Genomic DNA, 113,694 nt, shown 5'->3' with positions numbered 1-113,694 from the left:
CGCCGGGCTTGGCGCCCTGGGCGACCTTGATCTGCAGCACTTCGGCGTTGACCAGGTATTCGGCGGTGACGCCGAAGCGGCCCGACGCCACCTGCTTGATCTTGCTGCGCTTGTCGGTGCCATAGCGCGCCGGGTCTTCGCCACCTTCGCCGGAATTGCTGCGGCCGCCGAGGCGGTTCATCGCAATCGCCAGCGCTTCATGTGCCTCGGGCGAGAGCGCGCCGAGACTGATCGCTGCGGTATCGAAGCGCGGGAACAGCTCGCTGGCCGGTGCGACGTCGTCCAAGGGTGTCGGCGTCGCCGCCGGCACCAGCTGCAGCAGGTCGCGCAGCGCCGAGGGCGGTCGCGCATGCACGGCGTCGCAGTACTGCTGCCACGTACGCGGGTCACCGCTGCGCGCAGCGCGCTGCAGGGTGGTCACCACGTCCGGGTTGTACATGTGGTATTCGCCGCCGTGCACATACTTCAGCAGGCCGCCGACATCCACGCCCTGCTGCGCATCCCAGGCCTGCGCGCACAGTTCGCGTGCATCGGCATCCAGGCGTGCGAAACCGGCGCCACCGATGCGCGAGGCGGTATCGGGGAAGCACAGGTCGACGACCTCCGGCTCCAGGCCGATGATCTCGAACAGCTGCGCGCCGCGATAGCTGGCCACGGTGCAGATGCCCATCTTCGAGATGATCTTCGACAGGCCCTTGTAGATGCCCTTGCGGTAGCGGCGGCCGATCTGCGACTGCTCACCGCCCTTGCTGAGCTTGAGGATGCCGCGACGGCCGAGGTCGAACAAGGTCTGGTAGGCCAGGTACGGATAGACGGCCGTGGCACCGAAGCCGAGCAGGCAGGCCATGTGGTGCGCATCGCGCGCGGTGCCGGTCTCGACGATCAGGTTGACGTCGCAGCGCAGGCCCAGCTGTGACAGGTGGTGGTGGATGGCACTGGTGGCCAGCAGGGCATGCACCATCGGCCGCCCGGCCACCGGGTAGCGGTCGGACAGCAGCAGCATCACCATGCCATCGCGCGCGGCCTGTTCGGCTTCGGCGCAGATGCGTTCGATGCCCGCACGCAGGCCTTCCTCTTCGCTGTAGGACAGGTCGAGCAGGCGGTTGGCCTGCACGTACTGGTCCATCTTCAGCAGCTGGCGCAGCTTGCGCTGGCTCAGCACCGGCGAATTGAGGATGACGTGGTTCACCGTCTCCGGGCCGGCATGGAAGATGTTGGTCTCCTTGCCGAGCTGGGTGGACAGGGACATCGCGCAGTCTTCGCGCAGCGGGTCGATCGGCGGGTTGGTGACCTGCGCGAAGGCCTGGCGGAAATAGTCGTACAGCGGACGGCTGCGCTGGCTGAGCACGGCCATCGGCGTGTCATCGCCCATCGAGCCGGTGGCTTCCTGTTCGGTCTCGGCCAGCGGCCGCAGCACCTGCTCCACTTCCTCGCTGCTGAGCTGGTACAGCTTGTGGTAACTGCGCAGGGTGCTTTCGTCGAAGGGTTCCTCCACCAGCGAGGGATCGATCAGTTCGGTCTGCAGGTAGGTGACGCCCTGCTGCAACCACTGCTTGTACGGTGCACGGCCGCGGTTGATGCGGTCGATGGCCTCCGAATCGAGCAGGTCGCCGCGCTTGAGGTCGATGGCGATCATCTCGCCCGGGCCGAGCTTGCCCTTGCGCACCACGCGTTCGGTCGGCACTTCCCACACGCCTGCTTCGGAGGCGACCAGGAAGTGGCGATCGGCAGTCAGCATCCAGCGCGCCGGGCGCAGGCCGTTGCGGTCGAGGGTGCACACGGCGTAGCGGCTGTCACAGGCAACGATGCCGGCCGGGCCGTCCCACGGTTCGCTGTTGAGGCCGTGGAATTCGTAGAACGCGGCCAGGTCCGGGTCCTTGAATTCCAGCGACTGCGTGGCCGGCGGCACCAGGATGCGCAGTGCCTGGATCAGCTCCATGCCCGCCGACACCATCAGTTCCAGCATGTTGTCCAGGCTCTGCGAATCCGAGCCGTGCATGGAGATGACCGGGTCGAATTCGCCGATATCGAAGCGCGGCGTCTTCCACACCTTGCTGCGTGCCTGCGCCCAGCGGCGGTTGCCTTCGATGGTGTTGATCTCGCCGTTGTGGGCGAGCATCCGGAACGGGTGTGCCAGCGGCCAGCGCGGCAGCGTGTTGGTGGAGAAGCGCTGGTGGAACACGATGGCGCTGGAGGCCAGTTCGCGGCGCTGCAGGTCCGGGAAGAAGCGGCTGAGCTTGTCCGGCAGCACCATGCCCTTGTAGCTGATGGCGTTGGGGCTGAGCGTGGTGACGTAGTAGTCGGCGTGCGCGCGCAGCTGCTGCTCGCTGCGGCGACGGGCCAGGAACAGGGCCAGGCCGAAGCCGGCGTCATCCTGGCCGACGCCGGCATCGACGAATACCTGTTCGATGCGCGGCAGGGTGTCGCGCGCCAGTTGCCCGCAGACGCTGTCGTCGGTCGGTACTTCGCGCCAGCCGGCCACCTTGCAGCCGACCGCCTCGATCTGCTGCTGCAGCTGTGCACGGCAGGCCTGCGCGGCGTCGGCATCGTGCGGCAGGAAGACCAGGCCGGCGGTGAAGCGCGCGCCGACGGCAATGCCCGCTTCACTGGCCAGCAGTTTCAGGAAGGCATCGGGGCGGCGCAACAGCAGGCCGCAGCCATCACCGGTCAGGCCGTCGGCGGCGACACCACCACGGTGGGTCATGCGCGAAAGCGCGGCGATGGCGGTATCGACCAGCAGGCGCGAAGGCTGGTCGTCGAGCTGGGCGACCATGCCAAATCCACAGGCATCGCGCTCGGAGCGCGGGTCGTAAAGCCCTTGGCGGTTGCGGGGGGCCATCTCTACCTCGATGCAGATTGAAATGAACGGGGACACTCCTGCCCGCCCTGTAGAGCACGCCCTGTACGTCATGGTGGAGTGTGCCGCGCATGGCGCGGCCCGTCGGGAAGCCGCTTGGCGCACGCCCATACGGCGTTGCTCACCTTGCGCAGGCACTCGCCTGCGCTGCGGCGCGCGCCTTGTCTGGCCGCACGCCAAGGGTCTTCACACTCACCCTGACGCACACGCCGTGCTCTTCCTGGAGCGCATCGTGAGGCCACCGGATGCCTCGACTAGATCACAGGTTGCTGCAACGCCGCAATACACGGTTGCAGGCGCAACCAAAGCGCCGGCAAACGCTTGCCGGCGCGGGATGGGTCAGCCGCAGCGGACGCCGCTGACCACGTCCTTTGCGTCCACCTCGATGTTCAGGCGGTCGCCCACGAATTCCATCGTGGTGACGTCATTGGGGTGCAGTACGCGCAGCTGGGTCGCGGCGGAATCTTCCTGGGCCTGCTTGCCCAGCGCATCGGTGTAGGCCTGGCCGACCAGGCTCTGCACCTGGCTGGCGTCGCAGTTGCCGACCGGCGGTGCTTCGGTGGCCTTGCCGGCTTCGTCGGCCGGAGCCTTGGCAGCCTCGGCGGCCTGCTGTGCGTGGGCGGTGGCCGAGTCCTGCTCATCCAGCGACGGCGCCTGGCAGGCGGTCAGGGCCAGCACGGCCGGCAGCAGCAGGGCGGAGAGGGAACGGGCGCGGATCGGGAACGACATCATGACTCCGGAAGGGAAGGGACGGTGAAAGGCCGAGCATAGCGGCGAACCCACCCTCACGTGTTTGTCTTGCGTTATTGACGTGGCCACGCCGCCCCGCTCGGCAGACTGACGGCATGCCCGCTACCCCCACCCCCGAACGCCAGGCCGCGCGCGCCGCCGGCCTGCGCTACGTCGATGACACCCAACCCGGTTTCAGCCGCGTCCGCGCTGGCAAAGGCTTCTCCTATCGCGATACCGACGGTCATGCCATACGCGATGCCGCCACGCTGCAGCGCATCCGCTCGCTGGCCGTGCCCCCGGCCTACACCGCCGTGTGGATCTGCGCCCATGCCAACGGCCATCTGCAGGCCACCGGCCGCGACGCGCGCGGGCGCAAGCAGTACCGCTACCACGCCGACTGGGCGGCGGTGCGTGATGCCGGCAAGTTCGACCGCATCATCGCCTTCGGCCAAGCGTTGCCGGCGCTGCGACGGCGCCTCGGCCGCGACCTCAAGCGCAGTGGCTTCCCCCGTGAGAAGGTGCTGGCGGTGGTGGTCGCGCTGCTGGCCGACACGCTGGTGCGGGTGGGCAACGAGACCTATGCGCAGGAGAACAAGTCGTACGGCCTGACAACGCTGCGCAACCGTCACCTGGACCTGCTTCGGGGTGGCCGGGTGCGCATGCGCTTCCGTGGCAAGTCCGGGCAGTTGCAGGAGGTGACGGTGGGCGACCGTCGGCTGGGCGCGTTGGTACGCAGCGTGCAGCAGCTGCCGGGGCAGGCCCTGTTCCAGTACCGCGACGATGAGGGGGTCGTGCAGCCCGTGGATTCGGGCGCGGTGAACGACTACCTGCGCGAGGTGATGGGCGAAGACTTCACCGCCAAGGACTTCCGCACCTGGGGCGGAACGCTGGCCGCCGTGCAGACCTTCGCCGCCACCGAGCTGCCAGAACCGGCCAGCCAGCGCGCGCTGGCCAAGGCGCAGCGCGAAGTGGTGTGCCAGGTGGCGGCACGGCTGGGCAATACCCCTGCGGTATGCCGCAAGGCTTACATCGACCCGTGCGTGTTCGCCGGGTGGGAGCGCGGCGAGCTGGCCTCGCTGGCGGGCCTGCGCGGCCCGCGGCAGTGGGAACAGGCGACACTGAAGGTCCTGCGACGTGCCCGGCGGCTCAGCCGCAAGGCAACTCAGCCGCAATAGATCGCGGTGATGTTGTTGGTGCGGCCCTTTTCGATGGTCAGGCGCTCACCGCCTTCGCTGGCCGGCGGCACGCGCAGGCCGTCGTGACGCAGCACCTGCACGTGCAGGCTGTCGCTGTCGACGCGGGCGCGCTCGACGGTGGCATCCGATGCCGCCAGGCCGACCGCGCCGCGCACCATGTCGGAATGGCACTGGCCGGAAATCACGCCATCGATGGGCTGGATCTGGGCGACGGGGCTGCTGCTGCAGGCGGCGAGAGCGAAGCAGACGGCGGCGGTGGCAATGGCATGTTTCATGGGGGATGTTCCTCGTGTTGTGGCCTGCAGGGTGCGACGACAGGCGTGGTGGCGGAATGAATGCCGTGCACGCGATGGACACGGAGCGCTCACTGCCGCCAACAGCATGCGTGGAGACACTGCATGAGCGGCGCACGCCGCCCCCGGTACTGCGGCGCACGCGCCCCGGTAGTGCCGGCCGCTGGCCGGCAACCCCCATCCCCCGAGGAGACCTGCATGGCCACCACCAGGAAGACCCCCGCCCGCCGCAAGGCATCGCCGAAGATACGCAAAGGCACCCAGGCCGCCCCAGCCGCCGCCGAAGCCACCACGTCCGAGCGCCCGCGCGTGGTGAAGACCGCGACCCGCAAGGCCGCCGCTTCCGATCCCCGCGCGGCACGTGTCGCAGCGCGGCAACGACGCCTTCAGGACCAGGAAAAAGCGAAGGATGTACGCGCGGCGAAGAAGGCGACGAAAAAGGCGACAAAGAAGACCGCCACCCAAGCCGGCCCGCGCCGTCAGCCGGAGACGATGCCGGCGCAGCAACTGGCCAAGCCGGGCCATGAGCACGCACTGGAACTGGCACCGCGCTTCCTGGCACCCGACTACGTCGGCAGCGGCAAGCTGCAGGGCATGCGCGCGATCGTCACCGGTGGCGATTCCGGCATCGGCCGCGCGGTGGCGGTGCTGTTCGCCCGCGAAGGCGCCGATGTTGCGGTGCTGCATCTGGACGAAGCCGAGGACGCCGAGCTCACTCGCCAGCACGTGGAGAAGGAGGGCGGCCGCTGCGTGGTGATCGCCGGCGACGTGCGCGACCCACGCTTCTGCAACAAGGCCGTGAAACAGGTGGCCAAGGCCTTCGGCGGCATCGACATCCTGGTCAACAACGCGGCGTTCCAGCTGCACTGCGAGCGCCTCGAAGACCTGGAAGACGCGCACCTGCAGGAAACCCTGCAGACCAACATCGGCGGCTACATCCAGATGGCGCGTGCGGTGCTGCCACATCTGGGCGAGGGCGCCAGCATCATCAATACCGGTTCGGAAACCGGCCTGTTCGGCAGCAAGGCGCTGATCGATTACTCTGCCACCAAGGGCGCCATCCATGCGTTCACCAAAGCCCTGGCCAGCCAGCTGCTGCCGCGCGGCATCCGGGTCAACTGCGTGGCGCCGGGCCCGGTGTGGACGCCGTTGAATCCCGCCGACAAGCAGGCGAAGGATGTCGCCGAGTTCGGCAAGGACAGCGACATGGGCCGGCCGGCACAGCCCGAAGAACTGTCGCCAGCGTATGTGTTCCTGGCCTCACCGGCCTGCGCCAGCTACATCAGCGGGGTGATCCTGCCGGTGATGGGCGGGCCGCGCGGTTAGCGCGCAGCGGAATAGAAACCGGCAATGCGCGGGATGAACTGCTGCGGATTGGCGCCGACCAGATTGGTCAGCACGACAACGGCCAGGTCGCGCTCGGGATAGACGATGAAAGCCGAGCGCGCGCCGCCCATGCCACCCACCTGCAGGTCGGGCGCGGTGTTGAACACCGGCCAGCCTGCGGCCCAGTCACCGGCGCTGTCATCATTGAGGCGCTCGGTCGTCCACATCTGCTGCACCGCGCGCTGCTCCAGCAGGCGACCATCCTGCAATGCAACCAACCAGCGCGCGGTGTCATCGGCCGTGGTGAGGATGCCGCCCCCGGCCCACAGGCTGGGCGGCATGTCGTAGAACCAGTGCGACAGCCGTGGTGTCGCATCCTTCGCATCGGTTGCGCGTGGCAGGTAGCTGTACATCGTCGCCGCATCCGGAATCAGGTCGTAGCTGTCGCCAAACGTGGTGCGTGCCATGCGCGCGGTGGAGAACTGGCGGGTGGTCAGGAAGCGTTCGTAGGGCATGCCGGATTGCTGCGCGATGATCCGCGCCAGCAGCACGTAGTTGGTCTGGTTGTACTGGAAGCGCTCGCCCGCCGCGGCCTCTGCCGGCAGCGCACGAACTGCCTGCCATGCGTCCTGTTCCGAGCCACCGCCCAGCAGTCCCTCTGCATCGAGGATGTCGGGCAGGCCGGAGGTGTGGGCGAGCAGTTGGCGCACGCGTACCGCACGCCAACTTCCGGGCAGGTCATCGAGATAGCGCGAGGCCGGTGCGTCGAGATCCACCCGCCCGTCCTGTGCCAGCTGCGCCATGGCGACGCCGGTGAAGGATTTGCTGGCCGAGTTGAGCGGGAACCGCGTGCTGCGGGTGGCGACCACACCGTTCTCGACGTTGGCCAGCCCATAGGTTTCCGACAGCACCACCTGGCCATCCTTGACCACGGCGATCTGCAGGCCTGGGATGCGCTGTTCCTGCATGGTCTGGCGGATGAAGCGGCGGGTCTGGTCGTTGGCCTGGTCCTGGTTGGCGGAGACGGCGGCGAAGGGCAGCAGGCTGATGATCATGAGCAGGATTGGTAGCGTCTGGCGAGGCATGCGGGATCCCGGAGGGCAGGAAGATCGGCGGCGATGACGACTGCCGCAGGAGACAGGCCAGGGATCGGATGCGCGCGCGGCGTAAAAGGTTTAAGCCGGCCGCGCGCCCTACCGTTCGTCGGCCCATGACTTCCGGGGGGTTGACTACAGGTGTCGTCATGGCAACAGTAGCGACACGTGTAGTCAAGGGAGTGTTGTCATGCGTGGCAAGACCATCGGGGACCAGGAACTGGCCCTGCTGCAGTATGTGGATGAGCAGGCGCCGGCCAGCGTCGGCGAGGTCGCCAGCGGCTATGGCGAACCGCGCGGACTGGCCCGCTCCACGGTGTTGACGATGATGGAGCGCCTGCGCGCCAAGGGTTACCTGCAGCGCCGGCAGCAGCAGGGCGTCTACCGTTACCAGCCCACCCGCGGCCCGGAGAGCGTGTTGCAGGGCGCCATCGCCCAGTTCGTCGACAACACCCTGCAGGGCTCGGTCTCGCCGTTCGTGGCGTACCTGTCGCAGCGGCAGAAGGTCAGCGACAACGAACTGGCCGAACTGGAAGCGCTGGTGGCCGAACTGCAATCGCGTCGCCAGGAGGATTGAGCCATGGATACCTCGATGTTGATTCCGATGCTGGAGCGGCTGGGCTGGACCAGCCTGCAGACCGTGCTGCTGGTGGCGCTGGTGTACCTGCTGTGCCGCGCGTTGCCGACACTGTCGGCGGCCACCCGTTGCCGCTTGTGGTGGCTGGTATCGCTGCAGGCCGTGGTCGGCCTGTTGTGGAGCCAACCGCTGCAGCTGGCCTGGCTGCCCGCACCCGATGCGGTGGCAGTGACGACCGTGGATCTTGCCGCGGACGCGATGTATACGATCGCACCCGAGGCATCTGCGCACCTGCTGGCGAACACGCCGATGGGCGATGTCGGCAGCACGCCGGTGGCCTGGTGGGCATTGGCACTGGCCGCGCTGTGGATGTCCGGCGTACTGCTGATGGCGTTGCGGACCTTCGGCGAATGGCGCCGTTGCCGTGCGCTGCTGGCTGCGTCGTATCCGTGCGAGGACCAGGCGCTGGTGCAGGCGCTGCAGCTGGCCTCGGATGCGCACGGTCTGCGCAGCGCACCGCGCCTGTGGATGAGCGACCAGGTCGACGCGCCGCAGCTGGTCGGGCCGTTCCGTCCGGTGCTGCTGCTGCCGGCGGGAATGAACGCGCTGCAGGGCGACGCGCTGGACCTCGCGCTGACCCACGAACTTCAACATCTGCAACGGCGTGACCTGCAGTGGGGATTGCTGCCGGCCCTGGCCCAGCACCTGTTCTTCTTCAATCCTCTGCTGCGCCTGGCCGTGCGCGAATACGCCCAGGCCCGCGAGGAAGCGGTGGATGCGGCCGTGGTCGGCCAACATGGCGCCAGCCGCCATGCCTATGGCCGCCTGTTGCTGCAGCTGGGTGTGGCGCCGCAGCCGCACCTCGGCGTGGCCAGCGCAGCGCCCAGCACCACCAGTCTCAAGCGCCGCCTGCTCTCGCTGCAGTCGCACCGGGCGTGCCCACGCCTGCTGGCCGTTGGCTTGACTTTGGTGGTGTTGGCGGTGGGTGTGGCGCCGATGCGCCTGGTGGCCGCGCCGGTCCCGCCCGCGCCGCCGGCACCGCCGCGCGCTGTGCCTGCGCCGCCGCCGCCCGCAGCACCAGCAGCTCCCGCAGCTCCCGCAGCGCCGCCTGCCGCGGCGGTACCTGCAGAGCCGACCGACTGGGCCGAGGCGGCAGACCCCGCCGAGGCCGAGGTGGAGGAACCTGCCGAGCCGGCCGGCCCTGAGGAGACTGCTGACCTCAACGTGGATGTGGACGCGGCAGTGACCATCGTCACCCATGGCCAGCTCGATCTCGGCACGCCACCGCAGCAGGCCTTCGTGCTGGTCGATCATGGCCAGGCGTTCGCCAATGCCGGCATGGACGATGTGATGCAGGCGCGCAGCCGGATTGGCGACGGCCCGGCGCTGTGGTTCCGTCAAGGCGACAAGCGTTACGTCGTGCGCGATCCGATGCTGATCCAGTCGTTGCAGCGTGCCTATGCCGGCGCCGCCGATCTGGGCCGCCAGCAGAGTGAACTGGGACGTCAGCAGAGTGCGTTGGGTCGCCAGCAGGGCCAGCTCGGCCGCGAGCAGGGCGAGCTTGGCAGGCTGCAGGGTGCAGAGGCACGTGAGATCGCCCTTGCCGCCGCACGGGCTGCACGCAGTGCGATCAACAATCGCGACATCAACCGTGAAGCAGCAGCCGAAGCAGCGCGGGCCACCCGTGGCGCGGTGGACGATGCGAAGACTGCGCGGCAGGCTGCGGCTGAAGCACAGCAGGCGTCACAGGTTGCCCGCAACCAGGCGCTGCAGTCCGAGCGCAGCCGCGAAATGAGCCGTCTCGCCAGCCAGCAGGCTGCGCTGGGAAGCCAGCAGGCCGCGCTGGGCAGCAAGCAGGCGGCACTGGGCGAGCGTCAGGCGCGGCTGCAGGTGCAGGCCGCGAAGCAGGCAGAGCAGGTAATCGCCCGTGCGCTGGCCAGCGGCAAGGCCGAGCGGCTCTGAACCGGTAGTGCCGGCCGCTGGCCGGCAATGTGGGGGTGCCGGCCTGCGGCCGGCACTACCCCGGGACGATCAACCGCAGCTGGCGCGCTCGATGCGGTTCTGCGCATCCACCTGCACGGTCACGCGGTCCTGGCGGAAATCCATGGTCACCGCCATGCCGGGTTTGACCACGCGTGCATTGCGCGCGCCGCTGTCGGCCACCAGCTTCTTGATCGTCGCTTCGTCGGCGACCTTGCCGGTGAAGCTCTCCAGCTTTTCAGGATTGCACTCCTGCGGGCCGTCCGACACCTTGGCCGGCAGGCTGCCGACCTCGGCGGAGGTGTTGCCACCGGCGTGGCTGCAGGCCGCCAGCGGCAGGATGGCCGCAAGCAGCAACAGGGAGGATCGACGCATGGCAGAGCTCCTGGGTAGTGTTCAGTAGCGGCAGTGTCGCCGGCACGTGTGTCAGCGATGTCAACGCGGCCTGAATCCGTCTTCCCCGATCATCCGCTTACCAACGCCAGCGTCTCCCGTTCGCGCTGCTCTTCCCGCACCAGCCGCTGCAGCAGCAGCGCCAGGGTCACCACGTCCTGGTGGTTGTGGTCGGCCACCCGGCGCAGATTCACCGCATCGCCGCCGCGCAGGAAACGCAGCCATGCAGCAGGGGCTTCCGAGCCGGGCAGATCATCCTCGCGCACCACACGCAGCAGTTGCCGCTCGATGGTGGACAGCTTGCAGTTTTCCCACGTGCCGCGATAACGGCGGCGGGTGGGATACAGCAGGTCGACGTGATCCAACGCGGTGATGGGATCGGCCTGGCGGGCCAGCCGATAACGCGTCTTCAGCAGCGGTGCGTCGTAGCTGCGGCCGTTGTAGCTGCAGAACACGGTATGCGGCTGCAGCCAGCGGGCGAAGGTGGTCAGCATGGCTTCTTCAGCGGCCATCGTGGAGATCAGCAACTGGCGGATGCGCAGGCCTTCGCCGCGCTGTGGGCACACGTGCCAGTCGGCGGCGCCGATCATGAAGGCACGGGTGCCGGTGCCGCCGGCCAGGCCGGTGGTCTCGGTATCGAAGAACAGCAGGTCGCGTGCGGCCACGTGCTGGTCTTCGCGCTTGGCGAAGGCCAGCGACAGCGGTGCGGTGGGAATGGCCTGCGGCTGCAGTGACTCGATCAGGAACAGGCCCGGCGCGATCTCTTCGCCGGGCAGCTGGCGGTCCTGTGCGCTGGCGCGCACCGGCGCCGGGCCACCACGCGAGCGCATGCCGAGCAGGCGATGCAGGCCGCCGACCTCGGGCCGTCGCAGTGTTGCCGGGGCGGGTGCGGAGGTGGCCGCGCCGGTCGGCTTGTGGCGGATCTCCTGTTCCACCCAGGCAAACACCGAACGTTCGGCCGGTGGCTGCCGCGCATCGTTGGCGGCCACCGGTGCCGGTGGCGTGTCCTGCGCCGGCGCGGCAGGTGCGGCCGCTTTCGGGTCACCGGCCTGCTTCCGCAGCAGGCGCAGCTTGTCCAGACTCAGGCTCACGGGGCGAAAAGCTCCACCGGGTCACGCGTGCTCACCACCACGTCGGCGACGTGCTGACAGGCTTCGGCATCGAACAGGTCGAGCACGCGCAGCGCCAACGCACGCGGTGAGGTTTCATCCTGTTCCTGCGCGGCCAGCACCGGGCCGACGCAGGCCGGGCACCCCGCCCTGCAGTCGCAGCGCTGAACCAGCTCGCGCGCGCGCTGTACCAGCTCGGCCTGGCGCTGCCACAGCGGCTCGCTCAGACCGACGCCACCGGGGAAGTTGTCGTACAGGTACACGGTCGGCACGAATTCCTGCAGCAGTTCCACCGCACCCGGCTCGCCATCGCTGCCACGCAGCTGGCCGCGCCCGCTCTGGTCGGCAATCGCGATCCAGGTGCCATCGCCGTTGCCCACCGACTTCTGCAGGTCGCGTGCATCGGCCATCACCGCCACCGTGGCGACGATGTGCAGCGCATAGGCGGCGCCGAGGAACCCATCCAGCGCATCCTGCTTGCTGGCGAAGGCGCGCAGCAGCAGTGCCTGCGGCAGCTGCCACCACACCGCGGTGGTGTGCAGTTCCTGGTCGGGCAGGTTGACCGGGCCGTAGCCGATGTTCTCGTGGGTGTAGTAACGGATCTTCTTGTAGCCGGCCACGCGGCGCACCACATGCACTTCGCCATGGTGCGAATCACCACGGCCGGCCACGCCGCCGTCGAAGCGGTCCAGTACCTTGAGCTTGGTGAAATCGATGCTGTCGGTGTAGTAGTCCACGTGGGTGCGGGTGACATAGGCCTTGCGGCCTTCCCAGTCCAGCGTTTCCACCTGGTAGGGCGTGGACTGCACCATGTGGATGGCGCCTTCGTACAGGGTGAGCGCGGCAGCCGAATAGTCGACCTCGGCGATGATCTGCTGGCGGCCATCGCTGCGGTCGACCACCACGAAGTTGCCATCGGCCACTGCACGCAGGCTGACCGCGTTGGCCGGGTAACTGTCAGCGATCCATTCCCAGCGCTCGCCTTCGCGGTGGATCACCTCGGTTTCGGCCAGTGCTTCCAGGAACACTTCCGGGTCGATCGGGCCGAAGCCATCGCCGACCCGGAACGGCAGTTCGAATGCCGCGCAGCGGATGTGATCGAACAGGATCAACGGCTGGTCGGGCGCGATGCGCGCGTGTTCCGGCGACGCCTCGGCGAAGAAGTCGGGGTGGCGCACCACGTACTGGTCCAGCGGCTGCGAGCTGGCCACCATCACCCCGAGTGCGGGCTGCTGGCGGCGACCGGCGCGGCCGAAGCGCTGCCAGGTGGCGGCCACGCTGCCCGGATAACCGTTGAGGATGACCACGTCCAGGCTGCCGATGTCCACGCCCAGCTCCAGCGCCGAGGTGCTGACGATGCCGTCGATGTTGCCGGCACGCATCGCACGCTCGGTCTCGCGGCGCTCGGTGGGCAGGTAGCCGCCGCGGTACGCGCGGATGCGCGGTGGCTTGCGCGGGTCGTGGTCGAAGATGTCTTTCAGGTACTTGGTCAGCACCTCGACCATCAGCCGGGTCTGCGCGAACACCAGGGTCTTCAGCCCGGATTTGATCGCGATGCGGGCGATGCGGTTGCTCTGCGAACGCGCCGAGGCGCGCAGGCCCAGGTCCGGGTTGATCACCGGCGGGTTCCACAGCAGCACCTGCTTCGGCCCGCTGGGCGCGCCGGATTCGGTGATGGCGGTGACCGGCGCTTCGATCAGTGCCTCGGCATGCGCCTGCGGGTTGCCGATGGTGGCCGAGCACAGGATGAACTGCGGTTGCACCCCGTAGAACGCGCAGATGCGCTTGAGCCGGCGCAGCACGTTGGTGACGTGGCTGCCGAACACGCCGCGATAGGTGTGCACTTCGTCGATGACGATGTAACGCAGGTTCTCGAAGAACTGCGCCCACTTGGTGTGATGCGGCAGGATTGCCTGATGCAGCATGTCCGGGTTGGAGACCACGATGTCGCCATGCAGGCGGATCGCCTGCCGTGCGTCGCCGGGGGTGTCGCCGTCGAAGGTGAAGGCCTTCACCCCGAGGTCGCCGGCGCGGTTGAGCTCCAGCAGTTCGGCCACCTGGTCCTGCGCCAGTGCCTTGGTCGGGAACAGGTACAGCGCCTTGGCCTTGTCCTGCATGGCGGCGCTGACCACCGGCAGGGTGTAGCACAGCGACTTGCCGCTGGCGGTGGGGGTGACGATGGCCACGTGCTCGCCACGCTGGCTGGCCTCCCAGGCCTCGGCCTGGTGGCTGTACAGCTGCTCGATGCCACGTGCCTTCAGTGCCGCAGCCAGGGCCGGTGGCACGGAATCGGGAATCGGCGCATAGCGGCCTTCGCGGCCGGGAATGGCGAAACTGCCGGTGATGCGGTCCTGGTAGCGGCGCTGCAGGCGTGCACTGAGCAGGGCGCCATCGCGGGCGGGCAGGCCGTCGCGGGTGGCGAGCTGCTGCTCCGCATCGGCGGTGCGCTTGGCGAGTTCGTAGGCCATGGGAAGAGGAGTTTCAGGGGATCACATGGCACCACAGATGGGTCTCAGCATGTGAGACAACGCGACGGAATGGCGTGAATCATTCAGTGCCGGGGGCAGGGCGCGCCTCGAACGCGACACGACGCGCGGCAGTGCGGCTGACGGACCGACGAACGCACACGACGAGCATCAGCGCGTGCCAGCCCGCCGCCAACAGCGCGAACATCTGCCAGTGGAGTACGCCCGGCCAGCCCAGATCCAGCCGCTGCGACAGGGGCGCCCAGAGGGCGCCAAGCACCAGCAGAAGCAGCAGCATGATGAGCCAGGCCAGATACCGGAATCCCCCGCTGGACGGGTAGCGCAGCCGGTCGCTGGCCAGGCACCATCCTGGCCCTGCAGCCAGCACCTTGCCATCAACGGCGCGTACATCCAGGCGCATCGAGCGGCCGGTGGAGAATGCCGCGACGTTCACCCACTCCCATGGAAGCTGCACGCGCAGGTCGTTGCCCAGCAGCCACGCCTGCGATGTCTGTGCGCTCCGCTGGTAAGCGCGCAGGCGCCCCTGTACCTGCAGCACGCGCTGTGCCGTCGCCGGGCCCCTGCGGCGCGGTCGACCCAGCCAGATCGCCAGGCCGGCGATGGCGAGCAGGGGCACTCCTGACAGGTAGCTGACGCCACGCGGCAACGGCATGCAGAGCAGGCCGGACGAATCGGCAGCGGCCCATAGCGCCAGCACCGCGACCAACAGCGCGGACGGGCGCAACCCGGGTCCGCGTCGCATCGCGATTTCTTCCGGTGTCTCCAGACGCTCGCCCCGGATCAGGCTGGCGGCTGCAACCGGTCGCATTGCGGTGACAGGGAATCCATTGAGACGCACCACAACGGCCCAGCGTTCGCCCAGCACCACTTCGGCGTCATTGTCCGCAGCAAGGTGTGGGCAGGCCTGCCGCGGCAGCAGCACGGGAATGCCGCCCAGCAGGCCGTCGCAGACCGGGTAGTGGCGGCTGACGGCGCCTCCGGTGAACGTTCCGCGAAGTACCTGCACCTGGTCGCCATGGACGCAGCCGGTCAGTGCCCGCACCGTTGCCAGCGCCGCGTGTTCATCGGCCTCCAGCGTGCGCAGCGCGCTGCCTCGGCGCAGCGAGGCCAAACCGTTGCGGACGCGGGACGTCCATTCGGCAACGGCGGCAACGATCATCGCCAGCAGCAATGCGAGTACGACCAGCAGCGCAGCCCGGGACATCAGCAGCCGAACCGCTGCAGCGACATGGAGGTGGAGGGCGGTGCCATGGTCGACAGGGGTATCGGGAAACACCGCAGCTTGTCGGCCCAGCGTCCAGATGGGAATGACGATTGTTGCAAACGTCGGCGCAGCGGTCGGGTGCGGCGATGCGGGACACTCCCTGAACGCTCACGTGGTTGCCAACGAAATCTGAAGCCTGCATCCGTATCCTTGGGCGCTGGACGCAACCAACAGGGTGGATGGCTGTGGCACGACGTGGAACGCAGGGAGCACTTCTGGCCGGCATGCTGCTGGCCGGCATCGCGCAGGCGCAGCAGGCCGCGCCGGTGGCGGTGCCTGATCCTGCACCTGTTCCCCCTGCAGATGCACCGGCGGCAACCACCGCGCCGGTTTCCACCACCCTGCCGCAGGACACCGTCACCACGCTGGGTGAAGTGCGTGCGCTCAAGCCCGAAGAGGACCAGCCGCTGGACCTGTACCGCTTCAAGAACCCGCTGAAGGCCGAGAACAACCGCTTCAGCCGCAACTGGAGCGAGCCGCCGTCGCCCGAACAGGTCAGCATGGCCGGTGGCTACATCATGATGGGCGTGGTCAAGGGCGTGATGGCCGCAGGCAGGGGTTTGAACAAGCTCACCGGTGGCCCGGACCAGATCCAGTCGGCCATCGCCCGGCCGCCACCGGAACTGAGCGCCGAGCAGCAACGGCGCGCGCTGCAGTTCTGCGCGCAGCAGGATGGTTGCGGGGCACCGCCGGAGAAGTAGGCGTTATCCTGCGGGCCTTCCTTTCGAGGCTGCCTGGATGCTGCTGCGTTCCCTGTTCCTGCTTGCCACGCTGAGCCCGCTCACCGCATCCGCCAGCGAACTGACCGATGGCGGTTCCTGCCGTAATGGCGCGTTTCCCTCGGAGCAATCGGGCTTTGCCCTGGCCAAGGTGGTCGGCACGTCGCGCCTCTACCTGCTCGGCGACATGGATGGCTGCCCCGCGAAGGGCGAACCCGCCTGCCGCCAGCGCAGCTACGTGGTGAGCGGCGATACGGTGGTGACCGGGCGCGATCTTGGCGGCTACCGCTGCGCGTTCTTCCCGAACAAGGTGGGTGGCAGCGCAGGCTGGGTGGATCGCAGCAAGCTGCAGGCGTTGCCGGTGCCCGCGCCTACGCTGCAGGCCTGGTCGGGAGACTGGAAGGACAGTGACAACGGCCTGCGGATCCGCGTGCGCGACGGCCAGCTGCACGTGCAAGGCGATGCCTACTGGCCCTCGGCCAACCCGACGCCGGCCGAACGCCCGGGTGGCCCGAACATCGGCGCGGTGAGCGCGCAGGCGGTGCCGCGTGGTGCCCAGGTCGACTTCGTGGAGGACACCTGCACGGTGCACGCGCAGCTGCTGGGGGACGTGCTGATCGTGGCCGACAACAGCGAGTGCGGCGGCATGAACGTGCGCTTCAATGGTGTGTACCGGCGCGCGGGGAAACGTTGAGCGGCGCGTTCCGTTGATTCACGCATGGAGTCAGTAGATCCACGCCATGCGTGGATGGTGTTTGCGTTCCAATCAGCGTCGCCGCTCAAGCCACCACAGCAGCGATGCGCACAGCACGAACGCCAACCACCACGGCCAGCGCGACCCCGGCACGCGCTGGTCCGCTTGCGCGGTAGCCGGTGCGGATGTAGCCAGCCGCTGCGTGGTGGCATCGATCATCGCCTGCCGGTGCAGCGCCGGGGCCTGCTTCGGATCGAACACGTAGCGCCAGTGCGTGCGGTCGCCGTGCTGCAGACGCTGCCAACCGGCCTGGCGCGGCCACCAGCCCGCGCATCGCGCTGTGCCGGTACCTCTGTCGACGATCAGCGGCACGCCCTTGCCGTGGGTGTCGAAGGCCTGCAGCGGTGCCTGCACGCCACACAGCGACTGGCGTTCGCCGGCCCAGGCCAGTGCCTGGGGCGACCATGGGCCTTCGCTACCGGGCTGCGCGCGTGCCAGGGTGGCAAACACTGAGCTCCACAACTCGCCGTGGCGATCCTCGCGGCCGGCCAGTACCCAGCGCCAGCTGTCAGTGATCGGCAGCACGCCGATGCGACCCTTGCCGACGGCGCGCCAACCGCCGATGGGCTTGCCATCGCGATCCTGCAGCAGGGCGCGGCTGGCGACAGCCTGCAGCGCCAGGTACTCCAGCGCCGGCAGCGCCGCTGCATGGGACGCGCGGTCGGCATCTTCGCCATCACCGGTGGGCAGGGTGCCGGCGGCAAGGGGCCCGCGACGTGCCTGCAGCATCGTGGCGTCACCCTCGGCGGGCATCGCCCTGATCTGGCTGCTGGCATCGCCCTGCAAGGGCAGGCCGAGCTCGCGCAGGCGTTGCCGTGCGCTGGCCGATGGCGCGCCGGTACTGCGTACCAGCAGGCCCAGGCCGTCGCGCAGGGCCTGGTGCACGGCCGCCATCTGACCGGCGCCGAGTGCGGCCAGGCTGCGTTCGTCGAGCAGCAGCAGGTCGCTGCGCGCCAGCGTGGCCGCGTCCAACGCCACGTTGCCGTCGCCCAGGCTGAGGCCCGCACCGGTCTCGGCCTGCAGCTGCACGCGGATGCCGGCATCGGTGGCCCAACGACGCAGGTACTTCAGCTCGGCGCCCGGTGCAGCAGAGCGCACCAGCAGGCGCAGCGGAGCGGCGGCCAGCGTCTGCTGCGGCACCGGCACGCTGTCGGCAACATGGCCATGCGCATCCAGCAGGCGCAGCTGGAACACGCTACGGCCTTCGGCGCGGGCGATGCCGCTGAGCTGCACACGGCCATCGGCTGCCAGCGGTGCACGATCGACCACCGCGCCGGCCGGATCCAGCAGCTCGGCCTGCGCACGTTCCACGCCGCGTGCCTGTGCGTGCACATCGAAGCGCGCACCGGGAGCTGCGTCTGCAGGCGGCTGCAGAGCGATCCACCCATTGGCTGCAGGCGCTGCCTGCCAGCGCGTATCGGTGGGCAGTGCGGCATCGCGATCACGCGCGGCCAGGCCGGCACCGACCAGGGTCACCGTAGAGGACGGATAACGGCGCAATGCGGTGGCCAGGTCCGGAACGCGCGCTGCATCGGCCACGTCCGTTGCTTCCGGCAGCAGCACCCGGGTGGCGCCGGCCGGCAGTGCACCCGCCTTGTCGGCCTCGGCGCCGATCACCACCAGACCGGTCAGGGGGACGCGTTGTGATGGCGGCAGCAGGCAGACGTACAGCAGCGCAGCGGCGGCGGCCTGCAGCGTGAGTACGGCGATCAGATGGCCGCGACCGCGCGTTGGCGAGCGCAGCTGGCGCGCACTGGCGACGAGCACGATCAGCCCCAGCACGAGCGCGATCCACACGTTCATTGCCGATGTGCTCATGGCTGCGCCTCCAGCGCGTCGAGATAGCGCTGCCCCATGGCATCGGCTGCACTGCGTCGCATCACCTGCGGCAGTGGCCGCTGCAGTGCGCGCCACAGCTGCGCACGCAGGCGCTGCCGGCACTCGGTGCAGCCGGGTTCGATGCGCAGTTGCTCGATGGCGGCAGCCAGGTCCAGTGCGTCCGGCAGGAAGGCGCTGTTGCGCTGCTGCCAGGCGGCCAGCATGTCCAGGTCCGGCGTACCGTCCTCGTCGCCCAATCGCTGCCAGGCCTCGACGACGGCCGGGTCAGGGGGCGTGCGCGCGGCCAGCGGCAGCTCGCGGCTGGCCAGCCCGGCACGATCGCCGCTCAGGCGTCGGCCCTCGTCGATCGGCGGCAGCTCCGGGCCGACGCGGGCCAGGTAGATGCGCTCGGCCTGCTGCACCTGCTTGATGAATGCCAGCGCTTTGTAGGCAAACGGCAGGGCCTGCTCGGGGCGCCCCTGGCGCAGCTCGCCTTCGGCCGACCACATCTGGTCCAGTGCCGCCTTCAGTGTGGCGCGCGTCTGCGGGTCAAGCAGCGTCGCCGCCTCGGCGTGGTCGTGGGTATGCCCGTACTCGGACAGCACGTCGGTGGCACTGCCGAACACCGGCGGCGTGTCGTTGCCGTTGGCTGCGCCGCCGTGGTCGTGGCCGTGCTCGTCGTGTGCGCCTGCCTGCGCCTCGTGATCGTGCTCATGATCGTCATCGTGCGCGTCGGCCGCGGGTGTATCGCTGGTGGGCAGGTCGCTGATCGGCGGCGGCTTCGGCGCGCCCTCGCTTTCCTCGCCCAGGAACTGGCCGTAGCGCAGGCGCAGGATGCGCTGGTCGACGCCGATGGCATCGCTGCGCTTGATGAAGGTATCGGCGGCGACGGCCCGGCGTTCGCGGATCAACGCCTCGGCATCGATGATGATCTGCCGCTGGCTGCGGAAGTACGCGGGCAGGGTCTTCTTGATGCGGCCTTCCATTTCGGCGCCAAGCACCGCCTCGGTGCTGGGCAGGCGCAGGATCACGCTGCTGCTGCGGCCGAGCTGTGCAGTCGGCGCGTGGTTGTCGCGCACTTCCAGCTGGGCGATCACATCGTTGCCGGGCTGTGCGCCCAGGGCGGCCAGATCAAGGGTGTGGGCAAAGCGCCGTGCTGTCGCCTCGCCGCTGCCGTTGAGGGTCACGCTGCGCCGGACGAAGGTGATGTTCTCGCCGCTGCCCTGGGTGGTGGTGATCGACAGCGTCGCCTGCGGGAGGACGCCATGATCGTCGCTGGCCTCGAAGCGTAGCGTCCACTGCCGCTGCCCCGGGGTGCCCAGCACCAGGCTGGCAGCAGGGTCGATCACGCGCACCGTGGGCGCACGGTCGGTGACCACGTCGAGCCGATGCAGGCGGGTGTCGGCCAGCGCCGGTTCGCTGACCACGCGATACAGCACCGGGGTGCGCGCCACGTCCTGCGCCTGCCATTCACCGTCGTGCTCGCGCAGTGGCAGGCGACGGCCATCGTGAAACTGCAGCCAGGCCTTGCTGGGGGCGTGGTCAAAGCGCAGCGACCAGGACAGGCGACTGTCGGCGGCAACCTTCGCGTCGAGCGCGTTCTGCGTACGCGTGGGTTGGCCGGTGTAGGCCGGTGCATCGATGCGCAGGCGGGTGGACTGCAGGCGCAGTGGACCGGCCTTGGCGCTGCTTTGCGGCGTCGCAAGGGCGGCAGTGCGCGGTGCCGTGTTGTGCGGCCAACCCAGCGCCAGCACAGCGACGGCGATGCCGCCGATCCAGCACAGCGCCACTGCCCTGCGCGGCCAACGTGGTCGCAGCTCGGGGAGGTTGCGTTCAAACGCCGCCAGCACGTGCGTGCGCTGGCGTTGCTGTAGTGGATTGAGCATGCCGGCGTCGGCGAACAGCAGGTCGGCGCTGTCCTCGCTGGCACCACTGGCATCCAGCCTGCGCTGCAGCCAGCGTCGGTCCAGCTGCCGGACGCGCGTGGTTGCCACGGCCGCAATGATGAGCAGGGCCACGGTCGCGACGACGCAGGCGATATCGAAACCGGACAGGCGCAACGCCAGTGCCGTTGCCGCCAACGCCCATGGCAGGCCCAGCAGCAGAGTGACCGCGGCGCGGCGCCGGCGTACGCGCTGCCATGCCTGTTGCAGCGTCTTCATGGTGCAGCCCTGCGTCGCGCGCTGCTCGCCATCCAGCGCTCAAGCGCGAACAGCAGCACGATCATCAACAGCAGCCAGGAGGTCGGTTCACGCAGGGGTGGCGTTGCGGGGGGCAATGTCGCGCGACGTGGCGCCTGATCCTGCGCATCGCCCAGGTGCGGAGTTGATGGCGTTTGCAGGACCTGAAGGAGATCGCGCGGCAGGCCGTCATCGCGAAGTGCACTGTTGCGGGCCACGTTCCATTCGCCGGACAGATGCAGCAGGCGGCCCTGGCCGATGCGCTGCTGCCATAGCAGCGGTGCATTGTCTTCATCACGCAGCAGGACGGCCGCACCCGCTGGCGGCTTGGCGGCGGTCAGCACCGTGCCACCCTGCTGCAGCCAGCTCTGCCAGGTGCCAGGCAGTGCATCGCTACCGGTCCATACGCCGATCTCGCCCAGAGCAGGCAAGGCGAGATCGGCCAGGGGAGCTGCCAGCGGTTGCGTGCTCCATGCGCGCTGCAACGCGCCCAGCCATTGCTGCGCTGCCGCCGGTGCATCGCTGCGCGTACGCAGGCGTGGCGCTATGGAGGCGTGTGCTGGTGCGGTGGCGGTCAGCGTGTGCGGCTGCCACTGCACCTCGTGCGACAACTGCAGGCGGGCGCCATCAAGGCCGGGCAAGAGATCGGGTACGTGTACGGTCAGCGCGGTGCCGGCCGGCAGCTGCGCATCCAGCTCGCGCAGCAGGCTGGGCAGGGAAGCGGCGTCCATCGGTGTGGGCTGGTCGATGGGCGGGAAGCCCGGCGCCAGCCAATGCCAGTTGCGTGCATCGGCGTTGCCACGCAGTGTGGTCACGTCCAGGCCCGGTGCCACCACCGTCCACGCCGCTGGCACCGGTGCAGGACCGGTCAGCGCTGGGCGCGCCAGCAGCAGGGCCAATGCGGCCAGCAACAGCAGGCGCACCAGCAACAGCGGCCGATCATCGAAGCGGATGCGCTGGCGCGGTCGTACCTGGGCGCGCAGCCAGCGCAGCGCAGCGAAATCCAACGGCGTATAGGGATGACGACGGGCGAGGTGGATCAGCAGTGGCAACAGCCATGCAGCCAGCGCCGCCAGCCCCAGCGGAAACAGCAGGCTCATGCGCCGCCCCTGCGGCCGAACAGCGCCTGCAGCGGCTGGTCCAGCGGCTGGTCGAGCCAACCGGTGGCGATGGCGATGCCACTGGATTGCAACCGCGACTGCAGCGCGGCATGGGCCTCGGCGAAGCGCTGCAGGTAGTCGGCGCGGATCGCGGCGCCATCGCCCAGCAGTTCCTCGCCCGTTTCCGGATCGCGGAAGCGGTGACCAGCATCGAAGGGGAAATCGCGTTCGTCGGCGGTCAGCACCTGCAGCAGCATCACCTCCCGGCGCGCGCTGGACAGCTGCTCCAGCAGCACGATGCCCGCGTCATCGAAGCCATCGCCGATGGCCAGCAGCAGATCGCCAGGGCGCACGCGTTCCCACAACGGTCGCAGGCGCTCGGCGCCCGGCCATCCGCCACGCGCCTGCAGGGCATGCAGTTGCAGGTGCACGCGGTCGCGCTGGCGCGCGCCATGCGCCGCCGGTACCAGTTGCAGGCCTTCGCCATCGATGGCCAGCAGGCCGAAGCGATCACCCTGCTGCAGTGCCAGCTCGACCACGCAGGCTGCCAGTTGCCGCATGTGATCCAGGCGGCTGCGTCCAGGTGCCGCGCGGTCGGCCTGGCCCGCCGAGGCGGTGGTATCGAGCAGCAACCAGACAGTGATCGGGCTTTCGCGCTCGGATTCGCGCACGAAGAAGCGGTCCGAGCGTGCGTACAGCTTCCAGTCGATCTGGCGTAGTTCGTCACCGGGTTCGTAGGCGCGGTACTGGGCGAACTCCAGGCCGGCACCGCGGCTGCGGCTGGCATGTTGACCGATGCCGCTTGCGCCGCTGGCCAGGCGTGGCCACAGCCGCAGCGCACGCAGTCGCGCACGCAGGTCGGGTGGCAGCAGCAGCGGTGTGCCTGCGGTCACCAGTGGATCAACCCGGGAATGGAACGGCCTGCAGCAGTGCGGCGACCACATCGTCCGCCCGCTTCTGCTCGGCCTCGGCGGCGAAGGACAGCAGCAGGCGATGACGCATCACCGGTGCGGCCAGCGCCTGCACATCCTCGCGGGTGGCGGCGAAACGTCCCTGCAGCAGTGCGCGCGCCTTGGCGGCCAGCACCAGCGACTGCCCGGCACGCGGGCCCGCACCCCATTTCACCCACTGGTTGATCGCCGCCGGTGCGCCCTCGCCGGGACGGCTGGCGCGCACCAGGCGGGTGATCCAGGCCAGCACGTCGGGGCTGACATGCACCTGGCGCACCGCCGCCTGCAGCGCGATCACCGCTTCGGCATCCATCACCTTGGGCACGCTTCCAGTGGCGTTACCGGTGGTCTGTTCCAGGATCTGCCGCTCTTCTTCCTCGCTGGGGTAATCAACCAGCACATGCAGCAGGAAGCGGTCCAGCTGTGCTTCCGGCAATGGATAGGTACCGGCCTGTTCGATCGGATTCTGCGTAGCCAGCACGAAGAACGGTGCCGGCAGCGTGTAGGTGGTGCCGGCGTAGCTGACCGTGCGTTCCTGCATCGCTTCCAGCAGCGCGGCCTGGGTCTTGGGCGGGGTGCGGTTGAGCTCGTCGGCCAGCAGCAGGTTGGTGAAGATCGGGCCCTGCTGGAAGCGGAAATGGCGATGGCCGGTACCGTGGTCTTCTTCCAGCAGTTCGGTGCCGAGGATGTCGCTGGGCATCAGGTCCGGGGTGAACTGCACGCGCCGGAACTGCAGTTCCAGTGCCTGCCCCAGCGAGCGTACCAGCAGGGTCTTGCCCAGCCCCGGCGCGCCTTCCAGCAGGCAGTGGCCACCGGCCAGCAGGCCGATCAGCAGCTGCTCGACCACGGTGTGCTGGCCGACCACGGCGTGGGCGAGCGCAGCGCGCAGATCGTGCAGGCGCGGCAGCAGGGAATCGAGGTCGGGGGAGGTCATGGGCGTGGTCCGTTCAATTGTTCAATGCGTACATCACGATGTTGACGCCGAAGCGGGTGTTGTCTTCGGCCAGGAAACGCTTGTTGCGCCAGTCGTAGTCCCACTCGCAGCCGTAGTCCTTGTTGCTGTAGAGCACGCCCAGCCGGCCATCGACGTCGATGCCTTTCAGATAGTCGTGCACCAGGTCATCGCCCCAGCCGTTGAGCTCGAAGCTGGTTGCGGGTGGGCCGTCGGGGAAGCGGAAGAAGCTGCGGTACAGCGCGTGGCTGTTGGGCAGCTTCTGCAGCGCCTTCGGCCCGAACAGCCGGCCCATCTGCGCTTCGAACGAGGTGGCGAACAGGCCGTCGATATCGTGGTTGCAGTCGTCGACGAAAACAAAGCCACCATTGCGCACGTAGCGCACGAAGTTCTGCCGTTCGGCGGCGTTGAACTCGACCAGGGTGTGCCCGGCCAGGTAGCAGAACGGCGCCTCCAGCATGCGTGGGTCGGCCAGGGCCACCACGCGTTCCTGCGGGTCCACACGCAAAGAGGTGTAGTCGATCAGCGAGGTGATCAGGTTGGACGGCATGCGCGCGTCCACGTCCCAGTCGCCGGAGTCGTACTGCAGGCGGGTGAACCAGAAGTCGTAGCGCGAACTGCGCGGGCCTGCCTGCGCCCATGCCGGCAGCGCCGCCGCCGAAGCGGCAGCGGCCAACCAGCGCAGGCAGGCCCGGCGATCCATCAGACCGCGTCGGACAACGACGTAAAGGTGAAATCGCGCAGCTTCATCGGCGGAATCATCATCACGAAGCTGGATTCGTCACCGGCCACGCGCACCGGCTTGCCCAGCTCTTCGATGTTGTTGAGCATGATCACCGGCGACTCGTTGAAGCGGAAATTCTTCACCGGGTGCTTGATCTGTCCGTTCTCGATGTAGAAGGTGCCATCGCGGGTCAGACCGGTCAGCAGCACGGTCTGCGGGTCGACCATGCGGATATACCAGGTGCGGGTGACCAGGATGCCCTTCTGGGTGCCGCGCACCAGTTCGGCGGTGTTCTTCTCGCCACCACTCATCAGCAGGTTGCCGGGCGTGGCCTTGGCGGTCTTGCCCTGCTTCTGTGCCCAGAAGCGCGAATAGTCGAGGTTGGCGATCTTGCCGTTCTCGATGATGGCGATGCGCTCGCGCGGCATGCCTTCACCATCCCACGGCAGCACAGGCGCATCCGGATGCCACGGGTCGGCGTGCATGTTCACGCGCGGATCGTAGACCTGCTCGCCCAGCTTGTTGCCGCCGCCCTTCTTCGACAGGAAGCTGCGGCCTTCATCGGCCGAGCGCGCGCTGAAGAAGTTCATCATGAAGCTGATCAGGCCTGCGGCCGCCGCCGGCTCCAGGATCACCGTGTACTTGCCGGGTTCCAGTGCCTTGGCTTCCTGCGACTCGGTGGCCTTGCGCATCGCGATGCGGATGTCCTGGTCGGCCTTGAAGTCGGCCGCATCCTTCAGGTTGCGACCCACCCAGCCCGAGCCACGGCCATCTTCGGTGCGCACGGTGCAGGTGTAATCGAAGTTGGTGCTGCGCTGGTAGCCGAAGTTGCCGTTGCTGTTGGCCGTGGCGTAGAAGCCCTGGCCGTCTTCCAGGAAGCCGGCGGCGATCAGCCCGTTGCCACGGCACGGCGCGATCGAATCGGCGGCGACCTTGGCACGGAAGGCCGGATCGATGGCGGCAGTGGATTCGCTGAAGGTCGGACTGGCGCGGTAGCTCTGCTTGCCGATGGCCGGCATGAACTCCGGGTTCTCCGGGGCCAGCCGGGCCAGGTCTTCGGCGCGGCGGACCACGCGCTGCAGCGCGGCGTCGTCGAACTCGTTGATCGAAGCGGTACCCACGCGCTTGCCGAAGGCCACGGTGACGGCCAGTTCGGTGTTGTCGACGATGCCGCTGGTGGAAACATTGTTCAGGGCGAAACGGATGTTGCCGTTGATCGACCCTGCCAGTACGGCGGTGCACTCATCGGCCTTGGACAGGGCGATGACCTTGTCGAGGATGGCCTTGGCCTGGGCTTCGGTGAAGATACTCATGGTGTAAGGGCTCCTGACCGGTCAGCCGAGGCTGCGTGCGGTGTTGATGACGTTGATGCCGTTGAAGCGCGCGGTCGACGACCCGTGCGAGACCGCCGAGACCTGGCCGGGCTGGCCCTTGCCATCGAAGAACGAACCGCCCAGTCGGTAATCGCGCTCGTCGGCGACGGCGCTGCAGGCATTCCAGAACTCCGGCGTGCGGATCTGGTAGGCCACGTCTTCGAGCATGCGGGTGATCTTTCCGTTCTTGATCTCGTAGAACAGCTGGCCGCCGAACTGCGCGTTGTAGCGCTGCTGGTCGATCGAGAACGAACCGTCACCGATGATGTAGATGCCGTTCTCCACGTCCTTGATCATGTCCGACACGCTCAGCGGCGACTTGCCCGGCGCCATCGACACATTGGCCATGCGCTGGAACTGCACGCTGGACCACGAGTCGGCGTAGCAGCAACCATCGGATTCGGTCTTGCCGAGGATGTGGGCCTGGTCGCGGATGGTCTGGTAGTCCACCAGCTTGCCGTTGCTGATCAGGTCCCAGCGCTTGCACTTCACGCCTTCGTCGTCGTACGCCACCGCGCCGAGGCTGCCCGGCTGGGTCTTGTCGGCGAAGATGTTCACGTGCTCGCTGCCGTACTGGAAATGCTGCTCGCGCTTGTCCAGGGTGGCGAAGCTGGTGCCGGCATAGTTGGCTTCGTAGCCGAGCACGCGGTCCAGTTCCAGCGGGTGGCCGATCGACTCGTGGATGGTCAGCCAGGTATGCGACGGATCCAGGATCAGGTCGTACTTGCCAGGCTTCACCGACGGCGCCTTCAGCTTCTCCTGCGCCTGCTTGGCCGCCGCGATGGCATCTTCCTTCATGTCGTAGGAGGAGCCGTAGTTGACCACGCCATTGGGCGTCAGCACCTTGCCGGCAGCGGCGCCATCCAGGTACTCGTAGCCCAGCCCCATCGGTGCGGACAGGCCTTCGCGGGTGCGGAACTTGCCGCTGGCCTTGTCGATGGCGGTGATCGTCATCGGCGCCCAGATGCGGTGCACGTCCTGGTCGATGTACGAGCCGTCGGTGGACGCGAAGTACTTCTGCTCGTTCACCAGGAACAGCATCGAATTGACGAAGCTGGCGCCGGCGCCCATCGCCGCGGCGTTGACGTCCAGCAGCAGGTCGACCTTCTCCTTGATCGGCACCTCCATCGCATTCTTGCGGATCGGCGTCTTCCAGCTGACCTCGCCCACGCCCGGTGCCTTGGCCAGCTGCACCGGCGCGGTCTGCACGCCTGCGTTGGCCTTGGCGATCGCCGCCGCCTGCTGCGCGGCACGGGCCACGTCGGCAGTGCTGAGCGCATTGGTGGCGGCAAAGCCCCAGGCGCCGTTGACGATCACGCGGATGCCCACGCCGGTGGACTCGGTGTTGACCACGTTCTGCACCTTGTCTTCGCGGGTGATCACGAACTGCCGCAGGTAGCGGCCGATGCGCACGTCGCAGTAGGTGGCGCCGGCGCTGCGCGCGGCCTGCAGGGCGGCATCGGCCAGGCGCTTCTTCAGCGCAGGGTCGAGGCTGGACTGCAGTTGCTCGGCGGCGATCGCCTTGCCGAAGAACGACGGCACGATCAGGCCGCCAGCGGTAAGCCCGGTCAGGGCCAGGAAGTCACGTCTGTGCAAGGCTGCTCTCCATGAAGGACGGGTGGCTCAAGCGCCGAGACTGCGCGCGGTGTTGATGATGTTGATGCCGTTGAAACGGGTGGTGGACGAACCGTGCGAGACCGCTGAAACCTGGCCGGGCTGGCCCTTGCCGTCGAAGAACGAACCGCCGAGGCGGAAATCGCGTTCATCGCAGATGGCGGTGCAGGCATTCCAGAACTCCGGCGTGCGGATCTGGTAGGCCGCATCCTCGACCATGCCGGTGATCTTTCCGTTCTTGATCTGGTAGTACAGCTGGCCGCCGAACTGCGCGTTGTAGCGCTGCTGGTCGATGGAATAGGAGCCGCGGCCGTGGATGTAGATGCCGTTCTCGACGTCCTTGATCATGTCTTCGACGCTGAGCGGTTTCCTGCCCGGCGCCAGCGAGACATTGGCCATGCGCTGGAACTGCACGCTGGACCACGAGTCGGCATAGCTGCAGCCATGCGAGGCGTCGCGGCCGAGGATGTGCGCCTCATCGCGGGTAGCCTGGTAGTCGACCAGGATGCCGTCGCGCACCAGGTCCCAGCGCTGGGTCTTCACCCCTTCGTCGTCGTAGCCGACCGCGCCGAGGCTGCCCGGCTGGGTCTTGTCGGCGAAGAAGGTGACGATGTCGCTGCCCCAGCGGAACCCGGCATCGCGCTTGTCCAGGGTGGCGAAGCTGGTGCCGGCGTAGTTGGCTTCGTAGCCGAGCACGCGGTCCAGCTCCAGCGGATGGCCGACGTTCTCGTGGATGGTCAGGAACAGGTTGGACGGATCCAGCACCAGATCGTACTTGCCGGGCTTCACCGAGGGTGCCTTCAGCTTCTCGCGCGCCTGGCGGGCGGCGGCGATGGCGTCCTCGACCGGGTCGTAGGAATCGCGGTAGGCGGTGATGCCGCCGGGCAGCTGCACTTTGCCGCGCGCATCGCCCTCGAGGAACTCGTAGCCCATGCCCATCGGCGAGGACAGGCCGGCGCGGGTGCGGAACTTGCCACTGGCCTTGTCGATGGCGGTGGCGGTGAACGGCAGCCAGATGCGGTGGATGTCCTGGTCGATGAACGAGCCGTCGCTGGAGGCGAAGTACTTCTGTTCGTTGACCAGGAACAGGGTGGAATTGATGTAGTCGGCACCTGCATTCAGTGCGGCGGCATTGAGCGCCAGCAGCAGCTCGACCTTGTCCTGGATCGGCACTTCCATCGCATTGCGGCGGATGGGCGTCTGCCAACGCACCTCGCCAACCGACGGAGTGGGCGCCAGCTGCACCGGCCGGGTCTGGATGCTGGCATTGGCGCGGGCAATGGCCGTGGCCTGCTCGACGGCGGTGCGCACCGCCGCTTCGGTCTGCTGGTGGGTGGCGGCGAACCCCCAGGCACCGTTGACGATCACCCGCACGCCCACACCGGACGATTCGCGGTTGGTCACGTTGCCGACCTGGTGTTCGCGGGTGATCACCGACTGGTTGAGGTAGCGACCGATGCGCACGTCGCAGTAGCTGGCCTTGGCCGCGCGCGCGGCGGCAAGGGCGACCTCGGCCAGGCGTCGGCGCTTGACCGGGTCGACCGGGGCCAGCAACTGCTCGGCGGCGATCAGCCGCGAATGCGGCAGGACCAGGCCCGCCAGGCCCAGACCGGAAAATGCCAGGAACTCACGTCGTTGCACTGCGTCTCTCTCTCTCACTTCCGTGCGGCCGGCAAAGGACCGATCCGATCACGTCAACTCCCCGACTTTCGCCAGCAGCGGGCATTCGGGCAAGTGACTGCAGTCATGGTAGGGGTGGGTTCGGCAGGGCTGCGCCCTGCACCTGCAGAGGCCGAATCAACGGCAACAGCCGAAGCAACGGCAACAGCGGGCTATCCGTGGGATGGCGGGGCGGTGTGGGCTGGCAGGACACGCCGTAAACCCCCAAGCCAGCCCAGCCGCTGGCGGCTGTGCGTTCGGGCGCTTGCGAAGCAATGCTTCGCAAGCAAAGCGCCCTCACCCATGGGGGCTCGATGGCGCCATCCATGGCGCCAACGGTCCTGCCACCCCACACCGCCCCACCTCTGACAGTTCCCTGCGGCTGTTGGTAGGTGTCGACCTTGGTCGACACATCTGTCAGATATCGAAATAAATCTGGGGTCAGATCCCGTTGCGTAGCAACGGGATCTGACCCCGTGCCGTTCCGACAGATCGCGGTCAACTGTCGAAGGCGGGGTGGGTCCGGTTGAGGGGGTGTGAGCGGCATGGATGCCGCGACCAAGCCCCCATGGAAGGGTTGCGGCGTCCCCCTCAACCGGACCCACCCCGCCATCCCACAGGGAACCAGCTTTTGCTGTTGCTTCGGCTGTTGCTTCGGCCGTTGCCGTTGCCTCTGCGGGTGCAGGGCGCAGCCCTGCTCAGTAACCCCCTCGTGCACAATGAGCCCGACCCCGCCTGGACACCGTCCTGATGTCGAGCAAGCCGTATTCAGAAGCCTGCGAACGTAACCGCGAACCGATCGCCGCTGCGCTCGACCCCTGGATGGGCGACCGCCACCGGGTGCTGGAGATCGGCAGCGGCACCGGCCAGCATGCGGCCTTCTTCGCCGAGCGCTGGCCTTGGCTGCGCTGGCAGCCCAGCGACCATCCGGATCGTCTGCCCGGCATCGAGGCCTGGCGTGCGGAGGCGGCGCTGCTGAACCTGCTGCCGCCGGTGGCGCTTCAGGTCGAGCTGCCGCCGGCGACCGGCCTGAGACTGCAGGAAGGCAGCACGTTCGATGCTGCATTCACTGCCAACACCCTGCACATCATGAGCTGGGAACACGTGCAGGCCCTGTTTGCCGCACTTCCACCCCTGCTGCGCCATGGCGCGCTGCTGGCGGTGTATGGCCCCTTCAATTACGGCGGTCGTTACAGCAGCGACAGCAACGCGCAATTCGATGGCTGGCTGAAAGCGCGTGATCCGCGTAGCGGCATCCGCGATGCCGAAGCCGTGCAGGCGCTGGCGGCGGACAACGGATTCACCCGGTTGGGTGATCTGGCCATGCCGGCCAACAACCGAGTGTTGCTGTGGCGCCTGGGGTGATCAGGCGTCGGGGGCCATGCTGGAAAGGCGGATCGCTGCAGCACGCAGTCCCTTGAAAACAGGTTCGGACACGGTCGAAGGGAAGCCGCTTGGAAGCTGGCGTGTGACGTGTTCGATGGCGGGTTCCACGGAAGCGATCAACGCTTCGATCCATGGCTCTGCGCCATCGGCTACGCCACAGGCGCGTGCGGTTTCGTTCCAGTGCCGGCGTCGCACAAGATGCAGTTTTCGATGGCGGTTCTTGCCCTCTACCGCCATGGCAAGCTGCGCGTTGTGCGGATCGAGTTGATTGGGCCCCCGGCCGAGGATGGGATATACCGACAGCACGTCGTAGACAGGAGTCAGACGGAAACGCCCACCCGCGTCGATGTGGACGCTGAAGTTCTTTGCGTGGCCGTCGGTCGCGGCAAGCATCCAGAACAGGATCTGCGTCTTGAAGAAGGTTGCTCGATCCTCAGGCTGCTCGGATTGCCGAAGCAGATCCATGATGGCCACGATGCCGGGGCCGCCATCGAATTCGTACTTTTGGGCAGCGGGGAGGCCAAAGACCTGACACATATCTTCCTGCGGCAAGCGAAGCCACCACGTGCGATCCGCGGCCAGTCGCCGGTCGAAACGTTCGACGATCAGTGCAGCTTGATCTTCAAAACGCCCCATCTGCGTATCCGCGACGGGAATTCCAAAGGCTGCCAGCAGGTGCATGCACAGCCACTCGTTCTCCACGGACTGGTGCATGTCCGCACGCATGTTGCCGACGATACCCAACGGCAGCTTGAAGATGTGCGTGGACGGCGTACTTCCGGTAGGAATGCACCATTGACCATCGTGCAGCAGCAGGCCGGTCTTTTCCTGCGCTCCAGCGATGGAAATGCGGAACGCATCGTCGCTGGAAGAAGTGCCAGGCAATGCACTTGTTGTGACCTGGCGCAGGACTTCAGCGACGCCTGAGTCATTCAATGGTTCGAACGTTATCCGCTGGATGGCATCCGGTGTGCGCGAATGTGGCAACAGCTGCACCGCGCCCACACAATCCCGGCCAATGGCTTCAAGCAGATCGAACGTATTGCTGCTGCGCGTGGCGAACCGGTCGCGGATCCGGTTGCGGATGGTGACGTTATCGGGGAGAAGATTGTCGAAGTAGTCGTTGACGACCTGACCTTGATGGCTTTCACCGTCGGGCAGCAGGGGGAGCGAAAGGGACAGCGGTCGCGACTGCGTCGAACCAATCCATTGGCTGAGGTAGGAAAGGCGGGATGCCCGGTTCCGCGCATCATCCCAGAGAGCTACCTCGACACCATTCATCCAGACCCGCAACGTACCCATGGCTTACCACTCCGAAGTCGACGTGTTTTCCCGGGGACTTCGCTGCTGCAGGCTGATTTCCAGGCCCAACACGGCCCAGACTCGCATCAATCGCTCGAAGCTGGCAGACGCTGGATCGCGTTCCAATGCGCCGACTGCCTGGCGGGAGATGCCCAGTCGCTCGGCAAGCTGTGCTTGACTCAGCCCGGCCTGGCGTCTGAACGCGCGCATCAGCGGCGCAAGTTGCTGCGGTGTTCTCACCGTATGCGGCGGCCTGTCCATACCGGCAGTCCTCGGGAAAGATGACCGTACGCCATCACGTACGCAAAGGATAGGTTGCTTTACGACACGCAACCTATCTCTTTCCTGCGCCACAGGCAACCTATGGATTGCCTTCTCAAAAGGCAATCAATAGGTTTCTTTTTGTGGTGTGCTACTACGCCACCTGCACGATATGCAGCGCCTTCGGGTTGCGCCACTGCGCCAGCAGCACCGCTTCGCGGGCCTTGGCCTTTTCGAAGTGTGCTTCCTTGACGTGACCGAAGCCGCGGATGTGCTCGGGCACGCTGGCAATCTCCACCGCCAGTGCGAGGCGGTCGTCATCCAGGCCGTCCAGCAATACCTGCACGGTCGCCTCGTAATCGCCGATCAGCTTGCGCTCCATGCGGCGCTCTTCCGTGCGGCCGAACACGTCGAAGCGGCCGCCACGCAGGAACTTCAGCTTGGCCAGCAGGCCGAACGCCTTGAACATCCACGGGCCATATTCCTTCTTCAGCAACCGGCCCTGTTCGTCCTTCTTCGCGAACAGCGGCGGTGCCAGATGGAAGCGCAGCTGGTAATCGCCCTCGAACTGCTGCTGCAGGCGGCGCTGGAAATCGCCGCTGGTGTACAGGCGCGCCACTTCGTATTCGTCCTTGTAGGCCATCAGCTTGAACAGGTAGCGGGCCACGGTTTCGGTCAACGCGGTGGAGCCGCCGATACGTTCGGCTTCAGTCGCGCGCACGCGCTCGACCAGCGTGCGGTAGCGGTTGGCGTAGTCGGCATCCTGATAGTCGGTCAGGAAGGCCGAGCGGCGCTCGATCATCTCGTCCAGCGAGCGCGACAGGCGCGCATCGTCCAACGGCAGGAAGGCGACATCGCCACCGTGCGTCGGCAGCCCACGCAGCTCGCGCTCGTCACCGGTGTTGCGCGGTGCGGCGGTAGCGCCCCACTCGTTGCCTTCCCATTCGCCCGGCGGCAGTGCATGCAGCGGGCCTGGGGTATTTTCGGTGTCGGTATGGCGGTTGCGCACCACGCCTGCCGCCTGCTGCACGGCCTGCGGATCGACCGCGGCCAGGCGGCCCCAGGCAAAGGCCTGCTGGTTCATCGCCACCGCGGCGCCGTTGAGCTCGATGGCACGCATCAGCGACTCGAACGACAGCGGCACCAGGCCCTGCTGCCAGGCGTAGCCGAGGATGAACAGGTTGGCGGCGATCGCATCGCCGAGCAAGGCGGTCGCCAGCTGGGTTGCGTCCAGCAGCAGCGGCTCTTCGCCACCCAGGGCCACGCGCACGCCGGCGATGATGTCGGCGGCGGGGAACTGCATGTCGGGGCGAGTGGTGAACGTGCCCGGCATCGCTTCATAGGTGTTGAGCACCACCTGCGAACGGCCGGCACGCACCTTCGACAGTGCCCAATAATCGTTGACCACCACCATGTCGCAGCCCAGCACCAGGTCGGCTTCGCCTGCGGCGATGCGCACGGCGTGGATATCCTCGGGGCGACGGGCGATGCGGATGTGCGTGGTTACCGCGCCCCCCTTCTGCGCCAGCCCGGTCTGGTCGAGCACCGAGGCGCCCTTGCCCTCAAGGTGACCGGCCATGCCCAGCAGGGCGCCGATGGTCACCACGCCGGTGCCGCCAACGCCGGTGATCAGGATGTTCCAGGGCTGCTCCAAGGTACCGCGCACCACCGGTGCCGGCAGGTTGTCCAGCAGCGTGGAGGCATCGCGCTTGCTGCCCTTGCGCGGTTGGCCACCGTGCACGGTGACGAAGCTCGGGCAGAAGCCGTTGACGCAGGAATAGTCCTTGTTGCAGTTGGACTGGTCGATGTCACGCTTGCGCCCGAACTCGGTTTCCTTCGGCAGCACCGACACGCAGAAGCTCTTCTTGCCGCAGTCGCCACAGCCTTCGCAGACCAGCGAATTGATCATCACCCGCTTCAGCGGATCTTCCAGCTTGCCGCGCTTGCGGCGACGGCGCTTTTCGGTGGCGCAGGTCTGTTCGTAGATCAGGATCGAAACGCCCTTCACTTCGCGCAGGCGCTTCTGCACCGCATCCAGCTCGCTGCGGTCGTGGAACTCCACGTCGCTGGGGAAATGCTCGCGCTGGCGCGTCCACTTGGCGATGTTGTCCGACAGCACCATGATGGTGTGGATGCCCTCGGCGCGCATCTGCCTTGCGATGTCAGGCACGCTGAGCGGGCCGTCCACCGGCTGCCCGCCGGTCATCGCCACCGCGTCGTTGTAGAGGATCTTGTAGGTGATGTTGACGCCGGCCGCGATCGCCTGGCGGATCGCCAGCGATCCGCTGTGGAAATAGGTGCCGTCGCCCAGGTTCTGGAACACGTGCTGGGTATCGGTGAACGCGGCCTGCCCGGCCCACGTCACGCCTTCGCCGCCCATGTGGGTGAAGGTGTCGGTGCTGCGGTCCATCCAGGTCACCATGTAATGGCAACCGATGCCGGCCAGCGCACGCGAGCCTTCCGGCACGGTGGTGGAGGTGTTGTGCGGGCAGCCGGAGCAGTAGTGCGGAACGCGCGGGAAGCTGGCGCGTGGCAACGCAAGCTCGGCTTCCTTTTCCTGCATCCACTGCAGGCGCTGCTCGATGGAGTCGTTGTTGAAGAACTTCTGGATGCGACGACCGATCACGCCGGCGATGGTGGCCGGGGTCAGTTCGCCGGTCGACGGCAGGATCCACTCGCCGGCCTCGTCGTACTTGCCGACGATGGACGGGCGCTGGCCCCAGCTGGCCGGCCAGTTGAAGAACTGCTCCTTCATCTGGCGCTCGATGAAGGCGCGCTTCTCCTCCACCACGATGATGTCTTCCAGGCCCTGCGCGAAGCGCGCGATGCCTTCCGGCTCCAGCGGCCAGGTCATGCCGACCTTGTACACGCGGATGCCGATGTCGGCGCAGGCCTGCTCGTCCAGGCCCAGGTATTCCAGCGCCTGCAGCACGTCCAGGTAGCTCTTGCCGGTGGTGACGATGCCGAGCCGCGCACGCGGTGCGTCCATCACCACCTTGTCGATGCCGTTGGCACGGGCGAAGGCCTGCGCGGCTTTCACCGCGTAGCGGTGCAGGCGCATTTCCTGGTCCAGCGGCGGATCGGGCCAGCGGATGTTGAGGCCGCCAGCGGGCATGTCGAAGTCCTCCGGCAGCACGATGCGCCGGGCCAGCGGATCGACCTCGACCGAGGCCGACGATTCCACCGTCTCGGCGATCGTCTTGAAGCCGACCCAACGCCCGGTGTAACGGCTCATCGCCCAGCCGAGCAGGCCCATGTCGAGGATGTCCTGCACGCCGGCCGGGTTCAGCACCGGCATCATCGCGCTGACGAATTCGTCCTCGCTGCCATGCGGCAGCGTCGAGCTGCGGCAGGCGTGGTCATCGGCGGCCAATGCCAGCACACCACCATGGCGCGAAGTGCCGGCGGCATTGGCGTGCTTGAACACGTCGCCGCAGCGGTCCACGCCCGGGCCCTTGCCGTACCACATGCCGAACACGCCCTGCACGTTGGCGCCGGGGAACAGGTTGGTCTGCTGGGTGCCCCACACCATGGTCGCGCCCAGGTCTTCGTTGAGGCCCGGGGTGAATTTCACCTTGGCCGCTTCCAGGTGCTTGCGCGCACGCCACAGCTCCAGGTCGAAGCCGCCCAGCGGGCTGCCGCGATAGCCACTGATGAAGCCGGCGCTGTCGATGCCGTTGGCTTCATCGCGCAGGCGCTGCATCAGCGGCAGCCGCACCAGCGCCTGCACGCCACTCAGGTAGATCCGTCCTTCGTTGCGGGTGTACTTGTGGTCGAGCGTGTAATCACGGTCGAGCAGGTCGGCGGAGGCGGGTGAGGTGAGTTGCGCGGTACTGGTCATGGCTGGCCTGGTCAGGATCGGCTGGCACCGGCCGCGCAGGTACACGCGGCGGGAAAGGCGCGAATTGTAACAGTGGGGGGCAAAAGCCCCGGCACTCGCGCCAAGGACGTGCTGGGGTTAGGATCGGGGTGAGAGAGGGAGGGTTGGTGTTTCAACCTTGGGGGAATCTGGATGTCAGTTGCAGGACAGTTCCTGGCCGGCGTGTTGCTGGTCTCGGGAGCGGCCACTGCGTGGGCCGCGCCGGCATTGCCGGCACCGCAGGAGTTCTATTTCGACAGCGACGCCGCCGCCGCGCCGATCACGGTGGTGCAGGGTGAAGGCGAAGACCTGGTGGCACAGCTGCTGAAGCACCGCGAGCGTGGCCGCAAGGGGTTGGAAGCTACGGCGCAGCTGGCGTCGGTGGCCATCGCACAGGGGCGCGCGGAGCTGGGGGACAAGCTCTACCACGAGGCACTGGCCGAAGCGCCGGTGCAGAGCGCGCTGGGCCGCAGCGTACGCTGGAACTATGGCTGGGACCTGTTGCGGCAGGGCCAGGCATTGGCGGCGCTGGAGCAGTGGCAGGCCGCTGCCGGCACCCTGCGCAGCAATCCCGGCTGGGTGCCGCCGAGCTATGCGCTGGCGCTGTGGCGGGCCGGCCAGCAGCAGGAGGCGGTGAAGTGGTATGCCGCTGCCGTACGGACGGAGCCGGGGCAATGGCGCGACAGCAGTCGTTACGCGCAGCTGTTGCCGGGCTGGCGCGATGACGAACGCGCGACGTTGGCCGAAGTGCAGCAGGCCTGGGCGGCCGCGCCTCCAGCCTGGCCCTGAGGTTGGGGTTCGGCCGGGTTGCACCCGGCACCCGCAGAGGCAACGGCCAAAGCCAAAGCCAAAGCCAAAGCCAAAGCCAAAGCGGGTTTGCTGGGGGATGGCGGGGCACTGTGGGTTTGCGGGGCCGCCGTAAACCCGTCCATGGGGGCTTGGTCGCGGCATCCATGCCGCTCACACCCCGCAAACCCACAGTGCCCCGCCTTCGACAGGTTTCCGCTGCTGTTGGTAGGTGTCGACCTTGGTCGACACGTACATCCACGCCATGCGTGGATGAATCTGCATTGGAATCGAATGATCGATATCTGATCGGGATGCAGCCGAGCGTGGGCTCGGCGCTACAAAAAGCGGCCAGCCAACCGCTTTTGCTTTTGCTCTTCTTTTTTCTTTTCCGTGGCTGGCCGCCCACGGAAACTGTCCGTGGCCGGGCGGGTAGGCTGCGCAGGGGCGTGAGCCGCATGGATGCGGCGACCGAGCTTACAGGGACGTACTTGCAGCGACCCCTGCGCAGCCTATCCGCCCGGCCAACCCACAGCTGGCGCCTTCAGCGACCATCCACGAGGGGCTTCGCCGTTCGCAGGAAACCCTCAGTCGTCCGCGGACACCGTGCGCCCCGACGCCCACTCCCGCAACGCCGCCACCTGCTCGGCCATCAACACCGACAGCGGCCGCGTCGTGCGAATCTCGCCCATCAGCAGTTCGGTATCCAGTGGCCGGCCTTCGGCATGCGCCGAATACAGTCCCGCCACGATCGCCTGCTCGATTTCCGCGCCGGAAAACCCGTTGGCCGCCGCTGCCAGTGCCGGCAGCGCGAAGTCGTCGGCATTGAGCTGGCGCCGCCCCAGGTGCAGCCGCAGCAGTTCCACGCGCACATCGGCCGAGGGCAGGTCGACGAAGAAGATTTCGTCGAAGCGGCCCTTGCGCAGCAGCTCTGCCGGCAGCTCGTGCACCTGGTTGGCGGTGGCCACGATGAACACCGGCGCCTTGCGCTCGGCCATCCAGGTCAGCAGGTAGCCGAGCACGCGGCGCGACACGCCGCCATCCTCGCTGCCGGTGGCCAGGCCCTTTTCGATCTCATCCATCCACAGCACGCATGGCGCCAGCTGCTCGGCCGAGGCCAGCGCCTGGCGCAGGTTGGCTTCGGTCTCGCCGTGGTACTTGTTGTACAGCGCGCCCACGTCCAGGCGCAGCAGCGGCACGCCAAAGCCGGCGGCGGTGGCCTTGGCCAGCATCGATTTGCCGCAGCCCTGCACGCCCAGCAGCAGCATGCCGCGTGGCGGGTCCAGCCCGGCCGGTGCCGAGCCGGCGATGAAGGCGACGCGACGCTGGTTGATCCAGCGCTTCAGCCGGTTGGCCCCGGCCACGTCGCCGAAGCGCGCGCTGTCGTGCTCGAAGAACAGGTGGCCGCTGCGGTTGAGCAGCTCGAACTTCAGCCGCGCCAACTGTGGCAGGTCGTCGTCGCGCAGCGCGCCATCGGCGTAGATCAGCTGCCGCGCGATGCGCCGCGCATCGACCAGGCTCAGGCCCTGCAGGTTCTTCAGGATCTTCTTGACCGCCTCGCTGTCCACTTCCACCCGCCGCCCGCCGTGTTCGCGTGCATAGGCATCGGCTTCTTCGCGCAGCATCTTCAGCAGTGCATTGGCGTCGGGCAGGCGCGGGTTGAAGCGCACCGCCAGGGCTTCCAGTTCGGCCGGCAGTTCAACCTTGGCGCCGATCAGCACCAGCACGTGCGGTTCGCTGTGGCGGCGCTGGATCAGGTCACGCAGCGCGCGCTGGTGGCTGGCATAGCCCAGGTAAGGGTGGAAATCGAGCAGCAGGTACACCCCGCGCTGGTCGGCCTGGCGGATCATCTGCAGTGCGGCGCTGGCGTCGGGCGGGCCGACCGGCTCGTCCTCGCGCTCCAGGTCGATGCGGCGCAGGCCCTCGGTGATCGACCAGCGGTGCAGGGCCCGCCAGACATGCATCAGCGTCTGCCGGAACAGCTCGACGATGCGACCCTCATCCTGGGTCTCGACCACGATCAACGGCGTGTTGGCGCGGATCAGTGCGCTCAGGTCCTGCAGTTCGCTCATGGCGGTTCGGTCCTTCGGGGGCGCCACGATAGCAAAGGCCGGGGGCACTGGTTCAGCACGGCTCTACCTTCCGTCACCATCGGCGGTGTACGCTCGGGGCACGTACCCGGAAGCGAGGCTGGCATGAAGACGATCCTGGTGGCCGGTTCCAAGGGCGGGGTGGGCAAGACCACCATCGCCACCCACCTGGCCGCGTACGCGGCATTGCAAGGCAAGGCCACGGTGATCGCCGATGCCGACCCGCAGGGCTCCAGCACCCGCTGGGCACAGCGCCGGGCCGGGCTGGAAAGCGCGGTGCTGCCGATCGACGTGTACCGCAAGAAGCAGTGGGCGCAGAAGCTGCCCGACGGTACCGATACTGTGGTGATCGATGCACCGGCTGGCGCACTGGCCGACGATATCCCGCATTTCCTCGACGCTGCCGATGCCGTGGTGGTGCCGGTACTGCCCTCGGCACTGGACATCGAAGCCATCGTCGGCTTCCTCAACAGTCTGGCCCAGGTACCCCGCGTGCACAGCCGCAAGCTGCCGGTCGGGCTGGTGCTGAACCGCACCAAGCCCTGGACCCAGACCTCGCAGCAGGCCCTGCAGATGCTGGCTGACTGGCCGTATCCGGTGGTCGCCCAGCTGCGCGACAGCCAGAGCTATGTGGTCATGACCGGCCTGGGTCGCAGTCTTTTCGATTACCGCTCCGCCCAGGTGCGCGAGCACCAGGCCGACTGGGAACCCCTGTTGTCCTGGCTGAAACTGTAAGAGCCGTAGGTCTCCATCCCTTTATTGGAATCCCGCAATGCGCGAACTGATCCTGCTCCGCCACGCCCACGCCGAACCGGCCACTACCGGCCAGGCCGACCTCGACCGGCCGTTGTCGCCGGTGGGGCTCGCCGAAGCCGAAGCCGCCGGCAAGTGGCTGAAGGAGAACAACCTGCTGCCCGATTGCGTGCTGTGTTCCCCCTCGCGGCGGACCCGCGAAACCCTGGAAGCGGTGATGGCGGCCATCGGCTATGTCGAAAAGCGCCTGGAAGACCGCATCTACGAGGCCACCCCTGGCACCCTGGCCGCGCTGGTGGACGAGCGCCGTGACCTGGACCGGGTGCTGATCGTCGGCCACAACCCCGGGCTGGAGCAGCTGGTGGCGCTGATGACCGATGGCACCAGCAGTGACTACCGCGGCATGCCGCCGGGCGGCGTGGCCGTGCTCGGTTTCGCCCGCGAGGCAACGATCGAGCCGGGCGTGGCCAGCCTGAACGCCTTCTGGTGGCCGTGAGCCGATGAGGGTGGCGCTGCCGGGCCGCTGCCTGCTGCCAGTCGTTCTGGCGATCGGCCCGGCCTGGGCCGCCGCACCGCCACCGACCGCGCTGCCGGCGGTCGTGGCCGAGTCGCCGCGTACGCTGCAGCTGGATGTGGTGCGCTCGCAGATCGGTTTCGAAGTCCGCACCCGCTTCGGCCAGCGCATCGAGGGCGTGTTCCCGCGTTTCGAGGGGCGCATCGAGGTGCTGTCCGATGGCCGTCACCAGGTCCACCTGAAGATGTTCACCCGCACCGTGGAGATCCCCGGCAAGGAACGCTACACCGGTTGGATGCGCGGCCCCGAGTTCTTCGACGCCGGTCGTTACCCCTTCGTCGAGTTCGACTCGCTGCCGTACTGGCCGGAGACGGTCGCCGATGGTGGCGGCATCGATGGCCGGCTGACCCTGCGCGGCGTCAGCCATCCGGAGACGCTCAAGGTCGAGAAGGCGGAATGTGCCCGACCCGGCTATGATTGCGACGTCGTCAGCCGCGGTACCGTGCAGCGAGGCCGGTACGGCATGGACAGCTGGCAGCTTGCCTTGAGTGATCGAGTGACTTTCGTATTGCGTGCACGTCTCAGCGAGGCGTCGAAACCGTGAATCCATTGCTGCGTGTACTGGTGCTGGCAACCGTGTTGCTGGGCAGCGGCTGCGCGTCGCTGTCGCATGCCCAGCGTGATCGCGCCGAGGCGATCGCCGTGCAGGCGCGCTCGACCCAGGTGGATTGCCAGCAGGCCGACCGTTGCGCGCTGGACTCACCCCTGCGGGCCCTGGCCGGCCGGGCGTTCAGCGAATCGACCCCGGAACAGCCGCGGCACTACGCCACCCTGCTGGACGAGGGCGAAGGCGCGCTGGTCGCGCGCCTGAACCTGCTGCGCAGCGCCACCCGCAGCATCGACCTGCAGACCTACATCTTCGACAAGGACGACAGCGCGCGCCTGGTCATCGACGAGCTGCTGGCGGCGTCGCGGCGCGGGGTGAAGGTAAGGCTGCTGATCGACCAGCTTTCAGCGATCTCCGACCTGCAGATCCTTGGCGCACTGGCCGGTGCCCACCAGAACTTCCAGCTGCGGGTCTACAACCCGACCTTCGGCAAGGCCCGGCTGAACTATTTCGACTATGCCGGCAGCGTGCTGTGCTGCTTCCGTCGCTTCAACCAGCGCATGCACAACAAGCTGCTGGTGGTTGACGATGCGATCGGCGTGGTCGGTGGGCGCAACTACCAGGACGACTATTACGACTGGGACCGCGAGTACAACTTCCGCGACCGGGACGTGCTGATCGCCGGCCCCGAAGCACGCGCGATGGCCGCCAACTTCGATGCCTTCTGGCGTGCGCAGCGCAGCGTGCCGGCCGAGCGCCTGAACGATGTCGGCCGTACCCTGCTCAAGCAGGGCGTGCCGGTGCTGCCGCCCGCACAGTTCCGCAGGCCCGAGCGGGTGGAGCGGGTCAGCGAGGAAGCCAACGACGTCGCCTTCGTCACCCGCTCGTTCGTGGACACCGCCTTGCCGGTCGCCTCGGTGCGCTATGTGGCCGATCTGCCGCGCAAGCATCGCCGCGAGCGCGCCGACGCACCCCTGGCCGGGCAGCACGTCACCGAGCCGCAGCTGGATGCACTGATCTCCAGTGCGCAGCACGAAGTGATCCTGCAGACGCCCTACCTGGTGCTGTCCAAGCCGGCACAGAAGCTGTTCCGCGAGCTGCGCAAGCGCCCGCAGCCACCGCGTGTGGTCGTTTCCAGCAACAGCCTGGCCGCCACCGACAACCCGATCGTGTATGCGCTGTCGTACAAGTACAAGCGGCGCAACATGCGCGAGCTTGGCTTCAACATTTTTGAATTCAAGCCGTTCCCGCTGGATGCTCCGGTCGATTACCGCAACCTGCTGCCCGACCCGATCGCGGCGCCGGGCAGCGATACCGGCCGCAATCCGCTGATCGGTGGCAGCGCGGCGGGCAGCAACGCCGGTGGCGGCGGTGGTGGTGGTGATGTGGTGGCCGCTGCGGAAGCAGGCGACCCGCAGCCGCGGGTGATCCACCCGCGTACCGGCAGTGCATATGAGAATGCCCGTGCGCGCCGGCGTGCCGCCGGCAGCGAAGTGGAAACCCGCCTGCTGCGGACCGAAACGCGTCCGTCGTTCCTGGGCAGCAAGGCGGTCAACAAACCGCTGCCGGTCACCCGAAAGGGCGCGCGCATGGGCCTGCATGCCAAATCGCTGGTGGTCGACCGCCGCATCGGCGTGGTCGGTACCCACAACTTCGATCCGCGCAGCGAGAACTACAACACCGAAGGGGCGGTGATCATCGACGATCCGGCCTTCGCCGAGCAGCTGGCCCAGAGCATCCTGCGCGATACCCATCCGCAGAACTCCTGGACGGTGGCGCCGCGTGCCAAGCCGCCGGTCCTGTCCGGCCTGAACTACAGCGTTGGCAAGGCCTCCGAGGCGCTGCCGATTCTCGACTTCTGGCCATGGCGCTACGCCACCGACTACGAGTTCAAGCCGGGCCCGGACTGCCCGCAGCCACTGCCGCGGCAGAGCGCCGATTTCCACCGCTGCTATGTCGCGGTGGGCGACTTCCCCGAGGTCAACGTCGGGCCGAAGTGGCTGCTGGTGCGCATGCTGACCGCATTCGGCGCCGGCCTCGTCCCCATCCTCTGAAGGTAGCCGCATGACCCAGGTATTCCGCGAAGCCGTTTCCATCGAGCAGCTCAACGCACTCAGCCAGAACACCGCCATCAGCACCCTGGGCATCGTCTTCAGCGCCGCTGGCGAGGACTGGCTGCAGGCGACCATGCCGGTGGACGAGCGCACCCGCCAGCCGTACGGCATCCTGCACGGCGGTGCCTCGGTGGTGCTGGCTGAAACCCTGGGCAGCAGCGCCGGCAACCTCTGCGTGGATACCGCCAAGCAGATCTGCGTGGGCCTGGAGATCAACGCCAACCACGTACGCGCCGTGCGTTCGGGCACGGTCACCGGCACCGCGCGCGCGGTGCACGTGGGCCGCAGCACCCAGCTTTGGGAAATCCGCATCGAGGACGAGCAGGGCCGGCTGGTCTGCATTTCGCGGTTGACCCTGGCCGTGGTGGCGGCCGGGCACGGTTGAGCCCTGGCGGCAGCAGTGACGGCGGCGGAACCCAGCGTTCCCCGCCGATGGCCGCCGTCAATGAGACTTATGGCCGAATTCGGCTGGCAGCGATGGCAGCCCTCCGGTATCGTGCGCGGATGACTTCCCCCACTCCGGCCCCCCGCGGCGGCGTGGCGCGTGTGTGCCGTTACCTGTACCGCGTACCGCTGCTGTTGGTCCACATCACCGTGTTCCTGCCGCTGATCCTGATCGGCATGCTTCCGCCGTGGGGCGAGCTGCGCGTGGGCGACGATACCTTCGGCGCCAAAGTGGTGAACTGGTGGCAGGGCGGGCTGATGTGGATCTTCGGCTTCCGCCTGTCGCGTGTCGGCCAGCCGCTGCCGGGCGCGGTGCTGTTCGTCGCCAACCATGTCAGCTGGGTCGATATCTCCATCCTGCACAGCCAGCGCATGATGGGCTTTGTCGCCAAGCGCGAGATCGCCAGTTGGCCGGTGGTCGGTTGGCTCGCCGCGCGCGGCCAGACCATTTTCCACCAGCGTGGCAACACTGAATCGCTGGGCGGGGTGATGCAGGTGATGGCCGACCGCCTGCGCGCCGGCAAGGCCGTGGGCGTGTTCCCGGAAGGGCGTACCCGCGGCGGCCACGACGTTGGCCCGTTCCACGCACGCATTTTCCAGGCGGCAGTCGAAACCAGCGTGCCGGTGCAGCCGGTGGCGCTGGTCTATGGCGTGCGCGGTGATGCACAGACCATCGTGGCCTTCGGCCCGGGCGAGAGTTTCTTCGCCAATTTCCTGCGCCTGCTCGGTGAGCCGGCGCGGCATACCGAAGTGCATTTCCTGGAGCCGATCGGCACCCAGGACCTGGAAGGCCGTCGGCGCATCGCGGAAACCTCGCGCGCGCGCATCGTGGCGGCTATGAGCGGGGACTGAGGCCATGGTGGCCGTTTTTCCGCCACCGACCCTCGACGCTGATGCGCCGATGCTCACCGCGTCCGACTATCAGCCGCCGCGCTGGCTGCGCAATCCGCACCTGCAGTCGATGCTCAGTTCCAGCCGCATGCGCCTGCAGCGCGGGCTGCTGCTGCTGGCCGCCACCGGCGCGGTCAGCGAGGAGCTGATCCTCGATGGCGGTGAGGGTGTACGCCTGCAGGGCTGGCACAGCCATGTCGAAGGGCGCGAACCGCGCGGCATCGCCCTGTTGCTGCACGGCTGGGAAGGCAGCGCCGAATCCAGCTACATGCGCATGGCCGCTGCCCGCATGCTGGAGCAGGGGTTCGACGTGGTGCGGCTGAACTTCCGCGACCACGGCAACACCCATCACCTCAATCCCGGCATCTTCCACTCCAACCTCATCGACGAAGTGGTGCATGCCGCTGGCGATGTCGCCCAGCGCTGGCCCGATCTGCCGCTGGTTGCGGCCGGCTACTCGCTGGGTGGCAACTTCGTGCTGCGGCTGGCCCTGCGCGCGCCGGCCGCGGGCGTGCCGCTGCAGCACGTGGCCGCCGTCTGCCCGGTGCTGGACCCGGGGCTGACCATGGAGAACATCGAGAACGGCCCGGCGATGTACGACTGGTATTTCCGCCGCAAGTGGGCCGGCTCGCTGCGTCGCAAGCGCGATCTGTTCCCCGAACTGAGCGACTGCGACGACCGCGTGCTGAACATGGACATCCGTTCGCTGACCGCCTGGCTGGTCGAACGGCACACCACGTTCGGTTCGTTGCAGGCCTATTTCGATGGCTATTCCATCGCCGGCAACCGCCTGTCCACGCTGCAGGTACCTGCCGACATCCTGATGGCGCAGGACGATCCGGTGATCCCCTACGCGACCTTCCGCGATTGGCAGCTGCCGCAGCAGGCGCGGCTGGAAACCGCCTGCTGGGGCGGCCACTGTGGCTTCCTGGAAAACTGGCGCGGCGATGGTTTCTCCGAACGCTGGGTCGCACAGCGTCTGCGGCGGGTCCTGCCGGGCTGAACCGGCACCGGCGCGCGGCCCGCTACAATGCGGGTTTGACCTTGAACCGGACGGCCATGCAAGACCAGATCCTCCAAGCGTTGCGCCAGAACGATGCCGGCCAGGCCGTGCAGCTGGCCCAGGCGTGGACCCGTGACGAACCCGGCAAGGCCGAGGCCCACCGCTGGCTGGCGCTTGCGCTGCAGCAGCAGGGCCAGGCCGAGGCCGCAATGGAGGCGCTGCAGCAGGCGCTGCAGCTGGCGCCCGATGACGCGCAGCTGCACCTGCAGCACGCCGGCCTGCTGCTGGCACTGCGCCAGTTCGACGGCGCCGATGAAGCCCTGCTGCGTACCACCGGGCTGGACCCCAACGCCTTCCCCGCCTACCTGATGCAGGCGCACCTGGCGGTGGGCCGCAACGATTTCGACGAGGCCCAGCGGCTGTCGACCCTCGCATCGCGGCTGGAGCCGGACCATCCGGAACTGCTGACCATCGATGGCATGGTCGCGCTGCGTCGTGGCGACGCCGACCGCGCGCTGGCCCTGCTGTCGGCGGCCAGCCAGGCGCTGCCGGACGATACCCGCGTGCTGTACGCACTGGGCTTTGCCTATCTGGGCAAGGACATGCTGGCGTTCGCCGAGCAGGCGTTCCGTCGCGTACTCGCGTTGAACCCGAAGATGTCTTCGCTGCACGGCATGGTGGTGCAGCTGGCATTGCGCCAGGGCAACGTCGAGGCCGCCGCCGAGGCAATGCAGCAGGCGCTGCAGCAGCCGGAGCTGGACGTGCCGCCGATGCGCCGCCTGGCCGGCGAGCTGGCACTGCGCAGTGGCCAGCCGCTGCAGGCGCTGGAGCATCTGCTGCCGCTGCTGCAATCGCTGCAGGGTGAGCGCCAGGTGCTGCAGCTGCTGCTGATGTCCTGGCAGCGCCTGGGCCGCGAAGATGAAGCCCGTGCACGCCTGGATGACGCGCTGGAAAGCAATGACCAGCTGCATGACCTGTGGCTGGCACGACTGGCTGTGGAAGACGTCGGCAGTGCCGGCGCCGTGGCCGTCGTGGAGCGCTGGATGGCAGCGATGCCCGGCCACCTGCCGGCGCTGGAAGCGCGCATGCGCCTGCATGACATGGCCGGTGAACACGAGCAGGGCGAAGCCATCGCCGAGCGCATCACCACCCTGGAACCGGGCCGCGTCAGCGGTGAAAGCCGTCGTGTCGAGGCTCTGCTGCAGCGTGACCCGGCCGCCGCCGTGGAGCGCGTGCAGGCCTTGATCGCGCAGGCACCGGAGGGACACCGCGCCGATCTGCGGACCTGGCTGGGCGAGATCCAGGATCGCGCCGGGCAGCCGGATGAAGCGCTGCGTACGTGGATGGCGCTGCAGACCGACCAGGCCTCGCAGCGGCTGCCGCTGCCGCCGCAGGCCAAGGCACCGCCAAGCTGGCCGGAGATGGCCAGCATCGACGAAGCAACGCGCGACAGCGGCTCGGCACCGATCTTCCTGTGGGGCGCCCCGGGTTCGGGGGTGGAGCGGGTGGCAACCGGCCTGGCCGCTGCCAGCCCGGTACTGCGCAGCGACCGTTACACCGCCAATCCACCCGACGATGCCTTCCAGAACTACAACACGCTGCAGGACCTGGCGTCGGGCGTGTTGAGCCCGGAACGCCTGGTCGAGCGCTGGCGCGAACACCTGCCGGCGCGCGGCCTGGAAAGTGACACCGTGATCGACTGGCTGCTGTGGTGGGACAACGCGCTGTTGTGGGCATTGCGCCCGCAGCTGCCGCAGGGCCGCCTGCTGCTGGTGCTGCGCGACCCGCGCGACATGCTGCTGGACTGGATCGCCTATGGTGCCGCTGCACCGCTGGCGATGACTTCGATGGCCGAAGCCAGCCAATGGCTGGTGCGTTCGCTGACCCAGATCGCCGCGCTGCACGAGGAGGATCTGTATCCGCACGTGCTGCTGCGCATCGACGAGATCGGCAACGATGCACATGCGATGGCCGACCTGCTGGGGCGCGTGTTCGGACGTCCGATGCCGCCGGCTGCACAGCTGGGCGCGCCGCGCCTGCCTGCCGGCCACTGGCGCAAGTATCGCGACGTGATGGGCGCCGCCTTCGCCCAGCTCACCCCGGTCGCGGTGCGATTGGGTTACCCGGAAGAGTGAGGAGCATCAGATGCAACTGAGCAGTCACAGCCTGGTCAACGCCGCGCCGATCGACCGTGAGTTCGCCGCCGGCGATGCCGCCGGCTTCGCCCCCGACCGCAACCCGCACCTGGCCTGGAGCGGCGTGCCCGACGGCACCCGCTCGTTCCTGCTGGTATGCGTGGACCCGGACGTACCGACAGTGCCGGAGACGGTTGGCCGCGATGACATGAGCGTGCCGCGCGATCAGCCGCGCGGCGATTTCGTGCACTGGGTGATGGCCGATATCCCGGCCTCGGTGCAGGAGATCGCCGCGGGCAGCTGCAGCGATGGCTTCGTGGTAAAGGGCAAGATCGCGCCGGCCGGCCCGGCCGGCAGCCGCCAGGGCCTGAACGACTTCACCGGCTGGTTCGCCGGCAATCCGGACATGGCCGGTGACTACCTCGGCTACGACGGCCCGTACCCGCCGTTCAACGACGAGCGCGTGCATCGTTACTTCTTCCGCGTGTTCGCGCTGGATGTGGCCTCGTTGCCGCTGCCGGAGCGCTTCACCGCCGCCGATGCGTTCCGTGCCATGCACGGCCACGTACTGTCCGAAGCGGCGTTGCACGGTACCTACACGTTGAATCCTGCGCTGGGTTGAGCGCGTCTGCAGGGCCGGGCCAAACCCGACTTTGCTTTCTGTAGCCATGCTCGCCTGCTTTTCGCCCAGTCGAGCATGGCTGGCCTCTTCAAAGGCCCGATCGAGCCGGCTCGACCTTGCCGGCTGCACTTCTCATCTGTTTTTCAGTGGCACCGGCGCGAACACCAGCGTGTCGCCACGTGCGGTATGCAGGGTCAACGGCCCCGCGCTACCCATGACCAGTGTGGAGGTCCCCAGAATCCTGCGCTTGGCTTCGGTTTCCTGTTCGCCTTTGGCACCGAAGCATCCCTTCAGGTTCTGTACCATGCTGCCCAACGTGAGCTGGCTGTCTTTCAACGTGTATGGGCCGCCCATGCCGTTGCACAGGTTCAGCATGTTGGCACTGGTGCCGCGGAACAACATACCGACGGGCGGATCACTGGCGATGAACAGTGCATCCAGGCGCTTGCCGTTGCCGTCGACTGCGTGGGTGAGATGCCACTCGTATGCCTGCAGGCGTTGCAGATCGCTGGCATCACTGGCTGCCGCGAGGCCGGCAGGCGTTGTGGCCAGCAGGAGCGCGAAAATGCGGGAAAGAATCATGCCTGTCTCCTTGGCGGTTGGGTATGTAGAGTCGAGCCATGCTGGACTGCCTTCTGCCCAGCCGAGCATGGCTCGACTTCAAGGTGTCCCATGGAAGAAGAGCGACCTCGCGGCCGCCCTTCTGTTTTCTTACTTCTTCTCGATGGCCGACTCGACCACCATGTCCAGCACGTACGCCTGCGACGGCGCATCGGCCGGCGGGTTCTTCACTTCGTAGCGCTTCACACGCACCACGTTGCGCACGCCGTCTTCGTGGGTGTAGCCCTCGATGCTGCCGTAGAAGTTCTCGAACTTGCCCGGCTCACCCTGCTTCAGGCCCTTGTCGTCGAACTTCACTTCGCGCACCTGCAGGCACTGGTAATCCGGGATCAGCGGGTGCGAGCACTTCTCGGTCTTCGCCGCCACTTCCAGGAACACGGTTTCGCCGGCGCCGCCGTAGCGGGTTTCAGCGGTCGGTTCCGGGTTGAACACCAGCACGTCGCCCTTGGCGGTGGTCAGGGTCAGCACGCCGTTGGCGTCCTGTTCGGCCTTCAGTTCGCCCTGCAGACGGCTGGAGACGGCTTCGTCCAGCGCCATCAGCGCCTTGTCGGTGCAGGCCATCATGGTCGAGGCCATCGCGCTGACGCTCAGCTTGCCGTCGGCCAGGGTGTAGCCGCCGCCCATGCGGTTGCAGGTGTTGCTGACCGACAGGCGGCCATCAGCGAAGTCCAGGGTGACCGGCTTGTCTTCGCGGGCGAACAGCGCGTCGATGCGCTTGCCATCGGCCGCGGTGGCCTGCTGCAGCAGCCAGTGCTGGCTCTGCAGGCGCTGCGCATCCAGGTGTGCCAGCGCCTTCTGGTCGCCGGCCTTGGCCGCAGCCGGGGCCAGGTCGTCACCACCGGTACCGGCCGGGGCCGGGGTCTGGCTGCAGGCGGCCAGCAGGGCCAGCGGGAGGAGCAGGGTGAGCTTGCGGTTCATGGTGATTCTCCTTGGGGAACCGAGGGGGAAACGGATCGGGGCCGGCAACGGGGTTACCGTGCCCCGGCGCTGTTCAGCTGCCGGACGGCAACCACAGCAGCAACGCAGCGCCCAGGGCGATGCGGTAAAGGGCGAAGGCCGTGAAGCGATGCGACTTGATGTAGCCCATCAGCCACTTCACTACGACGAAGCCGGTGATGGCAGCGGCAACGAAGGCGACGCCGACGTCGGTCCAGTTCTCGCTGGCCAGGTTTCCTTCCTTGGCCAGTTCCAGGAAGGTGTAGGCGCTGGCGGCGAACATGGTGGGGATGCCGACCAGGAACACGAACTCGGCAGCGGCCGCGCGGCGGCTCAGGCCCAGCAGCATGGCCAGGAAGATTGCCGAGGCCGAGCGCGAGGTACCGGGGAACACGCCGGCCACCACCTGCGCCAGGCCGACACCGATGGCTACCGTCCAGGTCACCTGGTCGCGATCAGGCAAGCGTGCGGTATAGGCCTCCACCAGCAGCATCCAGATGCCGCCGATGATCAGCGCCCAGGCCACCGGGCTCACGGTTTCCGGCAGCGACCAGCCAGCCTTGCGCACCACCAGGCCGACCACAGCGGTCACCAGGAAGGCCGCGCCGAGCTTGAACACGTACTCGCGGTTCTCGCGCTGGCCGAAACCGGTGGCCAGCTGCAGCAGGCGCTGGCGGAACACCAGCACCACGGCCAGGATCGCACCGGCCTGGATGATGATGTTGAAGAAATCCGATCGCGCGCCCAGCCAGTGCTGGGCGATCAGCAGGTGGCCGGTACTGGAGATCGGCAGGAATTCGGTCAAGCCTTCGAGGATGCCCAGCAGCAGGGCGGAGAGCAGATCGGACATGGACGGTGCGGGTGCCGGCGGCGGAAGAAGCTCGAAAGAATAGACGATCCATGCCGCACCAAACGGGTGCGTCTGGTCATCGGCGCACCCGTTTGGTGCACATGGTTCTGCACCCCGTTGGGGCAGCGGCTTTGAAATCAACGACTTGTGAAAGCCGAAAAGTTGGCACGGTCATTGCTGTACCTCAGCAGGCATTCATCCCCATCCGAGGTCGTACCGATGTCCGTGGAAACCGTAGAGAAGCTGATCAAGGACAACCAGATCGAGTTCGTCGATCTGCGCTTCGTCGACATGCGTGGTGTCGAACAGCATGTGACCTTCCCGGTCAGCATCGTCGAGCCGTCGCTGTTTGAAGAAGGCAAGATGTTCGATGGCAGCTCGATCGCCGGCTGGAAGGGCATCAACGAGTCGGACATGGTGCTGCTGCCGGATACCGCCAGCGCCTACGTCGACCCGTTCTACGCCGATCCGACCATCGTGATCAGCTGCGACATCCTCGACCCGGCCACCATGCAGCCGTATGGCCGTTGCCCGCGCGGCATCGCCAAGCGCGCCGAGTCGTACCTGAAGTCCTCGGGCATCGCCGAAACCGCGTTCTTCGGCCCGGAGCCGGAGTTCTTCATCTTCGATTCGGTGCGCTTCGCCAATGAAATGGGCCACACCTTCTTCCAGGTCGATTCGGAAGAAGCGGCGTGGAACAGCGGCGCCAAGTACGACGGCGCCAACAGCGGCTACCGTCCGGGCGTGAAGGGCGGCTACTTCCCGGTGCCGCCGACCGACACCCTGCACGACCTGCGTGCGGAGATGTGCAAGACCCTGGAACAGGTCGGCATCGAAGTGGAAGTGCAGCACCACGAAGTGGCCACCGCCGGCCAGTGCGAGATCGGCACCAAGTTCAGCACCCTGGTGCAGAAGGCCGACGAACTGCTGCGGATGAAGTACGTCATCAAGAACGTCGCCCACCGCAACGGCAAGACCGTCACCTTCATGCCCAAGCCGATCGTCGGCGACAACGGCAGCGGCATGCACGTGCACCAGTCGCTGTCCAAGGGCGGCACCAACCTGTTTTCCGGTGACGGCTACGGCGGCCTGAGCCAGATGGCGCTGTGGTACATCGGCGGCATCTTCAAGCACGCCAAGGCGATCAACGCCTTCGCCAACTCGGGCACCAACAGCTACAAGCGCCTGGTGCCGGGTTACGAAGCCCCGGTGATGCTGGCCTACTCGGCGCGCAACCGTTCGGCCTCGTGCCGCATTCCGTGGGTGTCCAACCCGAAGGCGCGCCGCATCGAAATGCGCTTCCCCGATCCGATCCAGTCCGGTTACCTGACCTTCACCGCGCTGATGATGGCCGGCCTGGACGGCATCAAGAACCAGATCGACCCGGGCGCACCGAGCGACAAGGATCTGTACGACCTGCCGCCGGAAGAAGAGAAGCTGATCCCGCAGGTCTGCTCCTCGCTGGACCAGGCCCTGGAAGCGCTGGACAAGGACCGTGAGTTCCTCAAGGCCGGTGGCGTGATGAGCGATGACTTCATCGACGGCTACATCGCGCTGAAGATGCAGGAAGTGACCAAGTTCCGCGCGGCGACCCACCCGCTGGAATACCAGCTGTACTACGCCAGCTGACCGGTTGCGATGGCGGTGGGTACCCCCTCCCACCTGCCGCCATCGCATCCGTCTTCGCGGCTGGGGAGCCGCAATGCGGACCTTGTGTCCGCCGTGGTAGAGCGGGCCGCTGGCCCGCTGAACTGGCAGAGCGGACCGTTGGTCCGTCGATCCAGGGGCAAGAGAGACCGGATACGCGACATGGGCCGCCCTCCCTCCCGCGTCGGCCGTGCAAGGAGAGAGGCACGGCTGTCCCGGCCCGGTTCGTGTCCGGTGCAACAGCCACGGCCATCACCACGATGGCCCGTGGTTGCCTGATGCCATCGCGCGTTGGCGCGCTGGCCCCATCCACCATCGGGACATGCGCATGAAACTGATCTCCGCCATCATCCGACCGTTCAAGCTCGACGAGGTCCGCGAGGCCCTGTCCGATGCCGGCGTGTCGGGCATCACCGTGACCGAAGTGAAAGGCTTCGGGCGCCAGAAGGGCCACACCGAGCTGTATCGCGGTGCCGAGTACGTTGTCGACTTCCTGCCCAAGATCAAGATCGAAACCGTCGTCACCGACGAGCGTGCCGACGCCGTGATCGAAGCGATCCAGTCGTCTGCAGGCACAGGCAAGATCGGCGACGGCAAGATCTTCGTGACCGCTGTCGAGCAGGTCATCCGCATCCGCACCGGCGAAATCGGCGCTGACGCGCTGTAAACCCCCTTCCGGAGACTCCCCCAATGAAGATGCGCCTTCTCACCGGGTGGCAAGCCCGGTTCCATCTGGTGTGCCTGCTGATGCTGCTCAGCGCGCTGGCCGCCGGTATCTGGCCAGGCAGTGCACATGCCCAGGCCCAGGTCACGCCGTTGCAGAGCGAGGCCGTGGCCGTCGAGCCCCTGCAGGACCCGACTGCCGCTGCGCCGGCTGCTGCCGAAGCGGTGGCTGCGCCCGCCTACGACCATGGCGACGTTGCCTGGATGCTCACCTCCACCCTGCTGGTGCTGCTGATGGTGGTGCCGGGCCTGGCCCTGTTCTACGGCGGCCTGGTGCGCTCGAAGAACGTGCTGTCGGTGCTCAGCCAGATCCTGGTGGTGTTCTCGCTGGTGCTGCTGCTGTGGGTGGCCTATGGCTACAGCGCAGTGTTCAGCGCCGGCAATCCGTTCTTCGGCTCGTTCACCGAATTCGCCTTCCTCAAGGGCTTCACCCCGGAGTCGGTGGGTAACACGCCGATCAAGGGTCTGCCGGATTACCTGTTCGTCGCCTTCCAGTCGACCTTCGCCGGCATCACCACCGCGCTGATCGTCGGTGCCTTCGCCGAGCGCATCAAGTTCCGCGCGGTGCTGCTGTTCTCGGCGCTGTGGTTCACCCTCAGCTACATCCCGATGGCCCACATCGTCTGGGGTGGCGGTTACCTGGGTGAAATGGGCGCGATCGACTTCGCTGGTGGCACGGTGGTGCACATCAACGCGGGTGTGGCCGGTCTGGTCGCTGCATGGTTCGTCGGCAAGCGCCTGGGCTACGGGCAGACCGCGTTGAAGCCGCACAACGTGCCGTTCACCTATATCGGCGCGATGCTGCTGTGGGTCGGCTGGTTCGGCTTCAATGCCGGTTCTGCCGCCGCCGCCGACACGGTTGCCTCGCTGGCCTTCCTCAACACTGTGCTGGCCACGGCGGCAGCGGTGCTGGGCTGGACGCTGGTTGAAGCGATCAGCAAGGGCAAGCCGTCGGCACTGGGCGCGGCCTCGGGTGCGGTGGCAGGTCTGGTCGGTATCACGCCGGCGTGCGGTACCGTCGGCCCGCTCGGGGCGATCGTCATCGGCCTGGTTGCTGGCGTGGTCTGCGTGTGGGGCGTGACCGGCCTCAAGCGTCTGCTGAAGGTGGACGACACCGCCGACGTGTTCGGTGTGCATGGCGTGGGCGGCATCGTCGGCGCGATCCTCACCGGTGTGTTCAGCGCGCAGTCGCTGGGCGGCACCAAGGCCGATCTGGATATCGGCCACCAGGTGTGGGTGCAGGTGGTCAGCGTCGGCCTCACCGTGGTCTGGTCGGCCGTGGTGACCGCGGCCATCCTGCTGCTGGTCAAGGTGGTGGTCGGCCTGCGGGTGACCGAGGAGGCCGAGCGTACCGGCCTGGATGTGACCTCGCATGGTGAATCGGCCTACGAGGCCTGATGCAGTGGTGGGCGGCCCGCACGGGCCGCCCAGCCACGCATGGCGTGGCTCTACTGCATCGTCGGGGCTTATCGCGCACAATCAGGGCATGCACCCGATCCGCACCTCCCTGATGCTCTCGGCCTGCCTGCTGCTGGCCGCCTGCGCCTCCACGCCGCAGGAAATCCGCAACCCGCTCGCCACCTGGGTGCCGTCACCGAACCAGAACGCGCGCACGCCGGTCATCATCGTCATCCACCACACCGAGCAGAAATCGGTGCAGCAGAGCCTGCACACGCTGCGTACCGCCAACAGCGGCGGTCGGGTCAGCGCGCATTATCTGATCGGCGCCGATGGCCATCGCTACCAGCTGGTGGCCGATGAGCGCCGCGCCTGGCATGCCGGCTTCGGGCGCTGGGGCACCATCACCGACCTCAACTCCGCATCCATCGGCATCGAGCTGGACAATGACGGCCGTACGCCCTTCAGCCCCGCGCAGATCGAATCGCTGATCGTGCTGCTGCGCGATCTCACTGAACGGCTGAACATCCCACCGCGGCAGGTGATCGGCCACGCCGACCTGGCGCCGACGCGCAAGGAAGATCCCAGTCGCTTCTTCCCGTGGCAGCAGTTGGCCGAAGCTGGTTTCGGCGTGTGGCCGCGCGCTGCCGATGGTGCTGCGCCGGAAGGCTTCGATGCATGGGCCGCGCTGGCGCGCTTCGGTTATCCGCTGGACAACCGCGAAGCAGCGGTACGGGCGTTCCACCGCCGTTTCCGGGGCAGCGACACCCTGCCGACAACACTCGACGCCGAAGACGCACGCATCCTGCATTCGCTGCTGCTGCAGACGCCATGACCGGTAGCGCCGGGCCACGCCCGGCGAGCGCGAAGCGCGGCCGCGATTGGGAACCGCCGGGCATGGCCCGGCGCTACCCGCCTTCCATGCCCAACGCTTCGCGCAGTGCCGCCACGTGCGCACGCCCAACCGGCAACTCGCTGCCGTCGCTCAACACCAGCCAGTAGCGGCTGCCTGAGGCCGCATGCAGCGTGCGGATCTGGCGCAGGTTGACCAGATAGGAACGGTGGCAGCGGACGAAATCCGCAGGCAGTACCGTGGCCAGCGCGGTCAGGGATTTGTCATGCAGTTCACTGCGGCCGTCGCACAGGCGCACCTGGCTGTAGTCGCCGTCGGCGCGGATCCAGAGCACGTCCGCCAGTTCGACGGTCGCTGTGCCCTGCGCGCGCCAGATACCCAGATAACGCGCGCGGCCGGCGCGGACACCACCGGTGTCGAGCAGCCGTTTCAGCGCCTGGGCGAGGCGCTCGCGTGAGAACGGCTTGGGCACGAAGTCGAGTACGCCGTGCTCGAACGCCTGCAATGCGCGCTCGCGGTGTGCCGACACCACCACGCACTGGTAGCGCCCGGCCACCGCGCGGCGCAGCAGCTCGAAGCCGTCGTCGCCGCCAAGGTTGAGGTCAAGCAGCAGGCCGTCATAGACGCTGCGCTGCAACCGGTCACCGGCCGCTTCCAGATCGGCAACCGCATCGAAACGCGCCCGTGCACCGGTCAACTCGCTGCACAGGCGCAACAGGCGCTGCCGCACCAGGGGTTCGTCCTCGACGATCAGGATGCGCATGTCAGCTCGATCCGGCCACACCAGTGGTCGCCTTCGATGCCCTGCACGAAGCTCCAGCCGGTGGGGCTGGCCGCCGCCAGGCTGGCCTCGATGTAACGTGTACCCGTGCCACGGCCGCGGTGCGGGGCCGAGCCTCGCGCACTGCGCAGTTCCAGTATCCAGCGCGCGTTGTCGCGCTGCACGTGCAGGCGGAAAGGGTGCAGCGCACAGGCACCAGCGCCGGCGTGGGTCAGTGCATTTTCCACCTGTGCGTGCAGGATGCCTGGCGGCAGCGAAATCGCCGCATCTTCGCCATCGACCTCCAGCACCATGCGCCGGTCCAGGGCAAGGCCGACGATATCCAGATGGCTGCGGCACAAGGCCAACTCATCCTGCAGGGGAACGCTCTGGCGGCTGCTGCTGTCGCGCAGGCGATCGAACTGATCGGCCAGCGACTCCACCAGGCGGCTGGCGCGCATCGGCGACAGCTCGATCAGTTCCTGCAGGCAGGTAAGCGTGTTCATCAGCCAATGTGGCTGGATACCCCGTTGCAACAACTGCAACGAAAGCCGTGCGCGCTCTTCGCGCAGCCAGGCGTTGTGCCGGTCCAGCGCCTGCAACTGGGCGGCGTGGCGCAGAAGCAGGAACACCATCAGCACCGCCAGCAGCAGGAAGTAAGGGCCATCAAGGAAGGCGCCGCGTGCGACCAGCAGCGCCAGCAGGCCCGCAGACAGCAGCGCCAGGATCGGCCACCGGTCTTCCTGGTCAACAGGTGCGCGCAACAGCACCCAGGCCGAGGCGAGCAGGCTCAACAGCAGCACCGCCGCTGAGCGGGTGTCGAAGCCGGGCAGCGCGATGGCCGCTGCCATGATCAGCGCCAGATAGATGAGACAACCCGCCCTCGGTAAGGCCACCTCGAAGCGACGCGCAAGATAGGCCGGAAGCAGCATTGCAGCGGCCACATGCAGGGCCAGCAGCCCGACCAGGCGAACACCATGCCAAGGATAGGTGTAGCCCAGCAATGATCGCCACGCCTCGACCGCGGGCAGCGCCAGCCCCACCACACCCAGTGCCAGCAGCAGGCGCGCGCCGGGCGTGCGTGTCTGCCCACGCAGCACCGCCAGGAAATAGAGGCACGCGGCTGCCAGCGCACCGGTGGCGAAGGCCGCGATCAGCCATGGCAGGATGATCTGGCCGTACAGCACGGGGGCTGGCGCGATCAGCACCATCGCATCCGCGCCATGCAGGGAGAAACGCTGGTGCTGGCTGGATGCAAGCACCAGCAGTTCATCGGTAGCGTTGCCCGACGGCGGCGGTAGCGCGCGCACGACGTCTACGCGCCCCGGCTTCTCTTCTTCCGGCGTGCGACCAACAGCGCCATTGCTGATCCATGGCATCCCGTTCCAGTACAGCTGGCTGGCAGCGCGCAACGACAGCCTCACTGTACGTCCATGATCGGCGCCGCTTTCCGGCGCTGGCACCTGCCAGCGCAGCCAGTACGGGCCATGCCACTCCGCCAGCTGCTGCTGGTCCAGCGGCCGCCAAGCCAGGTTCTGCGGTGGGTGCGTTGGCAGGCCGCCGGATGACCCGACATTCGCAGGTGCCATCTGCGCTCCCTGTACAACCCTCATTTCCGGTGGCGGCGTCGACACGATCAGCCAAGCAGCCACGGCCGCAAGCAGTACAGCAAGGACAGCCAGGGTTCGTGGGATCTGCATGGCGGCCATCGTATCGGTTGCGTGGAGGCATTGGACCGGCGTCTGGAGACGTTCGGCAGATGGACGCATCCGCAGCGCTCCGCGGGAGCAGATGCTGGCGGCGCACATTCTTCCATCGGAGCCCAACATGACCCGCAACGCCTGTACGTCTTCCGGCCGTTTCCAGGTTCGTCGCCCCGTCGTGGCCGTCGCCCTCGCCGCGCTCTGCCTGGCCCTCGCCGCCGCCATTCCCGCGCAGGCCGGTCCGGCGGCGCTGGCCTTCGAGCCCTACACACTGCAGACCAAGGGCCATGGCGATGTTCCCGCCGAGATCGCCACGCTGGAGGTGCCGCGACGGCACAGCGAGCCGGACGGGCCGCGGCTGCACCTGAAGGTGGTGCGCCTGCGTGCAACGGCCGGCAATGGCCGCGCTGCACCGGTGGTCTACCTGGCCGGTGGCCCGGGTGGCTCTGGTATCGATACCGCGCGCGGTCCGCGCTGGCCGGTGTTCGACCAGGTGCGGCGCGAAACCGACGTGCTGCTGCTCGACCAGCGCGGCGCCGGCCAGTCCGAGCCGCCGCCGGAATGTCCGCATGAAACACGTTTCGACGACGCCCAACCGCTGCAGCGCGATACGGCCCTGGCCGCAGTGCAGGCCACGGCGGCGAAGTGCATAGCGTTCTGGCGTCAGGCCGGTGTCGATCTCGGCGCTTACACCACGGCAGAGAGTGCCGGCGACCTCGACGACCTGCGGCGCGCGCTGGACGTACCGAAGATCAGCCTGTGGGGCATGAGCTATGGCACCCATCTGGCCCTGGCCACGGTGCGCCTGCACGGTGCCGGTCTTGAGCGCGTGGTGCTGATGGGATCCGAAGGTCCCGACGATACGCTGAAGCTGCCGCTGAGCAGCGACGCGCTGCTGCAGGAGCTGGCGGTGCTTGCCCGCAAGGACGGCTTCGATGACCTCGCCGGATCGACCACCCGCGTGCTGCAGGCGCTGCGCGAGCAGCCGCGGCAGGGCCGCAGCCAGATGCATGAGGGCCGCCAGGTCAGCATCGGCCTGTACGACGCGCAGATCGTCATCGCCAACATGCTGGGGCAACGCGTCCCCCAGCAATGGCTGCCGTTGGTGCTGCGCGAGGCCGAGACGGGCAACTACGACCCGCTGGCAGATATGGTGCTGATCGGGCGCGCCCAGTTCGCGAAGTTCCCGGCCATGGGCCTGGCGATGGACGTCGCCTCCGGGCAGAGCCCGCAGCGCCGGGCGCTGGCGGAAGCACAGGCACGCCAGAGCCTGTTCGGCGACGGGCTGAACTTCCCATTCCCAGCCATCGGCGACGGCCTCGGCCTGGCCGATCTGGGCGAGGGCTTCCGCGGCCCGCTGCACAGCGACGTGCCGGTGCTGTTCATCAGTGGCACGCTGGATGGGCGTACGCCCCCGGCCAATGCCGAGGCACTGCGGCCGGGCTTCAGCAACGGCCACTCGCTGCTGGTGCGCAACGCAAGCCATCACAACGAGTTGTGGACTGGCAACCCGGCCATCGCCCGCAGCATCGTCGGCTTCCTCGCCGGTCGCGTCGTGCGCGATACCGTGCTGGACGTGCCGCCGCCGGTGTTCGCCACCCGCAGCAGTGAGTTGCTGGGCGGCAAGCGATAAGGACCGTCGTGCGGTGCAGGATGCGATCCCGGTCCTGCGCCACGCCCGATTGCACTACATTGGGGCAATGACTGACCTCATCGCCCCTTTCAACCGCACGTGCTGGAGCCTTCTTGCGCTTGCCGTGCTTGCTGGCTGTTCCACCACCGGCACCCGTCCTGAAGCCCCTGCCGCAGTGAAGCCTGCCGCTACCTACGCCAAGGTCGACTGGAACACGTTGCCGGCCGTATCCGATGCCGACCTGCAGGCAGGCTTCGCCGCCTGGCGCAGCAGCTGTACCCGGCTGAAGAACGATGCGACCTGGGCCAAGCCCTGCGCGACCGCCAGCACCTTATCCGACAAGGACGCCAGCGCGATCCGCGCATTCCTGCAGCGCGATCTCGATGTCTATTCCCTGCGCGCCGGTGGCCATCGCGCCGACGGCCTGATCACCGGCTATTACGAACCCATCTACCCCGGCAGCCTCACCCGCACCGACACCGCCACCGTGCCGGTGTACGGCACACCCGATGATCTGGTGGTGGTGCAGCTGGACAGTGTCTATCCCGAACTGAAGGGCAAGCGCCTGCGCGGCCGCGTGGAGGGCAAGGTGCTGAAGCCCTACGACGATGCCGGCAGCATCGCCAGCAAGGGGGCCAAGGCGCCGGTGCTGGCCTGGCTGACCGATCCGATGGACCTGCAGCTGCTGCAGATCCAGGGCTCGGGCCGCGTGCGCCTGTCCGATGGCAGGCAGGTGCGGCTGGCCTATGCCGAGCAGAACGGCCATCCCTATCGCGCGATCGGCCGCTGGCTGGTGGAGCAGGGCGAGCTGAAGAAGGAAGACGTCACCATGGACACGATCCGCGCATGGGCGAAGGCACATCCGGCGCGGGTACCCGAGTTGCTGCGCAGCAATCCCAGCTACGTGTTCTTCGTGCGCAGCGCGGACAGCCCGGAAGGCCCGCGTGGTTCATTGAACGTGCCGCTGACCGCCGGCTACAGCGTGGCGGTGGATCGCACCGTGGTGCCGCTGGGCAGCCTGCTGTGGCTGTCGACCGCGCGCCCGGACGGCACGCCGGTGGTGCGCCCGGTGGCCGCGCAGGATACCGGTGGCGCCATTGCCGGCGAGGTACGCGCCGATCTGTACTGGGGCAGCGGCGATGCCGCCGGCAAGCTGGCCGGCGACATGAAGCAGAAGGGCAATATCTGGATGCTGTGGCCGAAGGGCGTGGCGCTGCCGCAGTAGGTCAGCAGGGGTCAGATCCCCTTCCGCAGGAAAGGGATCTGACCCCATATGCCTGATAATGGCGCCCTTCCGATCTCTCCGGCCGCACCTGCGGCCAGGACAAATGCAATGAAATACGCAAAGAACAACGCAAAATCCAACACGAAGAAGTACTACAAGCACTGGGCCGAGTCGGGCCTGGGCAAGGGCAACGTGCTGATGGAAGCCCGTGGCGAGAAGATCGTGCGCCAAGTCGAAATCTACGGCACCAAGATGGTCTGGGCCGATGAGCATGCCCACAGCGATGATCGTTTCCTGCTGGCTGACCAGCCGGTGTCGTTCATGGATTTCGACGAAGACGACGAGATCAGCGCGCGCGAGTTTGAGATTGCCTGGAAGAAGGCCAGGGAAGCCACCGGCTACCCCGTTTAAGGTCGAGGGGCCTGCAATCATCAGATAGCTGGCGAAATCGAAATGTTATAAAGTTTCATTTCCAGCCTCCCGCCCCCTTCCCGATGAAGACTCCCACGCTGGTGGCCGCGCTCGCGGCCGCCCCATTCGCCCCTGAAGCATTCGCCCAGTCTGCCGACGCCGCGCTCACCCTGGGCAAGGTCGATGTGCACCAGCACAGCGAGGGACAACTGAGCGCGCACCAGGTGCTGACCTCGGTGGACGTGCTGGGCGCGGACCAGATCGAAAGCCGCAACGTGTCGCACAGCTGGGAACTGCTTGGGCAGATGCCCGGCATCCAGCTGACGGAAACCCGGCAGGGCGCCGAGTCGGGCAAGGTCAGCTTCCGCGCCTTCAACGGCGAGGGCTACCTCAATGCCATCAAGACGCTGATCGACGGCATCCCCAGCAACGTCAACAGCGGCAACCAGCGTTTCATCGACATGCTGTTTCCGCTGGAAATCAGCTACATCGAAGTCGTGCGCGGTACCAACGACCCGCGCTACGGCCTGCACAACATCGGTGGCAACGTGAACTTCGGCACGCGCCAGGGCGGCACCTACACAGACGCGCGCCTGGCCTACGGCAGCTACAACACCCGCGATGCGCAGCTGGCAGTGGGCCGCGAAGCCAACGGATTCGCGCAGAACTACTTCGTCGGCACCCAGGCCAGCGACGGCTACCGCGACCACGACAGCTCGAAGAAATACTCGCTGGGCGGCAAGTGGTTCTTCGGTTCGCTGGAGGATGGACTGCGCATCGGCTTGACCGCGCGCGCCTACCACCATGAGGCCGACGAACCCGGTTTCATGACCGCGGAAGAGCTGCATGCGGGCCGTCGCCGCAGCGACCTGCGCAACGCCAATGACGGCGATGACCGCGACATGCGCCAGTTCGCCGCGCACCTGGACATGAAGCTCAGCGACGCGGTGACCTTCGGCACGCGGCTGTACTACAACCGCTATGAAGACGATCGCCGGGTGACCTTCAGTGACCTGCCCACCGGCAATCTGCCGCGCCAGCGCCGTGTGTGGGACGAGCGCCAGGCGGGCCTGCTCGGCACGCTCACCTGGCAGGCCAGCCCCATGCTCACCGTGGAGGGCGGGCTGAACTACGAACAGCAGGACAATGGCTACGTCCGCGAGCGCTACGCCTACGCCGAACCCACCGATTTCAGCCGTCCTCCGGCACGCGTGCAGAACAACGACCGCCACAGCTTCGACAACTGGGGTGCGTACGTGCAGGCGATCTACCAGCCAGCCGATGCATGGAAGATCGTGCCGGCCTACCGTGTGGACCGTTTCAGCGGCCACACCCGGCTGATGAACGGCACCAGCGGTCGCCTGCAGGATTACGGCAGCATCGGCCAGCCCAAGCTGAGCGTCATCCACAGCCTGGGCGAGCACACCCACGTCTACGCAAACTGGGGCCGCACCTTCCAGGTACTGACCGGTTCCACCGCGCCGGCCTACCTCACCCCGGGGCAGGCACCGATGCAGCCCTCCACCAACACCGGCATGGAGCTGGGCCTGAAATTCCAGCCCTTTGCCGGCAGCCAGGCCCGCCTGGCGGTATGGCAGCAGGATGCGGAAAACGAAGTGTCCAACATGCCGGCCACCGGCACCACGGTCACGCTGGGCAAGACCCGCCGCCGCGGTGTGGATGCGCAGATCAGCGCGCAGCTGGGAGACGCGTGGACCCTGTGGGCTTCGCATGCCTACCAGGAAGCGAAGATCACCCGCGACGACCGCGCGCCCGGCGTGTCCCTGCAGGGACGCGAAGTCGCGGCCACGCCGCGCCACATCAGCAACCTCGGCCTTGACTACCAGGCCAGCGATGCCCTGCAGCTGGGCCTGCAGGCGCGTGCGCAGGGCGATTACTACCTGGAAGAGCGCAACGTCACGGGCAAGTTCGGTGGCTTCGCCGTGCTCGACCTCAGCGCCAGGTACCAGATCACCCCGGCCTGGAGCGTGGACCTGCAGCTGAAGAACGTCACCGGCCGCGACTATGCCTACGCGTGGTACGACAGCTTCTTCTGGGACAGCGCCCGGCCGATGTTCTCGCCCGCCCCGGGCCGCGCGGTCTTCGTTGGGCTCAACATGAAGCTGTAACCGCAACGCCGGTAGTGGTCGAGCTTGCTCGACCCGCGCAAGGGGTCAGATCCCTTTCCGACCGGAAAGGGTGCTGACCCCGTGCCCCTGTTTTGCACTACATTGGTGCAATGTCCGACCCCGCGCCCCCGCCTTCTCTCGACGCCCTCGGCACGCCGCTGGCCTGGTCCGGGCCCGATGGCCGCATCGCCGGCTGCAACCCGGCCTTCGCGCGCTGGCTGGGCGTCAGCGGCCGGCGCCTGCTCGGCCAGCCGTTGGCCGCGCTGGAAGTGCAGGGTGAGGCGCTGGCCCATTTCCTGGCCCGCGACGAGCGCGACAGCCTGCGCCTGAACCGGCTGGCGCTGGCCTTGCCCGGTGAGGCAGCGCGTTTCGCCGAAGGCTGGATGAGCCGCCGCGACGATGGCGGCTGGCTGCTGGAGGCGCATCCGGTCGATGAGTTTCCCGGGCTCGACCCGACCCAGGCCCTGCCCAGCGCGCTCAGTGCGGCGCTGAAGGGTCTGGCGCATGAACTGCGCAATCCGCTGGCCGGGTTGAAGGGCGCCGCGCAGCTGCTGGCGCGCCGCGCCGCGCAGCGCGATGCCAGCGAACGCGAGCTGATCGATCTGATCGGTTCGGAGATCGAGCGGCTCAATGGCCTGTTGGAGCAACTGCTGTCACCGGCGCCGGCCGCGCCGCATGCGGCGCTGAACATCCACGCCGCGTTGGAGCGCGTGCTGCGTCTGGCCGAGAACGAGGCCGGCTGGGCGGTGCGCCTGCAGCGCGATTACGACCCCAGCATCCCCGAATTCGACGGCGACGCCGACCGCCTCACTCAGGCGGTATGGAACCTGGTGCGCAATGCCATCCAGGCCGGCGCCGGCAACATCACCCTACGCACCCGCGTTGAACACGGGGTGCGCATCGCCGAACAGCTGCACACCCTGGCGTTGCGCCTGGAAATCGCTGACGACGGCCGTGGCGTGCCCGAGGAACTGGCCGAACACCTGTTCCTGCCGCTGGTCAGTGGTCGCGCCGAAGGCACTGGCCTGGGCCTGGCGCTGGCCCAGCAGGTCGCACGCGAGCATCGCGGCACGCTGACCTACCGGTCGCGTCCGGGCCATACCGTATTCACCCTGCTGCTGCCGATCGGCAACGGCACTGCCACCGCCGAGGAGGCCCCGCGCGATGTCTGAGTCTTCCTCGTCCGCGCCGTGCATCTGGGTGGTCGACGATGACCGCGCCGTGCGCTTCGTGCTGTGCACCGCGCTGCGCGAGGCCGGCTACCAGGTGCTCGACTTCGACAGCGCCGCACCCGCATTGAAAGCGCTGGCCGAAAGCCCGCCGCCGGCGCTGCTGTTCACCGACGTGCGCATGCCCGGCGACGATGGCCTGGTGCTGCTGGACAAGCTGAAGGCCGCGCTGCCGCAGTTGCCGGTGGTGGTGATGTCGGCCTACACCGATGTCGCCAGTACCGCCGGTGCGTTCCGCGGTGGTGCGCATGAGTTCCTGTCCAAACCGTTCGACCTGGATGATGCGGTAGCGCTGGCCCAGCGCGTGCTGCCTGCAGTGGCGCCGGCCTTGGCTGCGCCCACTCCCGCCGCAGACGCAGCCAGCGACCAGCCGCCGCAGCTGGTGGGCGACACGCCACCGATGCGCGCGCTGTTCCGCGCCATCGGCCGCCTCGCGCAGGCGCCGCTGGCGGTGTTGATCATCGGCGAGACCGGTACCGGCAAGGAGCTGGTGGCCAATGCGCTGCACCGCGAATCGCCACGTGCGCAGCATCCGTTCGTCGCCCTGAACACCGCCGCGATTCCCGCCGAACTGCTGGAAAGCGAGCTGTTCGGCCACGAAGCGGGTGCGTTCACCGGTGCGCAGCGGCGCCACATCGGCCGCTTCGAGCAGGCCAACGGCGGCACCCTGTTCCTTGATGAAATCGGCGACATGCCGTTGCCGTTGCAGACGCGCCTGCTGCGTGTGCTCGCCCAGGGCGAATTCTTCCGCGTAGGTGGACGCGAACTGATCCGCGTCGATGTGCGCGTGGTCGCCGCCACCCATCAGGATCTGGAAGGCCTGGTCGCGCAGGGAAAATTCCGTGCCGACCTGCTGCATCGCCTCGACGTGGTGCGTCTGCAGCTGCCGCCGCTGCGCGAGCGCCGCGAGGATATCGCGCAGCTGGCCACCACCTTCCTGGCTGCGGCCGCGCGCAAGCTCGATACGCCGCCCAAGCGCTTGACCGCAGCCGCCTTGCAGGCGCTGCGCGAGCACGACTGGCCGGGCAACGTCCGCGAACTGGAAAACGTGTGCTGGCGCATGGCTGCACTGGCTGCTGCAGACACGATCGGCGTGGCCGATGTCGATACCGCGCTCAATCGTACCCGCAGCCGGCGCAACAGCACGGCCGCCGGCGATCCGGGCCAATGGGAAGCGCTGCTGTCCGAATGGGCTCGCCGGCAGCTGGCCGAAGGCACCGAGGGCCTGCACGCACAGGTACGCGAACGGGTCGACCACGCCCTGCTGGAGGCCGCGCTGCAGATCACCCACGGCCGTCGCGCCGAAGCCGCCGCGCGTCTGGGCCTCGGCCGCAATACGCTTACCCGCAAGCTGGGCGCCGGTCGCCGTCGCGGCGGCCATTGAACGATGCCTGCACGCGATCCTCGCACCCGCTTGCCGAACTGTTGATCCTCCATGGACGATGCCGTCCGTAGTGTTACCTGCAAGGAGTCCTCGATGCGTTTGTCCTTCGCCCTTCTGCCGCTGTCCGCCGCCGTGCTCCTGTCTGCCTGTGGCAGCGCGCCGAAGAAGCCGCAGCCCACACCGCCTCCGGCAACGGTGGTCAGCACCGCCAAGCAGGCCGAAGCCAACCTCGCGCCTGCCTCGGCCAGCATCGTCAGTGGCCGCCTGGCGTTGATGGTGGAACCCGGCGGCGTGCACCTCACCGGTCTGGTGGGAGGCCTGCAGCCGATGCAGCAGGCCGGCTTCCACATTCATGAGCGCGGTGACTGCAGCGCGGTGGATGCCAGCAGCGCCGGCAACCACTTCAATCCCGCCGGTGTCGCGCACGGTCGTGCCGGTAGTGGCAAGCACCACCTGGGCGACATCGACAACCTGCAGGCCGATGCGCAGGGCCGTGCCAACATCGATGTGCATCTGAAGGGCGTTACCCTGGGCGGAGGCGCCGCCACGGATATCGCCGGACGTGCACTGGTGGTGCATGCCAAGGCCGACGACTATCGCAGCCAGCCCGCCGGCAATGCCGGCGTCCGCATCGCCTGCGGCGTGATCCGGGTAACCCGCTGATCACGCCCCCGGCATTTTCCAAGGAGAGTTTCCATGCGTCTGATCCACACTTCGCTGTTCGCCGCCATCGCTGCACTGGGCCTGGCCGCCTGCAACCAGCAACCGGCCGCACCGGCCGCCGAAGCCCCGGCCACCACCCCGGCCGAAGGTTCGGCAGCACCGGCCGATCCGGCCACCGCACCGGCTACCGCAGCGGCCCCGGCAGCCAATGCCTCGGCCACTGCCGAGCTGGCACCGACCCGGGGCAATGAAACCAAGGGCTCGATCACCTTCAAGCTGGTCGACGGCAAGGTTCACGCGTCCGGCCAGATCACCGGCCTGAAGCCGGGCAGCGAGCACGGCTTCCATATCCACGAGAAGGGTGACTGCAGCGCGCCGGACGGCATGAGCGCCGGCGGCCACTTCAACCCGGGCAAGCAGGACCACGGCAACGTGGCCGCCGATCCGCACCACGGCGGCGACATGCCCAACATCAAGGCCGACGACAAGGGCGTAGCCACCGTCGATGGCCCGGTGTCGAGCAACGTCAACATCGGCAAGGGTGATGATTTCGACATCATCGGCCGCGGCCTGATCGTCCACGCCGACGCAGACGACTACAAGACCCAGCCGACCGGCAACGCCGGTGCGCGACTGGCGTGCGCGGTGATCAGCAAGGCCCCGTAAGAAATGAAAAAACGCCGGCGCAAGCCGGCGTTTTTCTTTGCACTGCTTCCTGTAGAGCCGAGCCCACGCTCGGCTGCTCTTCCAGGGCCCTGAGCCGAGCATGGGCTCGGCTCTACAACACGTCGCGGCCACCGTTTCCTATCAGCGCGCCAGCAGTTCGCGCGCGTCCTGCCCAGCCTCGCAATGCACGAACAGCACCGGCACACCGTGCGCTTCCAGCACCGCGGCCATCTGCCGCTGGCGCATCAGGAACTGCTCGTAGATGCCCTGCAGTCGCTCGCAGTCGCCCTTGCCGTGGTTGTAATGCGCGCACCAGCCGGCCGGGTCGAACAGCGCCATGCGCGCTTCGCCCTGCGTATAGCGCAGCAACGGCTCGGGCGCGTCGCTCAGCCACTCGTCCTGGCCCGGGGCCATGATCGCGGTTTCAATCAGCGGCCACAGTGCGGCCAGGCCCTGGTTGTCGTACTGCATCGACATCATCGCGGCCAGGTCGTTCACGGTGAAATAGCGCGCATGCTCGACGCGCGCACCGAACGTGTTCTGTGCCATCAGCGCGGTATCGGCATGGGCCATGCCATTGGCCAGCAGCACCTCTTCCAGCGCATCGGCCACGGCCGCCGTGGTTGCCACCTCGCTGCCGGTCAGCAGGAACGGCACCACCCGCAGGCCACCGCCTACCAGGGTCGCGTCGGCCTGGAATGGCAGCGGTACATCACCGCTGGCATCGGCGCCGAAGGCCAGCACGCGCGGGCCCTGGTTGCGGCCGGGCGCACGCATCTGCAGTTCTTCCAGGCGGCGATGGATCGGCCAGCCCGGGCGAAGCACTTCGGCCGGATCGAAATGGGCGGCGGCGAACACCAGGTCCAGCTCGGCCACCTGTGGCACCAGCTTGGACAGGTCGCGGCCGACGCGTTCGGCCAGTTCACCGGCCTGTTCAGCGCTGAGCACCGCCTGGCGGGGGATTTCGCCGCCGGCCAGTTCCAGGGCCAGCACGCCAAGGGCATTCATCGCAGGGTCGGGTTTGCTCATGGTTCCACGGTTGGCCCATCACAGGGCGGCAGCTACACTTGGCCCCATTATGCCTGCTCTGTCGTGCAGGCCATGTTGCAGACACCCTCATCCATGCCAGGTATCTCCATGCCCAACGCTCGTCCCGTCGCCATCCTCGGTGGCGTCCGCATTCCGTTCTGCCGCCAGAACACCGCGTATTCGGATGTCGGCAACCTCGGCATGTCGGTGCGCACGCTGGGAGCGCTGGTCGAGCGCTTCGGCCTGCACGGCCAGCAGCTGGGCGAAGTGGCGATGGGTGCGGTCATCAAGCACTCCAGCGACTGGAACCTGGGCCGCGAAGCCACGCTGTCCTCGGGCCTGTCGCCGTTGACCCCCGGCATCACCCTGCAGCGCGCCTGCGGTACCTCGCTGGACAGCATCATCACGGTCGCCAACAAGATTGCGCTGGGCCAGATCGAGTCCGGCATCGGCGGCGGTTCGGACACCACCTCAGACGTGCCGATCGTGTACGGCAAGAAGCTGCGTGCGCGGCTGCTGGCGGCCAACCGTGCCAAGAGCACCGGCGACAAGATCCGCGCGCTGACCTCCGGCTTCAAGTTCGCCGAGCTCAAGCCGGAGTTCCCGGGCGTGGCCGAACCGCGTACCGGCAAGAGCATGGGTGACCACTGCGAGGACATGGCCAAGGAGTGGAACATCTCGCGCGACTCTCAGGACGAGTGGGCGGTGTCCTCGCACAAGAAGCTGGCTGCTGCTTATGAGCGCGGCTTCTTCAACGACCTGATCGCACCGTTCCGCGGCGTCGAGCGCGACAACATCCTGCGCGCCGACACTTCGCTGGAGAAGCTGGCCACGCTGAAGCCGGCCTTCGACAAGGTGTCCGGCCGCGGCACCCTGACCGCTGCCAATTCCACCCCGCTGACCGACGGCGCCGCCGCCGTGCTGCTGGCCAGCGAAGAGTGGGCACGCGCACATGGCCACGAGCCGCAGGCCTACCTGCGCGACGCGCACGTGTCGGCCGTCGATTTCGTGCACGGCGAAGGCCTGTTGATGGCACCGACCGTGGCCGTGCCGGAGATGCTCAAGCGCAACGGCCTGACCCTGCAGGACTTCGACATCTACGAGATCCACGAAGCCTTCGCCGCACAGGTGCTGTGCACCCTGCGCGCGTGGGAGAGCGAGGATTACTGCCGCAACCGGCTGGGCCTGGATGCGCCGATGGGCCGCATCGACCCGGACAAGATCAACCTGCTGGGCTCGTCGCTGGCCACCGGCCACCCGTTCGCCGCTACCGGCGCACGCGTGATCGCCACGGCCGCCAAGCAGCTGGCCGAGCGCGGCGGTGGCCGTGCGCTGGTGTCGATCTGCACCGCCGGCGGCATGGGCGTGGTGGCGATCGTCGAACGTTGATGCGACTGCTCTGGTAGATGCCAAGCTCGCTTGGCACTGCTCGATGAGCATCCACGCATGGCGTGGATCTACACACAAGAACGCCGCCCGATGGGCGGCGTTTTTGTTATCCCGGTGCGGCCACACGCCAACCAAGGTTGGCGTCTACCGAAGCGGGTTACGGCAATCGCGGGTTGCCGAATTCGTCGCGTTCCTCGTTGGCGTCATACACCGGCGGCAGCGGCGCAATCGACTGCTCCTCGACGGTCGCATGCAGCGGCGGGTCGACCACCGCTGCCGGTGCACGCACCAGCGCTACGCTGTCTTCGCCGCGCTGCAGGCGCAGTGCGTTGGTCAGGCACTGCGCGGCCAGCACATGCTCGCCACGTTGCGCGAAGGCTTCGCCCAGCGCTTCCCACGCAGGGGCGCCGGCGCCAGCGGCGATGGCTTCATGCAGGAACGCGTCGGCGGTGTCCCACTGTTGCTGCGCCAGCGCGATGTGGCCCTGGGCCAGGCGCAGGGCTGCCGAATCGTCGTGCACGTTGCGCCAGCGCTGCAGGTTGGCCTGGCGTGTAGCCAGACGCTCGGCCGGCAGACGGCCATACAGCGCCACCAGTTCGTCATCCCAGCGATGGTCCAGCGCCTGCTCAAGCGCCAGCAGTGCAGGTTCGTCCCAGTCCAGTGCAACCGCACGGGTGGCGTAGGCGGCAACCACGTCCGGGGTCGGTCGCAGCGCCTTCGGCGTGGCTTCCCATTGCGCAGCCAGGGCGTTGACGTCGGCCGCTTCCAGCAGCGCCTGTGCGGCCAGGCGTGCTTCCAGTTCGCTGCTTGCCTCGGCCGGCAGCACCTTGGTCTGGCGCAGTGCGCCCAGTTGGCCGTAAGCCTCGTGCGCGCGCCCAGCACGTGCCAGCGCTTCGGTACGCAGCCACAGACCGCGCGGCGGCAACGGCTGGATCGCCGCCACGTCCAATGCGTTGATCGCATCCACCGGCAGATCGTTGGCCAGCAGCTGCTCGGCACGCAGCAATGCCTGCAACGTCGCATCGCTTTCACCCAGACGCTGCAGCAGCGCCTCGGCAGCGGGCGCATCGGCGCGCACCTGCGCACTGCGCACGGCGTTGGCCAGGGCAACGCCACTGACTTCCGGATCCCTGGCGGCGCCGTCCAGCAGCTTCTCAGCGCGCTGCCACTGGCCATGCTCGTACGCCAGCAGACCATCGATCAGGCGCACCCGGCCCTGCTTGCGGCGGTAGCGGCCCCAGGCACGGAACGGTGCGGCGATCAGGCTCCACAGCAGCCACAGCACCAGCACGCCGATCACCGACAGCAGCGCTACCTTCGGCAGGTTGCTGTGGTAGTCGTAGCCGGCGTAGCGCAGGGTCACTTCGCCGTAGCGGTTCAGGTCATCGGTGCCGAGCCATTGCGCAGCAACTACGCCAATGGCCACTGCCAGCAACAGCACGACCAGTGATTGCAGGGGTTTCATACGGGCTTACCTCCGGTCGGTCTGGGTACGCAGTTGTTGCAGGGTGCTGCCAAGCACGGTGTCATCGGCCTGCAATGGCAGCGTGCGCAGGGCATGGAGTTCAGCACGTTGCGCGCGCAGGTCCGGTGAATCCGGCCAGCGCCGCTGCGCCCAGAGATCGATTCTGTTCAGCGCGGCATCGCGGCCGCTGCCATCGCCGCGCTCGATCGCGGCGCGGGCCAGGGTCAGTTCCAGCTGCAGCGCCGTGTCGATGGTGGTGCGCTCGGCCGAGGTCAGCGGACCGTTCAGACGGCTCGGGGTGATGTCCACGAAGGGCGCCAGCGCGGCCTGCCACCACGGTTTCGCGGTGTTGTCGGCGGGTGTCTGCGCGATCTGCGAAGGCAGGCCCTGCAGGGCCTTGCCCAGCGCGTCCAGGCGTTGCAGCGACTGCACGCGAGGACCAGCGCCCAACGCATCCAGCGCGTTGCGTTCCTGCACCAGTGTCTGGCGCAGGTTCAGGCCGTCGCTGTCGGGAAGATCGGCCAGTGCAGTGGCGGCCAGCGCATACAGCCGGCGCGAGCCCTCCACGTCATCGGCGAACGCCAGACGCTGCGCGGCCTGGGTCAGAAGGAGTTCGGCCTCATCGCGCCGCACCGCTTGGCGGCCCTGGTTGGCGCTGTCGGCCAGCTTGGCCAGATTCTCTTCCAGCAAGGCACTGCGTTGTGACAGGCCCAGCATTTCGTCGCGCAGCACCCGATTGGTGGTGGCCGCATCCTGCAGGCGCTGGCTGGCAGCGCGCTGGTCGCGGCGCAAGGCCTCGACCGTGGCCTCCAGTCCCTTCAGCTGCACGGCGGTGGTCTGTGCCTGTGCCAGCTGGTCGTTCTGCTGCTTCTGCCAATAGTGGTAACCGGCATAGCCGCCCGCGCCAAGCACCGCCAGCACGGCAAGCGGCAGCAGCCAGCGCACGGGGCGATGGGGCGATGGAGCGGGCGGCAGAGTGTCGTTCATCGGGCTTCCTTGTCGGCGGCAACGCCGGAACAGATCCGGCAGGCAGCGTTGTGCACAGCATCACTGTTGCCAACGACACCGGCAAGCCACTGCCGGGTGCCTGTTCAGGTCGCTGCTGGGCCGGTGAGCGCCGTGTGTGCAGCGGCGATCAACTGAAGATGGGTGGGGCCTTCGCTGCGCACTACCCGGCTTAGCCCCAGTGCCTGCGCCTGCGCGCCCAGCCGCTCGCTGGCCACCAGTGTGATCGCGTTCGCCTGCAGCCGCTGCTGCCAGTGTGCAGGCAACTGCTGCCAGAAACGCTGCAATGCCTCGCCACTGCTGACAGCCAGCAGCCAGGGCGTGGGAGAACGGGCCAAACGCGCCAGCATGCGCCGCGACAAGAGCAGCGGCAGCCGTCGGTAAACATCGGCGCGGATGATCTGTGCGCCCGCGGCCTGCAGTTCGGCGGCAATCAGCCCACGCCCTCCCGGTGCGGTCACCAGCCCGATCCGCATGCCCCGCACATCGCCCAGCACCGGCATCGCCAGCAGGCCTTCGCTGTCCATCCGCTGGGGGGCATGGACGTCGGCGACGCCATGCGCCAGCAGCGCGCGCGCGGTGCCTTCGCCCACGGTCAGCCACGGGCTGCGTTGCGCTGCTGCCAGCGGTATCAGGCTGGCCGCCGCAGCGACGGCCGCCGGGCTGGTGAACACCACCCGATCGCCGGTCAGCGCCCGTTGCAATTGCTGCAATGCGGTAATGTCCTGCAGGCGTTGCAGCCGCCAGGGCGAAAGCGCGACGGTACGGCCTCCCAGCCCTGCTGCGGCGTGGCGCAGCGCCGCCTGCTGACCCTGCGGGCGCAGTGAGATCAGGGTCCAGCCAGTGGGTATCGTATGGTTGGCCATTCCCGTCATTATGCGGGCCCTTTGTTGTCGTGGTTGCTGCTGATGGCTGTTGATGCCCTGACCTCTTCGCTGGCTGCCCTGCAGGACGTGCTGGACTGCATGCCGGCGGTCCGCGCGATGCAGATCCGCCTGGATGGCTATGCCGACGGCGTGCTGCGCATCACCGCGCCGCTGGTGGCCAACGTCAACGACAAGGGCAACGCGTTCGGCGGCAGCCTGGCCTCGGTGCTGACCCTGTCCGGCTGGGCGCTGGTCAGCCTGAGGCTGCGCCTGGCCGGCCACGACGCCGAGGTCTACGTGGCCGACAGCAACCTGCGCTACCTGGCGCCGGTCTACGAAGACCTGCATGCCCACGCCGAAGCCACCGCAAGCGGCGCCTGGGACACCTTCCTGGCCACCTTCCGCCAGCGCGGCAAGGCCCGCATCAGCATTGTCGCGACCCAGCCCGGCGCCGATGGCAAGGCCGCGGCCGAATTCAGTGGTCGTTTCGTTGCCTTCGCCAAAGGGTAGGATGGCAGGCTGACGCCCTGCGGAACCCACCGATGCGCCGCCTCATCCAGATCCTCCTGTGTTCCCTGCTGCTGCTCAGCGCCGCTGCCGGTGCTGCCGCCGACGACCTCAGCCGCAAGCAGCGCAAGCTGCTGGAAGAGACCCAGATCGCCTACGGTGCCACCATCCGCTGGGGCAGCATGGACGATGCCATCGGTTACCTGGACCCGCAGCTGCGCAAGTCCAAGCCGCCAACCGAGTTCGAGCTCAACCGCTATGCGCAGCTGCGCGTATCGTCCTACCGCGAGCGCAGCAGCGCATCGCTTGAGGGTGGCCAGGTCGAGCGCCGGGTCGAAATCGGGGTGATCAACCAGAACACCCAGGCCGAGCGCACCGTGGTCGTCACCGAGCGCTGGCGCTGGGATCCGGAAGCCAAGCGCTGGTGGCAAAGCGCGGGCCTGCCGGACCTCTGGCAGGGGCAGTGACGGGGCGCGTCCGGCTTGTGCGACAATCGGCGCCCGCTTAATCGACCCGTGACCTGAGTGAATTACGAAGAGTTGCTGGCCTTCGCAGGCCGAAACCCGATGCTGTCCGCGGCCCTGGTCGGCCTGACCGTGGCCCTCATCGTCACCGAAATCCGCCGCCTGTTCCGGGGCTTCAAGGGCATCAAGCCTGCCGAACTGACCCAGCTGATCAACGCGGGCGGCACGGTGGTGGTGGATCTGTCGCCCAGCGCCGATTTCGAAAAGGGCCACATCGCCGGCAGCCGCAGTGCCCAGGCCAGCGCGTTCGGCCCCGAGCACAAGCTGGTGGCCAATGCCAAGCAGGCCCCGGTGGTACTGGTGTGCCGCAGCGGCAACGCGTCCGAGACCGCCGCCAAGGCGCTGAAGAAGGCCGGCTTCGAGAAGGTCTTCGTGCTCGACGGCGGCATCCCCGCGTGGCAGCAGGCAGAACTGCCGCTGGTCAAGGGCCGCAACTGATCGCAGGCGGTGGCGGAAGTGGCCTTGTTTGCGCCCTCCGCCGCCCCCATCGCAGTAATTCGACCATCGTTTTCATTGCATTCACTGGAGTTACTGGAAATGTCCGAAGAGACCACCAACGGCGCTGTCGCGCCGGTCGATGCCGCCACCGGCCCCGCGTTCACCGTCGAGAAGATCTACGTCAAGGACGTTTCCTTCGAGTCGCCGAATGCTCCGTCGATCTTCAACGACCAGGTGCAGCCGGAACTGCAGCTCAACCTGAACCAGCAGGTCCAGCGTCTGGGCGAGAATGCCTTTGAAGTCGTGCTGGCCGTGACCCTGACCTGCCAGGCCGGCGAGCGCACCGCGTACGTGGCCGAAGTGAAGCAGGCCGGCGTGTTCGGCCTGGTCGGCCTGGACCCGCAGTCGATCGACGTGCTGCTCGGCACCCAGTGCCCGAACATCCTGTTCCCGTACGTGCGCCAGCTGGTCAGCGACCTGATCCAGGCCGGCGGCTTCCCGCCGTTCTTCCTGCAGCCGATCAACTTCGAAGGCCTGTACGCAGAAACCCTGCGCCAGCGCCAGGAGCAGGGCGACGCACCGTCGCTGGCTGACTCCGAGCCGGCCGGCAACGCCTGATCCCGGCCGCGACGTCACGGATGAGCACTACCGCTGACAAGATTGCCGTACTCGGCGCCGGTTCCTGGGGAACCGCGCTGGCTACGCTGCTCGCCCGGCACGGTCGCCAGACCGTGCTGTGGGGGCGCGATGCCGCCGTGGTTGAAGCCATCGACCAGCGCCACGAGAATCCGCGCTACCTGCCGGGCATTCCGTTGCCGGAATCGCTGCGCGCCACCACCGACCTCGCGTCGGCGGTGGAGGGTGCCGCCTGGATCCTGGTGGTAACCCCGTCGCATGCATTCGGTGAAACCGTGCGCGCGCTGGCGCCGCTGCGTCCGGCCGGTGCCGGCGTGGCCTGGGCGACCAAGGGCTTCGAGCCCGGCTCTGGCCGCTTCCTGCATGAAGTGGCGCGCGAAGTGCTGGGTGAGGACGTGCCGCTGGCCGTTGTCACCGGGCCGTCGTTCGCCAAGGAAGTAACCCTGGGTCTGCCGACCGCGATCACCGTGCACGGCGACGTGCCCGAGTTCGCGCAGACGGTGGCCGAGGCGATGCATGGCCCGGCGTTCCGCGCCTACACCGGCGACGACATGGTCGGTGCCGAACTGGGCGGTGCGATGAAGAACGTGCTGGCCGTGGCCACCGGCGTGGCCGATGGCATGCAGCTGGGCCTGAACGCCCGTGCCGGCCTGATCACCCGCGGCCTCAACGAGATGCTGCGCCTGGCCGCAGCGATCGGCGCCAAGCCGGAAACGCTGATGGGCCTGGCGGGCCTGGGCGACCTGGTGCTGACCTGCACCGGCGACCTGTCACGCAACCGTCGCCTGGGCCTGGCCCTGGGCCGCGGGCAGACGCTGCAGGACGCCATCCGCGAAATCGGCCAAGTGGTCGAGTCGGTGCAGACCGCCGACGAAGTGATGCGACAGGCGCGCCGTCATGGCATCGACCTGCCGATCTCCGACCGTGTGCGCGCCGTGCTGCATGGCGAGCAGACCCCGGAAGAAGGATTGCGTGCGCTGTTGGCACGCGAACAGAAACCGGAGTATCCGGACACGCTGTTCAAGTGAATCGAAAAACCCCGGCCCAGCGCCGGGGTTTTTTTGTGCGTGCGCGACACCCATCCACGCATGGCGTGGATCTACTGTGGAACCCGTAGCGCCCATCATCGCGACCGCGGCGGCGCGTTGGTGTTGTCCATGTCCGAAAAGATCATCCACGGCCCACCCGCTTCCCGCTTCAACGTCAGAGTGAACTTCCCGGTATCGCCCACGTTGTTGCCGTAGGTGTAGGCGCCGATGATGTAACCGGTGGTTTCCTCGGCGGCATAGGCCAGCGCGCGAAGCCGCAACGGGCTGCTTCCCTCGCCGGCATACGCTGCCTCGATCGCCGCGCGCCCGCGCACAGGCGGCTGATTGCTCTGCAGAATGAAACCGTCCTCGGCGAACAACCCGGCCAATGCCTTCGCATCACCCGTGCGCCACGCCTGTTCGTAATCGCGCAGCACGCGATCCAGCGCAGCGGGCAGGGCGACATCGGCAAGGCGTGCGGCGGACTCCTGCGCAACAACAGGCCCGGCCATCAACAGGCCACTGAGAACAATCACGGCAAGTCTTGAACGACGCATGCGTCTGCATCCTGGCGGTGATGGAAGGCGTGACTGCCAGAGTATCCGTCTTGGCTGGCGGGTAGAATCACGCGGGCGCCAGCTGGGCGAATGCACACAGGACAGGGAATGACGTCTCGAATGATGGGAATGGCGGCGATGGTCGCGTTGCTGGCCGCGTGCACGCAGACGCCGGCACCCGCACCGGACGCAGGCACAGCTGCCGCGCCCGCCGCTGCCGCTGCAGCGGCAGCGGACGCCCCAGCCGCCACCGCCGCAGTGGTTGAGAACGAGCCGTCCATCGAAGACGGGGTGGACCCTTCGGTGTGGGACAACGAAGGTGAGCCGGAAGGAGAGACCCCCGGCGCGGAGCTCACCTGCAAGGACAATCCGCTGGCCACCTATTTCTTCACCCTGGTCGGCGGCAACATCGTGGACGACTGCGGCCGCAAGGACCCGAAGGTGCTGGCCGCGTTCGACGCCCTGATGAAGAACACTGCGGCGGCCGAATCGCCCGACAAGAGCATCCCCTCCCTGCGCGAACGCCTGCTGAGCGGTCCCAGCGGGCCTGGCGAACTGATGGTGCTGCAGGGCGAGCCGTGGTGGCTCTACACCGCCTGCCAGGCGCACCAGTGCCCGACCACCGCGTTGGCGATGCTGTACTCGCCGACGCAGTCGAAGATGGTCGGCCGCCTTACCGCCCGCTGCAAAGTGTGGTGGCTGGGCGAGCCGAACGCGGAGCAGCGTGCCCTGATCGATCGCGAGCGACCGGTGGACGAAGCGATGCTGAAGGAAGAAGGCGATTCCTGCGAGTGATGGGCGCTAACGCCGGAAGAGGTTCCGGCGTTATTCCTCCGGTCGCATCCGCGTACTGACCTGCGCGGTCAGCGCCAGGCACGCCATCATCAAACCCTCCATCACCCGATCGCCCACGTATTCGTCGTCCGGGCCGTTCTGGCGGACGCGCTCGGCCGCCAGCAGCATTTCCAGCGCTACGCGCAGGCCCGCCAGTGCGCAGTCCGCGTCGGCCAGTGCCATGCGACGGCCCGGCATCTGATGACGCTCCGGCCAGGGTTGGCCATCGGCGGCTGTACCTTTTCCAATCCGCGTCAGGGTGGCAATGAAAGCCGTGGGGTCGAGCGCAGGCGTTTGTTCCGGTGCCCCATCGTCCGCAGCGCGATAGGGGTGGGGACGGGGGAATTCCGGCGTGGTCATGGCTGAGGCTCCGTGCAGGACAGACGGTAGCCGCCACACAAAGGTGGCGGGCGGAGACGTGGCTCGAAAACCGGGACAATGAACCGGCAGGCACAGGGCCTCCACGCTCCGCCCGCCGTAGCCGGCAGACGGATTGCCGACCGGCGCCACGCGAGGTGACGCCGGCCGGCAAGCGTAATCACTTCATTGTCGATACGGGTTTTCGAGGCCCGGCCACCCCAGATGAGGTGGCTCGTCATCTGTACCTGTGCCGACGCGTAGCGCCAATCAGAAGAGTTGCATTCAACGCTTGATGCAAGACGCTTTCGGCATTCTTGCATGCTGTTAAGCCGCCCCAGACGCCGATGGCGCAAGGGCCCTGAGCGATAGAGGAATATGCGACACGGGTCGTGGTTGCCGGCGTAGTGTGCTGTTACCTCAGCGAGGCAATGACGACAGAGCTCCGCGATTGGGCGCTACAACGTGGTTCTAGTCGAGCTCTATGAGAAAGCGCGTGGCCATGGCAGATGGCACGACAGACGCCCCGACCCGCTTCAGTTCAACCAGTCCATAGCCTTCCATCATCCGAAGGGTACGAGAAAGGCTCGGAACCTTGCGCCCGCATTGCTCAGACAGCTGGGTGAGGGACCTGGGTTGAAGTTCGCGCAGCAGTCGCAACAGCCGGCGGTTCTCATCGCTCAATACTGCGGCCAGGGAAGACAGGGTCGAGAAGGCTATCGCCCCATCCGTTACCTGCGGTGGGGCCGATCTGTCCCTTCGTTCTCCACCGATGACACAACGTCGGAAGGTACTTTGGATTGGCGAACGGTGCGTGTCGGAATCTGTCATCGGTGCGGGTTTGCATTGGGACCGATAGATCATGTCTGGACAAGGACGAGTTGGATTGAACAAACGGCGCATGCTTGGCTCATCGGCCGTGCTACGGTGCAGGCTCGACAGCAGGCTGGCCGGTGCAACTTGATGCGCGTGCTTGAACTTTTCCTGGTCTGTATCCTGGCGTGCTTCAGCGAGGACGCGCTGTCGTCGAATGACGCGCCGTTAGCTGAGACGCAGAAAGCCAGCAACCTGAGCGACACAAGCAGCGGGCAGGGGCCGTTCACGCACCCCATCAACCGGCAGGCGGATGCGCTGCTGGTTGCGATGGAAAACGACGGCAAGCGCTTGCAATACGGTCTTTACCGCGAACGCGGTGCCAGCAGCGCACGCAATATCGTTCCGGATTTTTCCCGCGCAGGTTATCGGGGGGGCGGTGTCAGTCTGCCCGACCGAGCGAGCATTCCTGTGATCGAAATTCTCGAGCCAAACACCAGTGGTGACGACTACCCGCGCATCCAGGCCGCAATCGACGCGGTCGCCGCACGGTCCAGTGACCACCGCGGCCTGCGTGGTGCAGTCCTGCTGCGGCGCGGCCGCTATACGCTGAGTCAGACGCTGGTCATTCGATCCAGCGGCGTGGTGCTACGCGGCGAAGGTCGCGGTGCCGACGGCACAGTGATCCGCTCTGAGGTCCGCGAGCAGCAGGGCAGAATCATTGATCTGGGCGAGAAGGAATCGGCGGCGCCGCGCGCAGCCCGCGACGCGCGCCGAACCGCGATCACCATGGACTACGTGCCCGTGGGGGCAATGCGGATCACTGTGAGGTCCGCAGCGGGCTATCGCATTGGTGACACTGTGGCCATCGTCAGGGAGCCCAATGCCCGATGGCTCGGCCCCGAAGGCATCGATACCGCCCGCTACCACTGGACTCCCAGTGATTACGCGGTGTACAGCGAACGGGTTGTTACCGCGGTGAAACATGACACGCTGACCCTCGATGCCCCGATCATGGATGCCATCGAGACGCGCTTCGGTGGCGGCAGCATCTATCGCACGAACCCCAGCCGCATCTCCGAGGTTGGCCTCGAAGATCTGCGCGTTGAGGGCAATCCTGAAACCAGTACGGTCAACGGCACCGCTGACACCGGCCCGTTCACTGCCATCCGTCTCGGCGCGATTCGCGATTCGTGGGTACGCAATGTCACCGTGCGCTACGTGTCGCATGGGTTCGTTACCCGAAGCGGCGCCTACTTCAATACCCTCCAGGATATTGCCTATCTCGACCCGCGCTACGGCGAAACCCAAGGCGCGCGCCGCTATGTATTCCTGTATGAGGGAAACTCCGCCTTCAACCTCATCCAGCGCTGCTACAACCAAGGTGGTAGACATACTTTCGTCATCGGCGCGCGGGTACCTGGCCCCAACGTATTCCTGGACTGCCTCGCTGTAGGCGACAGCAACGACAGTGGTCCGCATCACCGCTGGTCCACCGGCACCCTGTACGACAACACCAAGGGTTACATGCTGCGGGCACAGAACCGGCGGTATAGCGGAACGGGGCACGGTTGGGCGGGCGCACAGCAAATGTTCTGGAACACCGAGCACGACATCTACGTCGTGCAGGCGCCGCCGTTTGCGATGAACTGGAGTGTGGGACAGGTCGGTTCCATCGCCGCAGGCAAGTTCCCGCCAGAGGAGCCGGGCGGCATCGTGCAATCGAAGGGGCAGGTCGTTACGCCACGCAGCCTGTATCTGCAGCAGTTGCGTGATCGCTTGGGCGAACAGGCGGTGGTCAACGTCACCACTGAAGAGCAGCGCGACGGACGCATCTGGGACAGCCTGTCAGCTGGTGGGGGGGAATAGCGCTCGTTTCAAAGAGAGGCCCCTGAGGTAAATGTCCAGTACCGTCCAGAACTTGTCGTTTACCCCAGGCAGAGGCCTCATCGGCCCGCCACGGCTTAGCCTGAAAAGGCGGCAATCGCCCTCGCATCAGCCTTCGCCCGGGTTCCATGGGATGATGCGCTGCCCACCGGACGAACGACCATGCAGAAGCTGACGGACCCCCATCTGCTGGACGACATCGCCGAGATTGGTCGAATCCAGGCCGTGCCGCGCATCCTGGAGACCGTAGCCCACATCACGGGCTCACGCTTCACGGCCATTGCCCGCGTGACCCAGACCACCTGGACCGCCTGCGCCACGTTCGACACCCTGGGGTTTGGGCTTGTTCCCGGTGGCCAACTGGTGCTCGAGACAACCATCTGCGATGAGATCAGGCGGTCGGCGACGTCGGTGGTATTTGCGCATGCGAGCAAGCACCCGGTTTACTCCACGCATCACACGCCGCGGATCTACGGGCTTGAGAGTTATGCGTCCGTTCCCATCCATCGGCCGGACGGAAGCTTCTTCGGCACACTCTGCGCGATTGATTCGGCACCGGCCAGCTTCGACGTGGCCCACGTGCAGAGATCGATGGAGCTGCTGGCCGATCTGGTAGGAAGCTACCTCGACAAGGAAGATCGTCTCGTGCGGGCGGAAACTGCGCTCTCCGACGCGCACCGCGTCGCCGACCTGCGCGACCAGTTCATTGCAGTGCTGGGTCATGACCTGCGCAGTCCTCTGCAGGCAATCAGCATGGCCGCAGACTCGCTGGCATGTGAGCTGAACGCTGAGCGTCAGCAACGAATGCTCGCGCACATCGCCTCAGGCGTTGCCAGAATGGATGGACTGATCAACGACGTGCTTGATTTCGCCAGGGGGCGTCTGGGCGGCGGTATTCCCATCGCGCTGCAGCTGACCAGCACGCTGGAAGAAGACCTGAAAAAGGTTGTGGAAGAGGTGGCCATCGCCACCGGCCGCCAGGACATCGAGGTCTGCATGCAGATGGAAGGCGGCGTGGTCTGTGACCGGAGCAGATTGGCACAGCTCCTGGCCAACCTGCTCACCAATGCAGCCGTACATGGAGAGCGCTCGTCGCCAATTACGCTGACCGTCAACGCCACGCCCGAAATGCTTACGCTCGAAGTACACAACGACGGACACATTCCATCAGAGAGGATGGACGCCATATTCAGTCCGTTCTCTCGCGAGAAGAGTGAGCAGCCACGGCCCGGTCTCGGCCTCGGCATCTACATTGCGTCGGAGATTGCGCGCGCTCATGGCGGCACGCTGGAGGTGGAGTCCAGTGCGGCCACCGGCACCTTGTTCACGTTCAAGATGCCCCGGTTGCAGCTTGCGTAGAGAAGCACGTCTCGCTGCGGTCTGCCGCTACCACTTCCTCAGCCTTCATCGCCCTTCATTTGCGGGCGTGTCGCGCGTCTTTCTCATCGTCGCCCTTCGCAGCCGCGCGACTCTGCGCGAACGCCGGGAACGTTTCTTCGATCGAGTCCTTGTCCGGCAGCACGTAGAACACGCCGCCCTTCTCGAACGTGGAATGCACGATCTGCTCATAGAACGCAGGCGAGACGTTGATACAGCCGTGGGTGACACGGTTGTCGTCCGGCGTGGCGGATGCAAGTCGTTCGCTGCGCTTCTCTTTAGGGGTGCCCGGGGGGAGCGGGTGCATCGACACGGCGGAATCGTAGTCCACCCACAGCACGCGTCCGGCGTCCTCGGACGGCCCATAGCCGCCAATGAAGCGGCCAGCCGGGGTGGTGCGGTCGTGGCCTGGAATCGCGCTCAGCGCGAGCTTGGCGACGCCGGGTGCCGAGTGATCGCCGATGGCCGAACCAAACAATGCCGGCGCCGCGCCACGCAACTTGCCGTCACCGCCGAAGACCAGGACCTGTGCAGCGGCCTTGTCCATGATCGCGAACGGATAGCCCTGGTTGTCCTTGCTGGCGACGACCCAGCCGGCCAGTGCAATCACGGTCTCGGATACTTCCTGGCCCTGCGGAAGTTCATCGGCGGCGTTGGCCGTTTCCGCGGCAGGTGCTTCTTTTGCTTCCTTGCCATTCTTGGCACTGGCCACGCTGGTGCCTGCCAATGCCAGCGCGATGGTCAGCGCGGCCGACACGGCCCGGCGTGCAGGGAATGAGTACGTACGAATGGGACGGCTCCTTCGGATGAAGACCGAGAGGCTGAAAGACACCAGTGGCCGGCGAAGGCCACTGGTGTCTGGTTCAAGCGTTCATCAAAGTGGGTGGGAGAGCGGTTACCCGCGCGGCTTACGGCCCGGGACCCTTTCGAGCTGCTGGACGCGGCCTTCAATCTGATCCAGACGCTGGTTGGCCTGCTGTGCGGACTGGTTGGCGGATTCGGCGCTCTGCGCCGCGCCCTGCACCTTCACGTCGAGCTGGTCGAGACGTGAGTTGATCGAAGCGAATTCGTCTTTGTAGGTGGCGCAAGCACCGAGGCTTACGGTAGCAACGATGGCTACGGTGACGGCACGTGCCGCGTTGATTTGCTGCTTGGTCAGGAACATTCCACTCCCTCCTTCGTCTGGGGAGTCTGGAATATAGCGGCGTTTGTTCCCGGCGCTGCGAAGTGCTTTCAGCTGCAGTTGGAAGACGTGGACGGGCTGTGAAGGTGCGGCAATTGGCAAACCTTAACAAGCGGGAACAAGCGAGCTGTGCTGCATCGGTCGATGCCCTTGCGCCGCTTCGATACAGCCAATTCATCAGGATGAAGCGGGCTCACGCTGCCCTAATGAATGGGCGCAGATGAGCGTCGCGCAACATCGACGCCCGCACCTCACTGCTACACGTGCAGTTCTCATGGTCGATCACATGCACGAAGCGGTGATGCACGTCGGTCTGTTCCAGTGGGCTACTACATGACGCGTAGAGAGTTCCCTGAACAGGAACCTCATTCATGTACCGGTCAGTTCAATATTCAGGGTCGATTTCATCAACAAACGGATAATTCACACCTGTCGAACGCCCCTTATCCCTCCCCTCCCGAGGGGCGTTCGACGAAACCAAAATAATTAAAGGTGTATCCCGATGATCAAGAATTCGCTGCTTGCCCTGGGTCTGTTGGCCGCGCTGCCGTTCGCCGCATCGGCTGCCGATGGTCTGTCGTACAACTACGTTGAAGGCGGCTATGTGAACACCGATGCCAAGGGCGGCGACGCCGATGGCTGGGGCGTGAAGGGCTCGGTTGCCGTGCACCCGAACTTCCATGTCTTCGGTGATTACAGCAAGCAGGAAACCGACACCTTCAAGAACGATGTCGCCCAGTGGCGCATCGGTGCCGGCTACAACTACGGCATCGCACCGAACACCGATCTGGTGGCTCGTGTTGCGTACCAGAAGTTTGATATGAAGCACGGCCTGGACTTCAACGGCTACTCCACTGAAGTGGGCGTGCGCACCGCGTTCAACCCGTACCTGGAAGGCTATGCGCTGGCCGGTTACGAGGATTACAGCAAGAAGCACGGTATCAACCCGGACGGCGAGTTCTACGGCCGCGTCGGCGCCACCGCCAAGTTCAACCAGAACTGGGGCCTGAGTGGCGAAGTGAAGCTGGCCAAGGCCGGCGACCGCGAGTGGTTCGTGGGCCCGCGCTTCAGCTGGTAACAAACGCCTGTCGTTAGTGCGTGTAACTGGCGTGTGACCTCTCTCCCATACGCCAGTGAAGCCCGGCCTCGTGCCGGGCTTCTCTTTTTCCGGTTTCGCTTTGCCACAATGGGGCATGGGTGAACCTTCCTCTCTCGCTGGCACCGGCACGGCCTACCAGGAACACCTGGCGCCTGCGCCGCTGCGTGGCCAGTTCGGCCAGCTCTGGCAGAGCCAGTTGTCGGCCGACGCCAGTGGCAGCATCACCGTGCTGCCGGATGGCTGCGTGGATATCCTCTGGCGTGATGGCGCGTTGTTCGTGGTGGGGCCGGACCGGACCGCCGCACACCCGCAACTGGCGCCCGGTGCGCAGGTGCTGGGCGCGCGCTTCCGGCCCGGGCAGGCATCGGCCACGCTTGGCATCGACTTGTCCGACATCGTCGGCCAAGCCGTGCCGCTGATTGAATTCAATGCCCGATGGGCAACACAGGCGGCGGCATCGGTCGGTCATGCCGCGCCCGAGCAGCGCCTGCAACGCCTGGCCGATTGCCTGCAACAGAACATGACCGCGGCCGTGGTGGACGAACACACGAAACGTGCGCATGCGCTGTTCGCGCACGCAGCCAAGGGCGACGTCAGCATCGATGCACTCGCCGCCCACCTGGCGATGAGCCCGCGCACCCTGCGCCGCTTCAGCCAGGCGCAGTTCGGTTACGGTGCAAAGTCGCTGGAGCGGATCCTACGCCTGCAGCGGTTCCTGCGCTGCAGCCAGGCACAGCCCGCGCACAGTCTGGCGATGCTGGCCGCCGAGGCGGGCTATGCCGACCAGGCGCACCTCAGCCGCGAGTCCCGCGAGCTGTCCGGCCTGACGGCCAGTGCGCTGCGCCAGGAGTGGGGGCGTTGATGGCCGTTTCGTTCAAGACGCCGGCTCAACCCTGATCGATGCTGTGCGCTCCAACCACGGAGCCGCACCATGAGCCACGCAGACACCACCGCTGCCGAACGCCGCATCGACAACATCGAATTCAACGTCGCCGACATCGCCCGCAGCAAACAGTTCTATGGGCAGGTCTTCGGCTGGTCTTTCACCGATTACGGCGCGGCGTATACCGAGTTCGATGATGGTCGTCTCAAAGGGGGGTTCGTCGCTGACGAGGCGGTGACAGCCACGGGAGGTGCGCTGGTGATTGTCTACTGTTCGGATCTGGCCGATGCACAGCAGCGCATCCTCGCCGCCGGCGGTGAGATCGTGCAGGACGTGTTCGCTTTCCCCGGTGGCCGTCGCTTTCACTTCCGCGATCTGGACGGTTACGTGCTGGCGGTATGGAGCGACCGGGACTAAGCCTCGGCAAGCGCCGTGCTATCGGACCGGCTTGCCATACATCTCTGAAAGCGTGCCCTTGTACTGCGCCAGTGGCTGCAGCCCCATGGCCTCGCGGCGTGCATCCAGGCCTTCCATGTCTTCGGTGGGGCGGAGTTCCATCGCGCCATCATCGGCCTGTTTGAACTGGCTGCCATAGCGCTGCGGCTTGCCCTGCGCCAGCAGCACGCGATCAGTCAGCAGTGCGAGATCGGCGGGATCAGCTTCACCGGCTTTGGCGGCCTTCTCGATCAACGGCAACATGTCGGCCTGGAACACGGGATCGTGATCGGCGTGCTGGACCAGCAGCCACGCGGCTTTGGCGCCATCATGTCCGGCCAGGGTATACGTCGGCCACCCCTTGTCGGCTACCACCGACTTCAGCCAATCGGCGTTGGCCTTGATCACTGGAGCTGCCGCTTTGAATGCCTCGCCACCGCCAGCGTCGACAGCCCCATGCTGTGCCGCCTGGTCGCGCTCGGCGCGCTCCAGCAGTTCCCTGCGCAGGGGCGCGTCCAGCAATGCGAGGCGCTGCTGCTCGGCGGCCAGCAAGCGTTTGCGCATGTCCGGCCACGCCGGGTCGTTGCGCAGCGCATTCAAGCCTGGCCGGTCCTTGTGCAGCAGGTCATCGGCCGAGAGCCTGCCGCTGGGAAGCAGCGTGGTTACATGGTCCATCGCTTTTCCCAGGTCGCCGGCCGCTGCCGTGCATTCAACCAGCAGCAGTTCGCCACCCTCGGGAAAATGGCCTGCACGTTGCAGCAGGTCATCCAGAAAGTGTGCACAGCCGCTGAAGTCATCGGCACCATAGCGCTCAAGTGCGTCGAAGAAAGACCCTTCGTTTGCGGCGTGCACCTGCAGCGGGGCGGCCAGCAGCAACGCCAGCGCTGCAGCAACGGGCACATGCTTCCATTGCATAGGTGAGTGGACCATCAACTGCTTCCTCCGTGAAGGCGTGGATGGCGAGCCTCCGCAGGCCGCACATCCGCAGGCTAGCAGTGTCATGGCCAGGCCTCAAATGATCGACGAGCAGCACGCTGCAAGTGGGCGCGCGCTGCCTCTACAATCGGCCAATGGAAACGCACATCGATGCCTACGTGACGCAGGCCGACGGCAACCGCATCAACGTGATGCTGCTGAATGACCGCTCGCGTTCCGCGCTGCAGGCGCTGGGCTTCACCGCTGATGAGAGAGATACCCTCACCCTGCCGGTCGCCGACGACGCAGCCAAGGCCACTGCCTTCATCCGTCTGCGTGACCTCGGCGTTGCCTTCTCGGCGGGCAGGGAGTGGTGCCCGGCCGACGTGTTCGAACACTTTCGCGATGGCGGCTTGCTGCAGGGCGCCTACCTCCGGGTTGCGTGGCGCACGCCGCAACAGTTCACCGTGACCACGGCGTAGTCGCACAGCATGGACGTGATCGAGATCGCCGGGGCGCATCTGCTGCGCGATGCTGCGGATGGCTGGCAGCTGCTGGACGCTGTTGTCTCCCAGGACGGCATCCGGCTGGTCTGCATCCATGCTGTCGGGCAGAGCTTCCGCGTCGAGCGTTTCCTGCGCGGACACATGATGCCGCAATGGCAGGGAGAGTGGTGGCTGCAGCAGCCGGAGCATTCGATCACCGACACTGAACAGCAGGCGCATGCGCTTGCCGGCGAATGGCTCACGCTCGCCGCGAACTGAGAACCGCTCCGTCGCCCGCAAGGCCGTTCCGCTATGATCGCCCGCACATCGCCCCATGCGATGTGCCCGCCTCAAGCCAGCAGGAACTGCCGTGAACGCCCAGCCCGCCCCCATCACCGCCCTCAACCACACGCTCGACAACGAGCCGCAGCAGATCACCGCGCCGCTGACCCATTCGGCCGCGTTCCTGGTGCTGACGGTGAAGGACGACGACGCGTCGCTGGCGAAAGTACGCGAGGTGCTGGCCAGCACCGATGACCTGATCAAGAACACCGCCATCCGCGAGATCGAGCGCACCTTCACCTGCAACGTGGCCATCGGCCACCGCGTGTGGGCGCCGCTGGTGGGCAGCACGCCGCCGCGCGAGTTGAAGCCGTTCCAGGAAGTGAAGGGGGCGACCCACACGGCAGTCTCCACGCCGGGCGACCTGCTGTACCACATCCGTGCGCGCACGATGGATCTTATCGTGGCGTTCGAGAAGAACCTGCTGCTGGCCTTCGGTGATGCCGTGGAAGCGGTGGATGACGTGGCCGGTTTCCGCTACTTCGATGGCCGCGACCTGCTCGATTTCGTCGACGGCACCGCCAATCCGGAGGGGCTGTCGCTGCCGGAGGCGACCATCGTCGGCGACGAGGATCCCGAGCATGCCGGTGGCAGCTACGTGGTGGTGCAGAAGTACCTGCACAACCTCGATGCCTGGCGTGCGCAGAAGACCGAAGCGCAGGAAGCGATCATCGGCCGCACCAAGCACGACAACATGGAGCTGGACGACGCGCCGGCCGACGCGCAGAAGTCGCACAAGACGCTGTGCACCATCGAGGATGCCGACGGCGAGCACGAGATCCTGCGCGACAACATGCCGTTCGCCAATCCGGGGCGCGGCGAGTACGGCACCTATTTCATCGGCTACACGCGTCGGCTGTGGGTGATCGAGCAGATGCTGGAACGGATGTTCATCGGCAATCCCGCGCCGCTGCACGACCGCATCCTCGATTTCTCCACCGCGACCACCGGCGTCACCTTCTTCGCCCCCTCGCGCAAGGTGCTGGCCGACCTGGGCGACTGATCACGCCGGGTGGGGCAGCCAGGTAGATCCACGCCATGCGTGGATGGATCAACCGGTTGCCCAGAACAGCCACGCGTGGCGTGGCTCTACTGCGGCGTCCGCCATCTGCCTGTCATCTACAGCGCCGACCATGATGCGTTGGACGGCAGTGGAGGCGTGGGTGATGGTTTCTGCAGGCAACAGGCGCAGCACGCGCCGTGGCTGGCGCCCGTTGGCATGGTTGCTGGGCCTGCTGGCGCTGGGCAGCGCCAGCGTGTCCGCACAGGACGCGCCTGCGCATTGGATGGCCTATGCCGCCTCCGTCAGCGGCGAACTGCAGCAGCGCCTGCAGCAGGAACAGGATCCACGCGCCCAGCGCCTGCTGGCCTGGCTGCAGGAGCATCCCGATACGCCGGCGCCGTTGGTGGTGAGCGTGTGGATCGCCCGCGATGGCGCGATCTCCAAACTGGAATTCGACAGCCTGGGTGATGTCCAGGTGGATGCCGACCTGCGCGCGACGCTGCAGGCCACGGCGTTGCCGGCGGCGCCGCCGAAGGACATGCGCCAACCGCTGCGCTTGGGGCTGCTGCTGCAACCCAGGTAGAGCCGCGCCATGCGTGGCTGCGTTTGGTAGATGCCGACCTTGGTCGGCACGTGAGCGCCAACCAAGGTTGGCGACTACCCGTAGATCCACGCCATGCGTGGATGAGCCTGATGGATGCCGACCTGGGTCGGCGGGAGCGCGCCAACCAAGGTTGGCGTCTACCGGTGCCCGCCAGCCACGCATGGCGTGGCTCTACCGCGTTGCCAACTGCGGTTCCCGCGCGGCTGCACGCCACGCCCGCAGCCCGAACAGCGCCAGGCCCAGGAAGAACACGTACAACGCAGCGGTCACGTGCAGTGACTTGAACAGGTACGCGCCCACGTAGACCACGTCCACCACGATCCACACCCACCAGCAGGCAGCGTGTCGGCGTGCCTGCCACCACTGTCCGACGAGGCTCAACGCGGTCAGCATCGCGTCCAGCCACGGCAGCGCCGCGTCGGTGAAGGTGTGCATGCCGGCGCCAAGCGCGACGCCGCCACACAGGCCGATGGCGAGGTCGCGAAGCAGCGTGCCGCGCGCCAGCGGCACGATGCGGATGCTGCCTTCATCGGCCGCGTGCTGGCGCCAGTTGATCCAGCCGTAGACCAGGAAGCCACCGAAGGCGACCTGCAGCAGCGTGTCCGAGTACAGCTTGGCCTCGGCGAACACCGCGCCGTACAGCGCGACCGACAGCAGGCCGACCGGCCACGCGGCAAGCCGCCGCTTCGCCATCAGCCACACCCCGAGGATGCTGAAGAGGGCCGCAGTCCACTCGAGCGCCACGCCGCTCACAGCGCGAACGTCACCGACAGGCGAGCCTGTCGCGGCGCACCGGGGAACAGGTAGTAGTCACCGCCGCTGCTGCCGGTGTCGCGCCAGTAGAAGCGGTTGAACAGGTTGTCCACCGACAGGTTCCAGGTCACGGCACGCTCGTGCAGGCGGTGCTGAAAGCGCAGGCCGGCGTCGAACACCGAGTAGTCCGGTGCGCGCACACCGCCGTCGGCGCGGGCGACGTTGGCGGCGGCATAGCGCCAGCCACCGGTCACATCCAGGCCCTCGGCGAACGGCAGCGCGTAGGCCAGGTGCACGCTGGCGCGCATCTTCGGCACGTTCACCAGCTGATGGCCTTCATAGGCCGGGGTGCCGGTGTCGCGGGCGCGCGCCTGCAGCACGCTGGCGCTGGCGACGATCTGCAGCGCGTCGGTCAGCTGGCCGTTGGCGGTCAGTTCCAGCCCGGTATGGGTCTGCTGGCCTTCTTCGACGAAGGTGTAGCCGGCATCGCTGCCGTCCGGCTTTGCGTACTGGTAGGGCTGGGTGGTGCGGAACACCGCGGCACCCAGGGTGAGGGCGTCCACCGGCACGTACTTCACACCCACTTCCAGCTGCCGCGACTGCATCGACGGCAGGAAGGTATCGGCGTTGGAGGTCCAGAACGGTGCTTCCTGGCCCAGCGAAATGCCGCGCACGTAGCTGGCGTAGGCGTTGAGCTGGTCGGTGGCCTTCCACACCAGCGCGGTCTGCGGCAGGAAGCGCGACAGGCGGCTGTGGCGCTGCGGCGTGCCGCGCTTGTCATAGGCGCGCTCGTCCAGGCGCACGAAGCGGCCGCCGGCCAGCCACTGCCAGTCATCGCCAAAGCTCATCCGGTCCAGCGCGAAGAACGCGGTCTGGCGGCTGTCCAGGCGTCGTGCCGATGCACCCGGCATCTTCGGTGAGGGCTCGAACACCGGCACCTGCGCATCGTGGATGTTGCTGGTGCCGACGTACTCGTTGACGCTCGGGCGCTTGTCGACGGTGCGGCGGAAGTAATCGGCGCCGATGCTCAGCTGGTGGCCGACGCTGCCAGTCTCGAAGCTGCCGCGCAGTTCGGCACGCGCCTGCTGGTTGCGGCGGGTATCGTCCGGGCTGCGGTAGTCGTAGATGTCGTAGTCGCCGTTGGGGGCGAAATAGTTGCCCGGCACGCTGCCGTCCGCGCACCCTGCGGTGTAGTAGCAGCCGTAGGCGAAGGCGACGTTGTCATCGATCACCGAGCGGCTGTGGCCGATCGACAGCCGCGACTGCCAGGCGTCGTTGAAGTCGTAGGTGTGCAGGGCGGTGATGTTGGTGCTGGCGATGTCCACCGGCCGCTGCCACGGCTGGTAGCCGAGCAGGCGCTCGCGGTCGACGCCACGCGGCAGGTCGCGCGCGCCCAGCAGCTGGAAGCCGGACACCGAGCGCTGCGAGCTGGTCTGGTAGTTGGCATCCACTTCCAGCTTGCCGTGTTCGCCGATCAGCCAGTCGGTGGCCAGCGAATAGAAGTTGCGGCGGCCGTCGGCATGCTCGACGTAGGAATCGCTGGCATCCCAAGCGGCATTGAAGCGGACACCGAAGCGCGGGGTCAGCCAGTGGCCGACATCCACGGCGGCATAGCGCGAGCCTTCCGAATCCGTGCCCAGAGTGACCGTGCGCACTTCCGCCGGGCGCTTGCCCACGTAGTTGATGATGCCGCCGGGCGCCATCACGCCAGCCGCGAGGCCGGCTTCGCCCTTCAGGATCTGCACTTCCTGGATGTTCTCCAGCGCCAGGCGCTGTTCGCCGGCGATGGACATGCCGTTGAAGCGGTAGCCGGTGGCCGCGTCCAGCGCGAAGCCACGGATGGCGATGTTCTGGTAGTAGCCCACCGGCGCATAGGCATCGCCCAGCGAGGCATCGTTGCTGGCCAGCTCGGACAGCGAACGCACCTGGCGACGGTCGAGGTAGTCGCGCTCCAGTACGTTCACCGAGGCGGGGGTGTCCTTCCAGGAGCCGCCACCGAATGCGTTGACGCGCGAGGTGTCGGTGGCCGGCTTGCCGGCCTGCACGCGCACCGCAGCCAGATCGGTGGGCGAGGACGGCGGAGCATCAAGGGCGTCGGTGCCTGCCTCGCTGGCGTACAGCGGCAGGGCAGCGCACAGGGCAAGGGCGAGCAGGGTGGGGCGCAGGCAGCGGTTCATTCGATTCGTCTTCAGACAACAAGGGAGACGAAGCGACGGCGCGCAGGTGCACCGGCCCATGACGGGGGTGTGGCTGCGGCTCAAAGCTCCCTACGCCGGTGCAAACCGGATCAGGTTCCAAGGGACTCTCTCAGCCTGGCAGATCCAGGCACCCCCGCTTCAGGTGACCATTTCACTACAAATGGTACGGATTTGCGAGCTACCGCCCTTCAGCCGGGGTCAGCTCCCTTTCCAGCGGAAACGGATCTGACCCCCGGCCGAGCGCATCATCGACGCATGGCGTCGATCTACCGGGTACCCAGCGTGTCGGGTGGCTCGCGGCTTACGCGGCGGCGTGCAGGGCCGCCAGCAGGGCCTGGCCGGGGGCCGTGGCGAACCAGGCCGGATGCCCGAGCATGAACGGCTGCCAGGCGACGTCGGCATTCGCGGTGGAGCCGGTGACGCCCTCGAAGTACTCCACTTCGGACAGAGCGAAGTCGAAATGGACCATTGGCAGCAGGTCGGCCAGCAGGTGCACGCGCGTGGGCGACAGCGGCAGTTGCTGCCGGTAGCCCTCCAGCAGGGCCAGGGCGATATCGATGCGTACCGCGTCGTCGCCACGCTCCAGTTGCAGCCAGGCCACTGCGTTGCGTTCGATCGCGGTGGCCAGATCGAACAGCGCGCTGGTCGGCGAGGCCAGGCCGAAATCGAGCACCGTGGCAATCGTGCCGTCGTCGTTCCACAGCAGGTTGGAGACGTGCCAGTCGTTGTGCGCCCACAGCCGTGGTTCGTCCTGCAGGCGCGCGGCCAGGCCGTGGTGCCAGGGCAGCACGTCGCGGTGCAGCTGTTCCTCCCAGGCAATGCGCGCCAGGTAGCGGGCCAACCCGGGGCGGTTGCCGAGGTCGGCCTTCAGCGCGGCGATCGGGTCATCGGCGCGGATCAGGTCGTCGCGTGCAACCAGCAGATGGGTACTGCGTTGCGGGGCGTGGTAGCCGGCTGCGGCGCGGTGCAGCGTGGCCAGCATGCGCCCGGCCTCGCGGGCCTGGGCGACATCGGTCAGCGGCGACCACGACGGCAGCTCGCGATACAGGTCCTTGCCAGCGCCCACCGCATGCAGTTCGTAGGTCCACTGGCCGTGTTCGAGTGCGGTGCGGCCGTCGTTGCTGGCCAGCACCTGCACCACCGGCATGCCGGCAGTCGCCAGATGTGCGATGAAACGGTGTTCTTCCTCCAGGCTTCCCGCGCTGCGCACACTGTGGTGGTGGCGCTTGATGAAGACCGGACCGTGCGTGCCGTCGACGATGGCCGCGGCCGACAACGGACGCGGGCTGTGCCAGCGCAGCGTGCTGTCCGCGCCCAGCTGCGGAAAGTGGCCACGCAGCCAGGTGATCTCCTGCGCGTCGATCGCCGGCCAGTCGGCGGCGACCTCGTCGTTGTTGAGGCCCTGCACGCGATGGGGGGAAGAAGTCATGCCACGGCCGCTGCTGAGTAAAGGAACATCCAAGGCTGCGCATTCAACGCCATGGGCGCCACAGACGCAAACGGGCGGGTCATCGACCCGCCCGTCAGGGACATCATGTGCGGCCTGCGGCCGGCGCGCTTACCAGCCGCGATGGCGGCCGCGGTCGTGGTAGTAACGGTTGTCATGGCGCTCGCGCTGCCAGCGACGGTCATCGCGGCGGTCGTAGCCATAACCGCGGTTGTAGCCACGGTCATAACGGCGGTCGTAGCCACGGTCATAGCGGCGGTCATAGCGCCCGTCGTAGCGGCGATCATGGCGGTCGGAGGTGGTCAGGTTGCCGATGGCGCCGCCGGCAACCGCGCCGCCGACGGTGGCGGCCGGGTCGCCGTTGGAGATCAGGTGACCCGCCACGCCGCCGACGACGGCACCGACCACGGTGCGCTTGTCCTTCCTCGACATCGCGCTGGCATCACTGACCACGGCCACGCCTGCAAGAAGTGCCAGGGCCATCGCCAGACCACGGAAGCTGAGTGCGGAAGTGCTGAGCATGTTGGGTTCTCCTGTGAGGTGCATGCCACGGTGGGCAGGGAGGGCGCTGGGCGCCCCGGCTACCGTAGGGACCACGCTGGTGCCCGGACATTGCCGGAACATTGCGCGCGATCCCCGTGCGGCTTGCGCATTCATCTAGCGTCAGGTGGCATGAAGCGAGGCTGAAAGCGCTGCGGCCGCTCAGCTGCCAGAAAGGAAAAGGGTCAAGGCCCGGCATGCTCCAGCGGCGTTGGCAGAGGGGCGGCAGGCGGCCATGGAGCTCAGATCCTGCCGTCGCGCAGGTAGTCGAACAGTTCCGCGTCACCCTTCAGCCCCAGCTTGAGCATGGCATCGCCCTTCTGACGGCTGATGGTGCTGACGCTCTTGTGCAGCTGCAGCGAGATTTCCTTCACCGTCATGCCGGTGCCGAGCAGGCGCAGCACCTCCACTTCGCGCGGCGACAACGGCTTGCCATCGCCCTCGCGCATGCGCCAGCTGCCGGCTTCCTCCACCCGCTCGCGCAGGCTGCGGCTGATGTAGGACTGGCCGCGATAGACCGCCTGGATCGCCTGCGGCAGTTCATCCATCGACGAACTCTTGTCGACCAGGCCGAGCACGCCGCTGTCGAGCACCATGCGCAGGATCGCCAGGTTGTTGGAGACACTGAGCATGAGCACCGGCAGGTCGGGATGGCGGCGACGGATCATGCCGATCATGGCGAAGCCATCGGCCTGGGGGCTGCCGGGCATCGAATAGTCGGTGACCAGCAGGTCGCAGGGCTGGGTGGTCAGCAGGGTCATCAGCGCCTGGGCGTTGTCGGCCTCGCCAACGACTCTGCCAACGCCGCTGGACTCGATGACAGCGCGGGTACCGATACGGACCACGGGGTGATCGTCTGCGATGATGATGCGCAAGGTCATGCTCTAGTATGGCCACCGGCACGCCGGACCGCGACTATCGCGGTCCTTGGCAGGACTTCCAGGAGATCGTTGCAGATGCGCAGCTGGGCGGCTCGTGGACTGATCCTGTTGACGACCCTGCTGGCTCTGCCGGCGTTGGCCCAGTCCGCGCCCGCCCCGGGACCGTTGCCGCTCAGTCCCCTGCAGCGCGAATACCTGGCCGCACATCCTGTTGTCGTTGTTGGACAGTATGACAGTGGATGGCCTCCTTTTGAGTCGATCCAGGACGGGAAGCAGGTGGGCCTCGGCCCGGACTACCTGACGCTTTCGGCCCGTCAGCTTGGACTGAAGGTGGAGACGCGCCGCTTTGCGGACTGGCCCTCGGTACTGGACGCGGCATGTCGCGGCGAGATCGACGTGGTAATGAACATCGCGCTCAGCGCAGAGCGTACCCGTTGCATGGTCTACACCGCCGCCTATGCCGAAGCACCGCTGGCCATGGTCGGGCGTCCCCAGGACCTGCGTGCTTCGGAGGCCCCCGATCTGGATGGCCTGCGCGTTGTGGTCGAGCAGGACTTCATGACCGGGCCGCAGGTGCGTGCGCGATTCCCAAGGGCACGACAACTTGTCGCAGACAACACGCTGACCGCCTTGAATATGGTCAGAGACGACAAAGCCGACATTTTCATCGGTAATGCCTACGTGGCAACGGAACTGATCGCCGCCGCCAGGTTGAAGGGTGTGGTGTTGCTGCGGCCCAGCGATCTGCCCCCCGAGCAGTTGCATTTCGGTGTGCCCAACAGCAAGCAACCGTTGTCCGAAGCACTGGATCTGGCGCTTGCAGCCGTCAGCGAAGCACAGCGCGACACCCTCGCGCAGCGCTGGCTGCCACCGCCGCAGTGGTCGGCGTCGGCGCAGCTGGCGCTGAGCCAGGCCGAGAAACGCGTGCTGCAGCAGCCGTTGAAGATCGGCTTTGCGCCCAACGCCGCGCCGCTGTCGTTCGCCGACAGGAATGGCAAGCCCAGTGGCCTGACCAATGAATATCTGCAGCGCCTGCTGCAGGCCGGCGCCAACCTGCAGGTTGAAAACAGCCATGACTGGTACGAGGTGCGCGAGAAGGCGCGTCGCGGGGAACTGCAGGCGGTGATCGGCATTCCTGCCGATTCGCGCTATCTGGGCCCGGAATGGGTGTTCAGCCAGCCCTTCATCACCGTGCCCAATGTGATCGTCACCCGCACCGACAGTCCGTCGATGCTGGGCTTGTCGGACCTGGACGGCAAACGCGTGCTGCTGTCCGATCCGGAGCGCGTCCGTGGCTATGTGCAGCAGCAGGCGCCGTCGGTGAAGATCGTCGCCGCGCGCAGTGCCGAGCAGGCCCTGCAACGTCTTGCTGATGGCGAGGCCGATGCCTACGTGGGCAACCTGGCGCTGGTCGACCAGCTGCTGCGCAACCGATTTCCGGGGCGCCTGCAACTGGCAGCGCCCGCCGGGTTCAACGACCAGCTGGCGTTGGCGGTGGAGCGCCGCCATGCGGCCTTGGCCACCACCTTCGACCGCCTGCTGCTGCAGATGGGGCCACGCCAGCGCGAGGCCCTGCGCGGCGATTGGCTGGCGGTGGAATACCGCGATGGGGTGGACTGGCGCACCCTCCTGCGCTGGGGTCTTCCGCTGCTGCTGGTGCTGGCCACTGCGGTGGCGGTGCATGGGCTGGGCCATTGGCGGTTGCGCCGCGAAGTGGCCGGCCGCCGTGAGCTGGAGCAGCGTCTGGCCGAGGTGACCGACAACCTGCCTGCCATCGTCTACCAGGCCCGCCGCGAAGCGGACGGTACCTTGAGCTTCCCCTTCATTGCCGGCGATGTGCAGTCGATGTTCGGCATCAGCCGGCAGCAGGCGGAAGCGGATGGGCAGGCGCTGCTGGCCTGCATCGATGCCGATGACCGCGAAAAGGTGTTGCGCGCGATGGAACTGGCCGCGCGCAATTTCGCACCGCTTTCCTTCGAGTTCCGCATCCATCGCGACGGAAGCGCGCCCTGCTGGGTGCGCAGCCAGGCCCATCCGTATTCCACCGAAGCAGGCGCGGTGACCTGGAGTGGCTACTGGGTGGACGTGAGCCAGGCGCGCGCGCAGGCCGACGCGCTGGCGGCGGCGATGGTTGAAGCCGAACAGGCAGCGGCAGCAAAGTCGCGCTTCCTGGCCACCATGAGCCATGAAATCCGCACGCCGATGAGTGGTGTGCTGGGCATGCTGGAAGTGCTGGCGCATTCGCCGTTGGACACCGAACAGCAACGTATCCTCGGCGTGATCGAAGACTCCGCGCAGATGCTGCGGCAGATCCTGGACGACATCCTCGACTATTCGCGGATGGAAGCGGGCGCGCTGCGGCTGGAGCCGGTACCGCTACCGGTGCGGCCACTGCTGGAGGGGGTGCATCGATTGTTGTTGCCGCAGGCCACGGCGCGCGGCCTGGACCTGCAGCTGCACATCGACGAACAGCTGGCCCAGGCCCATGAAGTGGATGGCGTGCGTTTTCGACAGATCGTGTTCAACCTGGTCAGCAATGCCATCAAGTTCACCGTGAAGGGCTCGGTGCGGCTGCAGCTGGAGGTGCTGGGACCCACTGAGGAGGATGGCAGCCAGCCGCTGCGCCTGAGCGTGACCGATACCGGCATCGGCATTGCGCCGGAGCAGTTGCCGACCCTGTTCGAACCCTTCACCCAGGCCGGTGCGTACATCCAGCGCGACCATGGGGGCGCCGGGCTGGGCCTGAGCATCTGCCGGCGCCTGGTGCAGAAGATGGATGGCGAGCTGAAGCTGGAAAGCACGCTGGGCGAAGGGACGCGGGTGGATGTGCTGCTGTCGCTGGTGGAGGCGCGCCGCGAGGATGTGATGGCGCTGCAGGCCGAGCATCAGCAGATCGCGCTGCTGTCTCCAGGTCTGCGCCAGGCACGGGTGATGGTCATTGAAGACCACCCCACCAACCAGGCCATGATGGCCTGGCGCCTGCAGCAGCTGGGCGTACCGCATGTGCTGGTCGATGACGGGCAGCAGGCCCTGGACCGGCTGGCGGAGGAGTCGGAATCCTTCGATCTGGTCATCACCGATTGCCGCATGCCGGTGCTGGATGGATTCGGCTTCACCCGCCTGCTGCGCGAACGTGAGGGGCGCAATGGTCAGCCGCGGATGCCGGTGCTGGCGCTGACCGCCAGCGTGCTTGACGACGACGCACGCCGCTGCCGCGAAGCCGGCATGGATGACGTGCTGGCCAAGCCGTTGTCATTGGCGACGCTGCGACAGGCGCTGCTGCGCTGGCTGCCGCGCGCCGACGGTGTGGAGGATGACCAGACCGCAGTGGACAGCGACGATGAGTCCGATGGTGATGAGGAACTCCCCGATCTGGCGACCATGCAACGGCGCTTCGGTTCGCGCGAGATCGCCCGGCAGCTGCACGACAGCCTGATCAAGGCCAGCAACGAGGACATCGCGGCCCTGCAACGCGCGCTGCAGGAAGACGACCGGGTGACGGCCGCGCTGCATCTGCATCGGCAGCCCGGCGCGCTGGGCGCGGTGGGTGCACGGGGCCTGGCTGATCGCGCGAACGCGCTGGTGGAACGGTTGCAGGCCGCAGGCGATGCAGAGATCGCAGCGGCGATTGCTGATGCCGGACAGTTCGTGGCGCATCTGCAGCACCTGCTGCAGCGCCTGGCTCACTGAGCCGCGTGCTCCTGCAGGTAGGCGATCACCAGCGCGCGACGCTCCGCGCTCGGGAAGGCGTTGTACATGCGGGTGCCGGGCACGAGATGGGTGGGTGACTGCAGGAACGTATCCAGCGTCTGCGCGCTCCACACGACGTCGGCGCGGCGCATGGCCTGCGAGTATCCGTAGTCGGGCAGGCTGCCCGCACGGCGGCCGATCACCCCATGCAGGTTGGGTCCGTAGCGGTGGATGCCACCTGCCTTGACGGTGTGGCAGCCGGCACACAGTTCGAACGCTTGCTGCATCGCCTGTTGGCGTGCCTGTTCGGGCGTGCTGGGCGCAGCCGGTTGGCGCTGGCACGCGCTGGCGGCCAGGGTCATGGCAACAACAAGAAGCAGATGAAAGGCGCGCATGGCGGGCAGGATAACGGTCGCACGCAACGTGGAGCTGCGACCGGCGGTCGCAGCCCCATCACCGGTCACATGCCGGAGTAGTTCGGTCCGCCGCCGCCCTGCGGGGTCACCCAGACGATGTTCTGGGTCGGGTCCTTGATGTCGCAGGTCTTGCAGTGCACGCAGTTCTGCGCGTTGATCTGCAGCCGCGCATCGTTGCCGTCGCCGACGAACTCGTACACGCCCGCCGGGCAGTAGCGTGCTTCCGGGCCAGCGTACTCGGCCAGATTCACCTTCACCGGGATGCTCGCATCCTTCAATGTCAGGTGGCTGGGCTGGTTCTCGTCGTGGTTGGTGCTGCTGAGGAACACCGAGCTGAGGCGGTCGAACGTCAGCACGCCATCGGGCTTGGGATAGGCAATGCGCGTGTGCTTCGACGCCGGCTCCAGGCAGGCATGGTCCGGGATGCTGTGGCGCAGGGTCCACGGCGGATTGCGCACGCCCAGCTTCGGCAGCAGCCACTGCTCGATGCCGGTCATCAGCGTGGCTACGGTCTGGCCCTTCTTGAACCACTGCTTGAAGTTCTTCGACAGCTTCAGTTCGTCGTGCAGCCAGCTGGTCTCAAAGGCGGCCGGGTAGGCGCTGAGTTCGTCGTGCTGGCGATCGGCCACCAGTGCGTCGAAGGCGGCATCGGCGCACAGCATGCCGGTCTTGATCGCCGCGTGGCTGCCCTTGATGCGGCTGACGTTGAGGTATCCGGCTTCGCAGCCGACCAGTGCACCACCAGGGAACACGGTCTTCGGCAGCGACATCAGCCCGCCGGCAGTGATCGCACGCGCGCCGTAGCCGATGCGGGTGCCACCTTCCAGGTGTTTGCGGATCGACGGATGGGTCTTGAAGCGCTGGAACTCCTCGAACGGGCTCAGCCACGGGTTCCTGTAGTCCAGGCCGACCACGTAGCCGATGGCGACCTTGCCGCCGTCGGCGTGGTACAGGAACGCACCGCCGTAGGTGTCGGTATCCAGCGGCCAGCCAGCAGCGTGCACCACCAGGCCCGGCTCATGCTTGGCCGGGTCGATCTGCCACAGTTCCTTGATGCCGATGCCGTAGGCCTGCGGATCCTTGCCTTCGTCCAGCTTGAAACGGCTGATCAGCTGGCGGCCGAGGTGGCCGCGCGCGCCTTCGGCGAACACGGTGTACTTCGCCTGCAGCGCCATGCCGCGTTCGAATGCCGGGCCGATGCTGCCGTCCTTTTCGATGCCCATGTCGCCGGTGGCCACGCCGATCACCGCGCCGTCGTCGCCGTACAGCACTTCGGCGGCGGCAAAGCCGGGGAAGATCGCCACTTCCAGCGCTTCGGCCTGCTGCGCCAGCCAGCGGGTGACCTCGCCCAGGCTGATGATGTAGTTGCCTTCGTTGTGGAAGCACTCGGGCAGCAGCGCGTGTGGGGTGGTGCGTGCGCCGGTCTCGCTGAGGAACAGGAACTCGTCGCGGGTGACCTTCTGCTTCAGCGGTGCGCCGCGCTCGGCCCAGTCCGGGAACAGTTCGGTCAGCGCGCGCGGGTCCATCACCGCACCGGACAGCACGTGCGCGCCGGGCTCGGAACCCTTCTCCAGCACACAGACCGACAGTTCACGACCGGCTTCGATCGCGCGTTGGCGCAGACGGATCGCGGTGGCCAGGCCGGCCGGGCCGGCACCGACGATGACCACGTCGAATTCCATGACTTCACGCGGGGGCAGGGCGTTGGCTTCAGCACTCATCGATTGCATGACTCGTGGGTAGTGCCGGCATCGGGGCCACCGGCGGTTGCCTGGGAATCGCGCGTGCAGCCACGGGCGAAACGGTTGTTTGAATGTTGTCAGGGTACCGGGCTGCGCGTGATCGAGCTAGATCGGCGATGTTCACACCGCGATTGCTGCAATGCAGCGTACGTGGCTTCGGTAGCCGCCAACCTTGGTTGGCGGCCGCGGAAACACCAGCGCCGACCAAGGTCCGCCTCTACCGGCACACCAAACCCACCCGGATGACCGACAATGGCCGGGTCCTGACTGCGTGTGAGTGCCATGGCTTTGGATCCGTACGACCTGTTCGATGTCCGTTCCCTGCTCAGCGAGGAAGAGCGCGCGGTACAGGAAAGCGTGGCCCGCTTCACCAACGAGCGCGTGCTGCCGATCATCGGCGATGCCTTCGACCAGGCGCGGTTCCCGTCGGAACTGGTGCCGGAGATCGCTTCGCTGGGTCTGCTCGGCGCCACCCTGCCGGCCGAGTACGGCGGCGGCGACCTGGGCGCGGTCAGTTACGGCCTGATCTGCCAGGAGCTGGAGCGCGGTGATTCGGGCCTGCGCAGCTTCGTGTCGGTGCAGAGCTCGCTGTGCATGTATCCCATCTACGCGTACGGCAGTGAAGAACAGCGCCGGCAGTGGCTGCCGGCGATGGCGCGCGGCGAACTGATCGGCTGCTTCGGCCTGACCGAGGCGCATGGTGGTTCCGACCCGGCCAGCATGAAGACCCGCGCGGTACGCGATGGCAGCGACTGGCGCATCAGCGGCAGCAAGATGTGGATCACCAGCGGCCCGGTGGCCGACCTGGCCATCATCTGGGCGCAGACCGAAGACGGCATCCAGGGCTTCGTGCTGGAGAAGGGCATGGCCGGTTTCACCACCCAGGAAATCAAGCACAAGATGAGCCTGCGCGCGTCGCTGACCGGCGCGCTGTTCTTCGACGACGTGCGCGTGGCCGACAGCCACCGCCTGCCGAACGTGAAGGGGCTGAAGGGGCCGCTGGGCTGCCTGACCCAGGCGCGCTTCGGCATCAGCTGGGGCCCGATCGGCTCGGCCATCGCCTGCCTGGATGAAGCGCTGGGCTATGCCAAGGAGCGCGTGCTGTTCGGTCGTCCGCTGGCCGCCACGCAGAGCGCGCAGATCAAGCTGGCCGACATGGCCCGGCGCATCACCATGGCGCAGTTGCTGGCGCTGCAGCTGGGCCGACTGAAAGAGGCCGGGCAGGTGCAGCCGCAGCAGGTCAGCCTGGCCAAGTGGAACAACTGCCGCATGGCGATCGACATCGCCCGCGAGTGTCGCGATCTGCTGGGGGGCGCCGGCATCACCACCGAGCACGTGGCGATCCGCCATGCGCTGAACCTGGAATCGGTGATCACCTATGAAGGCACCGAGACCGTGCACCAGCTGGTGATCGGGCGTGAGCTGACCGGCATCAACGCGTTCTGACAGCAATCCACGCGTGGCCTGGATCTACCTGGATGGCGGTAGTCGCCAACCTTGGTTGGCGCTCCCGTGCCGACCAAGGTCGGCATCTACCAGACGAACATCCACGCGTGGCGTGGATCTACTGGCCGCCGGCAAACCCGTGCTGGCGCCACGCTTCGTACATCACCACCGCAACGGTGTTTGACAGGTTGAGGCTGCGGTTGTCCGGCCGCATCGGCAGGCGCAGGCGCTGACCATCGGGCAGGGCATCGAGCACGTCCTGCGGCAGGCCACGACTTTCCGGGCCGAACAGGAAGGCATCACCGTCTTCGAACGCCACGCTGTCATAGCGGACGCTGGCACGCGTACTCAGGGCGAACAACCGCTTCGGTGCGATCCGCGCCAGCGCGGTGTCCAGGTCGGGATGCACCTGCAGGCGCGAGTACTCGTGGTAGTCCAGGCCGGCGCGCTTGAGCTGCTTGTCTTCCAGTGCGAAGCCGAGCGGCTCGACCAGGTGCAGCTGCGCGCCGGTGTTGGCGCAGAGCCGGATCACATTGCCCGTGTTGGGCGGAATTTCCGGTTGGAACAGGATCACGTGGAACTGGGGCGCGGCATTCATCGGCGCAGTGTACCTGCGACGGCCGCCGCCTTTACGACGCACGCCCTGCGATGGGCAGGGCGGACGTCGCTTACGGGCGCAGCAGGACCTGGGCGGTTTCGGCAGCGAAGGCCTGCAGCTGGGCGGCGCTCGGACGCACCTGCAGGGCCGGCAGGTTGACGATCACCTGGTTGGCGACGCTGGTGGCGGCGGCGGCCAGCGTGGCGGCGTAGCGCTGGGCTTCCTGCTCGGCAGCCAGGGCGACACGCTGCTCCAGGCTCGGGCGCACTTCAACCGAGGCCAAGGTGGTGATCGGCAGCGCGGCGGCGACCGGGGCGGCGATGAAGCCGTCGCGCTCGGCCAGCTGATCGCTGCTCGGGCGCACTTCAACAGTGGCCAGGGTCGGGATGCCGCTGGCCTGTTCCCAGGCCTGCTGGACCAGCTGGTCGGCGGCCGGGCGGACCTGCACGGTGGACAGGGTCTTGATGGATTCGGAGGCCTGCACCGACGAAACAACCGCGGTGCCGGCGATCAGGGCGATGGCGATGGCAATGGTCTTGGCGTTCATGACGGGGCCTGTTTAGTGTTGGTGAGCAGTGGTGTGGTAGTAAGGTAGAACACCAGTTCTGGGGATGCAAGCGGAATTTTCGATTTTCTGCTTTTGTTCAGTCTTCAGTCAGCTTTCGTCTGAAGCCCTTGCTGGCGCAGGAAGGACAAAGCAATCCCCGTGCCAACTTTTACTTGTTGATTCATAAGGGTTTTATGGCGCATGAAAAGTGTCCGCTGGGCGGACACCTGTCCATTCGGGGTCCCGCGGACACTGTCCGGACGTGAATCACCGCCGTTCGTGACCCCGAAAAGCCGATCGCGATGGCCGATGTGGCCGATCACCCCCAGTGACTGGTGGCCGATACCGGTGGTGGCACGCCCGCGCTAGGATCGGGATTCACCTACGTGACCAAGGACCCGGATATGTCGCTCACCCTGCGCCCGCGCGCCGCGCTGCTCGCTGTTGCTCTCAGTACTGCTCTCGGCACGCTTGCGCCGACCTACGCGCTGGCGGCCAAGCCGGCTGCGACCAGCAAGGTCGATATCCCGTTCGAGCAGTTCACCCTGCCCAACGGCCTGCGGGTGGTGGTGCATACCGATCGCAAGGCACCGATCGTTGCGGTCAACATCTGGTATCACGTCGGCAGCAAGGACGAGCCCGCCGGCCGTACCGGCTTCGCGCATCTGTTTGAACACCTGATGTTCCAGAGCAGCGAGAACCACGACGGCGAGTACTTCGAGCCCTTCAAGCAGGTGGGTGCCACCGGCCAGAACGGCACCACCAATACCGACCGCACCAATTACTTCGAGAACGTGCCGACCACCGCGCTGGACATGGCGCTGTGGATGGAATCGGATCGCATGGGCCATCTGGTCGGCGCGATCGACCAGGCCGCGCTCGACGAGCAGCGTGGCGTGGTGCAGAACGAGAAGCGCCAGGGCGAGAACCAGCCCTATGGCCAGGTGTGGGAACAGCTCAACCGCGCGCTGTATCCGGTGGGCCACCCGTACCACCACAGCGTGATCGGCTCGATGAACGATCTCAACGCCGCCTCGCTGGACGACGTCAAGACCTGGTTCCGCACCTGGTACGGCCCGAACAACGCGGTGCTGGTGCTGGCCGGTGACATCGATCTGGCCACGGCCAAGGAAAAGGCCGCCAAGTACTTCGGCAGCATCCCGGCCGGCCCGACCATGGCACAGCCGAAGGTGGACGTGGCCAAGCGCCCGGCCGACACCCGCGAAGTAATGACCGACAAGGTGCCGCAGGCGCGCATCTACCGCGCCTGGAACGTGGCCCAGGTCGGCACCACCGACGTCGACCAGCTGCAGCTGCTGGCCTATGTGCTCGGCGGTGCCAAGTCCTCGCGCCTGAGCCAGCGCCTGCAGCACCAGGACAAGCTGGTGGACAACATCAGCGCCGGCGCCTACGCCTCGCAGCTGGGGTCCAACTTCATGGTGATGGCGACGGTGAAGCAGGGCCAGGATCCGGCCAAGGTCGAAAAGATCATCGATGAGGAAATCGAACGCCTGCTCAAGGACGGCCCGACCGCCGAAGAGCTGGCACGCGCCAAGACCGGCTCCCGTGCCGGTTTCATCCGCGGCATCGAGCGCATCGGCGGCTTCGGCGGCAAGGCCGACGCGCTGGCCGAATGCACGGTGTACACCGGTGACCCGGGCTGCTTCCGCACCTCGCTGGCCAACATCGACAAGGCCACTGCTGCCGACCTCAAGCGCCTGGGCGCGCAGTGGCTGGACAAGGGCAGCCACACCCTGGTGGTCGAGCCGGGTGAACGCGTTGCGCTGAAGGAAGATCCCTCGCAGGCGCCCAAGCCGTTCAACGTGCCGGCCGTGGACAGCAAGTACAGCACCCTGCCCGAGCAGGTGGACCGCAAGGCCGGCGTGCCGCAGACCCGCGAGTTCCCGCAGCTGAAGTTCCCGGCATTGCAGCGCGCCACGCTGAAGAACGGCACCCAGGTGGTGCTGGCCGAACGCCATGAAATTCCGGTGGTGCAGTTCAGCTACCAGTTCCCGGGTGGCTTCACCGCTGACCAGGGCCGCAAGCCGGGCACCGCCAACTTCACCATGAGCCTGATGACCGAAGGCGCCGGCAAGCTGGGTTCGCTGGCCTTCGCCGATGCAGCCGATGCGCTGGGTGCGGACCTTGATGCGTCCGCCGGCCTGGATTCGGTGGACGTGGAACTGTCCGCGCTGAAGGAGAACCTGGTGCCGTCGCTGGCGCTCTATGCCAGCCTGCTGCGTGAGCCGCGCTTCGAGCAGAGCGAGATCGACCGGGTCAAGGCGACGTGGATCGCCGGCATCCAGCAGGAGAAGGTCAACCCGGGTGCGGTGGCGATGCGCGTGCTGCCGCCGCTGCTGTACGGCAAGGGCCACCCGTACGCGATCCCGTTCACCGGCAGCGGTGACGAAGCGGCGATCAGCAGCCTCGGCCGCGAGGACCTGGTCGACTTCCACCGCGACTGGCTGCGTCCGCAGGACGGCACCCTGATCGTGGTCGGCGATACCACCCTGGCCGAGATCGTGCCGCTGCTGGACAAGCAGCTGGGCGACTGGAAGGCCACCGGTGATGCGCCGACGATCAAGGCCACCACCGCCGTGGCGCTGCCGAAGAGCCCGCGCGTGTTCCTGATCGACCAGCCGGGCGCGGTGCAGGCCAACCTGTTCGCCGGCCAGGTCGTGCCGCCGTCCAGCGACGCCAGCTCGACCCGCTTCGACATCGCCAACGGTGTGATCGGTGGCGACTTCACCTCGCGCCTGAACATGAACCTGCGCGAGGACAAGCACTGGTCCTACGGTGCCCGCACCAGCGCCAGCAACACCGTGGGCCAGCGCCCGTGGATGGCGATGGCACCGGTGCAGATCGACAAGACCGGCCCGGCCATGGCCGAAATGCGCAAGGAGATCGCCGAGTTCGCCAACGGCAGCAAGCCGGCGACCGACGCTGAAGTGGCGCGCATCCGCAACATCCAGACCCTGAGCCTGCCCGGTGCCTACGAGACCGCCAGCGCGGTGGCCGCGACCATCGGCACGATCGTGCAATTCAAGCGTCCGGACGACTACGTGCTGCGCCGCAAGGCCGAGATCGAAGCGATGACCCCGGCACAGGTGCAGCAGGCAGCAGCGGAGATCAAGCCGCAGGCGCTGACCTGGGTGGTGGTGGGTGACCTCAAGCAGACCGAAGCGGCCGTACGCGCCTTGAACCTGGGCGAAGTGACCGTGATCGATGCCGAAGGCAACCCGGTCAAGAAATAAGGGACCGGCCTGCCCGCTCCGGCGGGCAGGCTTGCCGCGGTAGCGCCGGCCATGCCCGGCGAGCGCGTAGCGCGGCATCTGGACGTCTTCGAAGAACCGCCGGGCATGGCCCGGCGCTACCGCAGCCTCGTCCGGCTATCCCTGATTCAGACGGTTCAGGCACACTCCTGTCATTCCCTTCCAGGATCCTGCCCATGCGCGTTCTGCTGCTGTCGTCCCTGTTGCTCACCGTCACCGCCTGCACCTGGGTGCCGATCGAACCGGCCGGCAAGGCGACCCGCGTGCTGCCGGCAGGCCCGGTACCGGCCGGCTGCATCTCCAAGGGCGAAGTGGTGGTGACCGTGAAGAGCAAGGTCGGTTTCTACAACCGCAACCCGCTGCGCGTGCAGGAAGAGCTGGAAACCCTGGCCCGCAATGAAGCCCCGACCACCGGCGCCAACGCCGTGCAGGCCGCTGCGGCCCCCGCCGATGGCAGCCAGCGCTTCGCCGCTTTCCAGTGCCCGCCGCGCTGAATCCTTCACCATACGGCCAAGGCTGAATTCGTAAAGATGCGGTGAAGGCCCGGGGGGTTATAGAATAGCGCCCCCTTTGCCTGAGCCTTGGCGCTAACCTCGATGCTCTTCAAGAATGTCTCGATTGCCGGCCTGGCTCACGTTGATGCGCCGCACACGCTGACGACCAAGGAAATCAACGAACGGCTGCAGCCGACGCTGGATCGCCTTGGTATCCGTACCGATGTCCTCGGCGACATCGCCGGCATCCACGCGCGCCGCCTGTGGGACAACGGCGTACTGGCGTCCGACGCGGCCACCATGGCCGGCCGCAAGGCGCTGGAAGACGCAGGCATCGATGCGACGCAGGTGGGCCTGTTGATCAACACCTCGGTCAGCCGTGACTACCTGGAGCCGTCGACCGCGTCCATCGTGTCCGGCAACCTCGGTGTCAGCGACGAGTGCATGACCTTCGACGTCGCCAATGCCTGCCTGGCCTTCATCAACGGCATGGACATCGCGGCGCGCATGCTCGAGCGCGGCGAGATCGACTACGCGCTGGTGGTGGATGGCGAAACCGCCAACCTGGTGTACGAAAAGACCCTGGAGCGGATGACCGCGCCGGACGTCACCGCCGACGACTTCCGCAATGAGCTGGCGGCGCTGACCACCGGTTCCGGTGCGGCTGCGATGGTGATGGCCCGTTCGGAGCTGGTGCCTGACGCGCCGCGCTACAAGGGGGGCGTGACCCGCTCGGCCACCGAGTGGAACCAGCTGTGCCTGGGCAACCTGGACCGCATGGTCACCGACACCCGCATGCTGCTGATCGAGGGCATCAAGCTGGCCCAGAAGACCTTCACCGCCGCCAAGATCGCCTTGGGCTGGGCCGTGGAAGAGCTGGACCAGTTCGTCATCCACCAGGTCAGCCAGCCGCACACCGCGGCGTTCATCAAGAATTTCGGCATCGACCCGAAGAAGGTCATGACCATCTTCGGCGAGCACGGCAACATCGGCCCGGCCTCGGTGCCGATCGTGCTGAGCAAGCTCAAGCAGCTGGGCAAGCTGAAGAAGGGCGACCGCATCGCGCTTCTGGGCATCGGCTCGGGCCTGAACTGCTCGATGGCCGAAGTGGTCTGGTAAGACTCTTCTGCCAGACTCCCTGTAGAGCCGAGCCCACGCTCGGCTCACGCGCGCAGCGCGGTTCTTCCGCGGCCTGACCGGAGAGCAGCCGAGCATCGGCTCGGCTCTACACTGCGCCGCGATTCTTCCAAGGTGCTCCGCATGCGCGATCTTCCCGGTTACCCCGCCCACCCGCAGCGCTTCGAGGTCCGCCCCGGCCTGTCGATGAACTATCTCGACGAAGGCCCGCGCGACGGCGAGGTGGTGGTGATGGTGCACGGCAACCCGTCGTGGAGCTATTACTGGCGCACACTGGTGGCCGGCCTGTCGGACCGCTACCGCTGCATCGTGCCGGACCATATCGGCATGGGCCTGTCGGACAAGCCCGACGACAGCCGCTACGAGTACACGCTGCAGTCGCGCGTGGATGATCTGGATGCGCTGCTGAAGCATCTGGGCATCACCGGCCCGGTGACCCTGGCCGTGCACGACTGGGGCGGCATGATCGGCTTCGGCTGGGCGCTGTCGCACCACGACCAGGTCAAGCGCCTGGTGGTGCTCAACACCGCCGCGTTCCCGATGCCGGCGGCGAAGAAGATGCCCTGGCAGATCGCGCTGGGGCGGCACTGGAAGATCGGCGAGTGGATCATCCGCACCTTCAATGCGTTCTCCTCCGGCGCCTCGTGGCTGGGCGTGGAGCGGAAGATGCCGGCCGACGTACGCCGCGCCTACGTGTCGCCATACAACAGCTACGCCAACCGCATCAGCACCATCCGCTTCATGCAGGACATCCCGCTGTCGCCGGCCGACAAGGCGTGGTCACTGCTGGAGCGCGCTGGCAAGGCACTGCCGTCGTTCGCCGATCGCCCGGCTTTCCTCGGCTGGGGCCTGCGCGATTTCGTGTTCGATCACCACTTCCTGAAGGGCTTCCAGGCCGCATTGCCGCAGGCGCAGGTACATGCCTTCGAAGATGCCGGTCACTACGTGCTGGAAGACAAGCATGAAGTGCTGGTGCCGGAGATCCGCGCATTCCTGGACGCGAACCCGATCTGATCGGATCCGGGGTCGGATCCCTTCGGTAGCGCCGGGCCATGCCCGGCGTTGTTGTATCCGGGGTCAGAGCCGTTCCCGTACCGGAAACGGATCCGACCCCGCCTCTCATGCCGCGATCGGGGCCTGCGGCGACGGGCTGTTGCCGTTGTCGTCCGGGTGGTCGTCGTCGTTGCCTGCTTCGTCGCGCCAGCGCCAGTCGGCCAGGGTCAGCGGATCCAGGCCATAGGCGATGCGCGCCTTGTCGCACTGCGGGCTGGCCTTGCCGTATTCCCATGACGCATCCACTTCGCGGCACACGCTGGGCCGGTTGGGATGGATCGTGCAGCGCGAATAGACGCCGATCTGCGCATCCAGCGCCACGCAGCGCACCGGCTTGGAATGGGTGCCGCGCATGCACAGGCGATGCGGGTCGAGCACCTCGGTGAGCTGGTGCGGCACGCCGCCGGGGGTGACCTCGTCCGATTCCATCCAGTGGAAGGCCACGCGGTACTGGGTGCAGCAGGCGCCGCAGGTCATGCAGGGATGTTGCATGGGCAAGCCGCCTCGGGCGGCATCGGGAAAGGGTCGAGGATGCGGATTTTCCACGCTGGCGGCCGCCGCGCAAGAAATTCCGTAAGCGGCGACAATGAACGGATGAACCGATCCTGCAACATCGCCGCGCGGCTGCCCGAGCTGGCGCGTGAACGCCCCGACCAGATCGCCATCCGCTGCCCGGGCCGCCGCGGCGCCGGCAACGGCATGGCGGCCTACGACGTGACCCTGGATTACCGCCAGCTGGACGCCCGCAGCGATGCGATGGCGGCCGGCCTGGCCGGCTACGGGATCGGCCGCGGGGTGCGTACGGTGGTGATGGTGCGGCCGTCGCCGGAGTTCTTCCTGTTGATGTTCGCCCTGTTCAAGCTGGGCGCGGTGCCGGTGCTGGTCGATCCGGGCATCGACAAGCGCGCGCTGAAGCAGTGCCTGGACGAGGCACAGCCGCAGGCCTTCATCGGTATCCCGCTGGCCCACGTGGCGCGGCTGGCGCTGCGCTGGGCGCCTTCGGCGACCCGTCTGGTTACCGTCGGTCGCCGGCTGGGCTGGGGCGGCACCACCCTGGCCGCACTGGAGCGTGCCGGCGCCAACAGCGGCGCGATGCTGGCCGATACCGATGGCGAGGACACCGCGGCAATCCTGTTCACCAGCGGCTCCACCGGCGTGCCCAAGGGTGTGGTCTACCGCCACCGCCATTTCGTCGGCCAGATCGAGCTGCTGGGCAGCGCCTTTGGCATGGAGGCGGGCGGGGTGGACCTGCCGACCTTCCCGCCGTTTGCCCTGTTCGATCCCGCGCTGGGCCTGACCTCGGTGATTCCGGACATGGACCCGACCCGGCCGGCACAGGCCGACCCGGCGCGCCTGCATGACGCCATCCAGCGGTTCGGCGTGACCCAGCTGTTCGGTTCGCCTGCGCTGATGCGGGTGCTGGCGCGGCATGGGCGGCCGCTGCCATCGGTGACCCGGGTGACCTCCGCCGGTGCACCGGTGCCGCCGGACGTGGTCGCCACCATCCGCAGTCTGCTGCCGGCCGATGCGCAGTTCTGGACACCGTATGGCGCCACCGAGTGCCTGCCGGTGGCAGTGGTCGAGGGGCGCGAGCTGGAGCGTACGCGCGCGGCCACCGAGGGCGGTGCCGGCACCTGCGTCGGCAGCGTGGTCGCTCCGAACGAAGTGCGCATCATCGCCATCGACGACGCGCCGCTGCCGGAATGGTCGCAGGCGCGCGTGCTGGCCGTGGGCGAAGTCGGCGAGATCACCGTGGCCGGGCCAACGGCCACCGACAGTTACTTCAACCGTCCGCAGGCGACGGCGGCGGCGAAGATCAGCGAAACCCTGGCCGATGGCAGCGTCCGCATCGTGCATCGCATGGGCGATGTCGGCTACTTCGATGCGCAGGGGCGGCTGTGGTTCTGTGGCCGCAAGACCCATCGCGTGGAAACCGCGCACGGGCCGCTGTACACCGAACAGGTCGAGCCGGTGTTCAACACCGTGTCCGGGGTGGCACGCACCGCGTTGGTCGGCGTCGGCGCCGCCGGTGCGCAGGTGCCGGTGCTGTGCGTGGAGCTGCAGCGTGGCCAGTCCGACAGCCCTGCCTTGCGCGAGGCGCTGCATGCCACGGCCGCTGCGCGTCTGCCCGAGATGACGCTGGAACACGTGCTGATGCATCCGGCGTTCCCTGTCGATATCCGTCACAACGCCAAGATCGGTCGCGAGAAGCTTGCCGTCTGGGCCCGCGCAGAACTGGAGAAGCGCGCATGAAGATCCTGGTCACCGGTGGTGGTGGTTTCCTTGGCCAGGCGCTGTGCCGTGGCCTGGTCGAACGTGGCCACCAGGTGCTGGCGTTCAACCGCAGCCATTACCCGGAACTGCAGGCGCTGGGCGTGGGCCAGATCCGCGGCGACCTGGCCGACCCGCAGGCGGTGCTGCATGCAGTGGCCGGCGTCGATGCGGTGTTCCACAACGGTGCCAAGGCCGGCGCCTGGGGCAGCTATGACAGCTACCACCAGGCCAACGTGGTCGGTACCGACAACGTCATCGCGGCCTGCCGCGCACATGGCATCGGCAAGCTGGTCTACACCTCCACGCCCAGCGTGACCCATCGCGCCACGCACCCGGTGGAAGGACTGGGTGCGGACGACGTGCCCTATGGCGAGGACTTCCAGGCGCCGTATGCGGCGACCAAGGCGATTGCCGAACAGCGGGTGCTGGCCGCCAACGACGCCACGCTGGCGACCATGGCGCTGCGTCCGCGGTTGATCTGGGGCCCGGGTGACCAGCAGCTGGTGCCGCGCCTGGCCGATCGTGCACGCGCTGGCCGCCTGCGTCTGGTGGGCGACGGCAACAACAAGGTCGACACCACCTACATCGACAACGCCGCGCTGGCGCATTTCCTCGCCTTCGAGGCGCTGGCACCGGGCGCTGCGTGCGCCGGCAAGGCGTACTTCATTTCCAATGGCGAGCCGCTGCCGATGCGCGAGCTGGTCAACAAGCTGCTGCAGGCGGTGGGTGCTCCAACCGTGGACAAGGCGATCAGCTTCAGGACGGCGTACCGGATCGGCGCGATCTGCGAGCGGCTGTGGCCGCTGCTGCGCCTGCGTGGCGAGCCGCCGCTGACGCGCTTCCTGGCCGAGCAGCTGTGCACGCCGCACTGGTACAGCATGGAGCCGGCACGTCGTGATTTCGGCTACGTGCCGCAGGTCAGCATCGAAGAAGGACTGCGACGGCTGAAGGCGGCATCATGACGGCGGCATCACCGCGCTGAAGCCTTCATTACGCGCAGAGATCGCCATCACCGGTTGCACACCGGCAGATGCGCAGGATGGACACAACGCCACCCACGGCCGACCACCTGCGAGGAGCACCATGCTGCATTACGCCGTCATCTTCTTTGTCATCGCCATCATCGCCGCCGTGCTCGGCTTCTCCGGCATTGCCGGTGCCGCCAGCAACATTGCCTGGATCCTGTTCGTGGTGTTCCTGGTGCTGGCCGTGATCTCGATGTTCCGCAAGCGCACATGACCGCTTGAGCGGTAGTGCCGGCCAGCGGCCGGCACTACCGAAGCGCGGTCAACGCACCGCGCTATGCAATCCGCGATCGGCCTCGTGCCTTTCCAGCGCCAGTTCGATCAACCGCGTGATCAAGGCGGTGTAGCCCACGCCACTGGCGCCCCACAGCTTCGGATACATGCTGATGCGGGTAAAGCCCGGCAGCGTGTTGACCTCGTTGATGACGATCCGGCCATCGGCGGTGAGGAACACATCGACCCGCGCCATGCCAGCGCACTCCAGCGCCTGATAGGCCTGCAACGCGATCTGCTGGATACGCGCCTGCGTTGCCGCATCGATTGCGGCCGGCACCACCACTTCAGCACCGTCTTCGTTGATGTACTTGGTGTCGTAGGCATAGAACTCGTCGTGCAGTACGACCTCGCCACAGACGCTGGCCTGGGGCCGCTCATTGCCGAGCACCGCACATTCGATCTCGCGGCCGACCACGGCCGATTCCACCAGGACCTTGTGGTCGTAGCGCAACGCGGTCTGCAATGCCTCGGCGAAACCATCGGCGTCCTTGACCTTGCTCACGCCCACCGATGAGCCCTGGTTGGCCGGCTTGACGAACAGCGGCAGGCCAAGCACTTCGATCAATGCCGCGACATCGACCGCATCGGCTTCATGGCGACGGATGCACACCCAGGGTGCCACCTGCAGGCCCGCATCACGCAGCAGGCGCTTGGTCACGTCCTTGTCCATGGCCACCGCCGAGCCCAGCACCGGCGAACCGACGAAGGGCAGGTTGGCCATGCGCAGCAGGCCCTGCAGCGCACCGTCCTCTCCCAGTGGCCCGTGCACGATCGGCAACACCACATCGATCTGCCCCAGCGCGCTGCCCGCATCGGTCGGCTGCAGCTGCGCCTGCTCGGTGCCGGGCAGCACCGCCAGCGCGGTACCGGAAGCATGCAGGGCGATGCGCGACGGATCATCCGCATTGAGCAGGAAGGTATCCGGCTGGCTCAGGTGCCACTGGCCCTGCTTGTCGATGCCGACCAGCACCGGCTCGAAGCGCTCCCGATCCAGCGCATCGAGAATGTTCTTCGCCGACTGCAGCGAAACTTCGTGTTCGGAAGACCTGCCACCGAAGATGATGCCGACCCGGGTCCGTGCCATGGAGGTGCGATGTCCTGTGCGTTGCGTGGCTGCATAGCATGAACCTTCATCGGCCTTCCGCGTGAGGCACAGATGAATCAGAAATCCATCCACGCGTGTCATCCACGCATGGCGTGGATCTACCGTGTCGACCAAGGTCGACACCCACCAACAGCAGCAGCCGACACCCATCAACAGCAGCAGCCGACCCCGTGCCGTTCCGACAGATCACGGGAACCTGTCGAAGGCGGGGTGGGCCCGGTTGCGGGGGTGTCCGCGGCATGGATGCCGCGGCCAAGCCCCCAGGGTGAAGTGACCCCCGAGAGTTGGACGGTGGGGTCAAGCGGCCGCTTGAGCCTGTTCCCGGTACTGTACCGGGCTCAGGCCCTTCAATTTCAATCTGATGCGCTCTTGGTTGTAGTACTTGATGTAC

The 113,694-nt window shown here is 67.1% G+C and carries 102 protein-coding genes and 1 riboswitch (1 of these 103 only partly in view); of the genes, 54 read left to right on the top strand and 48 right to left on the bottom strand.

The features are described from left to right. Positions 1-2,839 carry the 5' portion of a glutamate synthase large subunit gene (gltB, locus tag GIW57_RS05910; RefSeq protein ID WP_236509437.1) on the bottom strand. The gene continues 1,616 nt to the left of window position 1, outside the view, so the window shows 2,839 of its 4,455 coding nt (coding positions 1-2,839); it begins with the start codon at positions 2,837-2,839; its stop codon lies off the left edge, out of view. Positions 2,840-3,196: 357 nt separating this feature from the next. After that, a complete protein-coding gene (locus GIW57_RS05905; protein ID WP_100461760.1) occupies positions 3,197-3,586 on the bottom strand; it encodes an I78 family peptidase inhibitor in 390 nt (129 codons plus the stop codon). Between the two features lie 116 nt (positions 3,587-3,702). Here GIW57_RS05905 and GIW57_RS05900 point away from each other — a divergent pair, with 116 nt between their 5' ends. Next, positions 3,703-4,764, top strand: a complete 1,062-nt coding sequence (locus tag GIW57_RS05900; RefSeq protein WP_236509435.1) for a DNA topoisomerase IB — start codon at positions 3,703-3,705, stop codon at positions 4,762-4,764. On the opposite strand, the gene GIW57_RS05895 is transcribed toward GIW57_RS05900, so the two are convergent. Continuing rightward, positions 4,752-5,060 carry a hypothetical protein gene (locus GIW57_RS05895; protein ID WP_236509434.1) on the bottom strand — a complete coding sequence of 103 codons (309 nt, stop codon included), beginning with the start codon at positions 5,058-5,060 and terminating at the stop codon, positions 4,752-4,754. The two genes, GIW57_RS05900 and GIW57_RS05895, sit on opposite strands and share 13 nt — an antisense overlap. Before the next feature lie 216 nt (positions 5,061-5,276). Between GIW57_RS05895 and GIW57_RS05890 the strand changes: the two genes are divergently transcribed. Next, the gene (locus tag GIW57_RS05890; RefSeq protein WP_236509432.1) at positions 5,277-6,404 is read left to right on the top strand and encodes an SDR family oxidoreductase; all 1,128 of its coding nucleotides are present in this window, start codon (positions 5,277-5,279) and stop codon (positions 6,402-6,404) included. Here GIW57_RS05890 and GIW57_RS05885 read toward each other — a convergent pair. After that, the gene (locus GIW57_RS05885; protein ID WP_236509430.1) at positions 6,401-7,459 is read right to left on the bottom strand and encodes a serine hydrolase domain-containing protein; all 1,059 of its coding nucleotides are present in this window, start codon (positions 7,457-7,459) and stop codon (positions 6,401-6,403) included. The two genes, GIW57_RS05890 and GIW57_RS05885, sit on opposite strands and share 4 nt — an antisense overlap. Positions 7,460-7,688: 229 nt before the next feature. Here GIW57_RS05885 and GIW57_RS05880 point away from each other — a divergent pair, with 229 nt between their 5' ends. Next, complete coding sequence (locus tag GIW57_RS05880) at positions 7,689-8,075, top strand: BlaI/MecI/CopY family transcriptional regulator (RefSeq protein WP_236509429.1); 387 nt, start codon at positions 7,689-7,691, stop codon at positions 8,073-8,075. 3 nt (positions 8,076-8,078) lie between these two features. Continuing rightward, a complete protein-coding gene (locus tag GIW57_RS05875) occupies positions 8,079-10,037 on the top strand; it encodes a M56 family metallopeptidase (protein WP_236509428.1) in 1,959 nt (652 codons plus the stop codon). 69 nt (positions 10,038-10,106) lie between these two features. Here GIW57_RS05875 and GIW57_RS05870 read toward each other — a convergent pair whose 3' ends face one another. The 4 genes from GIW57_RS05870 to GIW57_RS05855 all read right to left on the bottom strand — a co-directional run bounded on the left by GIW57_RS05870 (position 10,107) and on the right by GIW57_RS05855 (position 15,247). Next, positions 10,107-10,430, bottom strand: coding sequence for an I78 family peptidase inhibitor (locus tag GIW57_RS05870; protein WP_100461775.1), 324 nt, complete (start codon positions 10,428-10,430; stop codon positions 10,107-10,109). An 89-nt stretch (positions 10,431-10,519) separates the two neighbouring features. Next, positions 10,520-11,539: a ribonuclease H-like domain-containing protein gene (locus GIW57_RS05865; protein ID WP_236509427.1), complete on the bottom strand. Its 1,020-nt coding sequence runs from the start codon at positions 11,537-11,539 to the stop codon at positions 10,520-10,522. Beyond that, the gene (locus GIW57_RS05860; RefSeq protein ID WP_236509426.1) at positions 11,536-14,025 is read right to left on the bottom strand and encodes a DEAD/DEAH box helicase; all 2,490 of its coding nucleotides are present in this window, start codon (positions 14,023-14,025) and stop codon (positions 11,536-11,538) included. The genes GIW57_RS05865 and GIW57_RS05860 overlap by 4 nt, the downstream gene beginning before the upstream one ends. A gap of 79 nt (positions 14,026-14,104) precedes the next feature. Beyond that, positions 14,105-15,247, bottom strand: coding sequence for a hypothetical protein (locus GIW57_RS05855; protein ID WP_236509425.1), 1,143 nt, complete (start codon positions 15,245-15,247; stop codon positions 14,105-14,107). A 239-nt stretch (positions 15,248-15,486) separates the two neighbouring features. Between GIW57_RS05855 and GIW57_RS05850 the strand changes: the two genes are divergently transcribed. After that, positions 15,487-16,008: a hypothetical protein gene (locus GIW57_RS05850; RefSeq protein ID WP_236509424.1), complete on the top strand. Its 522-nt coding sequence runs from the start codon at positions 15,487-15,489 to the stop codon at positions 16,006-16,008. A 37-nt stretch (positions 16,009-16,045) separates the two neighbouring features. Further along, a complete protein-coding gene (locus tag GIW57_RS05845; protein WP_236509423.1) occupies positions 16,046-16,720 on the top strand; it encodes a hypothetical protein in 675 nt (224 codons plus the stop codon). 72 nt (positions 16,721-16,792) lie between these two features. Here GIW57_RS05845 and GIW57_RS05840 read toward each other — a convergent pair whose 3' ends face one another. The 9 genes from GIW57_RS05840 to GIW57_RS05800 are packed head-to-tail and all read right to left on the bottom strand — an operon-like array spanning position 16,793 to position 29,132. After that, positions 16,793-18,598: a hypothetical protein gene (locus GIW57_RS05840; RefSeq protein WP_236509422.1), complete on the bottom strand. Its 1,806-nt coding sequence runs from the start codon at positions 18,596-18,598 to the stop codon at positions 16,793-16,795. Further along, positions 18,595-20,760 carry a hypothetical protein gene (locus tag GIW57_RS05835; protein ID WP_236509421.1) on the bottom strand — a complete coding sequence of 722 codons (2,166 nt, stop codon included), beginning with the start codon at positions 20,758-20,760 and terminating at the stop codon, positions 18,595-18,597. The genes GIW57_RS05840 and GIW57_RS05835 overlap by 4 nt, the downstream gene beginning before the upstream one ends. Then, positions 20,757-21,878 carry a BatA domain-containing protein gene (locus GIW57_RS05830; RefSeq protein WP_236509420.1) on the bottom strand — a complete coding sequence of 374 codons (1,122 nt, stop codon included), beginning with the start codon at positions 21,876-21,878 and terminating at the stop codon, positions 20,757-20,759. Before GIW57_RS05830 ends, GIW57_RS05835 begins: the two co-directional genes overlap by 4 nt. After that, positions 21,875-22,771 (bottom strand): DUF58 domain-containing protein, encoded by an 897-nt coding sequence (locus GIW57_RS05825; RefSeq protein ID WP_236509419.1) that lies wholly within the window; start codon positions 22,769-22,771, stop codon positions 21,875-21,877. Before GIW57_RS05825 ends, GIW57_RS05830 begins: the two co-directional genes overlap by 4 nt. Positions 22,772-22,778: 7 nt before the next feature. Next, positions 22,779-23,762 carry a MoxR family ATPase gene (locus GIW57_RS05820; RefSeq protein WP_100461785.1) on the bottom strand — a complete coding sequence of 328 codons (984 nt, stop codon included), beginning with the start codon at positions 23,760-23,762 and terminating at the stop codon, positions 22,779-22,781. A 13-nt stretch (positions 23,763-23,775) separates the two neighbouring features. Continuing rightward, a complete protein-coding gene (locus tag GIW57_RS05815; protein ID WP_100461786.1) occupies positions 23,776-24,483 on the bottom strand; it encodes a DUF4159 domain-containing protein in 708 nt (235 codons plus the stop codon). Then, on the bottom strand, positions 24,483-25,817 hold the full coding sequence (locus GIW57_RS05810; RefSeq protein ID WP_100461787.1) for a TldD/PmbA family protein: 1,335 nt from the start codon (positions 25,815-25,817) through the stop codon (positions 24,483-24,485). The genes GIW57_RS05815 and GIW57_RS05810 overlap by 1 nt, the downstream gene beginning before the upstream one ends. Positions 25,818-25,838: 21 nt before the next feature. Beyond that, the gene (locus GIW57_RS05805; RefSeq protein ID WP_025876010.1) at positions 25,839-27,473 is read right to left on the bottom strand and encodes a TldD/PmbA family protein; all 1,635 of its coding nucleotides are present in this window, start codon (positions 27,471-27,473) and stop codon (positions 25,839-25,841) included. Between the two features lie 27 nt (positions 27,474-27,500). After that, entirely contained in the window at positions 27,501-29,132 is a 1,632-nt protein-coding gene (locus GIW57_RS05800; RefSeq protein ID WP_236509418.1) for a TldD/PmbA family protein, read from the bottom strand. Between the two features lie 768 nt (positions 29,133-29,900). On the opposite strand from GIW57_RS05800, the gene GIW57_RS05795 reads away from it, so the two are divergent. Then, positions 29,901-30,515: a DUF938 domain-containing protein gene (locus GIW57_RS05795; RefSeq protein ID WP_236509417.1), complete on the top strand. Its 615-nt coding sequence runs from the start codon at positions 29,901-29,903 to the stop codon at positions 30,513-30,515. Here the strand turns inward: GIW57_RS05795 and GIW57_RS05790 are convergent, their stop codons facing one another. From GIW57_RS05790 to GIW57_RS05780, 3 genes are all read right to left on the bottom strand, one after another. Next, complete coding sequence (locus GIW57_RS05790) at positions 30,516-31,838, bottom strand: type II toxin-antitoxin system HipA family toxin (protein ID WP_236509416.1); 1,323 nt, start codon at positions 31,836-31,838, stop codon at positions 30,516-30,518. Between the two features lie 3 nt (positions 31,839-31,841). After that, a complete protein-coding gene (locus GIW57_RS05785; RefSeq protein WP_089241740.1) occupies positions 31,842-32,099 on the bottom strand; it encodes a helix-turn-helix transcriptional regulator in 258 nt (85 codons plus the stop codon). Between the two features lie 154 nt (positions 32,100-32,253). Further along, positions 32,254-35,940 carry an indolepyruvate ferredoxin oxidoreductase family protein gene (locus tag GIW57_RS05780; protein ID WP_236509415.1) on the bottom strand — a complete coding sequence of 1,229 codons (3,687 nt, stop codon included), beginning with the start codon at positions 35,938-35,940 and terminating at the stop codon, positions 32,254-32,256. A gap of 171 nt (positions 35,941-36,111) precedes the next feature. On the opposite strand from GIW57_RS05780, the gene GIW57_RS05775 reads away from it, so the two are divergent. After that, a complete protein-coding gene (locus GIW57_RS05775) occupies positions 36,112-36,747 on the top strand; it encodes a hypothetical protein (protein ID WP_100461791.1) in 636 nt (211 codons plus the stop codon). Positions 36,748-37,331: 584 nt separating this feature from the next. Here GIW57_RS05775 and GIW57_RS05770 read toward each other — a convergent pair. Then, positions 37,332-38,816 carry an AAA family ATPase gene (locus GIW57_RS05770; protein WP_099819503.1) on the bottom strand — a complete coding sequence of 495 codons (1,485 nt, stop codon included), beginning with the start codon at positions 38,814-38,816 and terminating at the stop codon, positions 37,332-37,334. A 123-nt stretch (positions 38,817-38,939) separates the two neighbouring features. On the opposite strand from GIW57_RS05770, the gene GIW57_RS05765 reads away from it, so the two are divergent. The 9 genes from GIW57_RS05765 to GIW57_RS05725 all read left to right on the top strand — a co-directional run bounded on the left by GIW57_RS05765 (position 38,940) and on the right by GIW57_RS05725 (position 47,917). Beyond that, a complete protein-coding gene (locus GIW57_RS05765; RefSeq protein WP_025875994.1) occupies positions 38,940-39,569 on the top strand; it encodes a ParA family protein in 630 nt (209 codons plus the stop codon). A 37-nt stretch (positions 39,570-39,606) separates the two neighbouring features. Beyond that, positions 39,607-40,083 carry a histidine phosphatase family protein gene (locus tag GIW57_RS05760; protein WP_032977995.1) on the top strand — a complete coding sequence of 159 codons (477 nt, stop codon included), beginning with the start codon at positions 39,607-39,609 and terminating at the stop codon, positions 40,081-40,083. Positions 40,084-40,087: 4 nt separating this feature from the next. Beyond that, positions 40,088-40,705: a YceI family protein gene (locus tag GIW57_RS05755; RefSeq protein WP_236509414.1), complete on the top strand. Its 618-nt coding sequence runs from the start codon at positions 40,088-40,090 to the stop codon at positions 40,703-40,705. Continuing rightward, positions 40,702-42,762, top strand: coding sequence for a phospholipase D family protein (locus tag GIW57_RS05750; RefSeq protein WP_236509413.1), 2,061 nt, complete (start codon positions 40,702-40,704; stop codon positions 42,760-42,762). The genes GIW57_RS05755 and GIW57_RS05750 overlap by 4 nt, the downstream gene beginning before the upstream one ends. A gap of 10 nt (positions 42,763-42,772) precedes the next feature. Then, positions 42,773-43,207 (top strand): hotdog fold thioesterase, encoded by a 435-nt coding sequence (locus GIW57_RS05745; RefSeq protein ID WP_089241726.1) that lies wholly within the window; start codon positions 42,773-42,775, stop codon positions 43,205-43,207. A 119-nt stretch (positions 43,208-43,326) separates the two neighbouring features. Beyond that, a complete protein-coding gene (locus GIW57_RS05740; RefSeq protein ID WP_089241724.1) occupies positions 43,327-44,118 on the top strand; it encodes a lysophospholipid acyltransferase family protein in 792 nt (263 codons plus the stop codon). 7 nt (positions 44,119-44,125) lie between these two features. Then, positions 44,126-45,160 carry an alpha/beta fold hydrolase gene (locus GIW57_RS05735; RefSeq protein WP_100554514.1) on the top strand — a complete coding sequence of 345 codons (1,035 nt, stop codon included), beginning with the start codon at positions 44,126-44,128 and terminating at the stop codon, positions 45,158-45,160. 56 nt (positions 45,161-45,216) lie between these two features. After that, entirely contained in the window at positions 45,217-47,295 is a 2,079-nt protein-coding gene (locus GIW57_RS05730) for a tetratricopeptide repeat protein (RefSeq protein ID WP_236509412.1), read from the top strand. A gap of 10 nt (positions 47,296-47,305) precedes the next feature. Beyond that, on the top strand, positions 47,306-47,917 hold the full coding sequence (locus GIW57_RS05725) for a YbhB/YbcL family Raf kinase inhibitor-like protein (RefSeq protein ID WP_236509411.1): 612 nt from the start codon (positions 47,306-47,308) through the stop codon (positions 47,915-47,917). Positions 47,918-48,049: 132 nt separating this feature from the next. On the opposite strand, the gene GIW57_RS05720 is transcribed toward GIW57_RS05725, so the two are convergent. From GIW57_RS05720 to GIW57_RS05710, 3 genes are all read right to left on the bottom strand, one after another. Continuing rightward, positions 48,050-48,568, bottom strand: coding sequence for an META domain-containing protein (locus GIW57_RS05720; protein ID WP_236509410.1), 519 nt, complete (start codon positions 48,566-48,568; stop codon positions 48,050-48,052). A gap of 60 nt (positions 48,569-48,628) precedes the next feature. After that, a complete protein-coding gene (locus tag GIW57_RS05715) occupies positions 48,629-49,456 on the bottom strand; it encodes an META and DUF4377 domain-containing protein (protein ID WP_100461799.1) in 828 nt (275 codons plus the stop codon). 73 nt (positions 49,457-49,529) lie between these two features. Beyond that, on the bottom strand, positions 49,530-50,324 hold the full coding sequence (locus GIW57_RS05710; protein ID WP_089241715.1) for an undecaprenyl-diphosphate phosphatase: 795 nt from the start codon (positions 50,322-50,324) through the stop codon (positions 49,530-49,532). A 219-nt stretch (positions 50,325-50,543) separates the two neighbouring features. Here GIW57_RS05710 and glnA point away from each other — a divergent pair, with 219 nt between their 5' ends. The 4 genes from glnA to GIW57_RS05690 all read left to right on the top strand — a co-directional run bounded on the left by glnA (position 50,544) and on the right by GIW57_RS05690 (position 54,927). Then, positions 50,544-51,953 carry a type I glutamate--ammonia ligase gene (gene glnA / locus GIW57_RS05705; RefSeq protein ID WP_099819516.1) on the top strand — a complete coding sequence of 470 codons (1,410 nt, stop codon included), beginning with the start codon at positions 50,544-50,546 and terminating at the stop codon, positions 51,951-51,953. Between the two features lie 346 nt (positions 51,954-52,299). Further along, positions 52,300-52,638 (top strand): P-II family nitrogen regulator, encoded by a 339-nt coding sequence (locus GIW57_RS05700; protein WP_004134334.1) that lies wholly within the window; start codon positions 52,300-52,302, stop codon positions 52,636-52,638. Between the two features lie 23 nt (positions 52,639-52,661). Then, positions 52,662-54,092: an ammonium transporter gene (gene amt, locus GIW57_RS05695; RefSeq protein ID WP_089241711.1), complete on the top strand. Its 1,431-nt coding sequence runs from the start codon at positions 52,662-52,664 to the stop codon at positions 54,090-54,092. An 88-nt stretch (positions 54,093-54,180) separates the two neighbouring features. Then, a complete protein-coding gene (locus tag GIW57_RS05690; protein WP_236509409.1) occupies positions 54,181-54,927 on the top strand; it encodes an N-acetylmuramoyl-L-alanine amidase in 747 nt (248 codons plus the stop codon). Positions 54,928-55,000: 73 nt separating this feature from the next. Here the strand turns inward: GIW57_RS05690 and GIW57_RS05685 are convergent, their stop codons facing one another. After that, positions 55,001-55,708 carry a LytTR family DNA-binding domain-containing protein gene (locus GIW57_RS05685; RefSeq protein WP_236509408.1) on the bottom strand — a complete coding sequence of 236 codons (708 nt, stop codon included), beginning with the start codon at positions 55,706-55,708 and terminating at the stop codon, positions 55,001-55,003. After that, a complete protein-coding gene (locus GIW57_RS05680) occupies positions 55,696-57,294 on the bottom strand; it encodes a sensor histidine kinase (protein WP_236509407.1) in 1,599 nt (532 codons plus the stop codon). Before GIW57_RS05680 ends, GIW57_RS05685 begins: the two co-directional genes overlap by 13 nt. A 238-nt stretch (positions 57,295-57,532) precedes the next feature. Here GIW57_RS05680 and GIW57_RS05675 point away from each other — a divergent pair, with 238 nt between their 5' ends. The 8 genes from GIW57_RS05675 to GIW57_RS05640 all read left to right on the top strand — a co-directional run bounded on the left by GIW57_RS05675 (position 57,533) and on the right by GIW57_RS05640 (position 66,748). Beyond that, positions 57,533-59,041, top strand: a complete 1,509-nt coding sequence (locus GIW57_RS05675; RefSeq protein WP_236509406.1) for an alpha/beta hydrolase — start codon at positions 57,533-57,535, stop codon at positions 59,039-59,041. Positions 59,042-59,108: 67 nt separating this feature from the next. After that, on the top strand, positions 59,109-60,266 hold the full coding sequence (locus GIW57_RS05670; RefSeq protein ID WP_236509405.1) for an MltA domain-containing protein: 1,158 nt from the start codon (positions 59,109-59,111) through the stop codon (positions 60,264-60,266). Positions 60,267-60,374: 108 nt separating this feature from the next. Then, complete coding sequence (locus tag GIW57_RS05665; RefSeq protein ID WP_089241703.1) at positions 60,375-60,677, top strand: hypothetical protein; 303 nt, start codon at positions 60,375-60,377, stop codon at positions 60,675-60,677. Between the two features lie 83 nt (positions 60,678-60,760). Continuing rightward, entirely contained in the window at positions 60,761-62,806 is a 2,046-nt protein-coding gene (locus tag GIW57_RS05660; RefSeq protein WP_236509404.1) for a TonB-dependent receptor, read from the top strand. A gap of 110 nt (positions 62,807-62,916) precedes the next feature. Then, positions 62,917-63,978, top strand: a complete 1,062-nt coding sequence (locus GIW57_RS05655) for an ATP-binding protein (protein ID WP_100462717.1) — start codon at positions 62,917-62,919, stop codon at positions 63,976-63,978. Beyond that, a complete protein-coding gene (gene ntrC, locus GIW57_RS05650) occupies positions 63,971-65,419 on the top strand; it encodes a nitrogen regulation protein NR(I) (RefSeq protein WP_236509403.1) in 1,449 nt (482 codons plus the stop codon). Before GIW57_RS05655 ends, ntrC begins: the two co-directional genes overlap by 8 nt. A 93-nt stretch (positions 65,420-65,512) precedes the next feature. Continuing rightward, the gene (locus GIW57_RS05645) at positions 65,513-66,082 is read left to right on the top strand and encodes a superoxide dismutase family protein (protein ID WP_229980014.1); all 570 of its coding nucleotides are present in this window, start codon (positions 65,513-65,515) and stop codon (positions 66,080-66,082) included. A gap of 33 nt (positions 66,083-66,115) precedes the next feature. Next, entirely contained in the window at positions 66,116-66,748 is a 633-nt protein-coding gene (locus GIW57_RS05640; RefSeq protein WP_236509402.1) for a superoxide dismutase family protein, read from the top strand. Positions 66,749-66,889: 141 nt separating this feature from the next. On the opposite strand, the gene GIW57_RS05635 is transcribed toward GIW57_RS05640, so the two are convergent. After that, positions 66,890-67,777: a hypothetical protein gene (locus tag GIW57_RS05635; RefSeq protein ID WP_089241689.1), complete on the bottom strand. Its 888-nt coding sequence runs from the start codon at positions 67,775-67,777 to the stop codon at positions 66,890-66,892. A gap of 93 nt (positions 67,778-67,870) precedes the next feature. Here GIW57_RS05635 and GIW57_RS05630 point away from each other — a divergent pair, with 93 nt between their 5' ends. Continuing rightward, positions 67,871-69,166, top strand: a complete 1,296-nt coding sequence (locus GIW57_RS05630) for an acetyl-CoA C-acetyltransferase (RefSeq protein ID WP_088100805.1) — start codon at positions 67,871-67,873, stop codon at positions 69,164-69,166. A gap of 157 nt (positions 69,167-69,323) precedes the next feature. Here GIW57_RS05630 and GIW57_RS05625 read toward each other — a convergent pair whose 3' ends face one another. The 3 genes from GIW57_RS05625 to GIW57_RS05615 all read right to left on the bottom strand — a co-directional run bounded on the left by GIW57_RS05625 (position 69,324) and on the right by GIW57_RS05615 (position 72,511). Then, entirely contained in the window at positions 69,324-70,631 is a 1,308-nt protein-coding gene (locus tag GIW57_RS05625) for a heme biosynthesis HemY N-terminal domain-containing protein (protein ID WP_236509401.1), read from the bottom strand. A 6-nt stretch (positions 70,632-70,637) separates the two neighbouring features. After that, positions 70,638-71,618 (bottom strand): uroporphyrinogen-III C-methyltransferase, encoded by a 981-nt coding sequence (locus tag GIW57_RS05620; protein ID WP_236509400.1) that lies wholly within the window; start codon positions 71,616-71,618, stop codon positions 70,638-70,640. A 104-nt stretch (positions 71,619-71,722) separates the two neighbouring features. Beyond that, entirely contained in the window at positions 71,723-72,511 is a 789-nt protein-coding gene (locus GIW57_RS05615) for a uroporphyrinogen-III synthase (RefSeq protein ID WP_236509399.1), read from the bottom strand. A gap of 33 nt (positions 72,512-72,544) precedes the next feature. On the opposite strand from GIW57_RS05615, the gene GIW57_RS05610 reads away from it, so the two are divergent. From GIW57_RS05610 to GIW57_RS05590, 5 genes are all read left to right on the top strand, one after another. Further along, entirely contained in the window at positions 72,545-73,012 is a 468-nt protein-coding gene (locus tag GIW57_RS05610) for a YiiD C-terminal domain-containing protein (RefSeq protein ID WP_100462718.1), read from the top strand. Between the two features lie 32 nt (positions 73,013-73,044). Then, positions 73,045-73,476: a hypothetical protein gene (locus tag GIW57_RS05605; RefSeq protein ID WP_236509398.1), complete on the top strand. Its 432-nt coding sequence runs from the start codon at positions 73,045-73,047 to the stop codon at positions 73,474-73,476. A gap of 57 nt (positions 73,477-73,533) precedes the next feature. Continuing rightward, a complete protein-coding gene (locus tag GIW57_RS05600; RefSeq protein WP_025875933.1) occupies positions 73,534-73,971 on the top strand; it encodes a rhodanese-like domain-containing protein in 438 nt (145 codons plus the stop codon). 99 nt (positions 73,972-74,070) lie between these two features. Then, complete coding sequence (gene secB / locus GIW57_RS05595; protein ID WP_025875931.1) at positions 74,071-74,589, top strand: protein-export chaperone SecB; 519 nt, start codon at positions 74,071-74,073, stop codon at positions 74,587-74,589. Positions 74,590-74,609: 20 nt separating this feature from the next. After that, on the top strand, positions 74,610-75,635 hold the full coding sequence (locus GIW57_RS05590; RefSeq protein WP_025875929.1) for an NAD(P)H-dependent glycerol-3-phosphate dehydrogenase: 1,026 nt from the start codon (positions 74,610-74,612) through the stop codon (positions 75,633-75,635). Positions 75,636-75,730: 95 nt separating this feature from the next. Here the strand turns inward: GIW57_RS05590 and GIW57_RS05585 are convergent, their stop codons facing one another. Beyond that, positions 75,731-76,192 carry a nuclear transport factor 2 family protein gene (locus GIW57_RS05585; protein WP_236509397.1) on the bottom strand — a complete coding sequence of 154 codons (462 nt, stop codon included), beginning with the start codon at positions 76,190-76,192 and terminating at the stop codon, positions 75,731-75,733. A gap of 108 nt (positions 76,193-76,300) precedes the next feature. On the opposite strand from GIW57_RS05585, the gene GIW57_RS05580 reads away from it, so the two are divergent. After that, on the top strand, positions 76,301-76,987 hold the full coding sequence (locus GIW57_RS05580) for an inhibitor of vertebrate lysozyme family protein (RefSeq protein ID WP_236509396.1): 687 nt from the start codon (positions 76,301-76,303) through the stop codon (positions 76,985-76,987). A 30-nt stretch (positions 76,988-77,017) separates the two neighbouring features. On the opposite strand, the gene GIW57_RS05575 is transcribed toward GIW57_RS05580, so the two are convergent. Then, complete coding sequence (locus GIW57_RS05575) at positions 77,018-77,386, bottom strand: hypothetical protein (RefSeq protein ID WP_236509395.1); 369 nt, start codon at positions 77,384-77,386, stop codon at positions 77,018-77,020. Positions 77,387-77,854: 468 nt separating this feature from the next. Then, the gene (locus tag GIW57_RS23675) at positions 77,855-78,214 is read right to left on the bottom strand and encodes a helix-turn-helix domain-containing protein (protein WP_268927235.1); all 360 of its coding nucleotides are present in this window, start codon (positions 78,212-78,214) and stop codon (positions 77,855-77,857) included. 132 nt (positions 78,215-78,346) lie between these two features. Here GIW57_RS23675 and GIW57_RS05570 point away from each other — a divergent pair, with 132 nt between their 5' ends. Beyond that, complete coding sequence (locus tag GIW57_RS05570) at positions 78,347-80,065, top strand: hypothetical protein (protein ID WP_236509394.1); 1,719 nt, start codon at positions 78,347-78,349, stop codon at positions 80,063-80,065. A 180-nt stretch (positions 80,066-80,245) separates the two neighbouring features. Further along, the gene (locus tag GIW57_RS05565) at positions 80,246-81,442 is read left to right on the top strand and encodes an ATP-binding protein (protein ID WP_236509393.1); all 1,197 of its coding nucleotides are present in this window, start codon (positions 80,246-80,248) and stop codon (positions 81,440-81,442) included. Between the two features lie 55 nt (positions 81,443-81,497). Here the strand turns inward: GIW57_RS05565 and GIW57_RS05560 are convergent, their stop codons facing one another. After that, positions 81,498-82,199 (bottom strand): hypothetical protein, encoded by a 702-nt coding sequence (locus GIW57_RS05560; RefSeq protein ID WP_236509446.1) that lies wholly within the window; start codon positions 82,197-82,199, stop codon positions 81,498-81,500. Positions 82,200-82,355: 156 nt separating this feature from the next. Continuing rightward, positions 82,356-82,625, bottom strand: a complete 270-nt coding sequence (locus tag GIW57_RS05555) for a hypothetical protein (RefSeq protein WP_089241667.1) — start codon at positions 82,623-82,625, stop codon at positions 82,356-82,358. A gap of 523 nt (positions 82,626-83,148) precedes the next feature. Here GIW57_RS05555 and GIW57_RS05550 point away from each other — a divergent pair. The 3 genes from GIW57_RS05550 to GIW57_RS05540 all read left to right on the top strand — a co-directional run bounded on the left by GIW57_RS05550 (position 83,149) and on the right by GIW57_RS05540 (position 85,042). Continuing rightward, on the top strand, positions 83,149-83,721 hold the full coding sequence (locus GIW57_RS05550) for an Ax21 family protein (RefSeq protein ID WP_176022450.1): 573 nt from the start codon (positions 83,149-83,151) through the stop codon (positions 83,719-83,721). A 115-nt stretch (positions 83,722-83,836) separates the two neighbouring features. Next, positions 83,837-84,604 carry a DUF6597 domain-containing transcriptional factor gene (locus tag GIW57_RS05545; RefSeq protein WP_236509392.1) on the top strand — a complete coding sequence of 256 codons (768 nt, stop codon included), beginning with the start codon at positions 83,837-83,839 and terminating at the stop codon, positions 84,602-84,604. Between the two features lie 69 nt (positions 84,605-84,673). Continuing rightward, positions 84,674-85,042 (top strand): VOC family protein, encoded by a 369-nt coding sequence (locus GIW57_RS05540; protein WP_236509391.1) that lies wholly within the window; start codon positions 84,674-84,676, stop codon positions 85,040-85,042. Between the two features lie 18 nt (positions 85,043-85,060). Here the strand turns inward: GIW57_RS05540 and GIW57_RS05535 are convergent, their stop codons facing one another. Then, a complete protein-coding gene (locus GIW57_RS05535; RefSeq protein WP_236509390.1) occupies positions 85,061-85,990 on the bottom strand; it encodes a DUF6624 domain-containing protein in 930 nt (309 codons plus the stop codon). Positions 85,991-86,130: 140 nt separating this feature from the next. On the opposite strand from GIW57_RS05535, the gene GIW57_RS05530 reads away from it, so the two are divergent. The 4 genes from GIW57_RS05530 to GIW57_RS05515 all read left to right on the top strand — a co-directional run bounded on the left by GIW57_RS05530 (position 86,131) and on the right by GIW57_RS05515 (position 88,388). Further along, the gene (locus tag GIW57_RS05530) at positions 86,131-86,457 is read left to right on the top strand and encodes a hypothetical protein (protein WP_236509389.1); all 327 of its coding nucleotides are present in this window, start codon (positions 86,131-86,133) and stop codon (positions 86,455-86,457) included. Positions 86,458-86,466: 9 nt separating this feature from the next. Then, complete coding sequence (locus GIW57_RS05525) at positions 86,467-86,739, top strand: hypothetical protein (RefSeq protein ID WP_100461845.1); 273 nt, start codon at positions 86,467-86,469, stop codon at positions 86,737-86,739. Positions 86,740-86,830: 91 nt separating this feature from the next. After that, positions 86,831-87,805, top strand: a complete 975-nt coding sequence (locus tag GIW57_RS05520) for a Dyp-type peroxidase (protein ID WP_236509388.1) — start codon at positions 86,831-86,833, stop codon at positions 87,803-87,805. Between the two features lie 163 nt (positions 87,806-87,968). Further along, positions 87,969-88,388 (top strand): TonB C-terminal domain-containing protein, encoded by a 420-nt coding sequence (locus GIW57_RS05515; RefSeq protein ID WP_236509444.1) that lies wholly within the window; start codon positions 87,969-87,971, stop codon positions 88,386-88,388. A 192-nt stretch (positions 88,389-88,580) separates the two neighbouring features. On the opposite strand, the gene pnuC is transcribed toward GIW57_RS05515, so the two are convergent. The 5 genes from pnuC to GIW57_RS05490 form a co-directional block, all read right to left on the bottom strand. Then, a complete protein-coding gene (pnuC, locus tag GIW57_RS05510) occupies positions 88,581-89,162 on the bottom strand; it encodes a nicotinamide riboside transporter PnuC (RefSeq protein WP_089241607.1) in 582 nt (193 codons plus the stop codon). Then, the gene (locus GIW57_RS05505) at positions 89,159-91,339 is read right to left on the bottom strand and encodes a TonB-dependent siderophore receptor (protein ID WP_236509387.1); all 2,181 of its coding nucleotides are present in this window, start codon (positions 91,337-91,339) and stop codon (positions 89,159-89,161) included. Before GIW57_RS05505 ends, pnuC begins: the two co-directional genes overlap by 4 nt. 70 nt (positions 91,340-91,409) lie before the next feature. After that, positions 91,410-91,505: riboswitch (TPP riboswitch) on the bottom strand. 156 nt (positions 91,506-91,661) lie between these two features. Further along, on the bottom strand, positions 91,662-92,789 hold the full coding sequence (locus GIW57_RS05500; RefSeq protein WP_236509386.1) for a phosphotransferase: 1,128 nt from the start codon (positions 92,787-92,789) through the stop codon (positions 91,662-91,664). Between the two features lie 129 nt (positions 92,790-92,918). Beyond that, complete coding sequence (locus GIW57_RS05495; RefSeq protein WP_059063181.1) at positions 92,919-93,329, bottom strand: glycine zipper 2TM domain-containing protein; 411 nt, start codon at positions 93,327-93,329, stop codon at positions 92,919-92,921. A gap of 260 nt (positions 93,330-93,589) precedes the next feature. Continuing rightward, the gene (locus tag GIW57_RS05490) at positions 93,590-94,228 is read right to left on the bottom strand and encodes a response regulator transcription factor (RefSeq protein WP_025875871.1); all 639 of its coding nucleotides are present in this window, start codon (positions 94,226-94,228) and stop codon (positions 93,590-93,592) included. Between the two features lie 75 nt (positions 94,229-94,303). Between GIW57_RS05490 and GIW57_RS05485 the strand changes: the two genes are divergently transcribed. Next, positions 94,304-97,918, top strand: a complete 3,615-nt coding sequence (locus tag GIW57_RS05485) for a transporter substrate-binding domain-containing protein (RefSeq protein ID WP_236509385.1) — start codon at positions 94,304-94,306, stop codon at positions 97,916-97,918. Here GIW57_RS05485 and GIW57_RS05480 read toward each other — a convergent pair. Both GIW57_RS05480 and GIW57_RS05475 read right to left on the bottom strand, forming a co-directional pair. Next, positions 97,912-98,313, bottom strand: a complete 402-nt coding sequence (locus GIW57_RS05480; RefSeq protein ID WP_108267385.1) for a c-type cytochrome — start codon at positions 98,311-98,313, stop codon at positions 97,912-97,914. The two genes, GIW57_RS05485 and GIW57_RS05480, sit on opposite strands and share 7 nt — an antisense overlap. A gap of 65 nt (positions 98,314-98,378) precedes the next feature. Beyond that, positions 98,379-100,055 (bottom strand): electron transfer flavoprotein-ubiquinone oxidoreductase, encoded by a 1,677-nt coding sequence (locus GIW57_RS05475; protein WP_089241594.1) that lies wholly within the window; start codon positions 100,053-100,055, stop codon positions 98,379-98,381. Between the two features lie 303 nt (positions 100,056-100,358). On the opposite strand from GIW57_RS05475, the gene GIW57_RS05470 reads away from it, so the two are divergent. Then, positions 100,359-101,522 carry an acyl-CoA dehydrogenase family protein gene (locus GIW57_RS05470; protein ID WP_236509384.1) on the top strand — a complete coding sequence of 388 codons (1,164 nt, stop codon included), beginning with the start codon at positions 100,359-100,361 and terminating at the stop codon, positions 101,520-101,522. 118 nt (positions 101,523-101,640) lie between these two features. On the opposite strand, the gene GIW57_RS05465 is transcribed toward GIW57_RS05470, so the two are convergent. Together GIW57_RS05465 and GIW57_RS05460 are read right to left on the bottom strand one after the other, a co-directional pair. Beyond that, the gene (locus GIW57_RS05465) at positions 101,641-102,120 is read right to left on the bottom strand and encodes a tRNA (cytidine(34)-2'-O)-methyltransferase (protein ID WP_236509383.1); all 480 of its coding nucleotides are present in this window, start codon (positions 102,118-102,120) and stop codon (positions 101,641-101,643) included. A 70-nt stretch (positions 102,121-102,190) separates the two neighbouring features. Next, the gene (locus GIW57_RS05460; RefSeq protein ID WP_100461854.1) at positions 102,191-102,667 is read right to left on the bottom strand and encodes a hypothetical protein; all 477 of its coding nucleotides are present in this window, start codon (positions 102,665-102,667) and stop codon (positions 102,191-102,193) included. Between the two features lie 404 nt (positions 102,668-103,071). Here GIW57_RS05460 and GIW57_RS05455 point away from each other — a divergent pair, with 404 nt between their 5' ends. From GIW57_RS05455 to GIW57_RS05440, 4 genes are all read left to right on the top strand, one after another. Further along, complete coding sequence (locus GIW57_RS05455) at positions 103,072-105,921, top strand: pitrilysin family protein (RefSeq protein ID WP_100461855.1); 2,850 nt, start codon at positions 103,072-103,074, stop codon at positions 105,919-105,921. Between the two features lie 194 nt (positions 105,922-106,115). Continuing rightward, entirely contained in the window at positions 106,116-106,433 is a 318-nt protein-coding gene (locus tag GIW57_RS05450; protein ID WP_025875855.1) for a DUF4156 domain-containing protein, read from the top strand. Positions 106,434-106,535: 102 nt separating this feature from the next. After that, positions 106,536-107,552: a 3-oxoacyl-ACP synthase III gene (locus GIW57_RS05445; RefSeq protein WP_025875853.1), complete on the top strand. Its 1,017-nt coding sequence runs from the start codon at positions 106,536-106,538 to the stop codon at positions 107,550-107,552. Between the two features lie 141 nt (positions 107,553-107,693). Beyond that, positions 107,694-108,584, top strand: a complete 891-nt coding sequence (locus GIW57_RS05440; RefSeq protein WP_089241584.1) for an alpha/beta fold hydrolase — start codon at positions 107,694-107,696, stop codon at positions 108,582-108,584. 105 nt (positions 108,585-108,689) lie between these two features. On the opposite strand, the gene GIW57_RS05435 is transcribed toward GIW57_RS05440, so the two are convergent. Next, the gene (locus tag GIW57_RS05435; protein WP_004135417.1) at positions 108,690-109,115 is read right to left on the bottom strand and encodes a YkgJ family cysteine cluster protein; all 426 of its coding nucleotides are present in this window, start codon (positions 109,113-109,115) and stop codon (positions 108,690-108,692) included. 102 nt (positions 109,116-109,217) lie between these two features. Between GIW57_RS05435 and oleC the strand changes: the two genes are divergently transcribed. The 3 genes from oleC to GIW57_RS05420 all read left to right on the top strand — a co-directional run bounded on the left by oleC (position 109,218) and on the right by GIW57_RS05420 (position 112,136). Further along, the gene (oleC, locus tag GIW57_RS05430; RefSeq protein ID WP_236509382.1) at positions 109,218-110,876 is read left to right on the top strand and encodes an olefin beta-lactone synthetase; all 1,659 of its coding nucleotides are present in this window, start codon (positions 109,218-109,220) and stop codon (positions 110,874-110,876) included. After that, positions 110,873-111,859, top strand: coding sequence for a 2-alkyl-3-oxoalkanoate reductase (gene oleD, locus GIW57_RS05425; protein WP_100461857.1), 987 nt, complete (start codon positions 110,873-110,875; stop codon positions 111,857-111,859). Before oleC ends, oleD begins: the two co-directional genes overlap by 4 nt. Positions 111,860-111,980: 121 nt before the next feature. Next, positions 111,981-112,136 (top strand): DUF1328 domain-containing protein, encoded by a 156-nt coding sequence (locus GIW57_RS05420; protein WP_025875842.1) that lies wholly within the window; start codon positions 111,981-111,983, stop codon positions 112,134-112,136. A gap of 48 nt (positions 112,137-112,184) precedes the next feature. Here the strand turns inward: GIW57_RS05420 and ddlA are convergent, their stop codons facing one another. Both ddlA and GIW57_RS05410 read right to left on the bottom strand, forming a co-directional pair. Next, positions 112,185-113,282 carry a D-alanine--D-alanine ligase gene (ddlA, locus tag GIW57_RS05415; protein WP_236509381.1) on the bottom strand — a complete coding sequence of 366 codons (1,098 nt, stop codon included), beginning with the start codon at positions 113,280-113,282 and terminating at the stop codon, positions 112,185-112,187. A gap of 318 nt (positions 113,283-113,600) precedes the next feature. Beyond that, positions 113,601-113,694, bottom strand: a 94-nt coding sequence (locus GIW57_RS05410; protein WP_236509442.1) for an IS3 family transposase, incomplete at its 5' end; no start/stop codon positions are given.

Origin of the sequence: Stenotrophomonas sp. PA-6-5C (assembly GCF_021605635.1) — a bacterium.
Taxonomy (GTDB): domain Bacteria; phylum Pseudomonadota; class Gammaproteobacteria; order Xanthomonadales; family Xanthomonadaceae; genus Stenotrophomonas; species Stenotrophomonas lactitubi.
This window is presented reverse-complemented; position numbering and strand designations above follow the sequence as displayed.

Coding starts and splice junctions, on each gene's coding strand:
- GIW57_RS05905 (WP_100461760.1), bottom strand. CDS start 3,586: ATGTCGTTCCCGATCCGCGCCCGTTCCCTCTCCGCCCTGCTGCTGCCG.
- GIW57_RS05900 (WP_236509435.1), top strand. CDS start 3,703: ATGCCCGCTACCCCCACCCCCGAACGCCAGGCCGCGCGCGCCGCCGGC.
- GIW57_RS05895 (WP_236509434.1), bottom strand. CDS start 5,060: ATGAAACATGCCATTGCCACCGCCGCCGTCTGCTTCGCTCTCGCCGCC.
- GIW57_RS05890 (WP_236509432.1), top strand. CDS start 5,277: ATGGCCACCACCAGGAAGACCCCCGCCCGCCGCAAGGCATCGCCGAAG.
- GIW57_RS05885 (WP_236509430.1), bottom strand. CDS start 7,459: ATGATCATCAGCCTGCTGCCCTTCGCCGCCGTCTCCGCCAACCAGGAC.
- GIW57_RS05880 (WP_236509429.1), top strand. CDS start 7,689: ATGCGTGGCAAGACCATCGGGGACCAGGAACTGGCCCTGCTGCAGTAT.
- GIW57_RS05875 (WP_236509428.1), top strand. CDS start 8,079: ATGGATACCTCGATGTTGATTCCGATGCTGGAGCGGCTGGGCTGGACC.
- GIW57_RS05870 (WP_100461775.1), bottom strand. CDS start 10,430: ATGCGTCGATCCTCCCTGTTGCTGCTTGCGGCCATCCTGCCGCTGGCG.
- GIW57_RS05860 (WP_236509426.1), bottom strand. CDS start 14,025: ATGGCCTACGAACTCGCCAAGCGCACCGCCGATGCGGAGCAGCAGCTC.
- GIW57_RS05855 (WP_236509425.1), bottom strand. CDS start 15,247: ATGTCCCGGGCTGCGCTGCTGGTCGTACTCGCATTGCTGCTGGCGATG.
- GIW57_RS05850 (WP_236509424.1), top strand. CDS start 15,487: ATGGCTGTGGCACGACGTGGAACGCAGGGAGCACTTCTGGCCGGCATG.
- GIW57_RS05845 (WP_236509423.1), top strand. CDS start 16,046: ATGCTGCTGCGTTCCCTGTTCCTGCTTGCCACGCTGAGCCCGCTCACC.
- GIW57_RS05840 (WP_236509422.1), bottom strand. CDS start 18,598: ATGAGCACATCGGCAATGAACGTGTGGATCGCGCTCGTGCTGGGGCTG.
- GIW57_RS05835 (WP_236509421.1), bottom strand. CDS start 20,760: ATGAAGACGCTGCAACAGGCATGGCAGCGCGTACGCCGGCGCCGCGCC.
- GIW57_RS05830 (WP_236509420.1), bottom strand. CDS start 21,878: ATGAGCCTGCTGTTTCCGCTGGGGCTGGCGGCGCTGGCTGCATGGCTG.
- GIW57_RS05820 (WP_100461785.1), bottom strand. CDS start 23,762: ATGACCTCCCCCGACCTCGATTCCCTGCTGCCGCGCCTGCACGATCTG.
- GIW57_RS05815 (WP_100461786.1), bottom strand. CDS start 24,483: ATGGATCGCCGGGCCTGCCTGCGCTGGTTGGCCGCTGCCGCTTCGGCG.
- GIW57_RS05810 (WP_100461787.1), bottom strand. CDS start 25,817: ATGAGTATCTTCACCGAAGCCCAGGCCAAGGCCATCCTCGACAAGGTC.
- GIW57_RS05795 (WP_236509417.1), top strand. CDS start 29,901: ATGTCGAGCAAGCCGTATTCAGAAGCCTGCGAACGTAACCGCGAACCG.
- GIW57_RS05790 (WP_236509416.1), bottom strand. CDS start 31,838: ATGGGTACGTTGCGGGTCTGGATGAATGGTGTCGAGGTAGCTCTCTGG.
- GIW57_RS05785 (WP_089241740.1), bottom strand. CDS start 32,099: ATGGACAGGCCGCCGCATACGGTGAGAACACCGCAGCAACTTGCGCCG.
- GIW57_RS05780 (WP_236509415.1), bottom strand. CDS start 35,940: ATGACCAGTACCGCGCAACTCACCTCACCCGCCTCCGCCGACCTGCTC.
- GIW57_RS05775 (WP_100461791.1), top strand. CDS start 36,112: ATGTCAGTTGCAGGACAGTTCCTGGCCGGCGTGTTGCTGGTCTCGGGA.
- GIW57_RS05770 (WP_099819503.1), bottom strand. CDS start 38,816: ATGAGCGAACTGCAGGACCTGAGCGCACTGATCCGCGCCAACACGCCG.
- GIW57_RS05765 (WP_025875994.1), top strand. CDS start 38,940: ATGAAGACGATCCTGGTGGCCGGTTCCAAGGGCGGGGTGGGCAAGACC.
- GIW57_RS05760 (WP_032977995.1), top strand. CDS start 39,607: ATGCGCGAACTGATCCTGCTCCGCCACGCCCACGCCGAACCGGCCACT.
- GIW57_RS05755 (WP_236509414.1), top strand. CDS start 40,088: ATGAGGGTGGCGCTGCCGGGCCGCTGCCTGCTGCCAGTCGTTCTGGCG.
- GIW57_RS05745 (WP_089241726.1), top strand. CDS start 42,773: ATGACCCAGGTATTCCGCGAAGCCGTTTCCATCGAGCAGCTCAACGCA.
- GIW57_RS05740 (WP_089241724.1), top strand. CDS start 43,327: ATGACTTCCCCCACTCCGGCCCCCCGCGGCGGCGTGGCGCGTGTGTGC.
- GIW57_RS05730 (WP_236509412.1), top strand. CDS start 45,217: ATGCAAGACCAGATCCTCCAAGCGTTGCGCCAGAACGATGCCGGCCAG.
- GIW57_RS05725 (WP_236509411.1), top strand. CDS start 47,306: ATGCAACTGAGCAGTCACAGCCTGGTCAACGCCGCGCCGATCGACCGT.
- GIW57_RS05720 (WP_236509410.1), bottom strand. CDS start 48,568: ATGCTCGGCTGGGCAGAAGGCAGTCCAGCATGGCTCGACTCTACATAC.
- GIW57_RS05715 (WP_100461799.1), bottom strand. CDS start 49,456: ATGAACCGCAAGCTCACCCTGCTCCTCCCGCTGGCCCTGCTGGCCGCC.
- GIW57_RS05710 (WP_089241715.1), bottom strand. CDS start 50,324: ATGTCCGATCTGCTCTCCGCCCTGCTGCTGGGCATCCTCGAAGGCTTG.
- glnA (WP_099819516.1), top strand. CDS start 50,544: ATGTCCGTGGAAACCGTAGAGAAGCTGATCAAGGACAACCAGATCGAG.
- GIW57_RS05700 (WP_004134334.1), top strand. CDS start 52,300: ATGAAACTGATCTCCGCCATCATCCGACCGTTCAAGCTCGACGAGGTC.
- amt (WP_089241711.1), top strand. CDS start 52,662: ATGAAGATGCGCCTTCTCACCGGGTGGCAAGCCCGGTTCCATCTGGTG.
- GIW57_RS05690 (WP_236509409.1), top strand. CDS start 54,181: ATGCACCCGATCCGCACCTCCCTGATGCTCTCGGCCTGCCTGCTGCTG.
- GIW57_RS05685 (WP_236509408.1), bottom strand. CDS start 55,708: ATGCGCATCCTGATCGTCGAGGACGAACCCCTGGTGCGGCAGCGCCTG.
- GIW57_RS05680 (WP_236509407.1), bottom strand. CDS start 57,294: ATGGCACCTGCGAATGTCGGGTCATCCGGCGGCCTGCCAACGCACCCA.
- GIW57_RS05675 (WP_236509406.1), top strand. CDS start 57,533: ATGACCCGCAACGCCTGTACGTCTTCCGGCCGTTTCCAGGTTCGTCGC.
- GIW57_RS05670 (WP_236509405.1), top strand. CDS start 59,109: ATGACTGACCTCATCGCCCCTTTCAACCGCACGTGCTGGAGCCTTCTT.
- GIW57_RS05665 (WP_089241703.1), top strand. CDS start 60,375: ATGAAATACGCAAAGAACAACGCAAAATCCAACACGAAGAAGTACTAC.
- GIW57_RS05660 (WP_236509404.1), top strand. CDS start 60,761: ATGAAGACTCCCACGCTGGTGGCCGCGCTCGCGGCCGCCCCATTCGCC.
- GIW57_RS05655 (WP_100462717.1), top strand. CDS start 62,917: ATGTCCGACCCCGCGCCCCCGCCTTCTCTCGACGCCCTCGGCACGCCG.
- ntrC (WP_236509403.1), top strand. CDS start 63,971: ATGTCTGAGTCTTCCTCGTCCGCGCCGTGCATCTGGGTGGTCGACGAT.
- GIW57_RS05645 (WP_229980014.1), top strand. CDS start 65,513: ATGCGTTTGTCCTTCGCCCTTCTGCCGCTGTCCGCCGCCGTGCTCCTG.
- GIW57_RS05640 (WP_236509402.1), top strand. CDS start 66,116: ATGCGTCTGATCCACACTTCGCTGTTCGCCGCCATCGCTGCACTGGGC.
- GIW57_RS05635 (WP_089241689.1), bottom strand. CDS start 67,777: ATGAGCAAACCCGACCCTGCGATGAATGCCCTTGGCGTGCTGGCCCTG.
- GIW57_RS05630 (WP_088100805.1), top strand. CDS start 67,871: ATGCCAGGTATCTCCATGCCCAACGCTCGTCCCGTCGCCATCCTCGGT.
- GIW57_RS05625 (WP_236509401.1), bottom strand. CDS start 70,631: ATGAAACCCCTGCAATCACTGGTCGTGCTGTTGCTGGCAGTGGCCATT.
- GIW57_RS05620 (WP_236509400.1), bottom strand. CDS start 71,618: ATGAACGACACTCTGCCGCCCGCTCCATCGCCCCATCGCCCCGTGCGC.
- GIW57_RS05615 (WP_236509399.1), bottom strand. CDS start 72,511: ATGACGGGAATGGCCAACCATACGATACCCACTGGCTGGACCCTGATC.
- GIW57_RS05610 (WP_100462718.1), top strand. CDS start 72,545: ATGGCTGTTGATGCCCTGACCTCTTCGCTGGCTGCCCTGCAGGACGTG.
- GIW57_RS05605 (WP_236509398.1), top strand. CDS start 73,045: ATGCGCCGCCTCATCCAGATCCTCCTGTGTTCCCTGCTGCTGCTCAGC.
- secB (WP_025875931.1), top strand. CDS start 74,071: ATGTCCGAAGAGACCACCAACGGCGCTGTCGCGCCGGTCGATGCCGCC.
- GIW57_RS05590 (WP_025875929.1), top strand. CDS start 74,610: ATGAGCACTACCGCTGACAAGATTGCCGTACTCGGCGCCGGTTCCTGG.
- GIW57_RS05585 (WP_236509397.1), bottom strand. CDS start 76,192: ATGCGTCGTTCAAGACTTGCCGTGATTGTTCTCAGTGGCCTGTTGATG.
- GIW57_RS05580 (WP_236509396.1), top strand. CDS start 76,301: ATGACGTCTCGAATGATGGGAATGGCGGCGATGGTCGCGTTGCTGGCC.
- GIW57_RS05575 (WP_236509395.1), bottom strand. CDS start 77,386: ATGACCACGCCGGAATTCCCCCGTCCCCACCCCTATCGCGCTGCGGAC.
- GIW57_RS23675 (WP_268927235.1), bottom strand. CDS start 78,214: ATGACAGATTCCGACACGCACCGTTCGCCAATCCAAAGTACCTTCCGA.
- GIW57_RS05570 (WP_236509394.1), top strand. CDS start 78,347: ATGCGCGTGCTTGAACTTTTCCTGGTCTGTATCCTGGCGTGCTTCAGC.
- GIW57_RS05565 (WP_236509393.1), top strand. CDS start 80,246: ATGCAGAAGCTGACGGACCCCCATCTGCTGGACGACATCGCCGAGATT.
- GIW57_RS05555 (WP_089241667.1), bottom strand. CDS start 82,625: ATGTTCCTGACCAAGCAGCAAATCAACGCGGCACGTGCCGTCACCGTA.
- GIW57_RS05545 (WP_236509392.1), top strand. CDS start 83,837: ATGGGTGAACCTTCCTCTCTCGCTGGCACCGGCACGGCCTACCAGGAA.
- GIW57_RS05540 (WP_236509391.1), top strand. CDS start 84,674: ATGAGCCACGCAGACACCACCGCTGCCGAACGCCGCATCGACAACATC.
- GIW57_RS05535 (WP_236509390.1), bottom strand. CDS start 85,990: ATGGTCCACTCACCTATGCAATGGAAGCATGTGCCCGTTGCTGCAGCG.
- GIW57_RS05530 (WP_236509389.1), top strand. CDS start 86,131: ATGGAAACGCACATCGATGCCTACGTGACGCAGGCCGACGGCAACCGC.
- GIW57_RS05525 (WP_100461845.1), top strand. CDS start 86,467: ATGGACGTGATCGAGATCGCCGGGGCGCATCTGCTGCGCGATGCTGCG.
- GIW57_RS05515 (WP_236509444.1), top strand. CDS start 87,969: ATGGTTTCTGCAGGCAACAGGCGCAGCACGCGCCGTGGCTGGCGCCCG.
- GIW57_RS05505 (WP_236509387.1), bottom strand. CDS start 91,339: ATGAACCGCTGCCTGCGCCCCACCCTGCTCGCCCTTGCCCTGTGCGCT.
- GIW57_RS05500 (WP_236509386.1), bottom strand. CDS start 92,789: ATGACTTCTTCCCCCCATCGCGTGCAGGGCCTCAACAACGACGAGGTC.
- GIW57_RS05495 (WP_059063181.1), bottom strand. CDS start 93,329: ATGCTCAGCACTTCCGCACTCAGCTTCCGTGGTCTGGCGATGGCCCTG.
- GIW57_RS05490 (WP_025875871.1), bottom strand. CDS start 94,228: ATGACCTTGCGCATCATCATCGCAGACGATCACCCCGTGGTCCGTATC.
- GIW57_RS05485 (WP_236509385.1), top strand. CDS start 94,304: ATGCGCAGCTGGGCGGCTCGTGGACTGATCCTGTTGACGACCCTGCTG.
- GIW57_RS05480 (WP_108267385.1), bottom strand. CDS start 98,313: ATGCGCGCCTTTCATCTGCTTCTTGTTGTTGCCATGACCCTGGCCGCC.
- GIW57_RS05475 (WP_089241594.1), bottom strand. CDS start 100,055: ATGAGTGCTGAAGCCAACGCCCTGCCCCCGCGTGAAGTCATGGAATTC.
- GIW57_RS05470 (WP_236509384.1), top strand. CDS start 100,359: ATGGCTTTGGATCCGTACGACCTGTTCGATGTCCGTTCCCTGCTCAGC.
- GIW57_RS05465 (WP_236509383.1), bottom strand. CDS start 102,120: ATGAATGCCGCGCCCCAGTTCCACGTGATCCTGTTCCAACCGGAAATT.
- GIW57_RS05460 (WP_100461854.1), bottom strand. CDS start 102,667: ATGAACGCCAAGACCATTGCCATCGCCATCGCCCTGATCGCCGGCACC.
- GIW57_RS05455 (WP_100461855.1), top strand. CDS start 103,072: ATGTCGCTCACCCTGCGCCCGCGCGCCGCGCTGCTCGCTGTTGCTCTC.
- GIW57_RS05450 (WP_025875855.1), top strand. CDS start 106,116: ATGCGCGTTCTGCTGCTGTCGTCCCTGTTGCTCACCGTCACCGCCTGC.
- GIW57_RS05445 (WP_025875853.1), top strand. CDS start 106,536: ATGCTCTTCAAGAATGTCTCGATTGCCGGCCTGGCTCACGTTGATGCG.
- GIW57_RS05440 (WP_089241584.1), top strand. CDS start 107,694: ATGCGCGATCTTCCCGGTTACCCCGCCCACCCGCAGCGCTTCGAGGTC.
- GIW57_RS05435 (WP_004135417.1), bottom strand. CDS start 109,115: ATGCAACATCCCTGCATGACCTGCGGCGCCTGCTGCACCCAGTACCGC.
- oleC (WP_236509382.1), top strand. CDS start 109,218: ATGAACCGATCCTGCAACATCGCCGCGCGGCTGCCCGAGCTGGCGCGT.
- oleD (WP_100461857.1), top strand. CDS start 110,873: ATGAAGATCCTGGTCACCGGTGGTGGTGGTTTCCTTGGCCAGGCGCTG.
- GIW57_RS05420 (WP_025875842.1), top strand. CDS start 111,981: ATGCTGCATTACGCCGTCATCTTCTTTGTCATCGCCATCATCGCCGCC.
- ddlA (WP_236509381.1), bottom strand. CDS start 113,282: ATGGCACGGACCCGGGTCGGCATCATCTTCGGTGGCAGGTCTTCCGAA.